Below are 115,343 nucleotides of genomic sequence, written 5' to 3' on the forward strand. Positions count from 1 at the left end.
CGACCTCGTCATCGCGGACCGGGTCGGTCACGGCCTGGACCTTCTCCTCGATCAGCTGGCTCACCCGATCCCACCCGAGCATCGACCACGTCCTGCACTGGTCACACTGGCGCCGCAGACGACAACACCAAGCCCGCACCAGCCAGCCACTACAAACGACACGGCCACACACCACCAGAAACTGCCCAGCTGTCAGACCAAAGACCGTTGCAGTACGTGCCCGCTGCCCAAGATCCCATCAGGCAGGTTCGCAGGCGCCGCCCCTATTGCCCGGCGTCTCGGCGCGGCGATCAACGACGTCGCGGTCCGGCCGTGCGCCGGGTGGCTGCACCACGTCCGTAATATCAACAGACAATGCCCCCGTAGTAAAAGGCGCCGTGCCGATGGGCTGGCATGACCACGATGGAGCCCACGTGAGACGTCGCGCCCTATTGGCCGCCATAGCGGGCGCGACTGCGGCAGGATGTACTGCTCAGCCGGCGCACCCCGCCGTGCCCCCCGTATCGTCTGCACCAGGAGCGCGGCCGCCGAAGGCTCCCCCTTCGGCCGCGACGCCCTCTTCGGGGGTGAGGTCCGAGCCCACTCGTGCGGCGGTGGTAGCCCGCTACGGCGCACTGAAGGCCCGGAGCTGGGGATTCGACGCTCCAGGCGTGGTGACCTCCCTGCCCGCCTCCCAGCGGGCGATCGCGTTGACCTTCGATGCCTGCGGCGGACGGGGTGGCAGCGGTTACGACCGTGACCTGATCGACTTCCTTCGGTCGCGTCGGGTGCCAGCGACGTTGTTCCTCAACTCTCGCTGGATCGACGCGAACCCGGTGGCCTTCCGCAAGTTGGCGGGTGAGCCGTTGTTCGAGATAGCCAATCACGGGACCCGGCATCCTCCCTTGTCGGTGTCCGGTCGCTCCGCCTACGGCATCCCTGGCACCCGGAGCGCTGGAGAGGTCTATGACGAGGTTGCGGGAAACCATGCCAAGCTCACCCGGCTGCTCGGCCGCGCACCGCGTTTTTTCCGCCCGGGTACCGCCTACTGCGACGACGTCGCCGCACGCATCGTGACCGCACTGCACGAGCAGGTCGTGGCGTTCACGGTCAACGGCGATGGCGGCGCGACCTTTACACCCCAGCAGGTGGACGACACCGTTCGCCGCGCCCGTCCGGGGTCGATCGTGATCGGGCACATGAATCACCCGGAGGGCGGCACCGCTGAAGGGATCGCCAGGGCAATACCCCGGCTCTTGGCGTCCGGCCACCGGTTCGTGCGCCTGTCCGACGCCCTGCACTGAAACATCCGGCACCCGCCCGCGCTCTGGTGCCATCACCGAGGACTGCCGCCGGACCGTCCGTCGAGATCATCATCGCGAGCGTCGCGACGCCCACGGGATCGCGACGATCACCGAGTATGCGACTTCCCCACAGCCTCGTCCAGGGATTGAACGAAGGCAGTGTTCCACCTGGACGAGGGTCATGACCGCAGCAGGGGGTCACGGATAGGGCGCCCGCTGTGCGACCCCGGCGAAAGCCGGTGCCGCACAGCGGGCGCACAACCTGGACGGGTCGGGTTGTCGGCGCCGTCGACCGGTCAGCCGATGAGGGCGTTGTACATCTGCCAACCGGTGGTGACGAGCGACCGTGCGGCGAAGGGGGCTGCCGCGTTGCCGGTGCCGCGGTAGAGCCACAGACGGCCGGTCGTGTCGCGGGCGAGCAGGTCTGCCTTGCCGTCGTTGGTCAGGTCGGATGTACCGACGATGAGGTTGTGCATCTGCCAGCCGGTGCCGATCTTGAGGCGGGCGGCCCAGGGCGCCGCGGGGTTGCCAGTACCGCGGTAGAGCCACAGGCCGCCTGTGGTGTCGCGCGCGATCAGATCGGTTTTTCCGTCGCCGGTCAGGTCGCCTCCTCCGACCAGCATGTTGTGCATCTGCCAGCCGGTGCCGATCTTGAGGCGGGTGGTGAAGGGGGCTGCGGGGTTGCCGGTGCCGCGGTAGAGATAGAGGATGCCGGCGGTGTCCCGTGCGATCAGGTCCGGCTTGCCGTCCCCGGACACATCACCCACGCCGATGAGGGCGTTGTAGATCTGCCAGCCGGTCCCGGCCTTGACCCGTGTGGCGAAGGGGGCTGCGATGTTGCCGGTGGCCTTGTAGTACCAGAGCGTGCCCGACGGCTCGCGGGCGATCAGGTCGCCGGTGCCGTTGGCGTGGAATCCGGACAGGTCGATCAGGGCGTTGTAGCCCTGCCAGCCGGCGCTGAGACGGTAGCGGTACAGGAAGGGGGTCGTGGCGCTGCCGCTGCCCTGGTACTGCCACAGCACGCCGGACTTGTCGAGTGCGACCAGGTCGGAACGAGTGGCGCTGTTGGACGGTCGGGTGCTGTTGATCTGTTGCACGTCGTCGGCGCGGACCCAGGCGAGTCGGTGGTTGTAGCGGATCGGGATGAACTTGGTGGTTCCGGTGATCAGGGTGTGGTCGCCGGGGGCGCTGTTGTCGAAGTTCATGGCGTAGAAGTAGTCCCCGGCCACGGTCGGCCCGCCGGGCACGTAGACCTGCCCCGCCTTGATGCTGTACTTCGTCAGCGCCTTGTCGGTGTCCGCCTGGACGGGCACCTGGGTGCCGGTGTAGTCGGCCGTCCGCGGATAGGCCCTGCCGTACACGGGAATCGAGGCGAGCCCCGCCTTCGGGGTGACGACCGGCTGCGTGCTCGTGCCGACGGGGGCGGTCAGCTGGCCGCCGGGGTTGTAGAACCAGCCTTGCCGACCGCCGTACCAGATCGCCGTCCAGTCACCCTTCACCGCCGCGACCACGTAGTGGCCGCCGGTGACGGCCTTGGCGGCCCAGTCCGGCCCCTGCGTGCTGCCCGCGGCTCCGGCCCGCAGATACGGATCCGAGATCAGTGGCGAGCTGGTGGAGGCATCGGAGTAGAGGTAGAGGAAGTTCGCCGGGCGCGGGGTCTGCGTCGCGCAGGTGGGGGAGCAGTACACGATGGCCGGCTGGTTGGCCGTGGTGAACGGCGGCGCGATGGTGATCTCCTGGCCGGCCAGGACGGGGCTGCCCCCGCCGCCGTCGCCGGTCGGCGCGCCCATCAGGGAGAAGTAGTGGTTCCAGTCCCAGTAGGGGCCCGGGTCCCAGTGCATGCCGGCGACGTTGGCGTCGAGCGGGCCGGGTACCTCGTCGTGGCCGATGATGTGCTCGCGGTCCAGTGGAATGCCGAAGCGGGTCGCGAGGTACTTCACCAGCGCCGCCGACGACTCATACTGCGATTCGCTGTACCAGGACCCCGCCTTGATCGCGAAGCCCTCATGCTCGATACCGATCGAATGCATGTTGAGGGTCTTGTTACCCGCCTGCCAGGCAGTGTCCTTGGTCGGCACCAGCTGGGTGACCAGACCGTCCGAGGCACGGATCAGGTAATGCGCGCTGGCGGACTTCGCCGGGTTCTGAAAGACACTCAGGGAACCTTCGTAGCCGCCCTCGGTGTCATGGATGACGATGTAGCGAATGTCGACACCGTCGGCCGGCCGGTTCGTCACGTCGTAGTTGCCGTAGTCAGCCGGATCCGTGCTGTTCTGCTTGTACGCCGCGGGCCGGAAATCGCAGTTCAGGCCCGCCGGGCACTCGGGTGTCGGAGCGGCGGCCGTGCTGGCGAACGTCGCGGCCAGCTTCATCTTCGCCGGCTTCACGGGGGTCACCGACGGGTCGGCGGGCAGGGTGACTCGTTGCCCATCGGCGGTGACCCGGCTGCCGCCGCGGTTGATGGTCTGGAAGACGCGCTGGGTGAACAGCTGGGCGCCCTTGGCGTCCGGCGCCTGGCTGTAGCGGGCCACAGCCGCGTACCACTGGCCCGCATCCTCGGGCAGCGAACCCGTCGCTTCCTTCTCATACTCGGCCAGCAGCGCCGCCCCGCCCCTGACGCTCTCCTCGCGATCGGTACGCAGCGAGCCGGCCGTCGCACCGGTCAGCTCGGCCGCCGCATCCAGCGTGTGCAGGCGAGGGTCGGAGGTCTCGGCCTGGCCGTCGTCGCCCTGCAGCGCCCGGGTGGGGTTGAACTTCTTCATCCGGGCGGGATCGCCACTCATGTTGAGATGCGACAGCCGCTCCGCCCGGGTCGGCTCCACGACGTCCTTGGGCGTGACCTGGGTCAGGCCCATGACGTTGTAGTTCCCGGCCGTACTGGGCTGGCCCTGGTGCGTCTCCCACCGGGTCAAATGGTACGAGACCGCCATCAGCACGCTCTGCGGTACGTGAAACTCCTGCGCGGCGTCAGCGAACTCCCGCTCCAGTCCGGCCGCCGGATCCAGCACGGGAGCGGCACTGCCGGACGGATCCGCCAGCGCGAACGTCCCGATGGCCGCCACGGATCCCGCGATGAGCGTGGCCGCTATGCCGATCGGCAGAAACTTCCCCGACCGGCGATGTCTACGAGTCAACGACCTGCCTCGATCTTCCGGCGCGCCCAGGCGCCCTGTGTGTCATGTCAAAGACAGGCAGACGCTAGCAGCGAGAACGCGGGATGAGACCAACAAGATCTGGTGGGGGCCAGGTCGCGCGGTAACCGGCAGCTACTGCGGGTAGCCGCAGTGTCGGTTCGACAGTCGTGGTGTCCGATTCGGTACTGATCGTTCCCTGATCCGCCTGCCGCAAGGGTCGGTTCCAGTAGCTGAGTAAAGATTCCGTATGTGCGGGTCCCGTAAAGATCAACAAGTCCGCTTTGGGAGCACGAAGCATCTTTTTGGCCTCGCTACGGTTCGCCTGAGTGGCTCAAGTCATGGGCCCGGAACAGACTGTAGGGACATATGAGAGCCAGAGGGATAAGGGCTTGGCGTGGCAGCGCCTGGCCCAATCCGGGGGGTACTTGGACGCGGCGCATAGCTGTGTCCGTGGCGGTCGCGATGGCTGTCACACTGCTGGACGGCACCAGCGCAGCGATAGCCGCGCCGCAGAAGACCGCTCCCCAGCAGACGGCCGGACACTACGCGACGACCGCTGCGGACATCCCCTCCGCGCGGGTAGCGGCGCGGTTGTCGGGTAAGCAGGTGGAGGCGCTCTCGGAGCGGTCGGAGACCTCCACGACGTGGGTGAACGCGAATGGTTCGCTGACGACGGAGGTGTCGGCCGGCCCGATCCGGTTCAAGGACAACGGCCAGTGGCGGCCTGTCGATCTGGACCTGGTGCAAAACGGTGATGGCAGCGTGGCGCCCAAGGCCCACCCGCGGGGTCTGAAGCTGGCCGGTGGGGGCGGCACCACAGCCCGCTCGCTGACCGATGCCGGCACCGCGCCCGCTCGTGATCTGGTAACGCTGGGTGCGGGTGATCAGCAGATCGCCCTGCAGTGGAAGGGCGGTCTGCCCAAGCCGACACTCAGCGGGACACGCGCCACGTATGTCAACGCCGTTCCGGGCGCGAACCTGGTCGTGGAGGCCACCCGTACCGGTTTCGAGCAGTTCGTCGACATCGCCCAGCGGCCCGCCGCAGGGGGCTTCGCCTACACGCTGCCGTTGAAGACCAAGGGCCTGAGCGTCAAGCAGCTCGCCGACGGCAGTCTGCAGTTCACCGATGCCAAGAACAACAAGCGGGCCGTAATGCCCGCCCCCACCATGTGGGACGCGCAGATCGATCCGGTCTCCGGCGAGCACACCCACCAGGCACCGGTGGCGTTGAAGGTCGTCGCAGACAAGGGCTCGGTCGACCTGGTCTTCACCCCGGACACCAAGTTCTTGGCGGATCCGAAGACGAAGTTCCCTGTCACGGTTGACCCGTCCACCGCGACCCTCGGAAACGTTTTCGACACCTACGCCCAGCAGGGCGTGACGGTCGATGAGTCCACCGATACCGAGCTGGACCTGGGCAACCCGGGCACCACGAACACCGACGGCACACCCCGTACCGCGCGCTCCTTCATCACCTGGAACACCGCACCGTTCGCGGACGCCCTGGTGACGAGTGCGAAGCTGAGCCTGTGGGACTTCCACGCGGGCAACAACGTGGACTGTGCGGCGTACCCGTGGGAGGTATGGGACACCGATAAGGCATCCACGTCCACCCGCTGGCCGGCGCAGCCGGTCTGGCACACCAAGTCCGCCACCTCGACGGAGACCCGCGGCAACCCCTCGTGCACCGCGGCACCCGACGGGTGGATCAACGCCGACGTCACCACCCTCGCTCAGACCTGGGCGTCGCTGAAGAACGCCACGTCCGGCATGGGCCTGCGCGCTTCCAGCGAAACCGTTGTCGCGCAGTGGAAGCGGGTGAACTCCGCGAACGCGGCGTCCAATCCGCCGAAGCTGGTCGTCACCTACAACTACCGGCCGCGCAACGGCACGGACCCGCAGGCAGGTCCGCCGTTCTTCAAGGATGCTGCGGGCACCTGGTACACCAACACCGTCACACCGGTACTGCGGGACACCTTTGCCGATCCCAACAATGACAAGGTCAACGCCACCTTCCAGGTCTACGACAACGCCACCGGCACCCAGGTCGGCTCCAACGTCACCTCGCCGTTCGTGCCTGCCGGGCAGCCGGCATCGGTGACTGTGCCGGCCGGGTTGCTGGTCAACGGCAAGTCGTACAAGTTCCGCTCCACCTCCTACGACGGCACCCATTACAGCGTGGGCTGGGGTGGATGGACGAACTTCACCGTCGACACCTCCGCGCCGTCGGCGCCGGCGTCGGTGACCTCCACCGACTACCCGTCCGCGGCCTGGGTCAAGGGCGCCGGCCAGGTCGGCAAGTTCACCGCAACTCCCCCTGCCGGTGACCAGAGCGGCATCGAGTGGTCCCTGGACGGCACCACCTGGACGAAGGTCACCACCAGCGGTACCACCACCCCGGTGAACTTCAACGTCACCCCGGCCAAGGCCGGCACCAACACCCTCCAGGTCCGCACCACGGACAAGGCGGAGAACAAGTCCGAGCCGATCGCCTATACCTTCCACGTCGGACCCGGCGGCGTCACCCTGCCCGATGACGGCACCCGAACTGCCGCCCGTGTCCCGCTGACCGCGGAAGCCGACAGCTCCAAGTACAACGCGGTCACGTTCTCCTGGCGCCGCGGCGACGCCGACGCCTGGGCACCGATCCCGGCCGGCGACGTCACCAACGCGGGTACTGCGCTGACCTCCTGGCCCGTGGCTCTGACCGCCGGCAAGAGCCCCAACCTGGCCTGGAACGCCACCTCCACGGTCAATCCCGACGGGGCCGTTCAGCTCAAAGCCGACTTCACCGGCGCTGGTGGGGTGAGCGCGACATCCGATTCCATCGACCTCGTGGTCGACCGCACAGCGGACGGTGCCACGACCACCAGCGTGGGCCCAGGAGCGATCAACCTCCTGACCGGTGACTACACCCTGGCAGCCACCGACGCCACCTTCTTCGGCATGACGGTTGCACGGTCAGCGTCCTCGCGCTCCCCGCAGGCCGGTGGTGCCACCGATGGCCAGTCGCCCATCTTCGGCAAGGAATGGCTGTCGGGCACCACGGCGGAAGTGACGGCGTCGAACTACACGAGCATCCGCAAGACGTCTGCCACTTCTCTTGACGTCCTGACCAGCGCGGGATCGACGATCAAGTTCACCGCGAACGCGGCGAACACCGGCTGGGTCCCTGAAACCGGAGCGGGAAACCTGACGCTGAAGGGAGCGTTCACCTCCGGCGACTTCACCCTCTCGGACACCCAGGGAACGGTGACGGTCTTCTCCAAGGTTGCGCCGGCCGCAACCGCATGGACGGTTACCAGCTCGCTGTCCAACGGCCTGGCCACCTCGACCACCCAGGTGGTCTCGGAGGCCGTGACCGTGGGCGGTCAGACCCTGGCGCGTCCCAAGCAGGTCATCGCGTCCAGCACCGCCACCACACTGGCCGCTTGCGCGGCAGATCCGTCCACCCGAGGGTGCCGGATCCTGCAATTCATCTACGCCTCGGCGACCACAGCCTCAGGGTCCACCTTCGGTGATGTGAAGGATCAGGTGTCCGCCGTCAAGCTGTGGGCGACGGCTCCAGGCGCGACGCTTTCCACGGCCACCACGGTGGCTCAGTACGCCTACGACAGCAGCGGCCGGCTTCGGGAGACCTGGGACCCCCGTGTCTCCCCGGCGCTCAAGACCTCCTACAGCTATGACACCAACGGCCGCGTCACCACTCTGACGCCCCCCGGGCAGCTGCCGTGGACGTTCGTGTACGGCCAGGCTGGGTCCAGCCCGACTGCTGGTGCGGGCATGCTCCTGTCGGCTTCCCGTCCGACGTTGACCCCGGGCAGTGCCACGCAGACCAACGGCACCGCCACGACCACGCTCGTCTACGGCGTCCCGCTGACCGGTGCCAGCGCTCCGAACGACCTCGGGTCTGCGGCGACCGCGTCCTGGGGTCAAAGCGACCTGCCCACCGATGCCACCGCGATCTTTCCCTCCGACCAGGTGCCGTCCTCCAGCGACGGCACCACCCTGGGCGCCGGTGATTACGCGCGAGCGGGAATCCACTATCTCGACGCCTCGGGCCGCGGGGTTGACGATGCCACACCAGGGCACCACATCGCGGTCACCGAGTACGACCGATACGCCAACGCGGTCCGCTCCCTGACGGCGGCGAACCGTGAACTGGCCCTCGGCACGACCCCGGCCCAGATCACGCAGCTCACCAACCTGGGCATCAACGCACTGTCAACGGGTGAGCGCGCACAACTGCTGTCCACCACCTCGGTCTTCGACGGCACCGGGGTCCGTGAGACAGACACCTACGGACCGCTGCACCAGATCACGCTGTCCGCCAACCTGATCAGCGGCACCACCACGGTGGCTTCCGCCGGCACCCAGGTCACGGGCCGGCAGCACACAGTGACGGAGTACGACTCCGGCCGCCCCACGGACGGCACGGCCAACGGGGCCAACGAGCCCACGAAGAAGACGACCGGAGCGCAGGCGCGCGCGTGGCCCGACCTCCTGGCCGACCCGCAGGTGACGTCGACTGCGTACGACTGGGTTAAGGACGAGCCCGTCAGCAGCACCGAAGACCCCTCCGGGCTTGCCCTCACCACGACGACGGCCTACAACAGCCAGGGTCAGGTGACAAAGACCAGTCAACCGGCGTCCTCGGGCACCGACGCCGGTACCACGCTGACGACGTACTACACCGGCACTGGGGCAGCCCCGTGCGGCGGCCGTCCGGAATGGGCAGACCTTATCTGCCAGACCGGACCGGCGGCCGCCATCACAGGCGGGGGCAGCAACCCCACCGAGCTGCCCACCAAGACGATGGAGTTCGGGCTGTTCGGCCAGACCACCAAGGTCACCGAAACAGCGAACTCCGTGACCCGCACCACCACCACCAGCTACGACAACGCCGGACGCCCCGCCACACTGTCCGTCAGCGGGGGATCGGCACCGCGGTACCTTCGGTCACAACCGCCTATGACTCCATCACCGGGTTGCCGCTCACCCAGACTTCCTCCACCGGAGGAACGATCACCAAGACCTACGACGGCCTCGGCCGCCCGATGTCCTACACCGACGCCGACGGCGGAAGCACCAGGACCTCCTACGACGCCCTCGACCGGCCCACTTCGGTGACCGATTCGGTGCCGTCCACGACCTCCTACACCTACGACACCGCTGTGGACCCGCGGGGCATGGTCACCAAGGTGACCGACTCCGTGGCCGGCAGCTTCACCGCAGCCTACGACTCCGACGGCGGAATGATCGCTGAAGGGCTGCCCGGCGGCTACACCATGAAGGAGGGACGCGACCCCACGGGGGCTGCAACCGCCCGCACCTACACGCGGGACAGCGACGCCCTGGTTCTGGTTTCGGACAGCGTCACCGCAACCGCCCAGGGCCGGTGGGCCACGCACGCCGGCACCCCCGGAGTCACCGCCTCGCAGAACTACACCTACGACGCGACCGGACGCCTGACGCAGGTCCAGGACACCAGCACTGACGCCGTCTGCACCACCCGCGGTTACACCTTCGACAAGAACACCAACCGCAAAACCCTCGCCACGGCAGTGGGCGCACCCAACGCCGACTGCGCCACCACCGGCGGAACGACAACCAATTACACCTACGACACTGCCGACAGGCTGGTGAACACCGGGTACACGTACGACGCATTCGGCCGGACTACCGCCCTGCCCGGAACCAGCCTGGCGTACTTCGCCAACGACCTCGTGCAGCAGCAGACTGCTGGAACATCCCGTCAGACCTGGGCACTGGACTCCAACTTCCGTTTCCGCTCCTGGACCACGGAATCCAATGCCACCGGCACGTGGACGCAGACGGCGGCCAAGGTCAACCACTACGGATCCGACTCCGACAGCCCGCGCTGGACCGTGGAGAACTCATCGCCTGGGACGCTCACACGCAACGTGGCCGGTCCGGACAGCAGTTTGGCCGCTGTCACCACCGCCACGGGCGGCACAGTGCTGGAACTGCAGAATCTGCACGGCGACATCGCTCTTGCGCTGCCTGTCGACACGTCACAAGCCCCCGTGGTACTCGACTCCGATGAGTACGGCAACGTACGGACGAACCAGGCTGCCGTCCGCTACGCGTGGCTCGGCGGCGCCCAGCGTTCGGACGAGACCCTGACAGGACTCACGCTGATGGGGGTGCGTCTGTACAACGCTTCCACCGGCCGTTTCCTGTCGGTCGACCCGGTACCCGGAGGTAACGCCAACGCCTACGAGTACACGGGCGCTGATCCCGTCAACAAGGTCGACCTCGACGGACGGTGGAACCACTACAAAACCCTTTACGCCTCGTGGGGCAGGGTTTCATCGCATGTGTGGTCCTTCTGGGACTGGTGGGGATGGGGCTGGCATGTCGGAGCGTCCGTGCGCTTCACCTTCAATCGCTGGGGCACCAACAAAATAGCGAACGAAGGTCCCTACGCCCTGACGCTGTATGCCTTCCTCGCCGCAGCGGTAGGCGGATACGCCGCCACGATCATGTACATCATCGGCGCTGTCGCGGCGTGGATCACGTGGGAAGCCTACCGAGCAAAAGAGCGAGGCAAGTGCCTGTACTTCTATGCCAGCGCACGCTGGATAAACGGGGTTCCGTACTGGTACTACTATCCTGCTTCGCAGTCCTGCTAGACAGTTGAATCTCATCGCTTAACGGCCTGGTCGGCGCCCCACGGGCGCCGGCCAGGCCTGAATCACCAGACCTGCCAAAGTAGAGGTGCAAAGATGATGAAACTCCCCCGTGCTTTGTCCGCATCCGTCCTTCTCTTCGCATTCGGAAGCCTGCAGGGGGCGATCTATCTTGCTGAGTTCATCGCCAGCGGAGACCGCATGAACGGCTTCATCGAGACTGCCGCCGCTGAACTCTTCGTCGCATGGGCAGTAGCCGGAATACATTTCCTTCGGGAACGCAAATCTGCGACGGCGAGCCGGACGCACATCTAATTCCCGCAGTGCGCCATCGCAACAACAACGGTCGCTGTGACAGATGAGGAAAACAATGAAGCGCAGCCGGCGGGCCGTTCTGGCATCCGTGGCAGGGTTCGCTCTCGCCGGTTGCGCGGACCTGATACGGCCGAACCAATGACGGCCCGGCCACGCCCGACACGCCACTCGCCACGGCTGTGAACCCCGTGGCGAGCACGGCGCCTGCGAGCGGACTGCCCGCCACGGGCCTCCCAGAGACCCGTGACGAGATCGTTGCCCGCTACGGCCATCCCACCCCGCACAGCTGGGGCTTCGACGCACCCGGGGTACCGCACTCACTGCCCACCACTGACCATGCGATTTCGTTGACCTTCGACGCCTGCGGGGGCCCGGGCGTTGGCGGCTACGACGAAGCGTTGACCGATTTCCTCCGACGACGGGAAATGCCAGGCAACCTTGTTCCTCAACTCCCTTTGGTTCGAAGCCAATCCGGCAGCAAACTGTTACCTCGCCGGTCCGTTGTCCGGTACTTCCTTCCCAAGGCGCCCTGCGCGCAGCAGAGATACCGTCGCCCACCGCTTGAGGGCAAGCACTTCTGAACGGGGCGAACTCATCCCCGCCGCACGCCCGCAGGGCCAGGAGATAGCCATCCGATCGCGGAAGGCACGTGCGGGACGAGGGACGACAGACAGGCCGGAGCGTGCGAGAGCACGCCCCTCACGGACGGACCACGACCTGCACTTCAACGAGTTGGACCTGATCCGAGCGCCGGACCTTGGGACCGACCGACCTGTGGGTGTCGATGGGTCGGCCCCAAAGGTGGGGAGCGCCGCATAGGTTGCTCAGCCTGAAGCAGCGCGCAATGTCTCGGCCGCGTGGGTTAGCCGCTCAACGATCGCTCGACACAGACCGCCGTGTTCGACGTTGGCCGAACCGGATAGGGCGGCTGTACTGATGTCCCCTTCGATGGCAATGACCCGAGCAAGGATGCTCTGAAGCATGTTCTCCGAGGCGAGATCGCCCAGGAAGCCATTCGCAGTTTGGACGCGATCGTGATCGGATCCTGCCATCGAAGCAGCAGGCTTGGCCGTGACCTCCTCGTGACTATCTGCAAAATTTTGCACAGTTGGTGAGGGTGGCTGTTGAGGCCTCGTCGTGCTTGTGGTGAGGGCGTGCCGTTCTGCCCGGCTGCCCGTCGTGAGTGGAAGGGCGTCGGCGCTCATGAGTTGACGAGTTGCTGCCTGGAACTGGGTTTCCTCGGCTGGCCAACCTGCGGTTTTCAGAACCAGTCGGACTATCTGGCCGGTGATGGTGGCGGTGAGCCGGCGGTCCTCTGCTGCGGCGCGTGCGCGTATCTGTTGGTAGAGGTCGGTTGCGGCGGTGAGTCCGAAGCGTCTTACGACGGGGAGTAGCGCGCGGGTGTGCGAGGCGGTTGCGGGTTCCCCCATGGTCTGGGTGAGGCGTTCGGCCAGGGGCCATTCCTCGATCATTTGGTAGGCGGCGCGTGCGCTGATTTCCCAGCGTTCTTCGACGTAGGTGTCGAAGCGGGTGTGGGTGTGGCGGTAGAGCATGCGGTTGCAGATGGTGTGGAGGGCTTTGCCGGCGAGCCACGTCGCCGTGGCAAGGTTCTCGACGGCCCGTTCGCAAACCCCGAGCTGATGCATTTCGTCCGGTGTGAGTTCGCCGGAGGCGTCGACCGCAACCGGGGCGGCGATCATGTCGGCGGTGATGACCAAGTCGGCAGGGCGCTCGGTCGTCCGGTGGGGCGTTGGGCTGTTGCTGCCTCCGAGATGCTGTTCTTCGCGTCGGGTACGCAGTGCGGCGGCGCGGTCCTGGCCGCTCATCGCAGCTCTCCCGTCCAGGGGAGGAGGAGGCCGCGATCGATCATCTCGGTGACGAGTTCGTCGTATGCGGATCCGCGGGCGGTGACGGGTTCGAGCATGGACTGTGCGTAGATCTGGCGGTTGGGGATGGTGGTGGTGAAGACGTTCCAGCCGTCTTCGCGGAGGTAGTTGCGGTACTGGCCGGTGGCTTTGGCGCTGGCGGTGGTGCGGTTGAGGAGGACCCAGGTAGGGGGTGGGTTGCCGTCGGGGCGAAGTACGTCGACGTCGTCGATCAGTTCGCGCATGGGGAGGCGTTCGATGCGGTCGATGTCCGCGGTGGTGGGGGCGGTGCTGAGGATGGCGAGGTCGGTGACGCGTAGTACCGACTGGACGATGTTGCGGTGGTCCTCGGCGTGTCCGCAGTCGACAATGCCGATCTGCTCGGGGCGCATGGCCGGGGGCACGTTCTTGTGGAATAGGGGAGAGGCCTGCTGCTGGACTGGGAACGGGAATCCGCCGGAGCGCACGTCCCACTCCGCGAGCTGGCGACTGTAGTCGGCCTCGAAGGCGACGACCGGATACCCGCGCTCATGGAGGGCGTGAGCGTGCCATCCGGCGGAGGTGGTCTTGCCGCTCGTACGGGGGCTGATATAGGCGATGATCACTGAAGCTCCTGGAATGTGTGGGTGGACGGGCAGGTCGACGTGCGCCCCGTCGTCACGGGTGGCGACGGCCCTGGGTGAGCCGCATGCGCGGGGCAGGTTCCGGCGGTCTTAGGGCGGACGGCCCGCTCGCCGGCCCTGCGGACCCGGGCGTTGCGGGGGTCGCATTGGTGTGCCGGCCGTGCGGAGCAGGCGGTAGATCGTGGTCACGGAGCAGCCGTGGTCGGCGGCCAGCGCGGGGACCGACTGCCCCGCCTCGTAGCGACTTCGGAGCGCGGCCATCAGCTGGTGGCGGACAAACGCGGCGGTGGCCTTCCGCAGCTGGCGTGCTTGGAGCGGCGTCCGAAGGGTGGCTCCGGCTTCCTGCAGCAGGCGGCGGACCGTTCGGGCGGATCGGCCGCATTGGGTCACGAGATCGCCGAGAGTTGCCCCCTGCTCGTAGCGGGTACGCAGTCCAGCGGCGAGAAGGGTGCGTCTCGCAGCGGCACCACGATGGCGGCGGGTTTCTTGCGGCGTGCGCATCACGGTTCCTGCGGCCCGCAAGCGGTTCACCACCGTGCCCTGAGACAGCCCTGTGCCGTCGACGAGTTCGCGGACCGTGGCACCCGCGTCGTAGCGCGTGCGTAGGTCGAGTCCTTCTTGGCGCCGTTCCTGCGCGTGACGGGGCAGCGGTTTCATGCGGCGGATTCCCACTCGTTGACGGCTTCGGCGTGTGCGGCGACCAACTCGTCGTAGGTGCGCTGATCGGCTGGGGTGATGAGGATGAGGCGGCCGTCGGTGGCGACCCGCCACTCCGGGGCGATGCGGCCGGTAGTGGGGTTGAGGACTGCACCACCGGGGAGCTGCCACCCGGGCGGGATGTCGTCGCCGCGTGGCGTGGGCACCAAGATCTGGCGGCCGTCGCGGACGATGACCAGGGCCTTGCTGCGGTGCTCCGAGAGCTGTTCGAGTGGTTGCCGATAGGCCACGCGCTCGGTGGCGTGGAGGGCTTTGCGCTGTGCCGCGATGCCTGCGGTGGCGTAGTGCTGGGCGATGGGGTCCCAACTCCACTCCGCTTGCCTCTCCGAGAGAGGAGTTTGGGCGTGGGACTGGCTGATGCTCTCCAGGGCATGGGGCGCCAAGGCCCAGGTCGTACCGTTTCGGTGGACCACGCCGTGGGCTGCTAGGCGTTGCAAGGTCCGGTAGGCGGTAGCGCGGGACACCGAGGCAGTGGTGATCAGTTCCTTGGCGGTCTGGCCGGGCCTGAGGTGGAGTGCTCCGATGACCATCAGGCCGGGACTACCGAGACCGCGGTGGGCGAATGCGTCGTGGCCCATGAGGCGGCTGATGACGGTGGAGTCGATGTCGGCCGTCACGGTTGTCTCAGGGGCGGACCACTCCTCAAGGTCCCGGTCGGGGGGGAACTGAGTGGTCCTGTAATGAGACGAGGAGGAAACGGTCCGGTGTGCGTGGCCGTCGTCGAGGTACCAGGTGGAGCCTTCGATGCCGTGACCCACGCGCAGTCGGCGGAGCCACCCGCCCGGCTTCAGTACGCCTTCGTAGGCCCTGCGCAGGGTCTGGCGGGATATCCCCGCCTCTTCCGCTGCCTGTCGTTCACTGGCGGCATGCTGGCGACCCCCGGCAGTCTCGGCGAAGTTCAGATGGGCTCGCAGGACCCGCAAGGCGGTACGACCACGTTCGCCGCGCCATGGGGTGGTCTCGATCCGGTCGCGCAGGGACGCGAGGTCTTCGTGGGCATGGTGCCGGGACTCCACCGCCACGCTGCTGCTGATCGCCGAGCAGGCGTTGGCCCATACGCGGTGGACGTAGTCGCGGGCCCGAGCGTGACCAGAACGCAGCTCGATGGTCCGGGCGTGGTGGCCGCCCTGGTGGTCGGGAGGCATCAGCAGGTGCATCAGCTGGTCGAAGGTTCCGCCGAGGCGAGCGACGTGGCAGGCGATGGCCGCGGTGATCCGGTGGCCATGATCGGACTCGCCCTGCCGGTCCGGGCGCAGCACGACGCTCCGTTTGTCGGCGCTGAGCTTGCTGTAGCTGCCCACCGCGTACTTGCCGGTGAGATCACCGTGCAGGACCAGGTCAGCAGCAGCCTGGGGCAACTGATGGAGTCCGAGGGGGTGATCGAGCGGTGGAGGTGTGCCGTGTGGCATGTGGGTCTGTCCCGCAAGGACGAGGATGCTCACCCAGGCCGGCTAAACCAGGGGTGGCATCCGGAACCGACCTCCGAACGGTGCCAGCGAAGCCTCCAGGATTGCCGTCCTGAAAGGGCTTCGGTGTGTCTGGCACCATGGGAGGCAGACGTCCCCAACGCGGCTCGACCGAGGGCGACGATCAGGGCCAAGCAGAGTGACTGCCTCTGATTGCCTCTGAGCGTCGGGTCGAATCGGGGTCGAACCAGAGCGATTGGCTCTGATTGCCTCCGATTGCCTCTGCAACCCGTCCTAGCAGGTCACAACCGGTTCTAACTCCATAGGTGCAGGTCAGAACGGTGTGGCCGATGAACCCGGCGTACAGGCCGACTCGTCCGCCGCCTGTACCGCCCCGCTGGTCAGGGGCAGGGCCCGAACAGGGCGGGGCGCCGATTGTGCTGAGAAAACCTGGTGAATCCCCGGCGGTTGGTCATTAGAGTCGGGCATGTCCAGGTGCGCAGGCCGGGGTTACTTCCAATGGTAATGGTGGTGTCGCGGGTTCGAGTCCCGTCGCCGGTTGTGAGACCGGTGTAGCTCAGTTGGTAGAGCACATTGTCACCTCAGCCGATTCTGATCTCTGGACGCTTGTTCTCTGCACCTCCCGGTGCGAAGGCGACGGTTACTTCTCTGGTTGAAACGCGTTCACGCGTGGGGTTCAAATCCCCTCGACCGCCGCCAGGACTGATCTCGGGAGGCAACAGCACCGGCATGTCCGGTGTGTGGCGCCTCCCCTCCTTGTGGGGGGTTTCTTCATGTCCCGTTTCAATACCCGTACGGCCAAGCCGTCCGTCGTCTCGCCCGTGGCCGGCTCGGGGGAGCGGAGCGTCACGCATCAGGGTGGGGCCGGATATCTGCGTGATGCCAAGAGCGAGCTGTTCCTGCTCGCGGTCGCGAACTTCGTTGGGCAGGAGTCCTTTTACGAGACGGGCGGGCAGCGGGACGACCGTTTCACCGCTCTGGTCCGGCAGCTCGCTGTCGAGGACCCGCGGTGGACGGCCGGGCTGCTCGGGTGGCTGCGGGGGGACGGCAATATGCGGACGGCGGCGATTGTCGGGGCCGCGGAATTCGTCAAGGCGCGGCTTGAAGACGGGAAGAGCGAGACGGTTGTTCCGGGTGTTTCCAACCGGGCCGTCGTCGATTCCGTGCTGCGGCGGCCGGACGAGCCCGGTGAGCTGCTCGCGTACTGGACGTCTCGGTACGGCCGTAATGTGCCCAAGCCGGTCAAGCGCGGTATCGCGGATTCGGTGCAGCGGCTCTACAGCGGGAAGTCGCTGCTGAAGTACGACACCGCTTCGAAGGGTTACCGGTTCGGCGACATCCTCAATCTGGTGCACGCCGCGCCGGACGCCGGAAAGGCGTGGCAGGGCGAGCTGTTCCGTTATGCGCTGGACCGCCGGCACAACCCCGACACGGCGGTGCCGCCGGCGTCGAACCAGACGCTGACCGCGCACCGCGCGCTGATGGCGGTGCCGGTCGCGGAGCGGCGGGCGCTGGTGACCGGGTCCGACGGGGCGGCGCGGCTGGCGGCGGCGGGGATGACGTGGGAGGCGCTGGCGGGGTGGCTGCAGGGGCCGATGGACGCCGCCGCGTGGGAGGCCGTGATCCCGTCCATGGGGTACATGGCGCTGCTGCGCAATCTCCGCAACTTCGACGAGGCCGAGGTGAGTGACGAGGTCGCCGAGGGGGTCGCGAAGCGGCTCGCCGACCCGGAGCAGGTGGCGCGGTCGCGTCAGCTGCCGATGCGGTTCTACTCGGCGTACAACGCGGCGCCGTCGCTGCGCTGGGGGTACGCGCTGGAGAAGGCGCTCACCGCGTCGCTGGCCAACATCCCGGTGCTGGGCGGCCGGACGCTGGTCATGGTGGACACCAGCTCGTCCATGGAGGCCGGTTTCTCCCGGGACGGCACGCTGATGCGCTGGGACGCGGCCGCGCTGTTCGGGATCGCGCTGGGACAGCGGTGTGCCGGCGGCGATGTCGTGTCGTTCTCCAGCGCCCGCTACTACGTCAGCGACAAGCCGGGAGCGCGCACGAAGGCGTTCCCGCAGCCGCGGGGCGAGTCGCTGCTCAAGGCCGTCGGCCGGTGGAAGGACGGCGGCTGGTTCCTGGGCGGCGGCACGGACACCGCCGCCGCGCTGCGACAGGAGTTCAAGGGGCACGACCGGGTGGTGATCGTCACCGACGAGCAGGCCGGTACGGACACCCAGGAGGTCACCGTGGCGGTCCCGGCCACGGTGCCGATGTACACCTGGAACCTCGCGGGCTACCGCGCCGGCCACGCGCCGTCGGGTGGCGCGAACCGCCACACGTTCGGCGGGCTCACCGACGCGGCGTTCCGCATGGTTCCGCTGCTGGAGGCCGGGCGTGATGCCAAGTGGCCCTGGGAGAACAAGGCCTGACGAGAGGTCAGGCCGGGATGGCGGCCCCCGTTCCGCTCACGCGGATGCGGGGGTCGTCCGCACGCAGTTCGACGGTGAGGACGCCCGGGCGGCCGAGGTCGTCGCCCTGGTGGAGGGTGAGGACGGCGGGCGCGGTGACCAGCCGCTGGTCGCGGAGGTACGCGCCCAGCGCCAGGGCGGCCGCGCCGGTGGCCGGGTCCTCGACGACGCCGCCGACCGGGAACGGGTCGCGGACGTGGAAGACGGAGTCCGAGGCGCGCCAGACCAGTTGGACGGTGGTCAGGTCGAGGCTGAGCATGAAGGCGGCCAGCCGCTCGAAGTCGTAGTCGAGCGCGGCCAGCCGCTCGCGGGTCGCGGCGGCGAGCACGAGGTGGCGGGCGCCGGCGTAGGCGATCCGGGGTGCGAAGGCCGGATCGAGGTCGGCGGCCGGCCAGCCGAGGGCTGCGAGCGCCTCGGTGACGGCCGCGTCCGGGATCTCCTCGACCTTCGGCTCGACGCTGGTGAGCGTGGCGCGCAGCGCGCCGGAGGCGTCCGGTGCGACCGTGACCGGAATCTCGCCGGCGGCCGTCGAGAACAGCAGGTCACCGGCGCCGATCCGCTCGCCGAGGGCGACCGCCGTGGCGACCGTGGCATGGCCGCAGAACGGCACTTCGGCCTTCGGGCTGAAGTAGCGGACGGTGAGGGAGCGCCCCTCCGAGGCGGTGATGAAGGCCGTCTCCGAGTAGCCGACCTCGGCGGCGACGGCGAGCATCTCCGTCGCGCCGAGGCCGGAGGCGTCCAGGACGACACCGGCCGGGTTGCCCCCGGCCGGGTCGTCGGAGAAGGCGGTGTAGCGAAGCACCTCGGTGCCGTGAATCGACGTCATGACCTGCACCAACGACGACCACCGCCACGATGTTCCCGCAGCCTGGTCAAGCCTCCCGGGCCGCTCCCGGGCCGCTCCCGGGCCCCTCCCGGGCCTTTTGCGGGTCAGGCGACCAGCCGCAGGCGCAGCCGTACCAGTGTCGACGGGTCGAGGCCGAGGCCGTCGGTCAGGAAGCGGCCGAAGGATCCGTAGTCGTGCTCCGCCTGGTCCCGGAAGGCCGCGAGGTACTCCGTCCTGACCTCCTGGAGCGGGATGAGGAGGTCCGGGTTCTGCATCAGGCCCAGCTGCTTGACCTGGTCGCGTACGGCCCGGTCGGCGGCGGCGCGCAGGTCGTTGGAGAGCAGGTAGTCGGCGGTGGTCGTGGACTGCGGTACGCCGACGGCCCGCAGGACCGTGTCGATCAGTACGCCCGTACGGTCCTTGCCCGCGGTGCAGTGGACCACCACCGGGCCCGTGGCGTCCGCGATCCGGCGGATCGCGGCGCCGAGGGCGGCGCGGTTCGCCGCTGACGTGACGAAGCCGCGGTAGGCGGTCCGCATCCGCTGCGCCGCCCGGTCCCCGCCGAGGGCCGCCTCCTGGGCGGCCGGGTCGGCGCTGCCGACGACCTGCGCGATGAACAGGTACAGGCCGGTGTCGTCGACGGGCAGCGCGACCGGTGCCGGCCCGGCCGGGAGCCGGTCGGCGCCGTCGGCCTGGACCTCGGAGGGGCTGCGCAGGTCGATGACGGCGCGCAGTCCGAGCCCGGCGAGGGCGGTGACGCCGGCCGGCGGGATCTTGGCCAGGCTCTCGGTCCGGTAGAGGGAGTTCCACCGGGTGGTGGCGCCGTCGTAGGTGCGGTAGCCGCCGGTGTCCCGGGCGTTGACGGTGCCGGGGACGGTGAGGATGCGGCTGTGCGCCGCGGCCGGGGCCGGCGCGTGCGCCTGGGTTTTTCGGGCTGCCGGAGGGCTCGTCCCCGCCGCTTGGGCGGCGGGGACGAGCGGTCCTGCGAGGACGAGTGCGAGGGTGAGCGCGGTGGCGGCGCGTGCTCCGGTCCGCATACGGGGATCCCCTTCCTGGTCGGGAGCGGGACCGTAGCGCGAGGATCTTGAGAGCGGAACAGCTTTGCTGACGAATAGTCAACAAACCGCGGTCCTGCGGAGTCCGGCCGGTCAGCCGCGCCCGATGTACGGCATCGCCGTCGCCATCACCGTCGCGAACTGCACGTTCGCCTCCAGCGGCAGCCCGGCCATGTGCAGCACCGTGCGCGCCACGTCGGTCACGTCCATCACCGGCTCCACCGCCGTGGTGCCGTCGGCCTGCTGGACCCCGGTCGTCATCCGGGCGGTCATCTCGGTCGCCGCGTTGCCGATGTCGATCTGGCCGCAGGCGATCCGGTACGCGCGGCCGTCCAGGGACAGGGACTTCGTCAGGCCGGTGATCGCGTGCTTGGTGGACGTGTACGCGACGCTGTTCGGGCGCGGCACATGCGCCGAGATCGAGCCGTTGTTGATGATCCGGCCGCCCTGTGGCTCCTGCTCCTTCATCGCCCGGAACGCCCCCTGCGCGCACAGGAAAGCGCCGGTGAGGTTGACGTCGACGACCGAGCGCCACTGCTCGTACGTGAGGTCCTCCAGCGGTACCGGCGGCCCGAACATCCCGGCGTTGTTGAACAGCAGGCCGAGCGGCCCGAAGCCGCTCCGCACCGACGCGAAGAGCCGGTCGACGTCCTCGGGCCGGGTCACGTCAGCCGGCACGACGAGGGTGCGGCCGCCCGGCAGCGCCCCGGAGTCCCCGGCCGCCCCCGCGTCCCCGGCCGACTGCGCCGCCGCCAGCCGGGCGGTCTCCTCCAGCGCCTCCTGCCGGCGGCCCGCGAGCGCCACCGACCAGCCGGCCCCGGTCAGCGCCAGCGCCACCGCGCGCCCCACGCCGGATCCGGCGCCCGTCACCACTGCCACCTTCTGGATCTCACTCATGGCATCGCAGGGTATGCGGTGCGAGGATGGAGATCAGCGCAGCCCCGAAGGTGACCGCAGCCCCGAAGGTGACCACCGTCCCGCAGGAGGCCCTATGCCGATCGTCGACCCGCTGTCCGACAAGGAGATCGCCGACCGCCTCGCGGAACTCCCGGGCTGGGAACTCTCCGCGGACGGGACCGCTCTCGTCCGTACCTACCGGCTGGCGCACCTGCCCGCCGCGATCCTCGCGGTGCACATCGCGCAGGTGCAGGCCGAGCTGGACCACCACTCGGATCTCACCCTCGGATACGACACGCTCGGCGTGTCGATCACCACGCATTCGGCCGGCAGCCGGCTGACGGCCAAGGACTTCGGCCTGGCCGCCCGCATCGCGGCCATCGCCCCGGGCCACGGAGCGCAGTAGCCGGCACAAGCCCGTGGGCGCAGAAGGCGACGGTCAGCCGAACCGGCGCAGCAGGGCGGACTTGGCGGTGGTGAACTCCTCGTCCGTCAGTATCCCGTCGCGCTTGAGGTCGCCCAGTTCGCGCAGCCGCCGCAGCAGCGCGTCCGGGTCCTCGGCGTGGTCGGTGACCTGCGCCGGGACGGCGTCCTCGGGCGCCGGTACCGGCGGTTTGGCGAGCAGTTCGGGCCGCCGGCCGGTCTCATCGCTCTGACCGGTGTCGGAAGGGTGCGGCAGTCGCGCGGCGACGGCCGCGGCGAGGAGCGCGGTGTGCCCGAGCTCCTTCTTCAGGCCCCACAGGACGATGCTGTTGGGGTCGTGCTTGGGCGGCTGGGTGGTGGCCTGCGCGCCCTTGACGCGGAAACGCAGATGCCCGTTCTCCAGGCCGACGTTGGGGCGCCACTCCACCCCGGCCAGATCGCCGAGCGCCAGTTCCCGGGCGCCGGCCGACTTCTTGCCCTCCTCCGCCATCCAGTTCCAGGTGATGGCCACCCGGTCCCCGTCGAAGGTCGCGGCACCGTCGCCGCCGCTCGCCGACAGGGGCACCTTGGGGCCGGGCAGCAGATAGGAGTCGGTCGGGCCGGTCGGCACCTGGTCCAGCAGCAGGGCGTTGCGCACCTCGTCGGCGAAGTACTCGGCGACGCCCGTACGGTCCGGGTCCACGGCCACCTGGTACGGATCGGCGGCGTCCGGCAGGCCGCCGCCCGTGGCGTACAGGAGCGGGTCGGCGCCGTCCCGCAGCCGCAGGCGGAGCCTGCCGCCCTTGCGGCCCGGCTCGTAGGCGATGCCGGCCACCGCGTGCAGCGGCACGGCGACCTCGCCCAGCGTCTGCCGGAGCTTGTGCACCCCCCGGTCACGGCCTGGGACGATACGGATGACCTTGTCGTCGAACGTCCAGGTCCCGTCGTGCGTCAGCAACTCAGCCATGGACCCGATCCTAATTCTCCGGGCGCCGTGCGCCGGGCCCTCCGGAGGATCCCGGGCACACGAACAGAGCCTCACGAACAGAGCCCGACGACCATCAGCGATCCGTCAGTGATCCGTCAGCGATCCGTCACTCGCCCGGGTACCGCACCCCGATCTGCTCGCGGACGGCGTCCAGGGTGCGCATGACGGCGAGCGTCCCCGCCAGCGGCACGAGCGGCGACTGGGTCTCGCCGGCCCGCAGGCATCGCATGACCTCGGCGGCCTCGTGCCGCAGGCTGTCGCGCTCCGGGACGTCGGTGACCTCGGAGAGCAGGTACTCCCGCGGCTCGTGGCCGTCGCGGTGGAGGGTGAAGCGGTCGGGGTGGAAGTAGCCGTGCGGGATCTCGATGCGTCCAGTGGAGCCGGTCACCGAGGCGGTGACGGGGGTGCCGGAGGTGATGGAGCAGCTGAGGAGGGCGAGTGCGCCGCTGTCCCAGCCCAGGACGATGCCGGTGTTGTCGTCGACGCCCTCGGGGGTGAGGTGGGCGGTGGCCCGGACGGTGTCGGGCTCGCCGAGCAGCAGGTGCGCGAAGGAGACGGGGTAGACGCCGAGGTCGAGGAGCGCGCCGCCGGCCTGGGCGGGGTCACGGAGCCGGTGGTCGGCGGCGAACGGGCCGGGGATCCCGAAGTCGGCGTGGATGGTGGTGATCTCGCCGATGGCGCCGTCCCGTACGAGGTCGGCCATGCGCAGGATCAGCGGGTTGCAGTACATCCACATCGCTTCCATCAGGAAGCTGCCGCGGTCGGCGGCGAGGGCGGTCAGCTCCGCGGCCTCGCGGACGTTGACCGTGAACGCCTTCTCGCAGAGCACGGCGCGGCCGGCCTCCAGGCAGAGCCCGGCGGCGGTGCGGTGCGCGGAGTGCGGGGTCGCGACGTAGACGACGTCGAGGCTGTCGTCCTGGGCGAGCTCGGCCCAGCTCCCGTAGGCGCGATCGATGCCGTAGCGGTCGGCGAAGGTCTTGGCGGAGCCGATGCTGCGGGAGCCGACCGCGGCGACCTCGGCGTCCGGCAGGGTCAGCAGGGCCTCGGTGAAGGTGGCGGCGATGCCGCCGGTCGCCAGGATCCCCCACCGGATCGGCCGGTCACGGCCCACGCCCTCCGCGCCGCCCACAGCGCCACCCCCAGCTCCGGACGATCCGGATGCGCCGGACGATCCGGATGCGCCGGATGAACCGGATGCGCCGGACGAGCCGGACGAGCCGGATGAACCGGACGAGCCGGAAACGCCTTCTATGCCGTGTCCGCCGTCTGCGCCATGCTCGTCGTGCCCGCCGTGCACCATGCGTCCGCCTCATCAGGTCTCGACCACGTGTGAATGCCTGAAAGGATAGGCAAGGTTTCAACGATTATCGGGGGTGCCCCATGCAGGAAGCCGGCCCGAGCGCCGACGCGCGAATATCCGACGCGCAACGGCTCGCCGTGCAGCGCCGTACCGGGTGGCTCGTCACGCTGGTGCTGGGCGGGCTGACCGCGCTGGCACCGCTCTCCATGGACATGTACCTGCCGGCCCTGCCGAAGGTCACCGACGCGCTGCACAGCCCGGCCGCGACCATCCAGCTCACCCTCACCGCCTGCCTGGCCGGCATGGCGCTCGGGCAGCTGGTCGTCGGGCCGATGAGCGACAAATGGGGGCGCCGCCGTCCGCTCCTCGCCGGCATGGTGGTCTACGTCATCGCCACCGCCGTCTGCGCCTTCGCGCCCAGCGCCGAGCTGCTGATCGCCTTCCGGCTGTTCCAGGGCCTGGCGGGCGCCGCGGGCATCGTCATCGCCCGGGCCGTCGTCCGTGATCTGTACGACGGCGTCGAGATGGCCCGGTTCTTCTCCACCCTCATGCTCGTCTCCGGGGTCGCCCCGGTCATCGCGCCCGTCATCGGCGGCCAGGTGCTGCGGGTCACCGACTGGCGCGGCGTCTTCGGCGTCCTGACGGTGATCGGCGTGCTGCTCACCCTGCTGGTCTGGCGGCAGCTGGACGAGACCCTCGCCCCGGCGGACCGGCACAGCGGCGGCCTCGGCGAGACGCTCTCCGCGATGCGCGGGCTGCTCGCCGACCGGGCCTTCACCGGCTACATGCTCGCGGGCGGCTTCGCCTTCGCCGCGCTCTTCGCGTACATCTCCGCCTCGGCCTTCGTCGTGCAGGACATCTACGGCGCGTCCCCGCAGACCTTCAGCCTGCTCTTCGGCCTGAACTCGGTCGGTCTGGTCGCGGTCGGCCAGCTCAACGGCAAGGTGCTGATCGGCCGGTTCAGCCTCGACAAGGCGCTCGGCGTCGGCCTCGCGGTCATCACGCTGGCCGCCGTGGCGCTGCTGGTGATGGCGTCCGGGATGTTCGGCCGGGTGGGGCTCGTCCCGATGGCGGCGGGCCTGTTCGTCCTGATGTCGGCCATGGGTCTGGCGCTGCCCAACACGAACGCGCTGGCGCTGATGCGCACCAAGCACGCGGCCGGCTCCGCGTCGGCCCTGCTCGGCACGACCTCGTTCCTCATCGGCGCGGTCGTCTCGCCGCTGGTCGGGATCGCGGGGGAGCACACGGCGGTCCCGATGGCGGTGGTCCAGCTCGTCTGCGCGCTGATCGCCGTCGGATGCTTCGCCGGGCTGTGCCGCCCGTGGCGTCGTAGGGTGGATGCACCGTAGTCATCAGGAGGCAGGAATGTCCGAGCCGATCGACGGGAACCGCTGGGCGTTCAAGACCGCCGACAGCGTGCTGCACACCGGGTCCGAGAACGCGGTCGATCCGGAGGACCTGGTGATGCTCTCCGGCCGCGAACCCACTCCCGCCCGTATCGAGAGGGCCCGCAAGGAGCTGGAGGAGCATGGCGCCGCCGCTGTCGAGAGGTACCTGCCCTGAGGCCGGCCTCGACGCCGGAGAGCTGCGGCGGATCGTCCCCGGGCTGAGGACCGCCCTGGAGCCGTCGCCGGACCACCCGTGGTGCGCGGGCGCGGTCGTGCTCGCCGGGCGCGGCCAGGTCGTCGCGCTGCACGAGGCGGTCGGCTGGGCGGTGCGGTACGCGGGCTACGACGCGGCCGCCGACCGCGGTGTGGAGCTGCCGCCGGAGCGGTGGGTGCCGATGCGGCCCGACACGGTCTTCGACCTGGCGTCCGTCAGCAAGCTCTTCACGGCCGTCGTCGCCGCGCGGCTCCTGGACCTCGACCGGCCGGTCGCCTCGTACGTGCCGGAGTTCGCCGCCGCGGGCAAGGCGGACATCACCGTACGGCAGCTGCTCGACCACACCTCCGGCTTCCGGCCCGAGCTGCCGTTCTACGACCTGCCCACCGTGCCGGCCCGGCTGCGGCTGCTGTGGGACGAGAAGCCGCTGCACCCGCCGGGCACCGTCCGGATCTACTCCGACCTCAATCTGATCGCCCTCCAGCAGGTGCTGGAACGGGCCACGGGACAACCGCTGGACGTCCTGGTCAGGGACGGGATCACCGGGCCGCTCGGCATGACCGACACCGGCTACAACCCGCCCGCCGCCCTGCTGCCCCGGATCGCCGCGACCGAGGACCAGCGGCGGCCCTGGGGCAAGCTCGACCGCGGCATGGTGCACGGCGTCGTGCACGACGAGAACGCCTATGCGGCGGGTGGGGTCAGCGGGCACGCGGGGCTCTTCTCCACCGCGTGGGACCTGGCCCTGTTCTGCCGGGCGCTGCTCGACGGCGGCGGGCCCTACCCGGGCTTCGAGACCGATCACCCCGGCCAGATGGGCGAGCTGGCCGGTCACGGCGCCGTCGGGCACAGCGGTTTCACCGGTACGAGCCTGGTGATCGACCCCGCCACCGACACGTTCCTGGTGCTGCTCACCAACTCGGTGCACCCCAGCCGTACCTGGCGGGAGGGCAGCGCGCCCCGGGCCGCGGCCGCCACCTGCCTGGCCCGGAGCGTTCTGAAGGCGTCGGAGACCCCGGGGCCCTAGAACTCCGGGGCTCTGGAACCGGCGAACCCCGGGGTCCTAGCGGAAGATGCCGGTGTGGCCGAGCGAGTAGCGGCCGGGCTGCGGGTAGACCGCCAGACCGTGCGGGCCCGAGCCGACCGGGATCTTGGCGATCGTGTGGCCGTCGGTGGTGTCGATCGCGTAGACCTCGGCGTTGTAGCGCCCCGACAGCCACAGCACCTTGCCGTCCGCGGACACACCGCCCATGTCGGGGCTGCCGCCGCCCGGGATCTCCCACTTGTGGATGAGCTTGTTGGTGGCGAAGTCCAGCACCGACACCGACCCCTCGCCGCGGTTCGAGATGTACATCGACTTCGAGTCACGGCTGACGTAGAGGCCGTGGCAGCCCTTGCCGGTGGGCATCAGGGTCGGCTTGGAGAACGTGTCGCCGTTCAGCACCCACATGCCGTCGGCCATCATGTCGGCGACGTACCAGGTCTTGCCGTCGGGGGACATCTTCACGTCCTGCGGCATCGCGCCGTCGAACGGCAGCCGCTGCTTGCCGACGATCTCCATCTTCGCGGTGTCGACCTTGAGCAGCTCCGCGGAGAACTCGCAGGAGACGATGAAGTACCGGCCGTCGGGCGAGAAGTCCGCGTGGTTGACGCCGTAGCAGGGCACCGGGACGGTCTTCTTGATCTTCATGCTGTGCGCGTCGCGGAAGACCAGCTCGCGGTCGAGCGAGGCCATCACCACCGCGTACTTGCCGTCCGGGGTGAAGTACAGGTTGTAGGGGTCGTGCACCTGGACCATGGAGCCGGCACGGCCGGTCGCCGGGTCGATCGGGGTCAGCGAGTTGCCGACGTCGTTGTTGACCCAGAGCGTCTTGAGGTCCCAGGACGGGACGACGTGCTGCGGCTGCTCACCCACCGGGATCGTCTCGATGACCTTGTACGTCTTCGGGTCGATCACCGACACCGTGTTGGAGTTGGTGTTCGGCACGTAGACCCGGGACGGGAAGCCCTTCACCACCGGGGAGAGCGCGTTGGGGCGGTCCGCCGAGTAGACGTCCTTCGGGTCGAGCACCGGCGGCATGCCCGGCAGGCCCTGGGGCAGGATCTTGGCCGGGGCCGACCTGACGGCGGCCTTGGTGGCCGCGGGAGAGGGCGCGTGCTGTTCGGTGCCGTCCTTCCCGCAGCCCGCGGTGGCGGTCACGAGGGCGATGGCGACGGCGAGCAGGGCGGCGGGGCGCACACGGTACACAGGACGCATCAGGTCAGTAGCTCCGTCGTGGTCACGGCGCGCAGCCCGCGCCGTTTCAGGTCGTCGAGGATCCCGGGCAGTGCGGCGATCGTGCCGGCGTACCCGAAGTGCAGGCTCACCACGGATCCGGGGCCGACGTCCTTGGCCACCTTGGCCCGGACGGCCCCGGTTCCGGGTTCGGTGAAGTCGAGGGAGTCCACGTCGTACGCGAGGACGTGCTCGTATCCCGCCTGCCGGGCGAGGCGTTCGACGAGCGGGGTGGCCAGCCGGGCCTGGGAGGGCCGGAACCAGCGGCCGGGCGAACCGGTGAGCTTGCGCAGCCGGTCCGCGCAGCCGGTGATCTCGGCGGTCGCGGCGGCCGCGCCCATCGCGCAGATGTTGCCGTGGGTCTGGGTGTGGTTGCCCAGCTCATGACCGCCGTCGAGGATCCGGCGGGCGAGTTGCGGGTACTCGTCCAGCCACTCGCCGACGGCCAGCACCGTCAGCCGTGCCCCGGCCTTCTCCGCCTCGGTCAGCAGGGCGGTGGCGATGGCCGTTTCGCCCCGGCCGTGGAAGGTGAGCGCGACCTGGGGGCGGTCTCTGGGCCCGTGCTCGATCTGCGCGGGCAGGCCGGGCGGCAGCGGTGGCAGTGCGGGGCGAGCGGAGGCGGATGCGGCGGGCGGGTGCTCGGGGGGCGCCTTGCTGGCCGCGGGATCCGGGGAGGCCCCGGCGGCGGAGGGCCGGCCGTCCGCACAGCCGGTGAGCAGCGCTCCGGCGGCGGCGACCTGCAGCACGGTACGGCGGGTCATGGACATTGAGGACCACTTTAGGGCGCAATGCCCGATCTTTTGATGTTATTGGGGCGGCGCGGCGCGTGGCGGAGTCGGCTGACATGATGTGGACCCGCGGTACGCGAGCGGCCATTGGTGTGCCGGGGGCATGCCGCAGACAGGATGACGTGGGGGGCTACGTGGCGGAGACAACGGCAGTTCGGGAGGCCGGTTTCGGCACCGCGCTGCGAGAACTGCGCACCGCGCAGAAGTCGGCGAAGGGGGTGTCGCTGTACTCGCGCTACATCAACCGGCCCGCCGGCCGGGTGCTCGCCGCGGCCGCCTACCGGGTCGGACTCACACCCAATCAGGTGACGCTGGTCAGCATGGCCTTCACCTACAGCGCCATCGCGGCGGTGGCGCTGGTGCGCCCGTCCTGGACGCTGTCGGTCGCGGTCTACCTCGCGCTGGTGATCGGCTTCGCCTTCGACTCGGCCGACGGCCAGCTGGCGCGGCTGCTGCGCCGCGGCAGTCCGGCGGGGGAGTGGCTGGACCATGTGGTGGACTGCGGGAAGATCACCGGCGTGCACGCCGCGGTGCTGATCTCCTTCTACCGCTTCTTCGATCTGCCGGGCGAGGGCTGGCTGCTGCTGCCGCTCGGCTTCCAGTTCGCCGCCGTGATGATCTACGTCGGCGGGCTGCTGACCGAAAAGCTCAAGCCGAAGGCCGCGCCCGGATCCGTGCCGGCCGCCCCGTCGCGGATCAGGGCCGTGGCCCTGCTTCCCGTCGACTACGGGGTCTTCTGCGTGGTCTTCCTGGCGCTGGGCGGCGGGCGGGCGTTCCTGTACGCCTACGCCTTCCTCGGCGGGGTGTACGTGCTGTTCCTGGGCGCGTTCCTGGCGAAGTGGTTCCGCGAGCTGAAGGCCGTGGGCGCCCCGGCAGCTTGAGCCCGGCAGCTTGAACCCCGGCCGCTTGAACCCCGGTCGCTAGAACCCCGGCGGCTTGATCCCTGGTCGCTTGATCCCCGGTCGCCTGATCCCCGGTCGCCTGATCCACGGCGGCCGGGGAGACGGGCCGCTCAACCGTGGCGCTCGGCGCCTTCCGGAGTGACGGGCTCGGTGAGTATGTCCAGTGCCCGGCGCAGCTGGGTGCTGGACGTGTGCACGGTGTACGGGAAGTACACGACCTCGACGCCGACCGCCGCGAAGTCCCGCTCCAGGCGGGCGCCCTTCTCGGTGCCGCGCCAGTCGTCGCCCTTGAAGATGACGTCGAAGCGCACCTGCTGCCAGGTCTCCACCTTGTCGGGGACGGTCTCGACGAAGGCCGCGTCCACGAAGCGCACGCTGCGGACGATCTCCAGCCGCTCGATCAGCGGGACCATGGGCCGGCGCCCCTTGGCCAATTCGGCCATTTCGTCGGAGACCACCCCCGCGACGAGATAGTCGCACTGGCTCCGGGCATGCCGAAGGATGTTGAGATGCCCCACGTGGAAGAGGTCGTAGACCCCTGGCGCGTAGCCGACACGGTGTGCCACGAAACGACCCCCCAGCCGTACTGCCCCGCCTGGAAATGCCCAAGGCGATGGTGAGTCTCAGACGATAGCCGGACGTCGCAGATACTAAGCGACGATTTGCGAAACGAAGACCGGCTGGAATCGTCAACATGTAGCACTGGTGAACAGTTAGGGTAGACGCTTGGTCACTTCTGGGGGAACGGGGCGCGCTGTGTCGGCTCTTGACAGTTTTCGCCACAAACGGCTGTTCTTGGTTTCAACCAATTACGCGCCGGAACACACGGGCATCGGGCCGTACGCCACGCAGATCGCCGAACACTGGGCCGCGGGCGGGGCCGAGGTGGCGGTGCTCGCCGGCATGCCGCACTACCCCGCCTGGGAGACGGACCCGGCCTACCGGGGCGTCTGGCGGACCGAGGAGGAGCGCGGCGGGGTGCGGGTGCACCGTCGCCGGCACACCGTGCCACCGCGCCAGACCGCGGTACGCCGTGCCCTCTTCGAGGCGTCGGTGCTCGTGCACGGTCTGCTCGCGCCGCCGCGCGTCCGGCCCGACGTGGTCGTCGCGCAGCTGCCCAGCCTGGCCGGCGGCGTCCTCGCGGCGCGCACCGCCCGGCGGCACGGTGTCCCCTATGTCCCCATCGTGCAGGACCTGATGGGCGCCGCCGCCAAGCAGAGCGGCATCAGCGGCGGGGACCGGGCGGCCGCCGCCGCGAGCGCCGTCGAGGCGTACGTGCTCAAGCGGGCGACGCTGGTCGGCGTCATCCACGAGAGCTTCACCGACAAGGTCGCCGCGCTCGGCGTACCGCGTGAGCGGATACGCGTGGTCCCCAACTGGTCGCACGTGGCGCGCCCCTCCCGGCCCCGCGCCGAAATGCGCGCCCGGCTGGGCTGGCGGGAGGGCCAGACCGTCGTCCTGCACTCCGGCAACATGGGGCTCAAGCAGGGCCTGGAGGTGCTGGTCGAGACCGCCCGGCTGGACCCGGCCGTCCGCGTCGTCCTCATGGGGGACGGCAACCAGCGCGAGCAGCTGCGCGCGCTGGCCGGCGGGATACCCAACCTGGAGTTCATGCAGCCGGTCGACGACGCGGACTTCCCCGACGTCCTCGCCGCCGCCGACGTCCTCGCCGTCACCCAGCGCGCGTCCGTCCTCGACATGAGCATCCCCTCCAAGCTCACCTCGTACTTCGCCACCGGCCGGCCGGTCGTCGCCTCGGTGGCGGCCGAGGGCGGCACGGCGGAGGAGGTGCTGCGCTCCGGCGCGGGCGTCCTGGTGGCGCCCGAGGACCCGCACGCGCTGCTGAAAGCGGTGCTGGCACTCGCCGAGGACCCGGAGTCGGCCGACGAGCTGGGGTCCAACGGACCCCGCTACGCCGACGCGCACCTGAGCCGTACCGCGGGCCTGGACCGGATCGACGCCCTCGTGGCCGAGGTTCTGGAGACCGCCCCGCCGGCGCCGTCCGCGCCACCAGTACCATTCGCCGAATCCGCGCAGGCCGCGGAGCCCGCGCATTCGGACACCTGATCCGGTGACGAACGCGCATAATGAGCGAGCGCATGGGGAGCGCACGCCTGAGGGGGTTTCACGCACGTGATCGAGCAGCATGACGAACCGGACCTGTTGCGCGACCAGTTCCGCCAGCTGATCCGCTACCGGGTACTGATCGTGGCCGGAGTGGTGATCGGGTTGCTCGGCGGCGCCGTACTGGCGCTGTCGGGAGCGGACAAGTACGTCGCGACGAGCGAGATCACCGTCCGGGCCGCCACCGTGAACCCGTTCGCCACCGGTGCCACCCCCGACAAGATCCTGAACATGGGCTCCGAGCGGCAGACCGCCGCCAGCGGTGTCGTCGCGGAGCGTGCGGCCAAGGCGCTGGGACAGCCGGAAGCGGCCACCGAACTGCTCGCCAACCTGCAGGTGACCAACCCCCGCAGACCACGGCACTGGACTTCGCGTACACCGGCCGCAGCCCGCGGGAAGCGGCGGCCCGGGCCAACGCCCTCACCCAGGCCTACCTGGACAACCGGCAGCAGCAGACCGTGTCGAGCATCACGATCATGGTCAACGGCTACAAGACCCAGCTGGACCCGCTGGTGAAGCAGTCCGAGGCGCTGCGCAAGCAGATCGAGAAGCAGAAGGACCCGTCGAGCGTCGCCACCAACACCAACGCGCAGACCAACCTGCTGGGCCGGATCTCCGAGCTCAACGGCAACATCAGCGAACTGAAGGCCCTCGACACCACCTCGGGCAACGTGATCCGCACGGCCGTCCCGCCGACCTCGGCCGCCGGACTCGGCCTGCCGATGGCCCTCGGCCTGGGCCTGGCCGTCGGTATCGCCATCGGCCTGCTCGCCGCCTGGGTGCGGCTGGTCTTCGACCCGGCCGCCCGCTCCGACAGCGATGTGGCGCGCGCGCTGCGCGCCCCCGTCCTCGGGACGCTGCCGCGGGTCCGCGACGGCCGTGAGCCGGCTCCGCTGCTCGCCCTGGACAACACCGAGAGCCGGCTCGCCGAGGCGTACCGCTCGGTGGCCTTCCGGCTCGCCTACGACCAGCGGTTCGCCGACCGCCGACGGCTGCTGGTGGTCGCGCCGCGCGGCTCCAGCGAGACCGCCACCGCCGTCTCGGTCAACCTCGCCGCGTCCTTCGCCGAGACCGGCATGGAGGTCCTGCTCATCGAGGCGGACCTGCGCACCCCGACGCTGGCCGACCGGCTGCGCTCCGGCGACGGCACCCGCCCCGCCTGGGCCCGTACGCCCTCGGTGGGCGACGGCGGCTGGCCGGCCGGCCACCAGATCTCCATCGACGCCGGTGAGTCCGGCTCCTTCGACCTGGTGCCGGGCCGCCGGGTCCGCAACGTCGCCCGCGCGCTGACCTCGGTACCGGCCACCCGGCTCATCTCCGAGGCCGACGCCCCGAAGTCCGCGGTCATCGTCCACGCGCCCGCCGTCCTCGCCTACGCCGACGCCCTCGCACTCGTCGACCGGGTGGACGGCGTCCTGGTGGTCTGCGACCCGCGCGAGGTGCACCGGGCCGACCTCGAGCGGGTCCGCGAACTCATCAGCGGCGCCGGCGGCACCGTGCTCGGCGCGGTGCTGCACTCGTCGGGCAGCACCGGATTCACCCTGCCGTGGCGCCGCAACGCGGACAGCACGGCCCCCCTCCCCGTGGCGCCCGCGGAGGACGCCGGCAGCGCCCCCGTGTCCCCGGCGGCCGACCTGCTGGAAGCGGTCCTCCCGGAACCCGAACGGTCGCCGGTGTCATGAGAGTCCCGGGGGCGAAAGCCTCCATAGCCTGCTCCGTCGCGGACCAGGGAGTGTCGGCGCTCACCAACATCCTGGTGCTGGTGGTCGCCGCGCGGCTGTCCAGCGCCGCCGGGTTCGCCGTCTTCTCCATGGTCTACATGGTCTTCACCATCCTGCTCGGCGTCGGCGTCAGCTACGTCGGCCAGGCGCTGGTGCTGGTCCGCGGTGACGACCGGGTGATCCGGGCCGCCTGCCGGTCCGCGGCGCTCTTCACCGTCGCCGCGTCCACCGTCATCGGGTTCACGGCCGCGGCCGTGCTGGCCTTCGTGCCCGGCGACACCGCCGCCGCGCTCGCCGTGCTCGGGCTCATCCTGCCCATCGCGCTGACCCAGGACGGGATCCGCTACTGCTTCTCGGCGCTGCGGCTGCCGCACTACGCGCTGGCCGCCGACCTCGTACGGCTCGCCGTCGCGCTGCCCGCGCTGGCCGTGCAGCCGCACGGCGCGGGCCCCGCCCGGCTGGTGGCCGTCTGGGGCCTGTCGGCGCTGCCCGCGCTCCTCACCGCCATCGCCCTGCTCGCCCCGCTGCTGCGCGGCCTCCCCGCGGACCTGCGGAAGTATGTGCGCCGCGGCCACCTCGGGCAGCGCTTCGTCGTCGAGTTCGGGGTCGGCAACGGTTCCAGCCAGCTGGCGATCCTCGGCCTCGGGCTGTTCGCCACCCCGCTGGCGGTCGGCGCGCTGCGCGGCGCGACCACCCTCTTCGGACCACTGAACGTCCTGTTCAACGCCTCGACGGCGTTCGGCCCGCCGCTGCTGAACCGGACGGAGAGCGTACGCGGCCAGGTCCGCGCCACCGCGGTGCTCGCCGCCGTACTGGCCACCGTCGCCGCGAGCTGGGCGACCGTGCTGTACCTGCTGCCGGACCGGATCGGCCGACAGCTCCTCGGCGACACCTGGCCGAACGCCGTCCATCTGCTGCCGGCCAGCGGCAGCCAGTACACCGCGATGGCGGTCGGCACCTGCGGGCTGCTGACGCTGCGGGTGCTGCGCCCGCGCACCACGCTGCCGATCCAGGTGGTCTTCTCCCTGGCGGCGGTGGCGTTCATGCTCACCGGCTACGCGCTGGGCGGTGTCCTCGGCGCGGCCTGGGGCCTGGGTCTCGGCTCCGTCGCCAAGGCGGTCGCCACCTGGCTGCGGATCGGCTCGGTCAGCGCCTCGGCGGCGTCAGCGCAGGAGCTTGCGCGGGTCGGTGCGGAACGAAGTGACCATGGCGAGGCACAGCACGGCGATCCCGATCCGGCCGGAGGCCTGGAGAAGTGAACCGCGCAGCAGGATGAAGGAGTAGCCGGCGATCAGCGGCACGATGATGGCCGTCATGTCGCCCGGCCGCCCGCCGTCCGCGGTGCGCAGCGCGTACCGCCGGTCGCCGCGGGCCGCCAGATAGCCGACCCCCAGGAAGCCGCCGGTCATCCCGAGCGGTCCGAAATCCAGCCACAGTTCGGACCACAGCGGTGAGGAGAGGTTGGTGTTCTTGTTGCCCATCCACTCGCCGAGCATGATGCCGGTGTCCAGCGCCTTGTCGGGCCAGGCGGAGCGGGGCACGTAGAAGAAGACCGCGGCGGCGAGCTGCCGGCCGTAGGTGTGGCCCGCGCCGGAGTGCACCTCGGTGATCGCGTTGGCGAACATCACCGTCTGGTCGTAGTCCTTGCGCGCCAGCGGCTCGAGGACCGAGTTGGTCTCCATGGGCTTGTAGTCGGCCGCGTCGTAACGGAACCGGTCCATGAAGGGGAAGACCAGCAGCGCCGCGACGACGCCCAGGGCCAGCGCGGAGCGGTACATCACCGGGCTGCGCGGGAAGGCCGTGAACAGGACCGAGAACAGCACGGTCAGGAACCAGAACCGGGCGTTGGATATCGGGTTGTTGACGACGACGTTCAGCCCGGCGGTGGCGATCCACAGCAGGATCGGCAGCGGCCGCCGGCGCGCGATGCGCGAGGTCACCAGCCAGCGGGTGAGGAAGAGCAGCGCCAGCAGGGCCGGCACCGTCCCGAAGCCGCGCAGCGTCGCGGAGCCCGCGTGCGAGCCGGCGGTGGCCACCCCGGTCTCCGCGAGGGTGTCGCTGATCTCCTGGCGGCTGCTGAACAGCACCGCGGGCCCGCCGAGCTTCATGACGTAGTAGCTGCTGGCCACGAACGCCAGCAGCACCAGCAGATACAGCCGGCGCGGGCTCACGGAGGCCGCCGGGCGCTCCTTGCGCCCGGTGCGCACCGGGCGGTGCCGGGCCAGCAGGACGCCGACGTCGAAGGCCACACAGCCGACGAGGGTCAGCGCGAGGGCCGCCGACAGATCGCTGCGCGGGCCGACCAGCGGGGTCGGGACGCGGCCCAGGACGAGCTGGGCGAGTGAGGCGACGCCCATCGCCGCGTAGACGAACAGCCAGAACGACCCCTGGATGAGCCGCCGGCGGCGGGTGGTGAGGATCATCGACGACAGCCGGGCCCCGGCGTAGCAGGTCAGCGCGAGCTGCAGCCAGTACGCCTCGTCGTGTACGCCCGCACCCGGCTGGAGGGCCACGGCGGCGGGCAGGAAGACGACCAGGCCGAGCACCAGCGGCACCGCCAGGGCGCGGGACAGCACGGCCCGCGGGGACACCGCGGGCACCTCGGACCGCCTCGTGCCCGTTTCGGCTCCCCGTACGTCAACCGCCATGGCTCCAGCCCCCACTCCGTGCGACCCGGTCAGCGTCGCACGTCCGCGTACACCTTTTGCAGGTGGTCCACGATCGCGTCGATGGTGAAGGAGTCATGGATCAGCCGCCGGGCCGCGACGGAGGCCGCCGCGTGCACCGCCGGGTCGAGCAGTTCCAGGATCGCACCGGCGATCCGGGCGCCGTTCTCGGCACTGTTCCCGCCGCCGGTCTCCTCGCGGCTGTCGACGAGCCGGCCCGCGCCCGCCGCCTCGATGTCCGGGGCCAGCCCGCAGGTCTTCGTGACGACCACGGGTGTGCCCACGGACATGGCCTCGGCCGCGGACAGCGAGAACGACTCCTGGATCGACGGGATGACGTAGACGTCCGCCCGCCGCAGGTGCTCGTACACCGCGGTCCTGTCGAGGGCGCCGACGTACTCCACCGACCCGTCGACCCCCAGCGCGCGGGCGCGGGCCAGGGTCGCGTCGAGGCCGCCCGTGTCGGGCCCGGCGAGCACGAAGCGCGCCTCCGGGTGCTTGCCGAGCACGCCGGGGACGGCCTCGATGAAGTCCTCGGGCCGCTTGGCGGGGTGCACCCGGGCCAGGTACAGCACCGTGGGCGGCCCGCCGTGCGAGGACGCCCGCAGTTCCGGGCGGTACTCGCCCTGCGGCTCGACGCCGTTGGCCAGCCGTACGGTGTTGGTCAGTTCGACCGGTTCCACGACGGCGTTGACGTTGCGGCGCTCGGTCTCGGTGAGGCACAGCACCGCGTCGGCCCGCCGCAGCACCCGCCGCACCCCGAACGCGTCGGAGATCTTGGCGGGGAGCCGCTCGGTCGGGTCGATCATCCCGTGCGTCTGCAGGACCAGCGGCCGGCCGCACTGCAGGGCGGCGAGCGCGATCGGCAGCGTGACGAGGTCCCGCATGAGGTGGACGTGCACGACGTCCGCCGACTTCACCAGCCGGCGCGCCCGGGCCAGCAGCGACGGGGAGGTGATCCCCGCGACACCGAACCGCCGGATGAGGTGCCGGGCCTGGAACAACTGCGCCGGTACCCCCTCCACCTCGTTCGGCAGCGGCCCGTCGAACTCGTCGCCGAGGGTGACCAGCCGGGCGTCGACCCCGCGCTCGATCAGCCCGCGCGAGAGGCTGAGCGCCACCCGCGTCGGACCGCCGAAGGCGTGGCTGGGCGTGTGCAGGGTGACGGCGTGCAGGACGCGCATACCCCGTTCACGCCCCCTTCGAGAAGAGCCAGACGGAGCAGCCCGTGCTGGAGAAGCCGCGCGCGCCGGCCGGCACGGTGACCAGGGCCTTGCTGCCGGAGACCGGCTTGCCGTTCGCGCCGGTGAGCGTCCAGGCGCAGGTCTTGGACGGGGTCGGCGCGTGGTAGGTGCCGGGGGTGATGACGCTGCCGGCCTTCGGCTTGCTCCCGACGGTGAAGGCACCGTCGGTGAAACCGTGCTCCGCCGCGGCGAGTACCGGCTTCTGGTCGGGGCACAGCGTGGTGACGGCGTCGTGCGCGCCCGCGATCTGGCCGAGGACGATGCCGCTCGCCGCCGCGTCGGGATCCCGCTTGGCGATGAACTTGATCTTGTCGCAGGACTCCTGGCCGAGCTCGAGCACGGCCGCGGGGTCGGATCCCTTGGGCACCCGGCCGGTCAGGTACTGCTTCTGCTGCTTGGTGAAGGAGCCCGTCACCGGGGTCAGTTCCGCCGCCGGGACGGTGGGCCCGGGAGTGGTCGGAGCGGCGGTGGCGGTGGGGTTCTGGTCGAGGCCGCCGGAGACGGGGGCCGAGGCGGTCGGGCCGGTCCCCGCGGGCGGGGTGGCCTTAGTGTCATGGCTGCTGGAGCAGCCGGTCAGGAACACCACCGCCGCCGCCGTCGTGATGACGGCGGCGGCGGTGGCCCGGAGCGGGTGGATCATCCGGTGAGCCCCAGGGTGTGGTGCTGGGCGATCTGCGCGGGAGTCAGAACGCTCGGGTAGATCGCGGTCTCGTCGATGGAGCCCGCGAAGTAGTTGCTCGCGGGAAGGCTCGGCCAGCCGTAGAGCTGGTCGCCGCCGACGTGCCAGTAACCGGTGTAGTCCTGGCTGGTGGTGTACGCGGCGTTGCTGGCCACGAGGTTTCCGTCGACGTACAGCCGCAGGCCGTTGGAGCCCTGGGTGCCGACCACGTGGTGCCACTGGCCGTTGTTCAGGCCGGCGCCGCTCGCGATGGTGCGCTGTCCGGCGTTGTAGATGCCGAAGACCAGCTGACCGCTGTTGGTCATGTAGATGTGCTTGTCGTAGCTGGCGCTGAGCCGGCCGTCGGTGTTGCTGCCGAAGCCGACCAGCTTGCCACCCTTGGTGGTGGTGGTCTTGAACCAGGTCTCGACGCTGTACGAGGTCGGGCGGGGGAAGGCGCGGTCACTGTAGGAGTACTGGCTGGTGCCGTTGTACGTGACCGCGGTGCTGCCGCCCTTGACCGCGGCGGGGACGACCCGGCGGGTCGAGTAGCCGACGTTGTCGCCGGCGACCTGGTTGCCCGAGGCGTCCGCGAGGTAGCCGGCCGTCTCGTCGTAGCGCCAGTACAGGCCGGCGCCGTCGGCGATCACCCTGGCGGGGTACGTCTCGGCGGTGGCCGCGGCGACGGCCGTCGCGTTGGCCGACTTGGCGCTGACGTTGGTGCCGTCGCTCGCCGACACCCGGTAGGTGTACGAGGTGCCCGCCACCACATCGGTGTCGGTGAAGGTGAGCTGCGGCCGCACCCACGGCAGCGAGGAGGCGCTGACGGTGTAGACCGGGGTGGCACCGTTGTTCCGGTACACGTTGTAGGTCAGGTTGTTGTCGTCGAGGTCCAGGCTGGACTGCCAGCGGACCTGGACCTTGCCGGGCTCCACGCTCGACGCGACGACCTGCGGGACGCTGGGCGCCCCGGTGTCAGGACCGCTCGAGAAGCGCGTCAGGCCCTGCTGGGCCTTGAGGTTGGTGGTGGTGAAACCGCCGCCGGCCCAGAGGTAGTCCTTGCCGCCGCCGGAAGCGACGATCAGCACGCGCGGGCCGACCAGCTCGCCGAGACCGTCGTTGGTGTCGGGGAACCAGGGGAGCAGCGCCGGGCTGTCGACCGACTCGGCCAGCAGGTGGTGGCGGTTGCCGTCCGGGTACTCGCCCATGGTCGAGCAGTCGTGGGCGTGCGAACCGCTGTAGAGGACCGACTGGTAGAGCGCCAGGTTCTGGGTGGCGCCCAGGCAGGTGTCCCGCCAGCGCTGGTTCCAGTCGCTGTTGTTGAAGGCGGTACGGCCGTCGAACACGCCGCCGCCGGTGCCCTCGTTGGCGACGTAGAAGCCGGTGCTGTCGGTGACGATGTCCTTGACGACCGACGTGTTGTCGAAGAAGCCGTTCGGGTAGTTCTTGGTGACGGCTCCGGTGGTCGCGTCGACCACCGCCAGGGCGTGCGAGTTCGCGCCGTTCACGGTGTAGAAGTCACCGCCGACGATCACATGGGTGCCGTCGGCCGCCACCTCGACGGCGCGCGCCGTCTCGTCGGTGTCGACCGTCCACGGCTTCAGGGTGCCCGTGGTGGTGATCGCGGCCAGGTGGCCGCGGGTCTGGCCCGCGACGGACTGGAAGTCGCCGCCCAGGTAGACGGTGTCACTGGTCGCGGTCAGCGCGCGCACGGTGGCGGTGACGGCGACGTGGAAGTCGTTCCGCGGGGTGCAGGTGGCGATGTCGATCGCCGCCAGGTTGCTCACCCCGACGCCGTTGACGGATCCGAAGGAGCCGCCCGCGTACAGCGTCTTGTGGTCCGGCGAGACGGTGAGCGCGCGGACCGTTCCCGTGCCGCCGGTGAAGGACAGGTGGCACCCGGTGGGTGCGCCCGTCGTGGTGTCGAACGCGGCGAAGTTGACCGCGGGCTGCTCGTTCACGCCGGCTGCCGAGCCGGGCGGCCGGATGGCCGAGAACGTACCCCCGGCGAAGACCACTCCGTCCGCCTGGGCGAAGGCCCAGACGATCCCGTTGGTCTGCCAGGTCGAAAGGTCGTCCGCCGTGATGGCGACCGGCGGAGTCGTTGCCGTCGCGGAGTGCGACGTCAGCACTCCCAGTGTCGCGGCCGCCAAAGCAGTGGCAACCGAGAACACCCCCAATTTACGCATGCGTAGCCCCCCAGGCCCCTAGCGTTTGCCCGTGGCTCGTACAGCCGACGGTGCAGGGCAGAGTAGGGCGCTCAGTAGTCCCTAGTCTGCAATTTTGGCGAGATTTAGCGATCTATGCGCACAGTTGCGCCCGCCAACTGATCAGATACGTGCTGAATGTCGGCATCCACCATGATCCGAGCCAGTTCTTCCACCTTGACCGATGCTTTCCAGCCAAGGAGGTCGTGAGCCTTGCTCGCATCCCCGATGAGCGCGTCGACCTCACTGGGCCGCTCGTACTTCGGGTCGTAGCGAACGTATTCGGCCCAATCCAGTCCCGCATGGGCGAAGGCGGTCTCCACGAACTGCCGCACCGTAGCAGCCTCACCGGTGGCGACCACATAGTCGTCCGGCTCGTCGCACTGCAGCATCCGCCACATCGCGTCCACGTACTCCGGCGCGTAGCCCCAGTCGCGGACCGCGTCGAGGTTGCCGAGGTAGAGCCGGTCCTGCAGGCCGGCCTGGATCCGGGCCACCGCGCGGGTGATCTTCCGTGTGACGAAGGTCTCGCCACGGCGCGGGGACTCGTGGTTGAACAGGATCCCGTTGACGGCGAACATTCCGTACGCCTCGCGGTAGTTCACCGTCGACCAGTAGCCGAAGACCTTGGCGCAGCCGTAGGGGCTGCGCGGGTGGAACGGCGTGCTCTCGTTCTGCGGCGGCGGCGCGGCGCCGAACATCTCCGACGACGAGGCCTGGTAGACGCGGGTGCTGATGCCGCTCGCGCGGACCGCCTCCAGCAGGCGCAGCGCGCCGAGCCCGGTCACGTCGCCGGTGTAGAGCGGCGCGTCGAAGGAGACCCGGACGTGCGACTGCGCGCCCAGGTTGTACACCTCGTCGGGCCGCAGGTCGCGCAGCAGGTTCACCAGGGCGACGCCGTCCGACAGATCGGCGTGGTGCAGCACGAGGGAACGATTCTCCTCCTGCGGGCCCTGGTAGATGTGGTCGATCCGCTCGGTGTTGAAACTGGACGACCGGCGCACGAGACCGTGCACCGTGTAGCCCTTGGCGAGCAGCAGTTCGGCAAGGTACGAGCCGTCCTGGCCGGTGACGCCGGTGATGAGTGCGCTCTTGCTCACGCGGTCCCCCCTTAGGGATCCGGATATATTGCTGTTTGGTACGGAAAGCTGGACTCAGACCCGAATGGGTGATGCCGCAGGGCATAATCCGGTGTCATGAAGGCTACGAGGGAACTGCTCCCGCCCAGCGCCCGGATCTTCGTCGCGGGACACCGCGGCCTGGTCGGCTCGGCGGTCACCCGCCGGCTCACCGCCGACGGCTACCAGGTGATCACCCGTGGCCGGGACGGACTGGACCTGCGCGACGCCGCGGAGACCGGAAGGTTCCTGGCGGAGGTCCGGCCCGACGCGGTCGTGCTCGCCGCCGCCAAGGTCGGCGGGATCATGGCCAACAGCACCTATCCGGTGCAGTTCATCGAGGACAACCTGCGGATCCAGCTGAGCGTCATCGCCGGCGCACACGCGGCGGGGGTCGGCCGGCTGCTCTTCCTCGGCTCGTCCTGCATCTACCCCAAGCTCGCCCCGCAGCCGATCCGCGAGGACGCGCTGCTCACCGGCCCGCTGGAGCCGACCAACGAGCCGTACGCGCTCGCCAAGATCGCCGGCATCGTCCAGATCCAGTCCTACCGGCGGCAGTACGGCGCCTCGTACATCTCGGCGATGCCGACCAATCTCTACGGTCCCGGGGACAACTTCGACCTGGAGACCTCGCACGTCCTGCCGGCCCTGATCCGCCGCTTCCACGAGGCGAAGCGGGACGGGCGGGAGAGCGTCGAGCTCTGGGGCACCGGCTCCCCGCGGCGCGAGTTCCTGCACGTGGACGATCTCGCCGCCGCCTGCGCGCTGCTGCTGCGCAGCTACGACGGCGACGAGCCGGTCAACGTCGGCTGCGGCGACGACCTGACGATCCGCGAACTCGCGCAGACCGTCAGGGACGTCGTCGGATATGAGGGTGCCATCGCCTGGGACTCGACCAAGCCGGACGGCACCCCGCGCAAACTGCTGGACGTGTCCCGGCTGACGGATCTCGGCTGGAAGCCGACGATCCCGCTGCGGGACGGCATCGCCTCGGTGTACACCCAGTGGCGGTCCGAGGCGTGAGGGGTCGGTGGGCGGAGGAACGAAGGGCACCGGTCTAATACGCTCCTCGTCCGTCGACCACAGCACGGAGCGTGCGGGCCATCACGTCGACATCACTGGTGAACGACCAGTTGTCGACGTACTGCAGGTCGAGTGCGACCGTCTCGTCCCAGGACAGGTCGGAACGTCCGCTGACCTGCCAGAGTCCGGTGATACCCGGTTTGACGGCGAGGCGGCGCAGCTCGATCTCGTCATAGCGGGCCACCTCCTCCGGCAGCGGCGGGCGCGGCCCGACCAGTGACATCTCACCGCGCAGCACATTGACGAGCTGCGGCAGTTCGTCGAGCGAGCAGCGGCGCAGCAGCCGGCCGACGCTGGTGACCCGGGGGTCCCGGCGCATCTTGAACATCAGGCCGTCGTTCTCGTTGGCGGCCGTCAGTTCGGCCTTGCGGGCCTCGGCGTCCACGACCATGGTGCGGAACTTCCACATGGTGAAAGGCGCGCAGTTCTGGCCGTGCCGGATCTGCTTGTGGAAGGCCGGGCCGGGTGACCCGAGCCGGATGGCGGCGGCGATCAGACCGAACAGCGGTGCCAGCAGCAGCAGACCGGCGGCGGCGCCGGCCCGGTCCATGGCCGACTTGAGCTGGATCTGGACCCCGCGCCGGGTGGGCGGGGCGATGTGGAGCATCGCCAGCCCGGCGGGCGCGGCGAGCTGGACGCGGCGCATGGACACGTCCACCAGTCCCGGCAGGACCGCCAGCGGCAGTCCCGCGTCGTGCAGCGCCCAGGACAAACGTTTCAGCCGCTCTCCGGCCATCCGCGGTCCCGGTGCCACCAGCACGAGTTCCGCGCGGTGGTCCCGGGCGGCGCCCAGCACGAGCGCGGAGTCGCCGCTCGGGGCGCTGGGCATCACGGAGCCCAGCCGGGCACTGACCGGGGCGCCGCATTCGAGGTTGGCGTTCCCGACCGGGACGACACCGACGACCACATAGGCGTGGTCGGTGCGTCCGGCCAGGTGGCCTACGACATGGTCCGCGGCGCTCGGCTCGCCGATCACCAGGACCTTGCGGACCGCGTGCGCCTCGCGGCGGGCCGCCGCGAGATGCCGGTGCGTCATCTTGCGGCAGGAAGCGGTCAGCAGCAGTCCGGGCGCGAGCCCGAGCAGCGCCAGCGGGGGCTCGGAGATCTCGCCGACCGCGGTACGCGCGACGGCCAGCACTCCGAGCAGGATCAGCCAGTCGTACAGGACCGGCAACGCGGCCCGGGACTCGCCCAGGGACCGCGCCGCATAGCGGTGCCTGCCCGCCTGCACGCACAGCCAGGCCACCGCGGCCACCACCGCGCATGCCCATGGGTACGGTTGACGCGTCGCCTGGAACACGAGCGCCACGGGCAGTGCGATACCCACCAGGTCGACGGCTAGCGCCACCGGCAGGTACCACGTCGGTTTGTCACTGAGTCCGCGCGGAGCCTTGCTCCGCACGGGTTTCGGTTCGGCTTCGATCAGACCATTGGGTACTTCGACACGCCGCATGGACCCCCCTGGCACATCGCGACCAACTGTGGGCGCGGTTGCTACTTCCCCAAGCAGCAGTGCGCCGTGATAAACCGGAACGCTAGGCCAAAAGAGTGGTCATCCGCTGCGGTTTACGTATATTCGAGCCGTTGTTGTGTCCAAGTTAATAGCTCAGCTGCACAACATGGCCATACGGAGTATGGCGGGCGTCCACTTCATGGTTACAACCGGGGGTGACCTCGCCCGGAACGTACCGTCCTGGTACTGGACCGGATGCGGAGGGTGAGCGTCCGGTGGCCGGGACGGCGCCTGGGGCGGCGCCCCTTACAGTTGTCGCTTGTGTCCACCTTGCAAGCCCCCGACGACCTGCGCGCCGCGCTCAACGGCCTGCTCGACGGTCTGCCGCCGAACCGGGCGGCCCAGGCGGTCGACCGGCTGATCGCAGCCTACCGAGGCGCGACGCCGACCGACGCCCCGATCCTGCGGGACGCCTCCGACGTCGCCGCGTACGCCGCGTACCGGATGCCCGCCACCTACGCCGCCGTCCGCTCCGCGCTCGCGGAGTTCCAGGCGCGGGCGGGCACCTGGGCCCCGGCCACCCATCTGGACGTGGGCGGCGGCACCGGGGCGGCGACCTGGGCGGTCGCCGACACCTGGCGGCAGGACACCCACACCAGCACCGTCCTGGACTGGTCGGACGCCGCCCTCACCCTCGGCCGCGAACTGGCCGCCGGCGCCGACTCCGCGGCGGTACGGGACACCGAATGGCGCCGGGCCCCGCTGGGCGGCGCCGTACGGCTGCCCGAGTCCGACCTGGTCACCGTCTCGTACGTGCTCGGTGAACTGGACGCCGCCGCCCAGGTCTCCGTCGTCGCCGAGGCGGCCCGCGCGGCGCTGGGCGCCGTGGTGATCGTCGAGCCCGGCACCCCGGACGGCTACGCCCGGGTCATCGCCGCGCGCGACCAGCTGCTCGCCGCCGGGTACACGGTGCTCGCCCCCTGCCCGCACAACGGGACCTGCCCGATAGAGGGCACCGACTGGTGCCACTTCGCGGCCCGGGTGAACCGCTCCTCGCTGCACCGCCAGATCAAGGGCGGCTCACTGCCGTACGAGGACGAGAAGTTCAGCTACGTCGCGGCCGCCCGCTTCCCGGCCGCGCCCGCCGCCGGGCGCGTCGTGCGGCACCCGCAGATCCGCAAGGGCCAGGTGCTGCTCGACCTGTGCACCCGGGACGACGGACTCTCCCGCAGCATCATCACCAAGAAGCGGCACGGCGACCTCTACCGCGCCGCCCGCGACGCGGACTCGGGCGACCCCTGGCCGCCGCCCGCCGAGGACTCCCCGGACTCCACGGACTCCTGAGCCGGCCGGCTCAGAGCCAGCCGTAGCGCCGGAAGGCCCGGTAGACCACCGCGGACAGCACGGCCGTCACCCCGACCATCAGCGGGTAACCGAAGGTCCACTTCAGTTCCGGCATGTGCTCGAAGTTCATCCCGTAGAAACCGGCGATCATCGTCGGGATCGCGAGGATCGCGGCGGCCGCGCTGATACGCCGCATATCGGTGTTCTGCTGCACGGCGAGCTGGCTGAGATTGGCCGACAACAGCCCGTCCACCAACTCGGTGTAGCCCGCCAGCCGCTCCCGGACATGGGACAGATGGTCGGCGACGTCCCGCAGATACCGGCCCACCTCGGGCCCGATGACGGCGTACGGGTCCTCCGCGAGGCGCTGCAGCGGCCGGGCCATCGGATGGACGGCCCGCTTGAACTCGATCAGCTCACGCTTCAGCTGGTAGATCCGCTCCGCGTCGTCGCCGTGCCCGGCCGAGAACACATCGGACTCCAGCTGGTCCACATCCAGCTCCACCCGGTCCGCGACGTCCAGGTAGTCGTCGACGACCTGGTCCGCGATCGCGTGCAGCACCGACGCAGGACCCTGCGCCAGCAGGTCGGGCCGCGCCTCCAGGGAACTGCGCACCCGGGACAGGCCCGGCGCGCTGCCGTGCCGGACGACCACGACGAAGTCCTTGCCCAGGAACATCATGATCTCGCCGGTGTCGACGACCTCACTGGTCGCCGTCAGCTTCTCGTGCTCCACGAAGACGATCGTCTTCAGCACCAGGAAGAGCGTGTCGCCGTAGCTCTCCAGCTTCGGCCGCTGGTGCGCCTTGACGGCGTCCTCCACGGCGAGCGGATGCAGGCCGAACACATCGGCGATCTCCACGAGGTGCTCGGCGTCCGGCTGGTAGAGCCCGATCCAGGCGAAACCGCCCGGCCGCTCCCTGGCCGCCGCCAGCGCCTCACGCGGTGGCAGGGTCGCGGAGCGCTTGCCGTCCTCGTACACCGCGCAGTCCACGATCACGTCCGCGGTGCACTTGCGGGGCGCGGGCAGCGCGCCGCCGCTCTCGTCGAGGGTGTGCCACCTGCCCCCGCTCCCGCTTCTGCGCCACTGCCGACCTGTCATCCTGCCCTCCTCGGTACGTACCCGAGGAAGTATCGCCGATGGGGCCGGTGACCCGTCCGTCCGCCCTGCCGCGCGCCGCCGGTCAGCCGCTCCAGCAGCAGCACGCTGCGGCCGGCGCGGGCCAGGTAGGCGGCGGCCACCAGACCGTTGTGGCCGCCGCCGACGATCACGGCGTCGTACGGGGAACGCTTCGGTACGCGGGACGATGCGGTGGTGGAGGATGTGCAGGCACGGTAGCTACCGCAGCTCCTGGGTGCAGCACTTCACGCTGCCGCCCGCTTTGTGGAGCTCCGACAGATCGACCGCGACCGGTTCGAAACCGCGCTCGCGGAGCGGTGCGAACAGGCCGGTGGCGCCGCGCGGCAGGACCACATGGCGTCCGTCGCTGACGGCGTTCAGCCCCAGTGCGGCGGCGTCCGCCGCCGTCGCGAGCAGGGCGTCGGGGAAGAGCCGGGCCAGTACCTTGCGGCTGCCGGGTGAGAAGGCGTCCGGGAAGTACATGACCTCGCCCGCCGCGTCGTCGAGAACGGCGAACGCGGTGTCTAGGTGGTAATAGCGGGGGTCGGTCAGTTCCAGCCCGATGACGGGCCGGCCGAAGAACTCCTGGGCCTCGGAGTGTGAGAGCGGGCTGCTGCGGAAGCCCATTCCGGCCAGGATCCACTGCGAGGTGACGGCGAAGTCGCCCTCGGCCTCGTTGATGTGCTGCGGCTCGCGCACCTCGGTGTAACCGTTGCGGCGGAACCACGCCAGATGCGCCGGCGCCTCATCGGTCCGTTCCGCGTTGAAGAACCGGGCGCCGAGAACCCGGCCGTCCACGACGGTGGCTCCGTTGGCGGCGAAGACCATGTCGGGCAGGTCGGCCACCGGGTCGAGGACCTCGACGGTATGGCCCAGCGAGCGGTAGCGGTCCCGCAGTTCCTCCCACTGGAAGAGCGCGAGTACGGGGTCGACCGGCTTGGCCGGGTCCATCCACGGATTGATCGAGTAGGTCACCCGGAAGTGCTCGGGCGGGCACATCAGGTACCGCCGGGGTGTGGCGGTGCGGACTGTGCGCAATGCGGGCTCCTCGTCGTTTGAGGCTCCGGCGGAACGCCGATGGGGGTCGCGTACGCGCGTGGGGGTTACGTACGCGCACAAATCGTCCACCCTCGGCGGCCGAAACGCATCGAACCATTTGGGTGGTTCGCTCGATCGTTTTCATACACGGCGGCCTATCACGGCGGCCCTGTCCCACGCCCGGCCGTCAGCGGCGGGGGAGTACGAGCGGTTCGCCGGTTCTGGGGTGGGCGAACACCTCGACCGGATGCCGGTACACCGCGCTGAGCAACTCCTCGGACAGGACGTCGGCGGGAGCGCCGTCGGCCGCGATCCGGCCCTCCGCCAGCACCGCGATCCGGTCGGCGTGCGCGGCCGCCAGGCCCAGGTCGTGCAGCACGACGACCACGGCGCGGCCCCCGTCGGCCTGGGCGCGGCAGATCCGCAGCACCAGTTCCTGGTGGTGCAGGTCGAGGGCGGCGGTGGGTTCGTCGAGCAGCAGCAGGGGCGCGCGCTGTGCCAGGACGCGGGCGAGCGCGACCCGGGCCCGCTCGCCGCCGGACAGCGCCGGGAACGGCCGGCCGGCGAACGCGGTGACCTCGGTGGCCGCCATCGCCTCGCGCACCGCCGGATCGTCCTCATCGGCGGCCGCGGTGCCGGCCCAGGGCGCGCGGCCCATCCGTACGACGTCCTCGACGGGGAACGGAAAGGCCAGCGGCGCCGATTGGGGCAGCACCGCCCGTCGCAGCGCGAGGTCGGGCGCGGACCACGAACCGACCGGCGCGCCGTCCACCAGCACCTCGCCGGAGTCCGCCGGCACATCCCCGGCGAGCGCGCCCAGCAGGGTGGACTTGCCCGCCCCGTTCGGGCCGACCAGCGCCAGCACCTCGCCGGCCCGGACGGTGGTGTCCACACCGTCCAGCACCGGCCGTTCGCCGAGCCGTACCCGCAGGGCGCGGGTCCCGGCGAGTACGGCGCCGGGGCCCGGCCGGCCGGGCAGCGTCCGGCCGCGGCGGCTCCAGAGCCTGTTGACGAGCGGTCCGTTCACGCCCAGCCTCCCTGTCGGTTGCGGGTACGGCGCAGCAGCCAGAAGAAGAACGGGCTGCCGACGAGGGCGGTCAGAACGCCGAGCGGCAGTTCCGCGGGGGCCGCGAGGGTGCGGGCGGCGAGGTCGGCGGCGACCAGTACCAGCGCGCCGCCGAGGGCGCTGCCGGGCACCAGGAAGCGATGGCCGGGTCCTGCGGCCATCCGCAGCAGATGCGGTACGACCAGCCCGACGAAGGAGATGATCCCCGCCACGGCCACGGCGGCCGCCGTGAGCAGCGCGACGACCAGGATGAGCACGATCCGCATCCGCTCGACCTCCACACCCAGGTGCCGGGCCTGCCGTTCGCCCAGCGCGAGCAGATCGAGCCGCCGGGAGAAGAACGGGGCGACGGCCAGCCCGAGCAGTGCGCAGGGCAGCACGGCGAGCACCTTGGGCCAGCTGGACTGGGCGAGCGAGCCGAGCTGCCAGAAGGTGATCTGGCTGATCTGGGCGTTGTCGGCGAAGAAGATGAACAGGCCGATCAGCGCGCCCGCGAAGGCGTTCACGGCGATGCCGGTGAGGACCAGGGTGACCACTTCGGTCCGGCCGCCCGACCGGGAGAGTCCGTAGACGACCAGCACCGTCAGCAGCCCGGCGGCGAAGGCGCACACCGTGATCGTCCAGTTGCCGAGGAAGTTCAGCCCCAGCGCGATCGAGCCGACCGCGCCGACCGCCGCGCCGGACGAGATCCCGACGACGCCGGGTTCGGCCAGCGGGTTGCCGAACACCCCCTGCATCAGGGCGCCCGCGCAGCCGAGGGAGGCGCCGACGAGCAGGGCGAGGGTGATGCGCGGGAGCCGTACGTCCCACAGCACGGACTCCGCGACGCGGTCGAGCCGCGCGCCGCCGAGGCCGAGCCGGTGGGCGGCCGAGCCGATGACGTCGCCCGCGGGGATGTCGTAGGCGCCGGTGCCGGCGGAGACGACGCACAGCACGAGCAGGACGGCCGCCATGGCGCAGCTGAGGACGGTGGCGGCGCGGTTGACGCGTGAACTCACCGCTGCGCCCCGGCCGCCGTGCTTCCGGACGCCGTGCTCCCGGACGCCTTGATGCCGTCGGCGAGTTGCCGCAGGACCCGGTCGGTGCGGGGGCCGAAGTTCAGCAGGGTGCCGTCGTCGATCGCGATGAGCCTGCGGTCCATTCCGGCCGGGGTCTGGGCGACGCCCGGGACCTTCTCCAGTCCGTCGGTGCCGCCGACGGACTCCAGTCCCTTGGTCATGACGAGGATGACGTCCGGCGCGGCCTTGACCAGGGCTTCGCTGGTGATCGGGGTGAAGTCCTTCGCCAGCCCGGAGTCCTTGCCCGCGTCGACCGCGCCCACCGCCTCGATGAGCGAGTCGGCACCGGAGCCGGCCCCGCCCAGGAGGTAGACCGAGGCGGTTCCCCGCAGGTAGAGGAAGGCGACCTTGAGCTTCCGGCCCCCGGCGGGCGCCGGAACGGTCCTGGTGACGGCGGCCATCCGGTCGGCGGTGCGCCGGCGCAGCTCGTCCCCGGACGCCTTGACGCCCAGTGCGGCAGCGACCGCGTCGATCCGCGGGCCGACGTCGCCGAGCCGGGTGGCCGTACCGAAGACGATCAGCGGGATGCCCGCGGCACGGATCTGCTGGACGGCTTCGGCCGGGCCGGTGGAGGTGTCGGCGAGGACGACGGTGGGGTGCAGCGACAGCACGCCCTCGGCGGAGACGTCGTGCGCGCGGGTGATGACCGGCAGCTTCGCGGCCTGGGCGAACGTGGCGGTGATGTCGCGGGCGACGACGTTCTTCCCGAGGCCGAGGGTGAAGACGATCTCGGAGAGCCCGCCGGTGAGCGGCACGATCCGGTCCGCGCTGCCGACCGTCACCGACCGGCCGTCCACCGACCGCACGGTGGCGGGCAGTCGCGGGACCGGGACGGTGGCCAGTGGTTCGACGCGGTCGGCCGCCGGGGCCGGTGCCCCGGCGGCCGCGGCGGGCCTGCCGGTGCCCGACTGCGCTCCGCAGGCCGTGAGGGCGACGGCCAGGAGCAGGGGCCCGGCCAGCCGTGAGATCCGCCAAATTCGCACTGTTCACCCTGCCTTGTGCGGTTCCCGGGACGGGAGGGTTCCCGTCGCTTCGCCGATAGCTTAGGTTAGCCTTACCTCAGTTTCTACTCCATGGAGGGGTCCCCATGCAGTCATCCGGCCGAGCCCGTGTGCTCGCCGCCGCGCTCCTGACGGCGTTCCTGACCGCGCTCCTCGCGGCGCTGCTGCCCGTCACGACCGCACAGGCGGCGGACCGGCGGGTGGCCGGCGGACGGCTCGACTGGGGGATCAAGTCCTCGTTCCAGAGCTATGTCACCGGCCCCATCGCGCACGGCAGTTGGAGCCTGCTCGGCGGCGCCGCCACCGTCGGCGGCAGCCAGTTCCGGTTCCACTCGGCGCAGGGCTCCTACGACGGTGACCGGGGTTCGTTCAGCGCCGGATTCTCCGGCGGGGTGCGCTTCACCGGGCACCGGCAGGCCGACGGCTCCAACCAGCTGGACCTCACCATCAGCCACCCCACCGTCCGGATCTCCGGCGGCAGCGGCACCCTCTACGCGGACATGAGCAGCAAGTCCAAGGAGACCGGCAAGGTCACCACGAGCTCCCAGGTCCCGCTGGCCGCCCTCGCGCTGGGCGGCGTGGACATGCGCGGCGGCGGTGCCACCGTCGCGCTCAACTCCGTTCCCGCGACGCTCACCGCGCAGGGCGCGAAGGCGTTCGCCGGCTACTACACGGCGGGCACCGCGCTGGACCCGGTGAGCCTGTCGGCGGACGTCGCGGCCGCGGCGAAGCCGACCGCGACACCCACGGTCACGCCCACCCCGACTCCCACCGCCACGTCCTCGGCGACCGCGCCGGGACAGCCGGCGATCACCGACGCCGCCGTCGACTGGGGCGTGCGCCGCACCTTCCGCGAATACGTCACCGGGCCGATCGCCAAGGGCCGCTGGGAACTGTCCGGCGGCGCCAGGGACGGCGGCGCGCTCTTCCGCTTCGGCGCGGGCAAGGGCAGCTACGACGGCGCCAAGGGCACGCTGGACGCGACCTTCTCCGGCACCGCGCGCTTCCTCGGCATGGAGCAGGGCGGGAAGTACGGACTCGACCTCGCCCTCGGCGCGGTGCGCGTCACCATCGCCGGCGGCAAGGGCACGCTCTTCGCCAACGGCGCCCCGTTCGTCACCTTCGACGCCCCCGCCGCGACCCTCGCCCCCAAGAACGGGCTGGTCGCCCTCACCGAGGTGCCGACCAGGCTCACGGCTGAGGGAGCCAAGGCGTTCAACGGGCTCTACGCGGCCGGCACCGACATGGACCCGCTCACCGTGTCCGTCGCGCTGGACCGCTCGGCCGCCCTTCCCGCGCTGCCCGACCTCGGCACCGGCGCGACGGCGGCCCCCTCGGCCGCCGCGGCACCCCGGGCGCCGCAGCCGAAGGCCGCGGCCGCCGAATCGGGCGCCCCCGCCCTGCCGTTGACCGTCCTCGCGGCCGTCCTCGTCGCCGCCGCCGCGGGCGTCTTCGTGTGGCGCAGGCGTCGCGCGACAGCGGCCCCGGCCGCCATGGACGCTCCCGCTGCCGCAGACGCTCCGGACACTCCGTCCGCCCCCTGACTGCCCGACCGCACGACCGCATCACCGCACGTCCCCGACAACTCCCTTTCCCCTTTCACCCTTCACCTCCGAGGAGAACCACCCGCGATGACCGTCCACCCCCGCCCCCGCAGCCGCCGCCCCCTCGCGTTCGCGATAGCCGCGGCCACCGCCGTCGGCGCGACCGCGCTGAGCCTTCCGGCGCTCGCCGCCGACAACGGCACGTCCGGCGCGCCGGGCGCACCGAAGATCGTCCTTGACGGCGGCACGCTCGACTGGGGCGTGAAGGAGTCGTTCCGGAACTACGTCACCGGTATGGCGGCCGGCACCATCGAGACCGCCGGCGGCGCCACGAAGAACGCGGACGGCACCTTCCGTTTCGGCGGGGCCAAGGGCAGTTACGACACGGCGACCCACGCCGTCTCCGTCGGCTTCGACGGCAGCGTGCGCTTCACGTCCAAGCTGCACGGGTTCGACATCGAGCTCGCCGATCTGAAGATCGACACCGTCGGTACGACGGGCACCCTCACCGCCGACGTGACCTCCGCGGGCGCGACCGCCGATGACGTCAAGTTCGCCTCGCTCGACCTGTCCGCGGTCCGTCCCGGCGGCGGCGCCGACGGGTCGATGAGCTTCGCCGGCATCCCGGCGGCGCTGACGGCCGACGGCTCCAAGGCGTTCAACGGCATGTACAAGGCGGGCGACAAGCTCGACGCCGCGAGCCTCACCGTCAAGCCCCAGGCGACGCCGCCCACCACACCCACCACCCCGCCGACGACCACCCCCACCAAGCCGCCGGTCACCCCGCCGGTCACGACGCCGGCGACGCCCGGCGCCACGCCGACCGACGCCGCCGACCCCGTCCAGCACGTCGTCGACGGCAATCTGGACTGGGGCGTCAAGGCGTCCTTCCGCTCCTACGTCACCAGCCCGGTCGCGGCCGGGAAGATCGAGACGGCGGACGGCGCCACCGCGAGTGCCGACGCGTACCGCTTCCCGAAGGGCAGCGGCACGTACACCGCGGACACCAAGGCCCTCAACGCGGGCTTCGCCGGCTCGGTGCGCTTCCTGGGCCACAAGGAGAACGGCGCCTACAGCCTCGACCTGAAGTTCAGCGACGTGAAGGTGGCCGTCAAGGGCGCCACCGGCACGCTGACCGCCGACGTCTCCTCGAAGGACCGCGAGACGGGCAAGGTCAGCCAGTACAACGACCTGACCGTCGCCACGCTCTCCGCCGTGGCGCCCAAGGCCGACGGCAAGGTCGTCACCGTCTCTGCCGCGAAGGCGGCCCTCACCGCCGACGGCGCCAAGGCGTTCGGCGGCTTCTACCAGGCCGGTGCCGCGCTCGACCCCGTCACCGTCGCCGTCTCGCTCGACAAGGACGCGAGCCTGCCGGGCACCGGAACCACCGGCGGCACGGGCGGCACGGGCGGCACGGTGAACGTCGGCGACACGACGGGTGGCACCACGGGCGGTTCCACCACCGGTGGCACGACCGCCGGCACCACGGGCGGCACCCTCGCCGCCACCGGCGCCGGCGCCCCGTCGGCGGCCCTGCTCGGCGCTGCGGGACTGCTCGTCGTGGTGGGCGCCGGCGCGACGGCCGTCGTGGCCCGCCGCCGCACCTCCTGACGCATCCCTCCCGGCACGCGAAGACGCCTGCGGGACCCGGTCTCCCGGGTCCCGCAGGCGTCCTGTCGAACCGCAGCGGGTGCTACGCGCTCAGCGGGTAGGCGGCACCGAGGTCGGTGAAGACGGCGCTGTTCAGGGCGAAGGCGTTGCGGCACTCGTCCACCACGCGCTGCTTCTCCAGGTCGTCGACGGCCAGGGCGTCCAGCAGCTCGCGGTACTCGCGCTTGAACGCGGCCGGGTTGCCGATCCCCTCGAAGACGTAGAACCGCACGCCGTCGCCCTTGCGTTCGAACCCCCAGGTCTTCTCCGCGATGCCACGGATCACCTGTCCGCCGGACAGGTCCCCCAGATAGCGGGTGTAGTGATGTGCGACATACCCCGCGGGCCACGTCCTGGCGACCTCGGCGACCCGCTCCGCGTACGCCGCCGTGGCGGGCAGCGGGACCGAGCGCCGCTGCCAGCCCGCGCCGAGCAGATGGTCCAGGTCGCGCTCCAGCTCCGCGACGCGCAGCAGTTCGGCACGGACGAAGGGGCCGGCGACCGGGTCTCCGGCCAGCGACTGCGCCGCGTCCTCCAGAGCCCGGTAGACGAACCACAACTGCTCGGTGTAGCGGGCGTACGCGTCCACGCCGAGCCGTCCGCCGAGCAGATCGCTCATGAAGGTCGAGTTCTCGGCCTCGGTGTGCTGATCGTGGCTGGCGGTGCGGATCACGGTGGAGAACGGGGACGGCGTCAAGGGAACCTCCTGCTTCGGGCGTGCCGCAATCCTTGCAAGTTAGGTATACCTAAGTCAAGAGGATGCCGACAGCCTGTCGGGAACCACGCTACTCCAGTCCTTCCACCCCGGCTGTGCGTTCATTCCGGACAAGAGGCAGGATGATGCCCACCACCCGCGTACCGTGGACCATGGACGCGGGGGCGAGGGAAGGAGCCCGATGGCAGGCAAGAGCAGGTTGTCCGAGTGGCTGCGCCGCCGATCGGCAGGCTCGGACACCGATCCCGGATCTGCTCCCGCCCTGGCCCGCGAGGAACTGATCAACGCCGCGGCCGCCGCGGGCTTCCCCGTCGCACCGGCCGCGCACCCCTCCGGCTACGGATGTTCGTGCGACCGCGTGGGCTGTCCCACCCCGGGCATGCACCCGGTCTCGTTCGCCTGGCACACCCAGGCCACCACGGATCCGCAGAAGATCGACCACTGGCTGCACACCCAGCCGCTCGCGAACTTCATCTCCGCCACCGGCGCCAGCCATGACGTCCTGGACGTGCCGGCCGACGCGGGCAGGATCGCGCTGGACCGGCTCGCGGCCGAGGACGGGGACGCCGGTCCGGTCGCCGCCTACGGGGACGACCGCCTGCTGTTCTTCACCGCCACCCGCGGCACCCCCGTCGACGAGGACGAGTGGTGGCCCTGTGAGCTGGACTGCCATCCCGAGACCGTCGACGAGCACCCCGGTCTGCGCTGGCACTGCCGCGGCAGTTACGTCCTGCTGCCGCCCGCCAAGCTGCCCACCGGCGGCGCCGTGACGTGGCTGCCCGACCGCGGTCCCGACCGCCCGCTCCCCGACCCGCTGCCGCTCCTGGAGATCCTCATGGACTCCTGCGCCCAGGTCGAGTACGTCCCCGAGACGGTGGGCTGGCGGCTCTGACCGCCTGCGTCCGCTTCCGCGCCTGACCCGGCCACCGGTTCACTCGCCCTTGGCGGAGACCAGACCCAGCAGACGGCTCAGGAAGACGACCTTCCCCTGGGCGTCGTTCGCCGGCGGGACCGTGACGGCCTGGTCCGCCACCCGGATCAGCGTGACCGAGTTCTTCGGGGTGCCGGTCATCAGTGCCTTGGTGTCCGGGTCGTCGACCTTCAACGGCTTGCCGGGCGTGGTCAGCCGCGACTGGTGGCGGGAGGCGAAGAACACCAGCGCCCCGCCGTCCGTGGTCCGCAGCCCCACCGGGGGGAACTCGCCCGCGCCCACCGGCTGATCGGCGTACTCGGTGACCGCGGCCGAGGTGCTCGCGCCCTTGCGGCGCTGCTGGCGCACCTGCGAGGTCTGGGGGCCGTCGGCGAAGGCCAGCGTCGCCGCGGTGCCGGTCTGCAGATACGAGGTGTACGCGGTGCTGAGCCGGCCGGGCTCGACCAGCAGCCCCGAGCCGTCCAGCGGCACCGGCTCGGCGTACCCGTCATGGTCCAGAACGAACGTCGGCATCCGGCCGGCGGCGATCACCGCCAGGTACGAGGCCTTCCACGGCTCGCTCACGGCGGACCGCTGGAAGAGCAGCAGCCAGTGGGCGTCGCCGCTGGCGTTGCTGACGGTGTCGGCGGCGAACCACTTGGGCCAGCCGCGCTGCTCCGGTATCAGGAAGCGCGCGTCGGTGAGCTTGAGCGGCACGGCCGCCGGATTGCCCTCCGGGTGGTTGGCGTGCCGGGCCGTCAGACCCGCGTGGTCCATCGCGCCGAGCGCGCCGGTCTCGGCCTTCGCCAGCGTCGCCGGGTCATAGCTCCGCTTGGCGTCGTTGTTGAGCCGGGTGAAACGGTCGAGGGCCTTGGCGGCCTCAGCCTTCGTCACCGCCGGCACGAGCGCCTGCTCCCCGTGCACGGTCACGCACCCCGTCACCGGCATCAGCACGAGCAGCAGAACTGCGGCTGTCAGGGACAACCTGCGGCGGGTCATTGGGCGTCGGCTCCTTCGGGGCTGCTGCGGTCGGCGCAACCCTACCGGGGGCGAGGAAGAAGGCCATCGTCGGTACGAGATACAGCGCCCACACCGTGACCTGGACGACGGTCGGATCCGGCTGGAAGTTGAGGACGCCCTTCAACAGGGTGCCGTACCAGCTGTCCTGGGGGATCGTGGAACTGATGTCGAAGGCCACCGAGCCGAGGCCGGGCAGCCAGTCGGCCTCCTGCAGATCGTGCACGCCGTAGGCGAGCACGCCCGCCGCGACCACGACCAGCATGGCGCCGGTCCAGGTGAAGAACTTCGCCAGGTTGATCTTCAGCGCGCCGCGGTAGAAGAGCCAGCCGAGCACCACCGCGGTGGCCAGGCCCAGCGCCACACCGATCAGCGGCTGCGTCGACCCGTCCTCGGAACCGGCGGCCTGCACCGCGGCCCAGACGAACAGCGCGGTCTCCAGGCCCTCGCGGCCGACCGCCAGCAGCGCGGTCGCGACGATCGCGGTGGTCCCCATGGCGAGCGCGGCGTCCAGCTTGCCGTGCAGCTCGCGCTTGAGATGCCGCGCGGTGCGCCGCATCCAGAAGACCATCCAGGTGACCAGGCCGACGGAGAGGATCGACAGCGAACCGCCGAGCGCCTCCTGCGCCTTGAAGTCCAGCGACGAGGAGCCGAACTGCAGCAGCGCGCCGAAGGCGGCGCTGATGACGATGGCCACGGCCACGCCGGCCCACATCGGCAGCAGCGTGTCCCTGCGCCCGGACTTCACCAGGTACGCGATCAGGATGCAGACGACCAGGCTGGCTTCGAGCCCTTCGCGCAGCCCGATCAGATAGTTACCGATCACCGCCGGTCACTTCCCTTCGAAGAGGCCGCGGCCCCACCAGTCGGCGCTGTCGCGGACGCCGGGAGGGCAGGCGAAGTGCGCGGAACCGACGTGCTGGATGTACTCGTTGAGCGCGTCGGTCCTGGCCAGCCGGTTCTGCACCGGGATGAAGCCGGAGCGCACATCGCGCTGGTAGGCCAGGAAGAACAGCCCGGCGTCGAGCCGGCCGAGGCCGTCCGTGCCGTCGGTGAAGGAGTAGCCGCGGCGCAGGATCGTCACCCCGGAGTTGCTGTCCGGGTGCGCCAGGCGGACGTGCGCGGTCGGCAGCATCGCCTTGAGGTTCGGGGTGTCGTGCTCGCGCTGCTTGCCGGCCGGCGCGCCCTCGCCCTTGTTCCGCCCGAAGATGTCCTCCTGCTCCTTGAGCGGAGTGCGGTCCCAGGTCTCTATGTGCATCCGGATGCGCCGGGCGACGAGGTAGGAGCCGCCGGCCATCCAGGCGGCGCCGTCCTTCGTGGCCGCCCACACGTGCTCGTCCTGCGTGGCCCGGTCGCTGCCCGCGACGTTGTGCGTACCGTCCTTGAACCCCATCAGGTTGCGCGGGGTCTGCTCGTCCGGCGTCGTCGAGGAGGTCTTGCCGAAGCCCAGCTGCGACCAGCGCACGGCGACCTTGCCGAAGCCGATGCGCGCCAGGTTGCGGATCGCGTGCACGGCCACCTGCGGGTCGTCCGCGCACGCCTGGACGCAGATGTCGCCGCCGCTGCGGGTCGCGTCCAGGTTGTCGTGCGGGAACGCCGGCAGGTCGACGAGAGCGGTGGGACGCAGCGCCTTGAGGCCGAAGCGGTCCTTGCCGTCCTTCTCGAACAGCGTCGGGCCGAAGCCCACGGTGATGGTCAGCCGGGAGGACGGCAGGCCGAGCGCCTCGCCGGTGTCGTCCGGCGGGGCCTCGGGCAGACCGCCGACGGCGCCCGCGCCGACCGGCTTGCCGGCCGTCATCGCGGCGGCCGCCGCCGTCCACTCCTTCAGCAGCGCGACGAGTTCCGCGCGGTCGTCGGTCTTCACGTCGAAGGCCGCGAAGTGCAGCCGGTCCTGGACCGGGGTGGTGATACCGGCCTGGTTCGCGCCGTGGAACGCGATGACGTTGCCCGCGGAGGCGGCCGGCTGCACGTCGTTGCCGGTGCGCACCGCCGCCGCGGCACCACCCGCGGCGGCCGCGCCGAGCGCGATGCCGGCGCCGGTCCAGCCGATGACGGCCCGCCGGGAGACCGGGCCCCTGGCCCGTTCCGCCGTGCTGTCCCGGTCCGCCCCGTCCTGCTGGGGGGCGCCCGCTTCGGTGGTGTTCTCGTCAGCCATGGGGGACTCCGTTACTTCGCGACGGCCGCGGCGAGCTTGGAGAGCGGCTCGGCCAGCGCGTTGACGCCGTCCGAGAGCTCCTTGCGCTGGGCCGCGTTCACGGTGTCGTACGAGACGAAGGTGGCGCCGGTCCGGTACTTGTCGAGCAGCGTGTTGATCGCGGTGAACTGCTTGTCCAGTTCCTTGGCCAGCTCGGGGTTGTTCTGCGAGGCGACCGGCTTGAGCAGCTCGTAGGCCTTCTGCGCGCCGCCGACGTTGGCCTTGAAGTCCGACAGGTCGGTGTGGCTGTAGCGGTCCTCCTCACCGGTGACCTTGCCGGTGGCGACCTCGTCCAGCAGCTCCTTGGCGCCGTTGGCCATGCTGGTCGGGGTGATCTCCGCCGTGCCGACGCGCTTCTGCCAGCCGGTGAGGTCGGTGAGGAGCTGCGCGGCGAGCGCCTTGTCGTCCGCGGAGATCGACTTGGTGACCCACAGGGACTTCTCGAGCTTGTGCCAGCCGGTCCACTTCTGGCCGGGCTCCAGGCCGTCCTCGCGGGTGTCCGTCTTCGGGTCGATGTCACCGAAGGACTCGGCTATCGGCTCGGTGGACTCCCAGCCGGTGCGGGACGGGGCGAAGGCCGCCTTCGCACCCTCGACGTCGCCCTTGATGACCGCGTCGGTGAAGACCTTGACCTTCGGGATCGTGGCGTCGGCCTCGCTCTGCGCCCACTTGCGGTACTCGGCGACGGCCGTGTCCAGCCGCGGGTCGTTCTTCTTCGGCGCGCCGGCGCCGGTGGCGCTGACCTTGGTGCGCAGGCCGTCGCCCTTCATCCCGGGCTTGCAGGTGACCTCGTAGTCGCCGGCCTTGAGCTCGGCGGAGATGTCGGCCTTGGTGCCGGGGCCGATGTTCTCCCGCTCGGTCACGATCTTGTCGCCCGGGGCGTAGACGTACAGCTCGTTGACCTTGGAGCCCTTGTTCTCGAACGCGAACTTCACGTGCCCGGCCGGGAAGCTGGTCTTCGAGACCTTGCAGGAGTCGTCGGTCGCGGTGACCTGGATCGCGTCGGACGCCTTGGCGTCCGTCTTCTCGGAGCAGCCGCTGACAGCGGCGAGCGCGGCGACGACCGCGACAGCGGTGACGACGGAGAGACGGGCTGCGGACATACGTGGCTCCAGGCTGCTCAAGGACGCTCAAGATGGGGATTGGCCGGTGAGGCTGGCCTAACTTATCTGAGCCTTGCCTTTGTAGTACCCGCGGGGTCGCATGAAGTCCAGTGATTCGGGTCTCACCGGTCGCATGCGGGGGCGCGTCGCGGCGCGCCCCCGCTCCCGTCAGGGCAGCGTGAGCACCTCTGCGCCGGTTTCGGTGACGACCAGGGTGTGCTCGAACTGGGCGGTGCGCTTGCGGTCCTTGGTGACCACCGTCCAGCCGTCCGCCCAGATCTCGTAGTCGTGGGTGCCCAGCGTGAGCATCGGCTCGATGGTGAACGTCATCCCCGGCTTGATCACGGTGGTGGCGTGCGGGGCGTCGTAGTGCGGCACGATCAGACCGGAGTGGAACGACGTGTTGATGCCGTGCCCGGTGAAGTCCCGCACCACCCCGTAGCCGAAGCGCTTGGCGTACGACTCGATGACCCGCCCGATCACATTGATCGCCCGGCCGGGCTTGACCGCCTTGATCGCCCGGTTCAGCGACTCCTCGGTGCGCTCGACCAGCAGCCGGGACTCGTCGTCGACGTCACCGCACAGGTACGTGGCGTTCGTGTCGCCGTGCACCCCGTGGATGAACGCGGTCACGTCCAGGTTCACGATGTCGCCGTCGCGCAGCTCGGTCGAGTCCGGGATGCCGTGGCAGATGACCTCGTTGATCGACGCGCACAGCGACTTCGGGAAGCCCCGGTAGCCGAGGTCCGACGGGTAGGCGCGGTGGTCGCACATGTACTCGTGCGCGACACGGTCCAGCTCGTCCGTCGTCACCCCCGGAGCGATGTGCTTGGCGGCCTCGACCATCGCCCGCGCGGCGATCTGCGACGCGATCCGCATCTTCTCGACGGTTTCGGCGTCCTGCACCTCCGGCCCGGTGTACGGAGTGGGCGCGGGCTTGCCCACGTACTCGGGCCGGGGGATCGAGGAGGGTACCGGGCGCGGCGGGGAGAGCTTGCCGGGAACGAGAAGCGACTGACCAGACATGCCGACGAGTGTATCGGCGGGCGATCGGGCAGGCTGGCGGCAGGTACTCGTACATCAGGAGGCAGTCATGGCGCTGTTCAGGGCGAAGAAGCCGGCCGGCAAGCCGGGCGAATGGTTCTACTGCCTGGAGCACAAGAAGGTCGAGGAAGGGCCCGACTGCCCGGGCAAGGACCGGTTCGGCCCCTACGCCACCCGCGCCGAGGCCGAGCACGCGATGCAGACGGCCGCCGACCGCAACCTCCAGTGGGAGACGGACCCCCGCTGGCACGACAAGGAGGCGGGCCCGGACGACGAGCCCGGGCCGTCCGGGCCCTGAGGTCCCGGCGACCCGGCGACCCGGCGACCCGGTGTCCCGGGCCCGGGACACCGGGCCGCGGACTCCGGGCCCCGGGTCAGAGCGCTGAGGCCGCCGCGGACGCCGGCGACCCGGCGGGCGCGGCGGGCGTGGCGGCGGGTGCGGCCCGGGCCTTCCGCATCCGCACGGCGTGCTCGTTGGTGCGGGCGTCGTACGACATCAGCTTCGGAAGGGCCAGGGCCAGCAGCCCCACCGCCGCCACACAGGCCACACCGCCGCTCCAGACCGAGGCACGGGCGCTGGTCAGCGCCGCCATGCCACCGGCCCTGACCTGGCCGAGCTGCGGCCCGACCGAGTACGACAGCAGCTCGATGCCGGCCAGCCGGCCGCGCAGCTCGTCCGGGATCGTCTGGTTCCACATCGTCATCCGGCCGAGGGCACTGACCATGTCGCAGCCGCCGGCGACCGCCAGCATCAGCAGGACCAGCCAGATGTTCCCCATCCATCCGGCGACCGCCATCGCCAGCCCCCAGCCGATCGCCGAGATCACCACCAGCCGGCCGTGCCGGTGGATCCGCGACGTCCAGCCGCTGGTCATGCTGACCGCGAGCGAGCCGACCGACCCGGCCGCGTACATCAGGCCCAGCGCCCACGGCGCGTGCAGATCGTCGGCGAGGAACGGGAAGATCGCGGTGGGGAAGGCGAAGAACATCGCCGCCATGTCGATCGCGTACGTGCCGAGCAGTTCCTTACGGCTCCAGGCGTAGCGCGCGCCCTCCGCTATACCGCGCAGCGACGGCTTGTCCGCGTCGCGCGCCGGGGGCGAGGGCCGCAGCCCCACGGTCAGGCCGACCGAGACGGCGAACGTCCCGATGTCGATCGCGTACGCCCACGACAGTCCGGCGAAGGCGATGAGCACCCCCGCGAGCGACGGTCCCGCGATGGCGCCGACCTGCCAGCGCAGCGCGTTCAGCGACGCCGCGGCCGACAGCTGGTCGTGCGCGACGATCCGCGGCACGATCGCGTCCAGCGCCGGACGCTGCAGCCCGGTCAGGGCGCTCGACATCGCCGCCACCACGTACAGCGGCCACACCATCGGATGCGGCAGCAGGGTGTTGGCCAGCAGCAGCGCCGACAGCAGGCCGAGCGCGGCCTCGCTGTACAGGATCAGCTTCCGGCGGTCCATGGCGTCGGCGAGCGCGCCCCCGTACAGCCCGAACACGATCAGCGGCACCAGCTCGACGGCGCCGATCGCACCGACGGCGACCGCCGACCCGGTCAGCTCCTTGATCTGCACCGGCAGCGCGACGAAGGTGAGGAAGGTACCGAAGACCGTCACGACCCCGGCCATCCACATGAGGCGGAAGTCGCGGGAGGAGCGCCACGGGGCCAGGTCGGGGAGCAGCGCTCGCAGCCGGGACGGGGGCGGACCGGGGTCGGGTTCGCGGTCGGGGCCGGGTTCGCGGTCGGGGTCGGGGTCGGAAAGGCTGTCGTTCACGGGTTTGCATGCTCCGCTTCCGGGCCGCGCGGGGCAAATGGTTTTGGGCCCGGTCCGGATCTTCGCGGGCGGTGCTCGAGGACCGCTGCCGTGGTCCGCTACCAGCGGGCCGGCGGCGGTGACGTCAGCTGATCTGCCAGCCGGGCCAGCCGGTCGCGGAACGAGCCGTGACGGCGGGCGGCCGGCAGGCTGTTCTCCCCGGCCGCGGCGGCCACCAGGTGCTGCAGCAGGTCCATCCCCATCGGCGCGGTCTCCTTCTGCGGATCCGCTTCCGGGCGGGGCCCGGCGTCCGGTTCCGGCTCTGCTTCCGGAGCGCGGACCGCTGTCGCTTCCAGCGGTACGGTCAGCGCGTCGTGCGCCAGCTCGTGCAGTCCGGGGTCGCCGGCGTCCATCGCCAGCACCGTCGCGCCGGCCCGGCGGGCGTCCGCCACCCGCTCCAGGAGCGCGGCCCCCGGCGCCTCCGGGCTGACCACGAACACCGTCTCCCCGCGCCGCGCGGCCTCCAGCCGCCGCAGTCCCACGGCCAGATGCGCGGGCGCCCCCGCCGGAATCCGGAACCGCACCAGCGTCGGGGAGAGCCCGGTCAGCCCGCTCCACGCCGCCTCGTCGTCCAGGTGCGCCGCCAGATGCCAGGGCTCGTAACCCCGGGTCCCCACCAGCAGCAGCCCGCCGGGCCGCCGGTGCACCGAGGCCCGCAGTGATCCCGCGAAGGACCGGGTGGTCTGGAGCCACTCGGTCCCCGCCAGTACTTCCCGCAACAGCGCCACCCGTACCGCGTCCATGCCGGGCATCCTGCCGGACCGGCGGCACAGCGCGGGTCCGCTCGCCGCACTTCCCCCGTAACGAGTGGCGGTTCGCGGGGCGTGGCAGGATCGCCCGCATGACTTCCCCTGACGATGTGAACAGCACCCCCGGGACCGCTCCCGCCGCCCCCGCACCCGCCAAGGCACCGGCCAAGGACCCCTGGGACCTGCCGGACGTGTCCGGCCTGGTGGTCGGCGTCCTCGGCGGCACCGGCGACCAGGGCCGCGGGCTCGCCTACCGGCTGGCGAAGGCCGGGCAGAAGGTGATCATCGGATCGCGGAACGCGGAACGCGCGCAGACCGCCGCCGACGAGCTGGGGCTCGGCGTGGAGGGCCTGGACAACGCGGAGTGCGCCCGGCGCAGCGACATCGTGATCGTGGCGGTGCCGTGGGACGGGCACGCCAAGACCCTGGAGTCGCTCCGCGCGGACCTGGCGGGCAAGCTCGTCGTCGACTGCGTCAACCCGCTGGGCTTCGACAAGCAGGGCGCGTACGCGCTGAAGCCCGAGGAGGGCAGCGCCGCCCAGCAGGCCGCCGCGCTGCTCCCGGAGTCCCGGGTGACCGCGGCCTTCCACCACCTGTCGGCGGTCCTGCTCTCCGACCCGGAGATCGCGGAGATCGACACCGATGTGATGGTGCTGGGCGAGGTCCGCGCGGACACCGACCTGGTCCAGGCGCTGGCCGCCCGCATCCCGGGGATGCGCGGCGTCTTCGCGGGCCGGCTGCGCAACGCGCACCAGGTCGAGTCGCTGGTGGCCAACCTGATCTCGGTGAACCGCCGCTACAAGGCCCACGCCGGGCTGCGCGTCACCGACGTCCAGGTCGTGTCGTCGAAGTAGCGCGACGGGCGAGTCGTGGGGCACGGCGGGGTGTGGGGGACAATCGTCAGGACCGTATGTCACCGGTTTCCGGACAGGAGCTCCTCCCCATGCCCCGCCTCGCCGTCTACGCCCTCGCCGTGTTCCTGCTCACGGTCGCCGCGGCCGTCGTCTCCTTCGCGAACGGCAGCTGGACCGGCATCGTCTGGATCCTGCTGGCGGGCCTGTCCAGCAACATGTGCTGGTACTACGTGCGCAAGGCGAAGGCCGACGCCAGGGCTCAGGACGACCAGAACCTGAAGAGCGTGTAGCCGTACCTGATCGCGCCCTCCGGGACGTCGAACCAGCCCATCACGGTGTAGACGAAGTCGAAGAACGCCACGTTCACCTCGGGGATCCACAGGCACCCGAAGACCGCCAGCAGACCGAACTGCGCGAACGGCTCCACCTGCCGGCGGAAGTCGTACGACAGCCACGGCTCGATGATCCCGTAGCCGTCGAGCCCCGGCACCGGCAGCAGGTTCAGCACCGCCGCCGTCACCTGGAGCATCGCCAGGAACGCGAACGCCGCCAGGAAGCCGACCGGCCACGAGTCCGTCGCGCCGAAGGCGAACGGCAGCATCAGGACGATCGCGAAGAGCACGTTCATCAGCGGCCCGGCCGCCGAGATCAGACTGTGCTTCCAGCGCCCCTGGATCCGGCCCCGCTCGATGAAGACCGCGCCGCCGGGCAGCCCGATGCCGCCCATGATCACGAAGAGCACCGGCAGCACGATGCTGAGCAGCGCGTGCGTGTACTTCAGCGGGTTGAGGGTCAGATAACCCTTGGCGCCTATCGTGATGTCCCCGCTGTGCAGCGCCGTGCGGGCGTGGGCGTATTCGTGCAGGCACAGCGAGACGACCCACCCGGAGACCACGAAGAGGAAGACGGCGAAGCCGGGGCTCGACGAGAAGCCGCTCCACACCGCCCAGCCGGATACGGCCATGACCGCCGCGATCCCCAGAAAGATCGGGCTGATCCGGTGGTCACTGCGGGTGTCTGTGCTGCTCATACGGGGATCATGTCGCCGGGCGGCCGTAATTTACAAGCCTGTCCCGTGATTGAGGGCAAGATGGGGGCGTGCGTTACGCGATCCTCGGCACCACTCAGGCATTCCGCGACGACGGTACCCCCGTCCCGCTCGCGGGGCTGCGCCTGCGCGCGCTGCTGACCGCGCTGGCCCTGCGCCCCGGGCGGCTGATAACCGCAGAGGCCCTGATCGACGAATTGTGGGCGGACGATCCGCCGGCGAACGCGTCCGGAGCGCTCCAGGCGCTGGTCGCGCGGCTGCGCCGGGCCATCGGCCATGACGCCATCGGTTCCGCCGACGGCGGGTACCGGCTGTGCGCCGCCCCCGAGGCGGTCGACGCGCACCGCTTCGAGCGGCTGGTGGACGAGGGCGGCCGGGCGCTGGCCGACGGCGACCCGGTGAAGGCCTCCGACCTGCTGGAGGACGCCCTCGCGCTGTGGCGGGGAGCGGCGTTCGCCGATCTGCCCGACCGGGACACGCTCGCGGTGCGCTGCGAGGAACTGCGGCTGGAGGCGGTCCGGTTGCGCCTCACCGCGGGGCTCGCGCTCGGCCGCGCGGCCCAGCAGCTGCCAGAACTCGCCGGACTCGCCGCCGCCCATCCGCTCAACGAGTCGCTCCGCGCCCTGCACATCCGGGCGTTGCGCGACGCCGGCCGTACCGCCGACGCGCTCACCGCGTACGAGGACGTCCGCCGTGACCTCGCCGACGAGCTGGGCACCGACCCGAGCGCCGAACTGCGCGCGCTGCACACCGAACTGCTGAACCCGGCGCAGGACAGTGGCCGGGAACCGGCGCTCCCCGCGGGTGCCGAGCCCGCTCCCGGGCCGCCGCCCGCGCCCGCCGCCGCCCGCCGCTCCGGCAACGCCCGCGCCCGCCTCACCAGCTTCGTCGGCCGGTCGGCCGAACTCGACGCGATCCGCGAGGACCTGGCCGCGGCCCGGCTGGTCACCCTCACCGGACCCGGCGGCACCGGCAAGACCCGGCTGTCGCAGGAGACCGGCGACCTGCTCCGCGACCGCTGGCCCGACGGCGTCTGGTACGCGGAACTCGCACCGGTCAGCGATCCGCGGACGGTCCCCGAGGCGGTGCTCACCTCGCTCGGCCTGCGCGAGACGCTGCTGCACCCCGCCAGCGTGACGGAGCAGGCGCTGGGTGCGGAGGGCAAGACCAAGGACCCGGCCAGGATGCTCGCGGAGTACTGCGCGAGCCGCAGCCTGCTGCTGGTGCTCGACAACTGCGAACACGTCATCGGCGCGGCCGCCGCCCTCGCGGAGCAGCTCCTCGCGCACTGCCCGGACGTCACGATCCTCGCCACCAGCCGCGAACCGCTGGGCGTCCCCGGTGAACGGCTCAGGCCGCTGGACCCGCTGCCGGACCCGTTCGCCCTGCGGCTGCTCGCCGACCGGGGCGCCGCCGCCCGGCCCGGGTTCACCGTGGAGGACGACCCGGTCGCGTGCGCCGAACTGTGCCGCCGGCTCGACGGGCTGCCGCTCGCCATCGAACTGGCCGCCGCCCGGCTGCGCAGCCTCACCCCGCGCCAGCTCGCCAACCGGCTCGACGACCGGTTCCGGCTGCTCACCGGCGGCAGCAGGACCGTACTGCCCCGCCAGCAGACGCTGCGCGCGGTCGTCGACTGGAGCTGGGACCTGCTGGACCCGGCGGAACGGAGCCTGCTGCGCCGGCTCGCGGTCTTCGCGGGCGGCTGGACGCTGGAGGCCGTCGAGGAGGTGTGCTCCGGCGACGGGATCGACGCCGCCGACGCCGCGGCGCTGCTCGGGTCGCTCGTCGACAAGTCGCTGGTCCTCGCCGACCTCACCGATGACGGCGCCCGCTACCGGATGCTGGAGACCATCGCCGAGTACGCGGCCGAGCGGCTCGACGAGTCCGGTGAGCGCGCGGTCGTCGAGGGCCGCCATCTGCGCTGCTTCCGCGAGTACATCCGCATCGCCGACCCGAAGCTGCGCGGCTCCGAGCAACTGCTGTGGCTGGCACGGGTGGAGCGCGAGCACGAGAACCTGCGGGTCGCGCTGCGCCGCGCCGTCGAGCTGGGCGACGAGCAGGAGGCGCTGTACCTGCTGCTGGCCTGCGGCTGGTTCTGGGAGATGCGCAACTACTACACCGAGCAGCTGACCTGGCCGGCCGCCGTTGCGGCACTGGGACCCGACCCCTTCGACGAACCGCCCGTGCTGGAACCGGTGGAGCGCGGGCCGCTCGAGACGCCGCCGCCGATGGGCCGGGAGCAGCTGGACGAGGCGCGGCGCTGGGTGCGGATGATGCGGTTCGTCACCAACGAAGGCGGCATGGAGACCCGTTGGGGGGAGCCCGAGGTCGCCAGGATCGGCCGGGCGATCATCGAGGCCTATCCGCCGCACCTGCCGCAGACCGCCCGGCGGCCGGGACTCATGAGTCCCTTCGCGGCCTTCCTGTCCGGGGAGTTCGAGCGGCTGCCGGAGCTCGCGGACAACCTGGTGCTGAGCTGCCGCGAGTTCGGCGGGCCCTGGGAGCTGGCGTTCGCCCTGCAGATCCGGGCCAAGACGCTCAACGACGTGACGGAGAAGCTCGACCAGTCGATGGCCGACGTCCGGGAGAGCCGGGAGCTGTTCGCGCAGGTCGGCGACCGCTGGGGGATGACCGAGGCGCTCGCCGCCGAGGCCGAGGCGTGCTCGAACAGCGGTCAGTGGGAGCGCTCGGCCGAGTGCTGCCGCGAGGCGATCACGATGGCCCGGGAGCTGGGTTCGCACCAGCAGGTGCCGCTGCTCAAGGTGCGGCTCGCCGACATGATCGTCAACATCGGGGACGCCGAAGCGGGCGAGACGATGCTCCGGGCGGCGATCGAGGACGCCGACGAGATCGGTCCCGCCGCGGGCGGCTCCGCCTTCTACGGGCGCGTCCTGCTCTGCGCGATGCTGGCCCGCCGGGGGACCTCGACGAGGGCCACGCCCTGGTCGACGAGATGCTGGCCGTCCCGCCGGTCGGCGTCCCGACGTTCATCCAGGGGATGCTGCGCGGGATCAAGGGCTGGCTGACCTGCCGGAGCGGCGACCCCGACGGGGGCCTGGCGCTGCTGCGCGAGGGGCTCGAGGAGTTGGGCAGCAGCACGCTGACCGAGGTCATCGCGCCGCGGATCGGCATGCTGCTGGTGCCGGTGGCGGAGGCGATCTTGGTCGCCAAGGCGTCCTCGGCGGCCACCCCGCAGGAGACGGCGGCGTTCGCCGGCCGGGCCGCGACCATCCTCGGCGCGCACGACCGGCTGCGGCCCACCACCCCCTCCCCGCTGGAGCGGCTGGAACTGGCGGAGGCCGAGCAGGCCCTGCGGGCGCTGATCGGTGATGCCGCGTACGACGCCGCGTACGCCGAGGGCGATGGCCTCTCCGCCATGGAGACCATCGCCCTGATGCGTGCCGAGGACTGACCCGGGCTCTGCCACGGGTGCCGGCCCGGACCGGGCCGGCGGGTGCCGGTCAGGTCTTGGTGCGGAACTTGCGGATGGCCAGCGGCGCCGTCACCAGCGTGATGCCGACCGACCAGGCCAGCGTGATCAGGACCGAGTGGGCGACGGGCCCGCCGTTCATCAGGCCTCGCGCGGAGTCCGCCAGGTTCGACAGCGGATTGACATCGGTGAAGCTCTGCAGCCAGCCCGGCATCGTCGTCGTCGGTGCGAAGATCGACGATCCGAACTGCAGCGGCATCAGAACGAGCATGGCCACCCCCTGTACGGCCTGCACGGACTTCATCGACAGCCCGAGCAGAATGAAGATCCACATGAGTGAGGCTCCGAAGACCATCGAGAGCGCGACCGCGGCCAGCAGGTGGAACACGGACGTCGAGATCGACAGGCCCAGGATGAACCCCATGACCAGCAGAATCGTGGTGGCGACCAGCATCCGGCCGATCTCCACGATGATCTTGGCGATCAGCACCGAGGACCGGGCGATCGGCATGGTGCGGAAGCGGTCCATCACACCGGTGCTGAAGTCCTGGTTGACGCCGGAGCCGACGGCCATCGAGATGTTCATGCCCATCATCGCCATCAGGCCGGGGACCACGTAGTTCACGTACTCCTGCTGATGGCCCTTGCCGGAGATCGCGCCGCCGAAGACGAAGACGAACAGCAGCGTGAAGATGATCGGCATCAGCACGGCGTCGAACATCGACTCCGGGTCTTCCTTGATCTGCAGCATGTTGCGGCGCGCGAGCGCCCCGATGTGCCGCAGATTGGCCCGGATCCCTATCCGGCCCTCGTGGGACTGCGCCTTGGCGGGCGCGGTGGTGGTGATGACTGCGGCGCTCATGCCGCTACCCCCTGTTCTGCGTCGGACTTCTCGGTGACGGACCCGGACCGCTCGCCGGGAACGGCCTGCCCGGCGCTGCCGGACGGCCCGTCCTGGTCCGGCTTCTGGCCGGTGATGGAGAGGAACACCTCGTCCAGGCTGGGGAGATGGGTCCCTATCCCGGCGATGCCGAAACCGCGGGTGCCCAGCAGCCCGACCACCGCGGTCAGTTGCTCGTCACTGAGGATCGGCACATTGAGCACGCCCTCCGCGTGGTCGACGGTGGCGCCGGCCACCCCGTCGAGACCCGCGTCGGCGAGCGCCGCCGACATCGCGGGCAGCGTCAGCGTGTCGCTCGGCCGGATCTGCAGGGTCCGCCCGCCGACCTTGGCCTTGAGCTCGTCCACCCGGCCGTTGGCGATCACCCGGCCGCGGTCGATGACCGTCAGCTCGTCGGCGAGCTGCTCGGCCTCCTCCATGTACTGCGTGGTCAGCAGGACCGTCGCGCCTTCGGCGACCATCCGCTTGACCTCGGCCCACACCTCGTTGCGGGTGCGCGGGTCCAGCCCCGTCGTCGGCTCGTCCAGATAGAGCACCGACGGGTTGCCGATCATGGAGGCCGCGAGGTCCAGCCGGCGCCGCATGCCGCCGGAGTACCCGCTCGCCGGCCGCTTGGCGGCCTCGGTGAGCGAGAACCGCTCCAGCAGCCCGTCGGCGCGGGACCGCGCGTCCTTGCGGGACAGATCGAGCAGTCGCCCGATCATGTAGAGGTTCTCCCGGCCGGAGAGCTTCTCGTCCACCGAGGCGTACTGCCCGGTCAGACCGATCACCCGGCGCAGCTGCCGCGGCTGCTTGAGTACGTCGTATCCGGCGACCCGGGCACTGCCCGCGTCCGGCTGGATCAGGGTGGACAGCACCCGTACCAGCGTCGTCTTTCCCGCCCCGTTCGGCCCCAGCACACCGAGCACGGTGCCCTGCCGAACGTCGAGGTCGACACCGTCCAGGGCTTTCGTCTCGCCATAGTGCTTGACCAGCCCCCGTACCTCGACGGCGGCGCCCAACTTGTCACTCTGTCGCGTCGTCATGTGTCAACCATGGCGGGCCGCACTGACAGCGGACCGACATGCCACCGACACCGCCCCCACCGGGCTGACACCGCGATCACACGGCGATGACACGGTGATCGGCCGGCCCGTGGACCGGCGACCACACGGCCGTCACGCGGTCGGAACGGTGACCAGGTGCTGCCCGGAGGAGGTGACGACGTCGAAGCCGGTGATGTCGGTGGGGGAGAGGCCCGCCGCACCCTGGACGGTGAGCGGCTCGGGCTGCGCGGTGGTGCCGTACCCGGCGGCCGGAACCGACCAGGTGGCGACGGTCTGCCGGCTGCCGTCCCGGCCCACGGCCACCAGACTGCAGGTCAGCGGGCCGTTGACGCCGGAGAGCTTGAGGTCCACCTGGGTGCCCCACTTCTTGCCGGTGACACCGACCGTGGCACTGGCCCCGGTCGCCGGGTCGCCCGCGGTGAACTGCGCGGCCGCCGCCGGCGTCCCGCTGTCCTGCTGGGTGACGAGGACCGCGACGGCCGAGCCGCCGAGGGCCAGCACTCCGCAGGCCGCCAGTGCGAGCACCAGCCGCCGGCTGCGGCCGGGCCGCCGCCTGGGACGGTGCGTCGCGATCTGCTGGGCCGGCTGTACGGTCCGCTGGGCGTAGGGCTGCGCGGCGGGCTCGGGGAACGGCTGCGGGAACGGCTGCGCCGGCGGCCGCGCGGACGTCGCGCCGGACGGCCACTCCCGCACGGGCTCCGGTACGCCGCCGCTCTGCCGCAGCTCACCGAGGAGCGGTACGAGTCCGCTCAGCTCGTCCAGCTGCCGTCCGCACTCCTCGCAGCCCGCGAGGTGCTGCTCGAAGCGCGTCATCGCGTCGTCGTCCAGCGCGCCGATGAGGTAGGCGCCGACGTCCAGGTGCGGGTCGGGGGGTGCCCCCGGTCCGGGTGCGTACTCCGTCATGAGGTGGTCACCCCTCTCTCCTCCAGTGCGTTCCTGAGCGCCCGCAGGGCGTAGAACACCCTTGAGCGCACCGTGCCGGGCGGTACGCCCAGCTCGTCCGCCGCCTCGGTCACCGTACGGCCCGCGAAATACGTCTCGATCAGCACCTGCCGGTGCGCCTCGGTCAGATCGCCGAGTGCGTCGGAGATCGTCATGAGCCGCAGCGACCGGTCGAGTTCGTCCTCGGCGGGCAGCTGGTCGAGTGCGGCCGGCGGTGCCTCCGGCGGACGGGACTGCCGGCTGCGATGGCCGTCGATCACGATACGTCGCGCGACGGTCACCAGCCAGGGCCGCAGCGAACGGGCCGCCGGATCCAGCCGTCCCGCGCTCTTCCAGGCCCGCAGCAGCGTCTCCTGGACGACGTCCTCCGCCAGATACCGGTCACCACCCACCAGGTTCAGCACAAAGCCGAGCAGCGCGCCCGCGTGTTCGCGGTACAGCGCGCGCATGAATTCCTCTTCCGGGAGCGGCCCGGTGGGATCCCCGTCCACGGCGGCATCCTGTCGTACCCGGCGCCGCGGCGCGAGTGTCGGCGATGAGTGGTTCTGCATCAGTACCCGTTCGACCCGGTATCGGACGGTGCGGGCGACTGCGCCGTACCGCCGGCCTTCGTGCCGTCGGGTGCCACCGCGAACCAGGTGCCGCCGACGCCCTGACCATGCGTGTCGCCGGCCTTGGCGTCACCGCTGTAGCGGTACACCGGCCAGCCGCCGAGAGTGGCCTGCTTGCTGCCGTCCGGGCGGGTGACCGTGCCGACGAGGTGCAGGTCGAGTCCCTTGACGGTGCTGACCGCGGCGACGGCCGGCCAGATGGCCGCGCACTGTCCGGCGCAGTTGGACGTCGGCGGGGCGGCCTTGTCCTTGTCGAACCGGTAGAGCGTGAAGCCCTGGGCGTCCGTGACGATCGCGCCGAGCTTGGCGTCCTGCGCCGCCGCCAGCCCCGCGCCGGCCGTGGTCGACGAGGACGAGGCCGGCGGGGGCGGGGTGGTGTCGCCACCGCTGCCGGAATTCGAGGATCCGCATGCGCTGAGTGCCAGCAGCGCCGCGGCGGCGAAAGCTCCGGCCGCCGCCGTTCTGCTGGTGAGGGTGATAGGCATGATGACTTCCCGTACTGTGCGGGGTTCGCCGCCGCTGGCGGCGCTCACCCTGTAGTACGCATCCCGGGCCCGGACGACTCACCCGCCGGCGAACGAGTCGTCCGGATCCGGAACGGCCCTGCCCTACCCCGTCCCGCTAGTGGAAGCTGTGCTCCTCGGCCGGGTACGCCCCGCCCGTCACGTCCTCGGCGAACGCCTTCGCCGCGTCACCGAGCGCCGAGCGCAGCTGCGCGTACTGCTTGACGAAGCGCGGCACGCGGTCGCCGGTCATGCCCGCCATGTCGGTCCACACCAGCACCTGGGCGTCGCACTCCGGGCCGGCGCCGATGCCGATGGTCGGGATGTGCAGCGACCGGGTGACCTCGGCGGCCAGTCCGGCCGGCACCAGCTCCAGGACGACGGCGAAGGCGCCCGCGTCCTGCGCCGCCTTGGCGTCGCGCAGCAGCTGGTGGGCGGCCTCGTCGCCGCGGCCCTGGACCCGGTAGCCCATGGCGTTGACGGACTGCGGGGTCAGGCCCAGGTGCGACATGACGGGGATGCCGGACTGCACGATCAGCTCGGTCTGGGCCAGCGAGCGCTCGCCGCCCTCCAGCTTGACCGCCTGCACCCCGGCCTCCTTGACCAGCCGGGTCGCGCTGCGCAGCGCCTGGACCGGGCCTTCCTGGTAGGAGCCGAACGTGAGGTCGCCGACGATCAGGGCACGGCTGGTGCCGCGCACGACGGCCGCGGACAGCATCGTCATCTGGTCCATGGTGACCGGGACGGTGGTGTCGTAGCCCAGGTGGCAGTTGCCCATCGAGTCGCCGACCAGCAGCACCGGGATCCCGGCCTCGTCGAAGACGGAGGCGGTCACCGCGTCGTAGGCGGTGAGCATCGGCCACTTCTCGCCGCGGTCCTTGGCGGCGGTGATGTCGCGGACGGTGATGCGGCGCGTGCCCGTGCCCCCGTACAGCGCGCGGACGCTGTCGGATTGCTTCTGGGCAGCCGGAATCTGCGTCATGGCAACGGCTCCTTCAGTCATCTCGAGGCACCCTGACGGCGTCCCCGGATCCCTTCCATGCTGGCACGTGCGGCCGCCTACGCAAAGAGCCCCCCTGTTTTTACCCCTGCTTTACGATACGAGACGGTCCCGTATCGGAAATGCGGGCTAGCGTGGAGCCATGTCCATATCCTCGAGTCAGTCCCGAGCCATCCCCGAGGCGATCCACCGCCGCAGGTGGGCGATTCTCACCGTCCTGCTGTTCAGCCTCCTGGTGGTGGTGCTGGACAACTCGATCCTCAATGTGGCGATGAAGACGATCGCCCAGCCCGCCCCCACCGGCCTCGGGGCGACCCAGAGCCAGCTCGAATGGGCGATCAACTCCTACACCCTGGTCTTCGCCGGGCTGCTGTTCACCGCGGGCCTGCTGGGGGACCGGCTGGGCCGCAAGAAGGTGCTGCTCTTCGGCATGCTCGTCTTCGGCATCGGCTCCGCGCTCTCCGCGGTGTCCGACTCGTCGGGGCAGCTCATCGCCTTCCGCGCGCTGATGGGCTTCGGCGGCGCGTTCATCATGCCCGCGACGCTCGCGATCATCATGAACGTCTTCGAGCGCGACGAGCAGCCCAAGGCCATCGGCATCTGGACCGGCGTGGTCGGCCTGGCCATCGCGATCGGCCCGATCACCGGCGGTGCGCTGCTGGAGCACTTCTGGTGGGGCTCGGTCTTCCTGATCAACGTGCCGATCGTGGCCGTCGCCCTGGTCGCGATGGTCATCCTGGTGCCCGACTCGAAGGACCCCAACCCGGGCCGTCTCGACCCCGTCGGCGTGCTGCTCTCCGTCGTCGGCCTGGTCGTGCTGATCTACGGGATCATCAAGGGCGGTCAGCTCGGCGACTTCACCCAGCCCAAGGTCTGGCTGACGATCCTGGCTGGTCTCGTGGTGATCGCCGGGTTCGTGCTGTACGAGAAGCGCAGCGACCACCCCGCCTTCGACGTCAACTACTTCCGCAACCGGCAGTTCTCCGCGTCGGTCGCCGCCATAGGACTGGTCTTCTTCGCGCTGATGGGCGTGACGTTCTTCGTCGTCTTCTACACGCAGAGCGTGCGCGGCTACAGCGCCCTGGAGTCCGGCGTGCTGCTGCTGCCGCTCGCCGCCGCCCAGATGATCTTCGCTCCACGCGCCCGGCTGGTCGTCGACCGGTTCGGCCCGCGTGCGGTGTGCGCGACGGGCCTGGCGCTGACGGCCGTCGCGTTCCTGGGCTTCCTGCTGCTCGACCAGGACACCCCGATCTGGATCCTGGAAGTGATCTTCTTCCTGATGGGTACGGCGATGGCACACGTCATGCCGCCCGCCACCGTCATGATCATGTCGTCGCTGCCGCGCGAGAAGGCCGGCTCCGGATCCGCCGTCAACAACACCTTCCGGCAGGTCGGCGGCGCGCTCGGAGTGGCCATCCTCGGCTCGCTGCTCTCCACCACGTACCGGAACGGCGTCGACGGCCACCTCGCCGGTCTCCCGGCGCCCGCCCGGCACGCGGCCGGTGAGTCCATCCAGGCGACGCTCGGCGTCGCGGAGAATCTGGGGCCCGCCGGCAAGGCCCTCGTCCAGCCCGCGAACAACGCCTTCATCCACGCCATGCACATCACCGCCATCGGCTCCGCGTCCGTCGCGGTGGTCGGCACCCTCGTGGTGCTGGCCTTCCTGCCGCGCAAGGACGCCGTGCCGGAGCAAGGCGGAGAGCGGGCCCCGGAGGCGGTCGGAGCGGAGCGATGAGCGACGCCGGGAGCGACGCCGCACCGCGCGGCCGTCCGCGCAGCGCCGCCGCCGACAGCGCGATCACCGAGACGGTGCTCCGGCTGCTGGAGGAGGGCGTCACGATCGGGGAGCTGTCCATCGAGGGCATCGCCCGTGACGCCGGGGTCGGCAAGGCCACCGTCTACCGGCGCTGGCCGGGCAAGAACGCGCTGTTGATGGACGTACTCAACTCGATCGACGAGCCGACGCCGGCACTGGCGGGGGCATCGGTACGGGACGACCTGGTCACCATGATCGACGCCATCCGGCGGCGCGGTCTGGCCAAGCGCTCCTCGGCCGTGATGCGCAACATCCTCCTGCAGTTCCAGCAGGTCCCCGAGTTGTGGAAGCAGTACCACGACACCGTGGTCGTCACCCGGCGGGACGCCATGCTCGCGGTGCTGGAGCGCGGGGTGCGAACCGGCGAGATCCGGGCCGGACTCGACCTGGAACTGCTGGGCGACATCTTCGCCGGCCCGATGCTGAGCCGGGCCATGATGCGGCCGGGCGCGTCGCTGGAGGACGGGCTCTCGGAGCTGATCGTCGACACGGTTCTGGAGGGCGCGCGCCCGCGTTGACCGCGTTGACCGATATGTACGCGTCTTGTCACAGGGGACGGTGGCGGTGGGTTCCGGTGGAACCCACCGCCCCTTCCGGCCCGTCGGTTCTTATGTCGATCCCTTAGGGTCGGCATGGCAATCGGCAAGGCAGTGAGGACCCCCCATATGACCCAGGCGCACATGACCGACGCGACCACGGACGGCCCCGAGCCGAACCGTTCGGCCTCAGGAGCGCGACGGCGCTTCGGCTGGCAGCGCGACGGCATGTGGCGCAGAGGCATCATCACCGCCGCGCTCGCGGTGATCCTGGCCCTGCTGTTGTCCTTCCACTCCGACGTACCGAACCGGATCGGCAACCTCGGCAGCCTGTTGGAGACGTTCCTGCCCTGGCTGGGCCTGGCCCTTCCGGTGCTGCTGGTGGTGGCACTGGTGCGCCGCTCGGCGACGGCGCTGATCGCCGTACTGCTGCCGGTCCTGGTGTGGTTCAACCTCTTCGGCGGACTGCTCACCGACAACGAGAAGTCCGGCGGCAACCTGACGGTGCTCACGCACAACGTGAACGCCGACAACCCCGACCCGACCGGCACCGCGAAGGACGTCATCGCCGCCGGCGCCGACCTCGTCGCGCTGGAGGAGCTGGCGGCCGGTCAGGTCCCCGCGTACCGGGCGGCGCTGGCCGGCGCCTACCCCTACCACTCGGTGCAGGGCACCGTCGGGCTGTGGAGCAAGTACCCGATCCAGGGCGTGCACGCGGTCGACATAAGGCTCGGCTGGACGCGCGCCATGCGGGCCGCCGTCTCCACCCCGCAGGGCCAGATCGCGGTCTACGTCGCGCACATGCCGTCGGTGCGCGTGAAGTTCAACGCGGGCTTCACCGCCGGGCAGCGCGACAGCGCGGCCGACGCGCTCGGGCAGTCCATCGCACAGGAGTCGCTGACCAAGGTCGTGCTGCTCGGCGACCTCAACGGCACCATGAACGACCGCTCGCTGGCGTCCGTCACCTCACAGATGCGCTCCACGCAGGGCGCGGCGGGCAACGGCTTCGGCTTCAGCTGGCCGGCCGACTTCCCGATGGCCCGGATCGACCAGATCATGGTCAGGGGCATCGAGCCGATGTCGTCCTGGACCCTGAAGAAGACGGGCAGCGACCACCTGCCGGTCGCCGCCCGCCTGCAGATGTGAGCCGGGGGAAGGTCAGTTCTCCGCGCGGCCGGTCTCGCGCCACCGCGAAGTGATCGGCAGCCGCCGGTCCTTGCCGAAGCCCTTGGCCGAGATCTTGGTGCCCGGCGGGTACTGCCGGCGCTTGTACTCGGCCGTGTCGGTCAGCTTCAGGATCCGGGTCACCAGCTCCGGGTCGAAGCCCGCGCCGATGATCGCGTCCCGGCCCTGGTCCCGGTCGACGTAGAGCTCCAGCACCCGGTCGAGCACGTCGTAGTCGGGCAGTGAATCGGTGTCGACCTGGCCGGGGCGCAGTTCGGCGCTGGGCGGCTTGCTGATCGAGTTCTCCGGGATCGGCGGGGTCCCGCCCTTCGCCGCGGCCGACGCGTTCCGCCAGCGGGCGAGCCGGAAGACCGTCGTCTTGTAGACGTCCTTGATGGGCCCGTACGCGCCGACCGAGTCGCCGTACAGGGTCGAGTAGCCGACGGCCAGCTCGCTCTTGTTGCCCGGTGCGAGCACGATGTGGCCCTCCTGGTTGGAGATGGCCATCAACGTGGTGCCGCGCAGCCGGGACTGCAGGTTCTCCTCGGCGAGGCCGGTGAGCCCCAGCGCCGCCATGTACGCGTCGAACATCGGCGCGATGGGGACGGTCCTGAGGTTCAGCCCGGTGCGGCGGGCCAGTTCCTCGGCGTCACCGATCGAGTGCTCCGACGAGTACCGGGACGGCATGGCGACGCCGTAGACGTTGGCGGGTCCGAGCGCGTCGCAGGCGATGGCGGCCACCAGCGCGGAGTCGATGCCGCCGGACAGCCCGATCAGCACCGACCGAAAGCCGTTCTTCGTGACGTACGCGCGCAGGCCCGTGACGAGGGCGGTGTAGACCTCCTCGTCGTCGGTCAGCCGCTCCGCGTAGCCGCCGGCCACCTCCGGCTCGTAGCGCGCGACCGGCTCGGTGGAGAGGATGACGTGCTCGATCTCCAGGCCGTCGTCCAGGACGCCGGACGGCACCGCGCCCGCGGCGGGCAGCTCCAGGTCGACCAGTACACAGCCCTCCTCGAACTGCGGGGCGCGGGTGATCACTTCGCCGGCCGCCGAGACCACGATCGAGTCCCCGTCGAAGACCAGCTCGTCCTGGCCGCCCATCATCGCCAGATAGGCGAGGGTGCAGCCGGCCTCCTGGGCGCGCTTGCGCACCAGCTCCAGACGCGTGTCGTCCTTGTCCCGCTCGTACGGCGAGGCGTTGACCGACAGCAGCAGCCCGGCGCCGGCGGCGCGGGCGGCGGGCACCCGGCCGCCGTCCTGCCACAGGTCCTCGCAGATCGCGAGCGCGACGTCCACCCCGTGCACCCGGATCACCGGGAGGGTGTCACCGGGGACGAAGTAGCGGAACTCGTCGAAGACGCCGTAGTTGGGAAGGTGGTGCTTGGCGAAGCGCAGCGCGATCCCGCCGCGGTACAGCACCGCCGCCGCGTTGCGCGGCGACCCGGCGGGCTGCCCGTAGCGCGGCTGGGCCTTCTCGCTGCGGTCCAGATAGCCGACGACGACGGGCAGTTCCCCGAAGCCCTCGGCGGCCAGCCGGCCGGCGAGCTCGGCCAGCGCGGACCGGCTGGCCTCGACGAAGGACGACCGCAGCGCGAGGTCCTCCACGGGGTAGCCGGTCAGCACCATTTCGGGGAACGCCACCAGGTGGGCTCCACGCTCGGCCGCATGCCGGGTCCAGTGCACGATCGACTCGGCGTTCCCGGCGATGTCACCGACGCAGGAGTCGATCTGATTCAAGGCGAGGCGAAGTTGAGGCACCCCTCCACTGTAATCGTCACACCGACGCGATGTCCTGGCGGAGAGGCGTGTCCGGCAGCACATCGCGTCGGCCCGACACGTCGCGCACCCGTGTCCCGCAGGGCTCCGTCAGGATCCGTCAGGCGCCGGATCCGTCCCGGGTCCGCAGCCAGACGGCCGTGTCCGACGGCAGCAGATCGCCGGTGAGCGGACCGCTGGCCAGCAGGACGGTGGTGTCCACCGGTAGCGCGACGGCCTGGTCGGAGAGGTTGACGACACAGGTGAAAGCGTCCGTCCGGCGGAACGCCAGCACCCCCGCGGCACTCCCCAGCCAGCGGATCGGACCGTCCCCGAGACCGGGCTCGGTCGCCCGGAGCCGCAGCGCGAAACGGTAGAGCTCCAGCATCGAGTCGGCGTCACCGGTCTGCGCCCCGGCCGAGCGGTCCGCCCAGTCGGCGGGCTGCGGCAGCCACGGCGGCCGCGCCGAACCGTCGGGACTGAAGCCGAACGGCGACTCCTTCCCCGACCACGGCATCGGGACCCGGCAGCCGTCCCGCCCCGGCACGGTGCCGCCGGAGCGCAGGTACATCGGGTCCTGCAGCCGCTCGGCCGGTATGTCCTCGACCTCGGGCAGCCCCAGCTCCTCACCCTGGTAGATGTAGACCGAGCCCGGCAGCGCCAGCGTCAGCAGTGCGGCGGCGCGCGCCCTGCGGGTGCCGAGCACCAGGTCGGTCGGGGTGCCGTGGGCCTTGGTCGCGAAGTCGAAGCCGGTGTCGGAGCGGCCGTAACGGGTCACCGTGCGGGTGACGTCGTGGTTGGCCAGCACCCACGTGACGGGCGCGCCCACCGGCTCGTGCGCGGCGAGCGTCGTGTCGATGGACGCGCGGAGCAGACCCGCGTCCCAGGGGCACGACATGAAGTCGAAGTTGAAGGCGGTGTGCATCTCGTCGTGCCGCAGATACCGCGCGAACCGCTCCGCGTCGGGCATCCACACCTCACCGATCAGCGCGCGGCTGCCGGGATAGGAGTCGGCGATCCGGCGCCAGGAGCGGTAGATGTCGTGCAGCTCGTCGCGGTCGTCGTAGGGGTGCGGGCCGTCCCGCTCCTCGGTCAGGTCCGGCAGGGCCGGATCCTTGACGGGCAGGCTCGCGGAGTCGATGCGCACCCCCGCCGCGCCCCGGTCGAACCAGAAGCGCAGCACGTCCTCGTGCTCGCGCCGCACGTCCGGGTGCTCCCAGTTCAGGTCCGGCTGCTGGCTGTCGAAAAGGTGCAGATACCAGTCGCCGGGGGTGCCGTCCTCGTTCACGGTCCGCGTCCAGGGCACCCCGCCGAACTGGGACGGCCAGTTGTTGGGCGGCAGTTCGCCGTGCTCGCCGCGGCCGGGCCGGAACCAGAAGCGTTCTCTGGCCGGACTGCCGGGGCCGGCCGCCAGCGCCTCGACGAACCACGGGTGCGCCGACGAGACGTGGTTGGGGACGATGTCGATGATGCTGCGGATCCCCAGGTCCAGTGCCTCGGAGATGAGCTTCTCGGCCTCGGCCAGGGTGCCGAACACCGGGTCGATGTCCCGGTAGTCCGCGACGTCGTAGCCGCCGTCGAACATGGGGGAGGGGTACCAGGGGTTGAACCAGAGGGCGTCGACGCCCAGCTCGCCGAGGTACGGCAGCTTGGCCCGGACACCGGCGAGGTCTCCGATCCCGTCGCCGTTGCCGTCGGCGAAACTACGCGGGTACACCTGGTAAATGACCGCGTTGCGCCACCAGTCGCCCGCAGCGGGGTGGTGGTCGGAGACGGGCGGGCGGGTGTCTGCCACGGAGACGTCCTTTCGGGCAGGAGGGACCCCGCCGCCGGCCATTCAGCGGGGATGGGGCATGGGACCGGCGGCGGAGTTCTGAGGGGTGCAGTCCAGGTGAAGCGCTGGTCAGCCCTTGAGGCTGCCCGCGGTCAGGCCGGACATGATGTTGCGCTGGAAGAGCAGGAAGATGGCGATCGTCGGCAGGGCGGAGATGGCCAGCGCGGCGATCAGGACGTTCTGCGGCACGCCCTGCGACAGGGAGTTGATCCCGATGTTGATCGGCTGCTTGTCCGTGTCGGGCTGCACCAGCATCGGCCAGAGGAAGTCCTTCCACACGTTGACCACCGCGAAGATGGACACCACACCGAGGATCGGTCTGGACATCGGCAGCACGATCGACCACAGGGTCCGCAGCGGGCTCGCCCCGTCGATCGCCGCCGCGGACATCAGGTCCTCGGGGATCGAGTCGAAGAACCGCTTCAGCAGGAAGATGTTGAACCCGTTGGCGACGGTGGGCAGCCAGATCGCCCAGGGCGTGCCGATCAGATTGATGTGCAGCAGCGGCAGGTCGAGCACGGTCAGGTACTGCGGCACGATCAGCACGGCGGCCGGGATCATCAGCGTGGCCAGCATCATGCCGAGGATCAGATTCCCCAGCACCGGCCGCAGCTTGGAGATCGCGTAGGCCGCGGCCACGTCGAAGACCAGCTGGAAGGCGAGCGCGCCGAAGGCGTAGTACATCGTGTTGAACAGCAGCCGGGCGATCTTCAGCTGGCTCCACGCCGTCTTGTAGGTGCCCGGCTTCGGGTCCTTGGGAAAGAGCGTCGGCGGATTCTGGAGCACTTCCTGCGCGGATTTGAAGCCGCCGGAGACCATCCAGTAGAGCGGCCCCAGGAAGACCAGGGTGAAGACCACGACGGTCAGCGAGAGAACGGTCCAGTAGATGAATTTCCCGCGGGGCCTGTTCAGCGCGGCCGCGGATATCAGGGTGCGCTGCTGCGGTTGGTTCGCTGCCATGTCCTTCTCCCCGTCCTAGTCGCTGTTGCGGCTGAGCCGCGCGTACAGGCCGGAGAATCCGCCGAGTACCACCAGCATGATGAGTCCGAGCGCCGAGGCGCTGCCGAAGCTGTCGTAGCGGAACGCGTACTGGTACACCATGTAGACCACGGTTCCGGTGGAGTTCTCGGGGCCGGCGCCGCCGGTGAGCAGATAGACGTTGGTGAACTCCTGCATCGTCGCCACGATCTGGAGCAGCAGCATCAGCGACAGGACCGGCCTGGTCTGCGGGATGGTGATGTGCCAGATCTTGCTCAGCAGCCCGGCGCCGTCCAGGTCGGCGGCCTCGTACAGCTCACCGGGCACGTTCTGCAGGGCGGCCAGGTAGATGAGGGTGGCGCCGCCGGCGCTCATCCAGGTGGCCGCGATCACCACGGAGATCATCGCGGTGCTCGACGAGTCCAGCCAGGCCTGTTCCGGCAGGTGCAGGAAATGCAGGATGTGATTGAAGAGGCCGTATTCCGGGTTGTAGAAGTACTTGAAGAGCAGCACCCCGGCGACCGGTGGCAGCATCACCGGCAGATACACCAGGATGCGCAAGTACGCCTGGGCGTGCCGGAATTCGTTGAGGACGATGGCGATGACGAACGGCACCGCGAATCCGATCACCAGCGCGTACAGCGTGAACTGCATCGTGTTGCGCCAGGCCGGCCAGAAACCCGGGTCGTTCCAGACCGTTTCGAGGTTCTTCCAGCCCACCCAGGTGGTCTCGCCGCGCTTGGTCTTCTGGAAGCTCATGATGACTTCGCGGACCATCGGATACCAGGAGAAGAATCCGAAGCAGAGCACCGCGCCGATCATGAATGCATGCGCCTGCAGATCGCGGCGCAGTCTCCGGCCGAACCCCGCGCGGGCGTTCCCGTCCGGAAGTCCCGGACGGCGCCGGGAACCTCTCGGCGATGCATGCCCGGAACCGCGTTCTGCCTTGTTGTGGGAGACGGTGGTCGCCGTCATGAGAACTCCTCGACTGGGGCCGGGGGCATCCCCGGTGGGCACAGCTGCTGATCGGCGGACGGTTGCCGCGGTGCGGGGGCCGGCGCTCCGGCCGGCCCCCGCGCTCGCTGCTACTGGCTGGCGGCCAGCAGCGTGTTGACCTGCGTCTCAGCGGTGGAGAGGAGCTTGCCGATGTCGGCGTTCTTGTTGGTCAGCGCACCCGACATCGCGTTGTCCAGGACCGTGTAGATCTTCTGGGCGTTCGGCGGCTCGGGCTTCACCGGGACCTGGGCGGCCACGTAGGTGGCGAAGTTCTCCACCGGTACGGTCGCGTTCGCGGTCTTGGTGGAGGTGTCCTTGTCCTTGGACGCACCGGTGAAGAAGAACGGCTGCGGCAGTCCGACCGGGATGCCGTCCGTCTTGTTGCGGGGGTAGTTGAACTGGCCCTTCTCCAGGGTCAGGAACTTGAAGTTGACCCAGGCGATGCCGGCCTTGATCTGGTCGGGCGTGGACGACTTCTTGAACATGTAGTCGGCGCCGCCGAACAGCGAGGTTTTGCCGCCGGGGATCGGCGCCATGCCGAGGTCCTCGAACTTGGCCTGGTACTGCTGGACGACGAGCGGGATGTCGTCAGGAGCACCGACGTACATACCGACCTTGCTGGTGCCCATGGCCTTCTGGACGTCGCCCCACGCGAGTCCGGGGGTCGCGGGCAGGCTGTTGTCGGTGAAGCGCATGTCGTGCAGGGTCTGCAGGAGGGTCTTGCTCTCGTCGGTGTTGAAGGCGGCCTTCTTGCCGTCCTCGGAGGTCACCTGGCCCCCGAGCCCGTAGAGCTCCGAGGTGAAGTGCCAACCGCCCTGGTTGCCGCCGGCGTTCTCGATGAAGCCGTGGATGCCCTGGCTGCCCAGCTTGTCCTGGATGGTCTTGGCCGCGGCCCGCACGCCTTCCCAGGTGGTCGGGGGCTTGTTGGGGTCGAGCCCGGCCTGGGAGAAGATCTTGCGGTTGTAGATCAGGCCCATCTGGTAGTTCGAGGTGGGCAGGCCGTACAGCTTGCCGCCGTCCTTCAGCACGTTCATGACGTTGGGGTCGATGTCGTTGAGGTTCGGGACGGTCTCCGGCGTGACGTACGGAGTGATGTCAGCGGCCTGACCCGCGTCCAGAACCTGGTCCTTGTCGGTCATGTACGTGTAGAAGGTGTCTGTTTGCGTGCCGCCCTTCATCATGGCCGTGAACTTGGCCGGATCCTCGCAGGGGAATCCGTCCTTGCTGTTCACCGTGACGTTCGGGTACAGCACCTTGAACGCGGCTATGTCGTCGACCCACTGCTTGCGCTCGGCCGCCTTCGTGGTGGGCGGCATGCAGTCGACGCTGATGGTGACCTTGGTGCTGGGATCCAGCTTGGCGCTCGCGCTCTTGTCGCCTGAGCCGGGGTCCTTGGCAGTGTCCTTGCTGTCGGAACACGCCGCGGCGGTCATACCGACGCCAGCGACGAGCACGATGGCCACCAGCGTCCGGTAGCGGTTTGTCTTCATTGATCAACCCTTCCCCTGAACCACTGCGCGACGATGCTCCGCGCTCTGAGATCTGCGAACCCTGCGCGGTTGCGTGGCGCGGGGTGTGCGCCGCCGTCTCGGGTGGGCTCAAGGTACTGAACCCGATAGATGTCCGCAAGATTTCGCGCGAAGCTCGCAAAGACACGACTTGATTACGAAGCCGTTTCCCAGTCAGTGGTGTCGGGGAGGGTTGCCAACGACTGCCGGAGCCGGACCGGCGCTATCTGCTGGTCGCTTCCACCCCCGGCTGCTGGGGCTGTGCGGCCCGCGGCGCGGGACCCGTGGAGCCGCGTACGACGAGCTCGGGCTCGAAGAGCAGCTCGTCGTGGTCGACCGGAGTGCCGCTGATCTGACCGCTCAGCAGGTCGACGGCGGCCCGGCCCATGGCTTCGATGGGCTGGCGCACGGTGGTGAGCGGCGGATCGATGCAATTCATGAACATCGAGTCGTCGTAACCGATGACGGAGAAGTCCTGGGGCACCGACAGCCCGCGGCGGCGGGCGGACCGGATGGCGCCCAGGGCGATCGGGTCGCTCGCGCAGATGACGGCGGTGACGCCGCGCTGGATCAGCCGGCTGGCCGCGGCCTGCCCGCCCTCCAGGGTGAACAGCGCGTGTTCGACGGCGGTGTCCGGGAGTTCGCCGCCGCGCTGCCCGATCCAGCGGCGGGCCGCGGCGAGCTTGCGGCGCGACGGAACGTGGTCGGGCGGGCCCAGGATCAGGCCGATCCGCTCATGGCCGAGCGACGCGAGATGGGTCATCCCCTGTTCCACGGCGACCGCGTCGTCGCAGGACACCCTCGGGAAGTCGAGATCGTCGATGGCGGCGTTCATCAGCACGGTGGGCAGATTGCGCTCGGCGAGCCGGGCGTAGTGCTCGTGCGACGACTCGGCCTGGGCGTACAGGCCGCCGAAGAAGATCGCCCCGGAGACGTGCTGCTGCAGCAGCAACTCCACGTAGTCGGCCTCCGACACCCCGCCGACGGTCTGGGTGCAGAGCACGGGTGTGAACCCCTGCTGTGCCAGGGCGCCACCCACCACCTCGGCGAAGGCCGGGAAGATCGGATTGGAAAGCTCCGGGAGAACGAGCCCGACAAGCCGGGCACGCTCCCCGCGCAGCTGGGTCGGTCGTTCGTAACCGAGCACATCGAGTGCGGTCAGCACTGCGGCTCTGGTCGCATCGGAGACTCCGGGCTTCCCGTTCAGCACTCGGCTGACGGTCGCCTCGCTCACCCCGACCTTCTTTGCCACCGTGGCAAGTCGTCGTGTCATGACGTCAACTCTAGTACAGGTTTCGCAAGTTTCTTGCGGGAAATTTGCGCCAATCCTGCAAGGTTCCGCGTCCGGTCCGGTGTCCGGGGGAGCACCCCGGACACCGGGGATCCGTTACTGCCGGTAGCCGAGGACCGTCATCATGCCCGCCTCCGCGTGGTAGACGTTGTGGCAGTGGATCATCCACAGTCCTGGATTGTCCGCGTCGAGATCGACGCTGAGTGTCCGTCCGGGCAGCACGATAGCGGTGTCCTTGCGGGCGCCGCCGCCGGTCAGCGAAAAGGTGTGCCCGTGCAGATGCAGGGGGTGCCACATCCGGGTGTTGTTCGCGATCGTCACCCGGACCCGTTCGCCCTGCCGCACGTCATGGCGGACCGCCGGATCGTAAGCCGCCCCGTCGAAGGCCCAGTTGTAGTTGGCCATGCTGCCGGTCAGCCGCAGCTCGACCGTGCGGTCCGGCGTCCGGCCGGGGTCCCGCAGCGCCACCGACGGGTCGGGCCGCAGATCGCCGGCCTGGAGGAGCTGCCCGGACAGCTCCTTCGGGCGGTCAGCGGCGGTCGGCGCCGTTCCGCCGCCGGTGCGCAGCACGTCCAGCGCCGCCGCGTCCTTCCCTTCGGCGAGGGCGACCAGCGGGAAGACCCCGTCACCCGCCGTGACCAGCACGTCGTACCGCTCGCCCATGCCGATCAGCAGCGCGTCGGTCGCGGCGTGCACGACGGGGTAACCGTCGGTGTGCGTGATGGTCATCCGGTGCCCGCCGAGCGCGACACGGAAGGCGGTGTCGCCGCCCGCGTTGACGAAACGGATCCGGATCCGGTCGCCGGGCTTGGCGGTGAAGCCGCGCGGGGCTTGCGGGGTGCGCCCGTTGACGAGGTAGTACGGGTACTTCACATCGCCCGGGTCGCCGCCGAGCAGCTCGCTGGTGGCGCCCGTCAGCATCCGGCTGGGCCCGGCCGGGTCCCCGCTCGCCGGGCCGTCCATCCCTTCCATGCCGTCCATGCCGCCCATGCCGGAGTGGTCCGTCCCGCTCTGGCCGCTGCCGTCGGCGGCCGTGGTGCTCGCGCCCTTGGTGAGCTCGGCGAGGACCGCGTCCGGGGTGCTGCCGTCGACCCCGTCCACCCAGTCGTCCAGGACGACGACCCACTCCAGGTCGTACTGCAGCGGCTCCTTCGGGTCCTCGACGATGAGCGGCGCGTAGAGCCCGCGGTCCAGCTGCACGCCGGTGTGCGGATGGAACCAGTACGTGCCGGGCCGGGCGACCGCGAAGCGGTACGCGTAGTCGGCGCCGGCCTTGATGACGGGCTGGGTCAGCCCCGGTACCCCGTCCATGTCGTTGCGCAGGGCGAGGCCGTGCCAGTGCGCGGACGTGGCCTGCGGCAGATGGTTGGCGAGCGTCGCGGACAGGGTGCCGCCCGCCGTCACCCGGATCTCCTTGCCGGGCAGTTCGCCGTCGTACGTCCAGGTCTTGACCGTGGGCCCGCCGAGGTCCACGACGCCTTCGACGGCGGTCAGCCGGACCTCGCTGACCGGACCGCTCCCGGCTCGCGCCTTCTCCGCGGCGACGACCTCGGGGCCGTCGGGCGCGAGGTATCCGTCGCCCGCGGACTGGGAGTTGCCGTGCCCGGGATGTCCTGACGTGGCGGCTCCGCCGGAACAGGCGGCGAGCAGGCCGCCTCCGGCGACGGCGATTCCCGCGCCGAGCACGGCGCGGCGGTGGTAGGTACGCATGCTGAATACACCTCATGGGTGTCGATGGATGGGCAGGACGGACCGCGTGACCGGTCCCGGGGCACAGGCTCCGGGGCGGGCGGGCGGCGTCCTATATGCGCAGCACCGGCAGACGGGAGAGGGGTATCCGTGGGGGCGGCGGCCACGGCCACCTGCCCCGGGGGAGAAGGGAGCGGGCCGCCGCGACGGAGCCGGGCAGCGGGCCGGCGAGCAGGCCGAGGGCGGCGAGCAGGCCGGCGAGCAGGACGGCGGTGGCGGTGCCGAGCACGGCCAGGCAGACCGTCAGCGGGCTCGTGTCGTGCGCGGGCCGGTGCGCGGGGGCCGCCTCGTGCGCGGGCCGGTGCGCGAGTGCCGGCTCGTGCGCGGGTGCCGGCTCGTGCCGGTCGGCACCCGTTTGCGCCATTCCCATCGCATGAGGGGAGGCGCCATGCTGGGAGGCCCGGTCCACCGCGGCGGACCGCGTCCCCTGATGGCCGCCGCCCGCCGGATGGCCCACCGTGTGCATGGCGAAAATCCCGAGGAGGAGAGCGGCGAACAGCAGCATCCGGCGCGTCATCACATACCCCTCTCCGGTATCGGAACCTGACAGGACCCTACACAAGCGCACCGACAACTGGGCGTTGGTCCCCACAGGTGTCCGACGGATCACCGGCGCCCGTTACGCAGGGCGCAAAACAGCAGGCAGTATGGGCACAGCAGTACGCCCCCACCGGCTCGTGCGTTCGGACGAGGTCCGAAACGTGCCAGAAACCGTGTGGTGGGATGCTCATGTGCCCCGAGGTGCCCCGCGGCGCGGGAGCAGGCAGCCTGATCAGCGAGGATGGGTGGAAATGGATAAGCAGCAGGAGTTCGTGCTCCGTACGCTCGAAGAGCGCGACATCCGCTTCGTACGGCTGTGGTTCACCGACGTGCTCGGCTATCTGAAGTCGGTCGCCGTCGCCCCCGCCGAACTGGAGCAGGCCTTCGACGAGGGCATCGGCTTCGACGGCTCGGCGATCGAGGGCTTCGCCCGGGTCTACGAGTCCGACATGATCGCCAAGCCCGACCCGAGCACGTTCCAGATCCTGCCGTGGCGCGCCGAGGGCCCCGGGACCGCGCGGATGTTCTGCGACATCCTCATGCCGGACGGCTCGCCCTCGTACGCCGACCCGCGCTACGTCCTCAAGCGCGCACTGGCCAAGACCTCCGACCTCGGGTTCACCTTCTACACCCACCCCGAGATCGAGTTCTTCCTGCTCAAGGACAAGCCGCTCGACGGCAGCATCCCCACCCCCGCCGACAACTCCGGCTACTTCGACCACACTCCGCAGAACGTCGGCATGGACTTCCGCCGCCAGGCGATCACCATGCTGGAGTCGATGGGCATCTCGGTGGAGTTCTCCCACCACGAGGGCGCGCCCGGCCAGCAGGAGATCGACCTCCGCTACGCCGACGCCCTGTCCACCGCCGACAACGTCATGACGTTCCGGCTGGTGATGAAGCAGGTCGCGCTGGAGCAGGGCGTGCACGCGACCTTCATGCCCAAGCCGTTCTCGGACTTCCCCGGCTCGGGCATGCACACCCACCTCTCCCTCTTCGAGGGCGACCGCAACGCGTTCTACGAGTCCGGCTCGGAGTTCCAGCTCTCCAAGGTCGGCCGCTCCTTCATCGCGGGCCTGCTCAAGCACGCCGGCGAGATCTCCGCGGTCACCAACCAGTGGGTGAACTCCTACAAGCGCATCTGGGGCGGCTCGCAGCGCACCGCGGGCGCCGGCGGCGAGGCCCCCTCGTACATCTGCTGGGGCCACAACAACCGGTCCGCGCTCATCCGCGTCCCGATGTACAAGCCCGGCAAGACCGGCTCCACCCGCGTCGAGGTCCGCTCCATCGACTCCGGCGCCAACCCCTACCTCGCCTACGCGGTCCTGCTGGCCGCCGGCCTGAAGGGCATCCAGGAGGGCTACGAACTCCCGCCCGGCGCCGACGACGACGTCTGGGCCCTCTCCGAGGCCGAACGCCGCGCCCTGGGCATCGAGCCCCTCCCGCAGAACCTGGGCGAGGCCATCACCCTGATGGAGCGCAGCGAACTGGTCGCGGAAACGCTCGGCGAGCACGTCTTCGACTTCTTCCTCCGCAACAAGAAGCAGGAGTGGGAGGAGTACCGCTCCGAGGTGACGGCGTTCGAGCTCCGCAAGAACCTTCCCAACCTGTAGGCGCAGGTCAGAGGGCTTCTCTCTCGCTGTAATGACGTCCGGGCCAGCGGCACTCTGCCGCTGGCCCGGAGTCGTCTCACTGCCCCTGGGCCGTCTCTGGGCCGTCCGGCACGGATCCGACGGCTTCGTAGACGCTGTCGACGGCCTTCCGAGTCCGCCCCTCGCTGCTGGGCATCAGGTGTGTGTAGACCCGGAGCGTGAACCCCGGATCGCTGTGTCCGAGGTAGTGGCTGAGAGCCTTCACGTTCTCGCCGGCGTCCAGCAGAACCGAAGCGTAGAAGTGCCTGAGAGCGTGCATGCCGTGCTCGCGGGCCGCTTCGTGTGTCTCGCCCTTCTTCGGTACCGGGATCACCCCTGCGGCGACGAGGGCGGGTTTCCACATCCGGGTGTTGAAGTCGTTGCGCCGGACCGCGCCCCCATCCGTCCTGGAGAACAGGAGCCGCTTGGTCAGGGGCGGGCCGTCCGGCGTGAGCCAGGGGAGCGTGACCGCGGCGGGCGGGAAGCGCTCCGCGTGAGCCTTGAGCACGCGCCCCACATGCTCGGGCAGCGGTACGTCACGTTCCTTGCCGCGCTTTGGCGGCGCGAACACCAGCTTTCCGTTGATCAGCTTCACCTGGTAACCCACGTGCAGCCAACCGGTTCGGAATCCGACCGCGTCGATTGGCAGCCCGAAGATTTCCCCCTGCCGCAGTCCACACCCGCCCCCAAGGTCCGCCATCGCCTGAAAGCGGTCCGGCAATCCGGCCCGTACAGCGAACAGCCGATCGGCGGCCCACGGGGCGACCCGCGGGGCGGTCGATTGCGGTGCCCGGACAGATTTCGCCCGGCACGGATTCTTCGGCAGGTGTCCGTCGTCCACGGCCGCGGAGAGCACAGCCGAGACGCTGCTGAAGATGACACGCCGATAGGACGCGACAGGGAGTGCACTCTCCAGCCTGCTCAGCCACTCCCGAATGTGCTCTGGCAGGAAGGATCCGAGCGGGCGTGACCCGATGTATGGAAAGGCATGCAGGCGGAGTTGCACCTCCACCACCGTGCGGGTGGTCATATCCGTGGCCTGCGACGCAATCCACTTCTCTCCGTACTGCTGGAAGGTGGTTCGGCCGGCAGCCGGGTCGATGTACTGCCCGCGCGACATGTCCGCTTCAATCCGCGCGAGCCACTGCTCCGCCTGCCGCTTCTGCTTGTCGGGGAAGGACTGGCTCTTCTCGGTGCCGTCCGGCCCGACGTACCGGGCCCGGTAGCGGAGCCCGATGCCGTAGCGGTCGCTCTTGACGCGGCGGGGAACCCCAGCCGCGTCCTTCTCGGTCTTGTACCAGCGGTCTTGGATGTGGCCAGCCATGGTGAGCTGATCCTTTCGGCGTGGTCATGGAGCGGGCGTGAGCGCAGATCGGCCGGACAGCCTGTTGGCTGTCCGGCCGGTCTGGCGGTGAGGGAGGGGTGTTAGGCGGCCTCTTGCGCCATGCGTTCGGCGACCCACGCTTGAACAGTGACGGGGTCGTAGCGCAGGTGCCGGCCGACGCGAAATGCGGGCGGACCAACGCGCTTCTTACGCCAGGTGTAGAGGGTTTCGACGCTCGGAACACCGAGCAGTTCCATGAGGTCTTCGGGGGTGAGGTAGCGGTCCGGGAGGCCGCAGCGCAAAGTGGCACGCGGGTCGGTCTTGGTGGGCGTTGCCATGAGGTGGTGTCTCCCTCGATCCGGTCTCGCTATCGGGAGGGGTCTTGGCCCCCCTTCGCAGGTCCGCAACATCCGCCACGCCGCCACATTGCAGGTCAGCGGCTTGGGTTTGTGGCGGATACGTGGCGTGTGGCGGATGGGTGCCGCTACGCGGAGGCGTGCAAGGCGGGGGTTGTGTCGGGTACGGCGGTGATGTGGCGGGTGCCGGGGAGGGTTTCCGCCACAGACGCACCCCTGCTGACCTGCGATGTGGCGGACGTTGCGGATGTTGCGGATTCTGGGGAGTGGGGAGGGCAGTAGCGGGTCCAGGCGTCGGTGAGGTCGTCGGCGTAGTAGCCCTTGGGAGTGCCGTTGGCTGTGCGGATCCCGCGGGGCTTGATGGGTTTGTTCGCCGGGGTGACGTACTGGCCCAGCAGCTTGGCCAAGGCCCGGGAGGTGATGGGCTTGTCGTCCAGGTCGGCCCAGGGAGCGTCATCCATGCCCAGCAGGCATTCGAGGATGACGGCGGTGGCCACGCGGTCCGCTCCGCAGAACACCTTGTCGCGCAGGTCCGTCAGCAATCGGATGCCCAGGGACGCCTCTTCGTTGTCCTGCGCTGCACTGACTAGCTCGACGCAGGCGGCGCGGGCCCGTTCGGGCCAGTCCCCGCCGGCCGCGTCCGCCACGGCGAGGAGGGGTTCCCACACGTCGGCGGGGCGGTCGCTGACTCCGTCGGGCATCTCCGGCCACGCGTCCGCCACTGCATCCTGGACGGTACGGGCCCAGTCTGCGAGCCGGTCGCGCAGGGCGTTGCCCTGCTTCTCGTGCTGCCGTCGGCGGTAGGGCTCGCAGGTCTCGTTGGGGGCTCGCTTGCGCATGCGGATGATGACGGAGCGGGTGAGGATCGTGTCGGGCAGGGAGCCGAGTCCGGCCATGGCTACGGCGCAGAAGGACGAGAACCAGGCGGCGGTTTGGTTGTTGCCGTCGGAGACGCAGCGCAGGGACTTGCCGCCGCGGCGGTAGCCGGAGTTGAGGAACCCGCGGACCAGTTCGTCCCCTCCTGCCTTGGGGCCGAATACGGTGTCGATCTCGTCGAAGAGCAACGTTGGGGTGCCTTCGGGTGATTCGACCAGGCGGAACAGGGCGTTGGCGGAGGCGTTGACCGTGGTGGCGGCGCGGGGGGTGAGGGTTTCCACGATCTCCAGCGCCCGGGACTTGCCCGATCCCGGTTCAGGGGAGAGGAACGCGATGCGGGCGGTGCCGTCGAAGACGTCGATCAGGTGCGCGTGGGCGTCCCACAGGGTGACGGCGACGTAGGCGGCTTCGGTGGGGAAGATGTTGAAGCGGCGGTGGAAGGCTTCCACCTCGTTGAGCAGGGCCGCCCCGTCCAGGGGGGTGGTGGGCTGCGGTGTGGGGCTGGTCATGCGGCGTGCCTCCCTTCGGCAGGGTTGCGCAGTAGGCAGGTGGTCCGGTGGGCGAGGTGTTGTTCGACGACGCGCAGGACGCCGCGGCGGGTGGTGGCGCGGCGCTCGAAGCCGCAGGTGCACCACGCGTGGGCGGACACCGGCGCTGACCACTCCTCCGGGGCGACGATGTGGATCCACGCGATCACCCACGCCGGGCCTTCGGTCGGGCTGTGCCGGTCAGGGCTGACAGGCATGGAAGGACGGCCTGCGGCCGGCGTCTTTCGAGCAACGACCGCCCGCCCGGTGGCGGGATCGGCCGGAGCCGCGTCGGGCCGTCCGACCAGGGTGAGCTGTTGGCTTTTCAGCTCCGGCCCTTGTGGGGTGCTCATGCCGTCCTCCGGGGCTGAGCGGTGCGGATGGACCAGTCCAGGGCGCTGCGCAGGGTCGAGCGGCACTGTGACGCCGGCAGCCCTGTGGACTCAGCGGCGACCTGAAAAGCCTCTTCGACAACGTGCCGGTCAAGGTCTCCCCAGGCCACGAAGCGGCCCACGGCACGTGCCGCGCGGAACAACTCCGCCTCGCGGCCACCCTCATGAGCGGCGGCCACGGCGGCGACTTCCCGTTCCAGCACCGTCTGCGCGTACCGCCCGGCCCGCTCCGGCAGGCTCACCATCACGGGCCGTGCAGCCCTCGGACGTGAGTACAGCGCCTCCTGGATCCACTCCGGGAACAGGGCGACCGGCAGCGCGTCCATCACGGCGTAGGACCCGTTCGGGGTGACACTGCCTGCGGCGACGACCTGTCCGCCCCACGCCCGGGTATCGATCTTCAAGCGCTCGTTGTGTGTGCTGCCCAGCCGGACCCCGTCCGGGGCGGTGAAGTACAGGTGTTGTCCGCCGCGTGCGGTCCGGGTCCGGTAGGTGGCAGGGACGGGGTGTCCGGCGCGCTCGCAGAGCGCTTGGAAGGTCGTCACGCCGGAAGGCGTGCCCTTCGGCTCTTTGGGCTTGGGCATGTCGAGATCCACCACGACCAGCCCGGAGGGGCCGGTCGCGATTCCGACGTTGAACGCGCCGGTAGCCCAGGCGGTGCGGAGGCGGGCGGGGTCGGTGGTGGCGCGTTGCTCCCACTTGCGGTGACCGGTCGTGCAGTCGCCGGTGCGGGGGCAGCGTTGTTCGCCGTGCAGGGCGGGGGGTTTGTCGCCGGGGCGTAAGGGGATGACGTGCCAGCCTCGTGCGGCTGCTTCCAGGGCTGCATGTAGCAGCGCCCGGGCAGGGTCTTGGGTCATGCTGGAGTTCTCCTGTTCTGTGATGAGAGCGGGTGAGCCGGGGCGACCGCGCATCTTTGGCGAGAGCGGGCGGTCGCCCCGGGCGTCATTTGCGGGCGAGGCGGAGCGTGATGCCGCTTCCGATCCCGATCGGGCCGATCGCGCCGGCAACGAGCGCTGCGGTGTGTACGGCGAACTGGAACAGGGCGAGGGCGGCGGCGATGGTGCCCATGGCGCCGAGTGCCCCGGCCATGCCGACTGCGAGCGGCATCAGGTACGTGCGGGCCGAGCGGGGGGCGGGAACGGTGGTGTGGACGACGACGATCGGTCGTCCTTCGCGCTGTGCCTGGCGGTAGATCTCAGCGGGAATGTGCGGGGCGATGCCGGGCATCGGGGGCGGCGGACGATGGCGCATGGTGGTGCCTCCTCACGGGTGGTGGTGCCGGGTTGGGGCATGAGTCGGGCCGGTCTCTGGACGTGCAAAGACCGGCCCCGGTGCGCACGGCCGTCGGTCACGTTGGGTGACTTCCGGGGTGCGGGTTAGTGGGTAGTGGGTAGTGGGGTGCCCCAGTAGAAAGGGCCGTTGACGGGCCCTGGGGGCTCTACTGGGGTGTTCTAGTGGGTAGTGGGGTGGTGCCCCACTACCCACTGGCCAGTAGCCGTGTGTGGCCGTTTCAGGCGTGGTCGGGGTGGACGTAGGCCGAGTGCGGCCCGTTCTCCCGGTAGACCAACTCGCCGCGCTCGACCGCAGCTTGCAGCGCGGCCCGCACGGTCTTGCGGTCCCGCCGCACCATGTCCGCGACCGCGGCCGGCTTCATACCCATCGCCCCGGTGGACTCGATCGCGTCGATCGCTTCCGCCAACCACTCCGGCCCACCCGCAGCAGCCCCAGAGTCCTCCGCGGGCTTGAGCGCGGACAGGTTCAGCCCAGGACGCACGGGCGGCTGCTCCGTGCCCGGGTCGGGAGTCGGTTCGGCGGTGGTGCCGAACTGGTCGTCGATCTGCTGCATGAACTCCGCCGCCAACGCGTCCGCTTCACCGTTGTCTGTACCCCGCAGGGCCGACAGGTTCAGCCCGCCCCCGGCCGTAGCCGGTCGCGCCGGCTCGGCACTGGTGACGTAGGTGAGGTGGTCGCGCATCCAGTCGGTGCGGGTGGCATCCCACCGCCGCGCGTAGGCGGGGCCGGCGGCGCGGGCGGAGGCGTCGTCCAGGGTCGGGTGTCGGTCGGAGGTGGCGGCGACGATGTCGCGGATCTGGTTTGGCAGGATCCGCCAGTTCTTGAACAGCGCGACCGGTGATTCCGGGGTGCCCATGAACCCCGACCCCTTGTAGGGGGCTTGATCCACTCGCAGGCCACGGCTACCCGGGAACTGTTTGCCCAGGTCCATGCCCTCCGTCTCCCCGCCCGTGAGCGCGACCCGTACTTTCGCTTCGCGGCGGATCATGAGGTTGCCCAGGACGGATCCGGTGGCGCCGAGTGCGGTCAGGACGGTGCGCAGGCCCATGGCGCGGGCGATGCGGATGACTTCGAGGATCTTGTCCGCCAGGGGGCGCATGGTCTTGTCGCTGCTGGCCAGGATCTCCGCGCCCTCGTCGATCACGATCATGATTTGTGGGATCTTCGCGCTGATCGGGAGCAGGTCGGTGTTGGCCTGCGACATCAGGTCCTGGTACGCCATCTTCCGGTGCTTGGCGATTCTCACCGCCACGTCCAGCATGGTCAGGGCTTCTTTGTACGTTCCCGCAAGCCAGTCCACCCCGGGCCGCATGCCGTCGGTGGTCTGACCTTGGGAGTCCAGGGCCGGGCGGACCCAGGGGAGCCCGGCGGATCCGGCGTTGAGGTCGATGACCCAGGTCAGGATGTCGGTGGCGCGGGCGAACCCGGCCAGGATCACGTGCACCATGTTGGTCTTGCCCGACCCTGTCTGCCCCACCACCAACGCGCACTGCTCGCGCAGGTAAGCGCTGATCTGCTCTGCGTTCGTCCGGTAGCCCCAGGGGATGCCGGTGTAGATCGACAACGGGGCGTAGTCGGTCGGGTAGGTCAGTTCCGCGGCCAGCACGTTGGCGGTGGTCACGTCGATCAACACCCGCCCCTGGTGTACGCCGGGCATGGCGGTGGCGGTACAGCCGTGCGGCAGGTTCGCGTCCGCGCTCAACCGGGCCGACTCACCCGCGATGCGGGTGTATGTCGTGCCGCCGGGTGGGAGTTCGGCGTCGAGGGTGAACCCGGTACCGGTCGGCCACATCTCGACCGCCAACACGCGGAGCATGATCCCGCAGACCCGGTTGACCCGGTCCACCCACTCCGCGGCGATCGCCCGCCGTTCCGCGCTCAACTCCGCAGCGACCTGGCGTGCTTCGACCGCGAGGGCTTCCTCCTCGCGGGCCTCCTCGTAGAGGTTCGTTGACCGGGTGGCGGCGCCCATGCCGACGCCGATGGTGGCGAGGGATCCGATTGCGGCCCAGGTCAGGGGGCCGGTGGTCATGGCCCAGGTGGTCCAGCCGGCGGCGATGAGCCAGGAAGCGGAGCGGGCGGCGATGGTGCGGCCGGCGTTGCGCCACCGCACCCCGGCCACGGTGTGCCCTACCGCCCCGGCCACCCCGATCACCAGCGCCCAGCCGGGCGGCATCCCGGTGGACGCGCCGGTCGTGGCCACGGCAAACGCCCCGGTCGTCGCGGACAGGGCCCCGCTCACGGGGCCGTGGCCTGCTGTCCAGTCCAGCGGAATGCCTCCCGTGACCTGCTGCTTCGTTGTGCTCTTGCCGGTCGTTGCTGCCGCGCTCATACGTTCCAGCCCTTCTCGGCCTCGGGCCCGTTGCGGGGGTCCTCGTGGCGGGCGATGTCCTGCTCATGCGCCGTGCGGAACACGGCGGGCAGCTCCTCGGCCGCGGCAGCCGCGGCCATCAGGGCCTGGAAGATCTCGCCGAACCCGGCAGCGACCTCCTTCTCCAGCGGGAACTCGGTGTCGGAGCGCTCCGCGAGAATCCGCAGCGTGTTGGCCACCGCGGTCAGCGCCTCGGGAAGCTGATCGACCATGGCCAGGATCTCCATGCACCCGTCCGGCTCATAGGAACTGGCGGAGGACTCCATCTCGGAGGCGAACTGTTCGAAGTTGAACCCAGACACGTGCACTCCCTCAGGGACGATGTGCTGCGGCGTACTCGGAACATGCTGGTCAGGGCGCTCAACCTGATCGCCGACCTCATTCGGGTCCTGCTGCGCCGCGGCCTCAGCCGCGGCTGCCTCGGCCTCCTGTTGCGCACGGATCTCCGCGTCACGAGCGGCTTTGTCGCGCTGCGCGTTGGCGACGATGCGGCGGAACAGCCGGCGTCCCGGGTAGAGCAGCCACCGCCAACCCAGCCTTCGACCCAACGGTGTGGACAGTGCCCCCAGCACACCCAGCGGCGCGGCCAGCGCTGCGGCCAGGAGTCGGCGCCCCTGCATACGGGCTGCGGAGCGGGCCATCGCCCGCCGCGCCCGCCGACGTGCCGGAGCGCTACGGACCGCGGACCGCTGAGCGGCAACGGCCTGACCAGCCTGGCGGTCGCGGGCCGCACGGGTCTTGGTCGTGAGCCCGGTGCGTGCCTGGGCGGCGCGTTCCACGCCCTTGGCCAGGGTCTGAGCCGCCCGACCCCTGCTCGCAGCGTTCGCGGCGCGGCGGTCTGACTTCGCGCCCCGGCGGGTGTCAGCGACGGCCCGGCGGGCGGCGGTGGTCTGCGCGCGCTGACTGGCACGGGTCGGTGTCGCACCGTTCTGCGCGGTACGCAGCGCCTTGACCTGCGCCACCCGCCCCGCACCAGCCGACCGACCGGACCCATGCCCCGTAGTAGCGGAACGTCCAGGCCCGTTGGCCTTGCGGTGCTTGGCGCCCGCGGTCCCGCCGGGCGCCACCCCGGACGTTCCCGCCCGGGACGTGCCGGACCGGCCACGGCCCTTACCCGCGCTGCCGGAACGCGTTCCGCGGCCGGTCGCTGCGGCACGCGTCATCGTGCGCCGGCGGGCGGCACGGTCCCGGCGGGTGCGGGTAGCGGCCACCGTGCCAACGACAACCGCGCCGGTCATCGCGAGCGCCACGCCGAGCGGCCCGCCGGCCAACGCCGCGGCGGCGAACATCCCGACGGTGGTGTTAGCGCTGGTCACGGCCAGCGGCACGGCCGGAACACCGCCCGTCGTGTGGGCAACTGCGGGTGCTGCCGGGGCGGGAGTTGGAGCAGGGGCGGTGCCGGGGGATTGGGGGGTGGGGCAGCCTGCGGGACTGCTACCGGTTGTGTGCTGACCTCGGTCATGCTGAGAGCACTCCTTCGGGAGGAAAGGGGCCCGACCGTTTGCTGTAGGAGGCGTGGTCGGGCCCCGCCATCGGGGGAAAGCGCAGGTCACGCGGCGCACTGTTCGTCGGGGTACGCGCAGGGGACGCACATGCCGAGCGACGCCGGGATGCAGTACCCGGCATCGATCCGGCAGATCGGGCACGTGCGCCGGGCGGCCATCGCTTTGGCCAGCGCCGTTCGCTTGCCCGGGGTCATGGGCCGGACGGGCTTGGCGTCCGCGACCGCGTACAGGAACCCGACCAGCGGAGTGCGCCGGTAGCGCGGACGCATGATCTGCGCCCGCACCGGCTGCCCACCCGGCCGCAGACCCTGGGCCCGTAACTGCCGGCGGGTCGCCATTCCCTCGGGCGCCAAACGCCAGGGGTAGGTGGGTATGCCGTGCACCGCGCCGGTCGGGTCAAAGCAGGCGCCGTAGGCGGTCATCCGGCCATCACCTCAGCCCGCGGCGATTCGGTGGCCTGCTCGCGCAGTTCCGCGATGCGAGCGGAGATCCACCCGATCGACCAGCCGGTCTCGTCCGCCATCTGCCGGACACTGCGACCGGCCGCGATCGACTCACGGACGATCTCTCGCGCTCGCACCTCCGACGCTTTGCCCCCGTCGGTGTTCACGGACGCGGGCGGAGCGTTCACGATCTCCGGCGGGGTGTTCACGGGGTCCGGTTGCGGGTGTTCACGCACCGCGGCTTGCGCTTGCTCGCGTCCGGTTTCGAGGGCGCGTGCCTGCTGTTCGCGGGCGGTCTGTTCACGGTGTTCACGGCGCTGTTCACTCTCGCGCTCGTACTGTTCACGGCGCTGGCGGTCCTCGCGTTGCTGCTCTTCGCGGCGTACCTGATCTGCGTGTTCACGCTGTTCACGCTGTAGTTCAGCCTCGCGTTCGAAGCGTTCACGCTCCAACCGGGCTGTGTGCTCGTGCTCCTCGCGCCGGAGCCGTTCCTCCCGCTCCGCCCGTTCACGCTCGACTTGCTGTGCGTGTTCACGGGCTTGGTGTTCAGCGTGTTCACGGGCCTGCTGCTCGCGTTCACGGGTCTGCTGCGCCTGCTGTTCACGGGCCGTTTCGTCCTCGGCTCGTGAACGCTCGATCCGGTCCATGGCAGTGCTGATCGCGTGCCGGTAGGCGCGGCCGGCTTCCGCGGTGACGATCAACAGCAACGGCGCCACCGAGTGCACCGCCATGCCCACCAGGTCGTGGGCCAGTGCGCTGTTGCCCACGTTCAGCAGGAGCGTCATCAGGCCCGTCATCCAGCGCAGCACCGCCGGCCACATGCCGCCGGAACCGCCGAGGCGGGCGACCACCGCATCCAGACGGATCACGATGACCACCGCGGCGTCCACGACGAGCGGCAGGATCGGTGCAGTCCATTGCCACTCGGCCGGCGTGACGTGCTCGACTAACGGCGTGACGGTCAGCACGGAGTACAGGACCGCACCGCCGGTGATCGCCCAGGTTCCGAGGTTGAGGGTGCGCTCTACGGACTCGACCTGCGCGGACGTGAGGGAGTCCAGCATCACCGCCCCCGATCCGGGACCGGTCGCACAGTGGCACCGGCCAGCAGTAACGCCGGGGATGCGGGGTCATCGCAGGTCTGAAGGTCCTCGGTCCACCGCCAATCCTCGCCCGGGGCGAGCGTGTATCCCAGGGCGGTCAGGACCTGCTCGCGTTCGGCGAGCGTGGGGGCGGGGGCGGCGCGCTGCCAGTCATGCTCCAGCCACTCCGTCGCGTCCAGGAGCACCACGTACAGGTGCCAGCGGTCCCCGCTGTTGGTCAGCATCGCCATGGGCATCCAGGGGAGCGTTTGGGACTCCATCAGGCCACCTCCCGCGAACCGAACAGGCCCTGGTTCTCCAGCTCCCGGCGGGCCACCAGCACCCGCCGGCGGGCCCGGCGGATCCGCCGCTCATCGAACGGGGACGGTGTCCGATCCAGTACCGCAATCTGTGCGTCCAGCAACTCGATGTCCGCCAGGATCGCGGGCATCTCTACGTCGATGGCTGCAAGGTCAGCGTCGGTCGGCTCATGGTCGAACTCAGCGGCGGTAACAGCCGCCTGAACAGTGCCGATGTACCTCATGGGTCGTGGTTCCTTTCAGGGAGAACGGCCCGAACAGCGGCCCCGGTGTGCCAGCACCGGGGCCGCGTGCCGTCGTTGGGTGGGTGGAGTGCCCCGGGCGGGATTTGATCCCGCGCCCTCACGGCTGGATACCGGGGCTGAGCTGGTGATCTGCGTCATCGTTGCTGCTCTGACGCCAGCAGGGCGGCGCGTGCCGGGTGGCACCCCGCAAGGGGTGTTCTCCAGAGCCGGCACGCAGGTAAGTGGCCGCCAAGACGACATCACCCGGTCGCCACGGGGGCGGGGAATCGAACCCCGCCAATCAAGCTCACTGTTGAGTTCTCAAAGGTCAGACGCTTCCTTCGACCCCGTTTCACGGGAGGCCTCTGGGCGTTGCGGTCCTGCGGGTGCGTCAGTACAGACGACCCATGTAGGTAACATAGGTCACTTGCTTGAACGTCAAGCTACCTAGGTTGGTTTCTGTGTGTCAAGGCCTCTCGCCCCGAATGGGCAAATGACCTAGGTCGGGTACGCTCTAGGGATGGATGCGAAGCCTGAGAAGAAGCCCAACGCCAAGGAGATCGCTGCCTCGTTCCGCAACGACATCGCTGACGGGGTGTACGGCCCCGGTGCGCGGTTGCCGGGTGCCAAGGGCTACGCCGGAAAGCTCGGTGTAGCGCTCATGACTGTGCAGAACGCGTACGGACGGCTCGCGGAAGAAGGGCTGGTTGAGGGCCGGCAAGGGAGCGGCACCTACGTCGTCGATCCGGCGGCGGGGGAGCCCACTGCGCAGCAAGCGGCTTCGAGCATCCGCGAGCTTCAGGCTGAACTGACGCACGTCACGTCCGAGCTCTCCGAACTGCGTAGCCGGGTGGAAGCCCTGGAAGGCGGGTCCGTCAATCCGGCTGGACCCGCCAACTGAGCCCGTCCGTCGAATCCCGGCTGTGTTCATTTCCCCTCCTCTGCACTCAGTACGTGCGGTCTGTTGGTCTGCGTCGATAGGCTGGAAACTGCCTCTGCAACCTTTGTAACCGGGCTGCCTGACTGACCGACAGATGCTCAATGTGGCCACCCACGGGCGGTCACGTAGGCCTCATGGGGAGGATCGCGTGGGACAGCGTCCGAACGATCTGACACCGCACGCCAGCCCTCTGCACTACCTCGGCGCGGAGATGCGTTCGTGGCGGAATCAGCGCGGTCTGTCCCTGGGTAAGCTCAGCAAGCTCATCCGGTTCAACACCAGCTACATGGCCCGTGTAGAGCGTGGCGGCCAGGCTGCGTCCGTCGAGCTGGTGAAGGCGTACGACCGGGAGCTCCAAGCCGGCGACTCGCTGAACCGGATCCAGCGCTCGATCCTTGAGGGCGCCAGCTTGGATGTGCTGCTTCGTGGCCATGTGGCTAATCCGGGGACCCATGTGGCCAAAGAGCCTGTGGCCCTGGCCGCACAAGCGGTCTTAGAGGCACCGTCGGCGGAGGGGATTTCCGTCCCCGTTCGTACCGACGACGGAAGGATCATCTTCGTGTCACTGTCTCGCCGCGCCATGATCGGGGCACTCGGGGCGGGGGCCGCGCTCGCTGCCACGTCCGACTTTCCGGCAGCCGCAAGCGCTCCCCGGCAGCCCAACCTTCTGTTGTCTGGCGCGGACCCGATCGAGCACCTTCGGGAGACCCGGCGGGTGCTCATCGACAACGACAACCTGTTCGGCCCACACCGTGTGATTCCGTTGGTGCAGCAGCAAATTGCCGCCATCAAGGCGCTAAGGGCCGATAGGCGAGGCACCGACCGTCGTCAGCTCATTCAATTGCAGACCCAATACTCGGAACTCTGCGGATGGCTCTACCAGGACATTGGGGACTTTCGCGCCGCTCAACACTGGATGCATGAGGCGCTGGAGGCGTCCCACATGTCCGGCGACCCGGAATTGACCGTCTATGTGCTGGCCCGGCGCGGTCAGCTCGCAGGCGACATGCGGGACCCCGTTGAAGCCGTGGACGTGGCTGAGGCTGCCGAGGACCTGGCCGCCCCTCGTAGCCGGCTCGCAGCCGTGGCCGCGACCTATGCCGCTCACGGGCATGCCTTGCGCAACGACCCGGCAGCCTGCCAACAGGCGTACGAGCACGCACGCGAACTGCTGGGGACAATGGACAGTGACCCTGCCTCCCCTTGGGGCGTGTGGTTGGACGCTCCCTACATAGAGGTTCAGCGTGCCCACAGTCTCGCCATTCTCGGGGACCATCGCGCCGCCGCAGAGGGATTCCGTGGCGCGATCGTCAGGCTTCCCCCCGGCTATCACCGAGACCGCGGGGTCTATCTGGCCCGCGAAGCCGTAGCTCATGCTGGGGCAGGAGAAGCGGAGCAAGCGGCCACGGTAGGCGCTCAGGCCCTGAGTATCGGGATCGAGACCGGGTCCGCGCGAATCACTCAGGAGCTGGCCCGGCTCGATGGCGATCTCGACAAGTGGCGGGCGGTACCCGCCGTTGCAGACTTCAAGAGCGCGATGGACGACGCTCTGATCCACCAGACATGATCTCGGCGTCCAAGCGCCCGCACTGAACACCACATAGGAGCCCCGCCATGCCCCGCCCGTATGTGCTTCTGAGCGCCGCCACCTCGGTTGACGGCTACCTGGACGACTCCAGCGCAGAGCGTCTGCTCCTCAGCAACAGCGCCGACTTCGACCGGGTGGACCAGGTGCGCGCGGAGTCGGACGCCATCCTCATTGGTGCCGGCACGATGCGCGCCGACAATCCGCGGTTGCTGGTCAACAGCGCGGAACGTCGTGCCGCCCGGGTCGCTGCGGGCAAGCCTGAGTACCCGCTGAAAGTCACCGTCTCGGCGAGCGGCAACCTCGATGCCGACTTCAAATTCTGGCACCACGGCGGCGAGAAGCTGGCCTACACAACAGACACAGGAGCGGAGAAGCTGCGCGAGCGCCTGGCAGGTCTGGCCGACGTTGTGTCCACCGGTGCTGATATCGACTTCGGCAGGCTTCTCGATGACCTGGGAGCCCGGGGAGTTGAGCGGCTGATGGTTGAAGGCGGCGGACAGATCCACACTGCGTTCCTCTCGCAGGGCCTCGCTGACGAGATTCACCTTGCCATTGCGCCACTTGTCGTTGGGGACCCTCAAGCTCCCCGGTTCCTCCAGGCTGCCAACTATCCTGGCGGGTCCACACGCCGCATGCACCTGGCGGAGGCTCGGACTATCGGTGACGTAGTGCTGCTCCGTTACCTTCCCAAGCAGGAGAGCAACGAGTGACAACGACCGACGATCGACGCTGGATGACCGCAGCAATCGAACTGTCCCGCCTTTGTCCGCCAGCGGAGGGCGCCTACTCGGTGGGAGCCATCATCGTTGACGAACACGGCGAGGAGATGGCGCGCGGATACTCACGCGAGACCGATCCGCACGTACACGCCGAGGAGTCAGCCCTCGCCAAGCTCGCGCCCAATGACCCGCGGCTGCCGGGAGCCACCTTGTACAGCACCTTGGAGCCTTGCAGCCAGCGGAAGTCCCGTCCTCTCTCCTGCACACAACTGATTCTGGCGTCCGGGGTGCGAAGGGTCGTCATCGCGTGGAGAGAACCGCCCCTGTTCGTCGGCGATTGCATCGGGGTGGAGACGCTGCGCAACGCGGGTGTCACGGTGGTCGAACTATCGGATATGGCTGCCCAGGCGCGTGCTGTGAACGCGCATCTTCCTGGCCTGGGTAAGTAGACAATCAAGGATATTCACTTACTCAATGCGAGGGCCCTAGTCGGAAACGAGGAACTGGAATTGTGGAGAACGTCCCCTCGCGCCATTGGGTCCATGAGCAGGTCCTCGTTCTCCTTCTAGCTTTTGGCAAGCTCCCAAGCCTCAAAAATGCTCGCCTGTTCATTTTCCCGATGCTCCGAAACTCGGGCCAGTAGTGTGGTGACATAGTCGCTATGTCCGCCATTGTCCATAACTAGGAGGAGTGGTGCTATTTCCGCTGCAGGCCGAGACTCTGCAATTTTCGCAAGCATTTTCGACCTCTCATCATCGCCAAGTCTCGTTAGGAGATTGACCAGTGGTACGGAGTCTCGGCGGGCGGCACATTCATCCTCGATCAGAAGTGCCCAGGACTCCCAGTTTTCGCGTTTTGGGGTCTCGAGGAACTCGGCGATATCTGTGCCCGTTCCGAACCACGCGAAATGCCAGAACGCCCTCGTGAGAAGGTCTTGGGCGTTGTGGCTTGCATGCTTTTCTTCAATCGAATGGATCAATTCTTTGACGAAGTCAAGGCCTCTGATGATCGCTGCAGACCCCAGAAGCTCTCCGGCGATATTTGTTTTTCCCATTTCTGTAAGACTCCAGCAAATTGCTTGAATCTGATCGAGCGACCCGTATTTTGCAATGGCGGTTTTCGTCTCCAGGGAAGCAACTGTGGCTCCTCTTGCCTCGAGGCGTAGCCAGTCGCGCAAGATGGCACCCTCGTTGCCGCTAGCCATTTTTTTACGCCAAGAATTAGCTGTATTGGCTTTCTGCTCCTGGGCCTCTGCCAATGGACGACTCACGCGTTGAGATGCAGAACTGTTCTCCGTCATCATGGATTCGATCTGTTGCCTCAGTTCATCTACAACTGATTTGGCCTCCTCTGCTGATCTCTGTGCCTCCTCCAGTTCGCTCGCTTCTCTCGCTTCTTGACCAGCCTGAGTTGCCTCCTCGGCCTCCGCAAGCCGCTGTTCCAAGGTCTGGCACCTATCCTCGGCCTGGCGACTTGCCTCTTTCGCCTGCCTCAGTTCACCCCGCAACAGTGCGACTTCTACCCGTAGGCTGTCGAGCTCCTGCGCGGCTGAGTCTTGGAGCAAGGCCAGCTCGGACACATGGGATTCCTGCTCTTGCAGGTCATTTTCCCAACGTGACGTCAACTCCAGTTGCTTGGATTCCAGTTGCGCAATCCTTTGCTCGCGGGCCGCAAGCCCTTCCATTAGGACTTGTTCGCGGATTCCTGCCTGTCGAACGCGCAGGTCAGCATCTTCCAATTGATCTTGGAGTCGCTGTACTTCATACAGCCGCTTGTTGCTTGTTTGAAGGGCCCGCCTATGTGATTTTCGAATATGGCCGACTACTTCAGCGTTGACCGGAACTCTCCGATCTTTCGCTACTTCGATGAACAGCTCAGTGATGAAATCCCATGGCGGAACTCTCGTTCCGTTGAGGTACCGGGAGACGGCTCCAGCATTCCTGTGCGTGCGCGTCGTATACCTTCGAACTGAGATGTTCAACGCTGCGAAAACCTCGCGCAAGCGTTCTGCTAGCTGAGCCGCCTCCTGGGGTACCTCGTCGCCGAGTGGGCGGAGAGTATATGGACTGTCAGTCAAGTCGGCAGCCTCGATCACGAGTTGGGTGTTGCCAGAGACCTGGCAACGCGTTCCAGTAGCGGCAACACCATCTGGCACGGCCACAGTTGATCGAAGGCGCCACTCGGCGCCTTCTGGGACAACCTTAGGGTGTGGCTTGGTGTCAGAGATGACTTTTCCGCAGGGTCCGCGAGTGCAGGGCGAGCTTGAGATCGTGGCTGCTCTAGCCACCGTCCTCTCGTGGGTGCAGTCGCAGCCTTCTCCCTCTGCGGCCGCGGCGGCCATGGCGGTGATCGTGCTGCTCCTGATTGCGATGTCGGGTGGTGTTGCCTAGCTCAGCGTCGGTTGTTGGCGGGCACAGCGGGGCTCCTACCGGATCAAGGTGGGGCCCCGCCTTTCGTTCTACGCATACTCAATAGATGCCGGGGAGCGCGGGCCACGAGTGGGCATGAGCCTGCCGCTGATCGGGCGCATGACACCGAGGACGGCATCAACTGGACTTCACTTCCCCAAGTCGGTATCGGGGGAGTGGACCTCGTCTCAGGGCAATTCACGGCTGTCTGGGCCGTCGGTGGGCCGTCAGAGGGCGACCGGCGACCACCAGCAATGACCAACGACGCCTCCTGCCGTGCTGGTGGGGGCAGGGTCGAAGGAAGGAGCGACTGGTGAGCCGAGAGGCAAATGACTTCCTCCGCAACAAGAAGCAGGAGTGGGAGGAGTACCGGAGCGAGGTCACCGCCTTCGAGCTCCGCAAGAACCTGCCCAACCTGTAAGGGGGAGTCACCTCCCTGACGGCATCCGGGCCGGCGGCGTCATGCTGTCGGCCCGTTGTCGTTGGTGCGGCTGCCCCTGGTGGCTACGGGGCCGGCTCGATGTTCTGGTTGGCGTGGAAGAGGTTGTTCGGGTCGTAGGTGTGTTTGATCGACGCGAGCCGGTCGTAGTGGTCGCCGTAGGTGGCTCTGACGCGGTCCTGGCTCTCGCCGGCGCCGATGAAGTTGACGTAGCCGCCGCCCATGGAGTGCGGGTGCAGGTCCTCCCAGTAGTTGACGCACCAGTCCTTGACGGTCCCGGCGTTGGCCGGGTCGGGGTCGATGCCGCCGATGACGCCGGACCACATGGCGTCGCGGTAGGCCCATGCCGTGTCGCCCGGGGCGACGCGGTGCGCGGCTCCGTCGACCGGGTAGAGGTGCATGGTCGACAGGTCGGTGGGGAGGTTCTCGGCGTACTTGGCGTGCACGCCGATGGCGTCGTCCGTGATCCGGTCGAAGAAGTCACCGCGCCAGTACCACTGCAGGCCCTTCGGGATCAGCTCGTCGAACATGGTCTGCAGCATGGGGTAGGGCATCGGCGTCGAGAAGTGGAAGGCCGGCGTGCCCGCGTCGTTCACGGGGGCCAGGGCCTGCTCGATGCCGTCCGGGTCCCCTGTCCAGCACCACACGACACCGCACATCTTGCGGCCGTGGATCTCCTCGGGGAACGGGGGGCCGGGCGGGACGGAGAGGACGGCGAAGAAGCCGTTCAGGTCCTCGGGCGCCTGCGGCAGGAAGTCGCGGTACCAGCGCAGCACCTCGTGGATGTGGTCGACCGGCCAGAGGCTGATCGCGAGACCGACGGTGTGCACCGGGTGCAGCCGGAAGCGGAACGAGGTGACGATGCCGAAGTTGCCGCCGCCGCCGCGCAGCGCCCAGAACAGGTCCGGGTTCTCGCTCTCGCTCGCGGTGACGAAGCTGCCGTCGGCGAGCACCACGTCGGCCGCCACCAGGCTGTCCATCGTCAGACCGTACTTGCGGGTGAGGTGGCCGTGGCCGCCGCCGAGGGTGAGCCCGCCGACGCCGGTCGTCGACATGATGCCGGCGGGTACGGCCAGCTCGAACGCGTGGGTGGCGTGGTCCAGATCGCCGAGCTGTGCCCCGCCGCCGACCCGGGCGGTCTTCGCGGCGGGGTCGACGCGCACCCAGCGCATCGGCGACAGATCGACGGTGACGCCGTCGTCGACCAGGCACAGTCCGGCGCCGCTGTGTCCGCCGCCCCGGACGGCGAGTTCCAGTCCCTGCTCGCGGATGAAGTCGACCGCGGCCATGACGTCCGCCGTGTCGGAGCACCGCACGATCGCGGCCGGGTGCTTGTCGACCATGGCGTTGTAGACCTTGCGGGCCTCCGGGTATTCGGGATCCTGCGGAGCGATGACCGGGCCGCGCAACGCGGTCCGCATCGCCTCAAGAGTGCTGCCGTCCATGGCGATCTCCTCGGCGAGACTCGGGCCGCCTCCTCCACCCGGCCGCTCCCCGGCCGGGCCGCCGGTGGGCGGTTGTGCGCCGACGCCCTGGGCACCCTCCATCAGCCGTGGGGCATGGCGGACCCCAGGCCGATACATCCAGCATCCCGCCGGTCGGGGAGGACCGCATGTTCACCCGGATGCCGGGTTTGGACCGGAAGCGCACCATGAAGGTCCACTGCCTTCCGGACGACTGACCTGCGCGGGGGTGGTCCGCGCGTCAGCCGATGTAGGCCGGGGCGAGGGCCGCGGGGGTCAGGGTGTGAGGAGTGCCGGTGCCGTCGGCCGGGACCGTGTAGAGGTCCGCGCCGAAGTCGCCCGGCAGCGAGTAGGCGACGGTGCGGTCGTCGGTCCAGACGGCCTGGTCGTCGACGCTGCGGGTCTCGGCCAGCGGGGTCTCGCGCAGCGTGGCGAGGTCGAGGGCGTAGAGCCGCCAGGGGGCGTCGGGGGACAGGCCCGGGACGCGCTTCTTGAAGACCAGGCGGGTGCCGTCGGGCGAGAGCGACGGGCACTCCACGTTCGGGCGCAGCGTCGTCACGGTGCGGGCCGCGATGTCACCACGGATGAGGTACGTGCTGCCGCCGGTGGCGAGCGTCGCGTAGAAGTGCCCGTCGTCGGCGAAGGTGACGCCCCAGAAGTTCACGTCGGCGGCGCGGTAGCGGTGGCCGTCCTTGAGGATCGTGAAGTCCTCCAGGCTGGCGTCGAGTGCGCCGGTCCTGACGTCGAGGAGCGAGGTGCGGGTGGAGAAGTCGGTGCCCGCGTACGAGTCGCCGCCGACGAAGACCGTCCAGGCGGCGAGGTGGCCGCTGGGCGAGACCCGGGCGCGGGTCGGGATCCCGTTCAGCGGGTAGTGCCGGGTCTCCTTGAGGTGGGAGTCGAGGACGACCGCGCGGTAGGTGTCCTGGACGGTGCCGTGCACGGACTGCAGACAGATACCGGTGCCGGCGGCGGCGTGGAAGCGCAGACAGCGGACGCCCGAGGCGGTACGGGTCGCCCCGGGCGAGGCGGCGGGCACGGTGGCCAGTTCATCGCGGTGCGGACCCCAGGCCATGTTGCGGAAGACCATGAGCCGGGGGCCGGCCGGGGCCAGCGACACCGCGCCCTGGACGACCGGCGGGCCGCCGGCCTGCTCGGTGTTCCTGCGGGCGGCCCGGTCGGACGCGTGCCAGACCGCCGCGCCCGCCACACAGGCGAGCACGGCGACCGCCGCGACGAGGATCAGCAGCCGGTTCCGGGTGCTCATGGGGCCGGCTCCGGTCACGGTCAGCTGGTCCAGATGCCGGTGATGTCGGACGCGGAGGCGGCGTTCCCGGCGTGCGAGGTGCCGAACATGTCCTCGAGGGTGCGCAGCAGGTTGTAGTGGTTGTACGTGGTCGGCGAGGTGCTGCCCGGGGTCACGCGCTGTCCGTAGAGGACGGTGGGGATGCGGTTGCCGGCCAGCCGGTTGTCCTCGTCGAAGGTGACGATGAGCAGGCTGTTGTGGGTCTTGGCCCACGTGGCGTAAGCGCCGAGATTGTTCTTGATCCAGGTGTCACCCGTGCCGACGGAGCAGTCGTGCATGTCGCTGCACAGGTTCGGCACGACGAAGGAGACCTGCGGCAGCGTCGAGTAGTCCGAAGGGAACTGCGCGAACGTCTTGGCGCTGGAGGTCGGCACGTTGCTGAAGCCGAACCAGGGGTTGTGCTTCTGCGCGTACTTGCCGCTGCTGCACGTGGTGGAGCCCTGGCTGGGGAGCGTCTCGTTGTAGCTGCCCCAGGTCTTGCCCGCGGCGATCAGCTCGGAGGCGAGGTTGGGCGCGGAGCTGAAGCCGGGGGTGACGCAGCTGTCGCCGGTGACGCCCTGGTTGCTGCCGGAGAACACCTGGTAGTAGTTCGGCTGGCTCGGGTGCGTGACGCCGTACGAGGCGGTGAGGTTCGCGCCGCCGGTCTTCAGCGAGTTGATGTAGGGGGCGCTGGAGCTGCCGATCACCTGGTTGTACGCGTGGTTCTCCATCATCACGACGATCACGTGGTCCGGAGTGGGGACGGCGGCCGCCGCGTGCGCGGTGGACGCGCCGCCGAGGCCGGCCCACAGGCCGACGGACGCGCCGGCCAGCCCGAGGGCGGCGGCGAGGGCGGTGAGGGGGCGACGCGGTACGGATATCGACAAGCCGGGCACGGCTTACCTCCGGTGTGGGGGTATGGGGGCGCAGAGCGCTGTCAGCGTAGGAGCGGCCGGCGGAAGTGAGAAGATCCGCCGACGTGAATGGCCGGGAAACGAACGGTGCGGGCCCACCGCGACGCGCGCGGCCTGCCGCCCGGACGGGCTCCGCAATCCACTCGGACGAGTCCTGCCGTCCGCCCGGACCGGCTCCGCCGTCACCCGACGGCGCGGGAACCGTCCGGTGCACGCCGTTCCAGGTCGGCGGCCGGGCGGTTACGCTCAGCTGGGACCTTGATCGCAGGCATGACGTACCGGAGGCGAGATGTCACTGCCGCAGGGGCGCCGGAGCAGCACGTTCTCCCGGCTGCTGCGCCACGGGTTCACCGATCCGGCGGCGGCCGAGGTGCTGGTGGAGGCCGCGGGGCTGACCGCGGTGCGGACCGATCCGGTGCTCCTGGAAGCGCTCGGCGCGACGGCGGACCCCGATCAGGCGCTGCTGGGCCTGGTCCGGCTGGTGGAGGTGCTGGACGAGGGCGAGCGGCGGACCCTGCTCGACACCCTGACCAGCGCCAAGCCGCTGCGCGACCGGCTGCTCGGGGTGCTCGGCGCCTCCGAGGCGCTCGGCGACCACCTCGCCCGGCACCCGCGCGACTGGCACGCCCTGGTGACGTACGAGTCCGCCGACCTGCACCCCGGCGTCGCCGAGTTCGAACGCGGGCTGGCCTCGGCCACCGACCCCGACCTGCTGCGCGCCGCCTACCGCCGCTGCATGCTGGCGATCGCCGCCCGCGATGTGTGCGGCACCAGCGACCTGGTGCAGACGGCCGCGGAGCTGGCCGACCTGGCCACCGCGACCGTGCGCGCGGCCCTCTCCATCGCCGCCGCCGAGGCACCGGAGGACGCGGCGCTGTGCCGGCTCGCGGTGATCGGCATGGGCAAGTGCGGCGGCCATGAACTGAACTACGTCTCTGACGTCGACGTGATCTTCGTGGCGGAGCCGGCCGACGGCGCCGAGGAGGCCGGGGCGATGCGGGCCGCGACGCGGCTGGCGGCCCGGATGATGCGGGTCTGCTCCGACACCACCGCCGAGGGCACCATCTGGCCGGTCGACGCCAACCTGCGGCCGGAAGGCAAGAACGGCCCGCTGGTACGCACGCTTTCCAGCCATGTCGCGTACTACAAGCGGTGGGCCAAGACCTGGGAGTTCCAGGCGCTGCTCAAGGCCCGGCCGATGGCGGGCGACCGTGAACTGGGCCTGGCGTACGTCGAGGCGCTCTCGCCGATGGTGTGGCAGGCCGCCGACCGCGACCACTTCGTCACCGACGTCCAGCAGATGCGCCGCCGCGTCGTGGAGGGCATCCCCGCCGCGCACGTCGAGCGGGAGCTGAAGCTCGGCCCCGGTGGGCTGCGCGATGTCGAGTTCGCCGTGCAGCTGCTGCAGTTGGTGCACGGCAGAACCGATTCCTCACTGCGCAGCGGCACCACCCTCACCGCGCTGGCCCAGCTCGTCGCCGGTGGCTACGTGGGCCGTGCGGACGCCGCCTCGCTCGACGCCGCCTACCGCTTCCTGCGGCTGATGGAGCACCGGATCCAGCTGTACCGGCTGCGCCGCACCCATCTGGTGCCGGACGACGAGGCCGGGCAGCGCCGTCTGGGCCGGTCGCTGGGCTTTCGCGCCAACCCCGTCGCCGAGCTGAACCGGGAGTGGAAGCGGCACGCCGTCGAGGTGCGCCGGCTGCACGAGAAGCTCTTCTACCGACCGCTGCTCGACGCGGTCGCCCAGCTCGAACCGGTCGAGACCCGGCTCAGCAACAACGCCGCGATGCAGCGTCTGCAGGCGCTGGGGTACGCCGATCCGGCCGCCGCCTACCGTCATCTGGAGGCGCTGGCCAGCGGCGTCAGCCGCAAGGCCGCCATCCAGCGCACCCTGCTGCCCGTCCTGCTCGGCTGGTTCGGCGACTCCGCCGACCCGGACGCCGGGCTCTTCGGCTTCCGCAAGGTCTCCGACGCGCTCGGCAAGACCCCCTGGTACCTGCGGCTGCTGCGGGACGAGGGCGCCGCCGCCGAACATCTCGCCCGGGTGCTCTCCTCCGGCCGGCTCGCCCCCGACCTGCTCATGCGGGCCCCCGAGGCGGTCGCCCTGCTCGGCGCCCCCGAGGGCCTGCGGCCGCGGTCCGCGGCGGCGCTCGAACAGGAGGTGCTGGCCGCGGTCGGCCGCGCCGACACCCCGGAACAAGCGGTCACCGCGGTCCGCGGCGTCCGGCGCCGCGAGCTGTTCCGGACGGCGGCGGCCGATGTCATCGGCGAGCTGGACGTGGACGCGGTGGGCACCGCCGTCACCGACATCAACGCGACCACCGTCGTGGGCGCCCTGCGGGCGGCCGTGAACGCCGTCGAGGCGGCGGACGGACCGCTGGCGACCCGCTTCGCCGTCATCGGCATGGGCCGCTTCGGCGGGCGCGAACAGGGCTACGGCTCGGACGCCGACGTGATGTTCGTCCATGAACCGCTCGACGGCGCCGAGGAGGCCCGGGCCGCCGGCCAGGCCCTCAAGATCGCCAACGAACTGCGCCGGCTGCTGCAGATCCCCACCGCCGACCCGCCGCTGATCATGGACGCGGATCTGCGCCCGGAGGGCAAGAGCGGTCCGCTGGTGCGGTCGCTCGGCTCGTACGCCGCCTACTACCGGCGCTGGTCGCTGGGCTGGGAGAGCCAGGCGCTGCTGCGCGCCGACCCCATGGCCGGGGACCAGGGCCTCGGCGAGCGCTTCATCGAGCTGATCGACCCGCTGCGGTACCCCGCCGACGGGCTCGACGAGGACGCGGTGCGGGAGATCCGGCGGCTCAAGGCCCGGATGGAGTCCGAGCGGATGCCGCGCGGCGCCGACCCCACCACCCACGCCAAGCTCGGCCGCGGCGGGCTCTCCGACGTCGAGTGGACCGTCCAGCTGCTGCAGATGCAGCACGGCGGGCGGCGGAAGGAACTGCGCACCACCCGGACCCGCCGGGCGCTGGACGCCCTGCGCGCCGCCGGTCTGGTCGGCGCCGACGACGCGGCCGTCCTCGACGAGGCGTGGGTACTGGCCACCCGGGTCCGCAACGCGGTGATGCTGGTCCGCGGCCGCCCGGGGGACACCTTCCCCGGCGACGGCCGGGAGCTCGCCGCCGTGGGCCGCTACCTCGGCTACTCGGCCGGCCACGTCGGCGACATGGTGGAGGAGTACCGCAGGACGACCCGGCGGGCCCGCGCGGTCGTCGAGCGGCTCTTCTACGAGTACGAGGCGTGAGGGTGCGGGGCGTGCCGGTGCGGGGCGTGAGGGTGCGGGGCGTGCCGGCCATCGGACCGCGGAGACGGGCTCAGCGGCGGCGGGCGGTGGCCGGGTAGCGCGGCAGGTGGTACACGAAGCGGCCGTAGACCGCGTAGACCAACGCGAAGCCGGCACCCAGGCACACGGCGCCCCCTATGGCGTCGAGCCAGAAGTGGTTGGCCGTCGAGATGATCACGACCAGGGTCGCCAGCGGGTAGAGGATGCCCAGCACCTTCGCCCACAGCGGGCGGGCGAGCATCGCGACGGTGATGCCGCACCACAGCGACCAGCCGATGTGCATGGACGGCATCGCGGCGTACTGGTTGGACACATGTGCCAGGTCGCCGGAGGCCATCGAGCCCCATGTGTGGTGCGCCTTGACCGTGTCGATGAAGTCGATGCCGTGCATCAGCCGGGGCGGGGCGAGCGGATAGAAGTAGAAGCCGACCAGCGCCATGCCGGTGGTGATGAAGAGGACCGTGCGGGCCGGGCCGTAGCGGCCCGGATGTCTGCGGTAGAGCCACACCAGGACGCCGATGGTGATGATGAAGTGCAGCGTCGCGTAGTAGTAGTTCATCCCTACGATGAGCCATGTCACCGAGTTCACGGCGTGGTTGACGCTGTGCTCGACGGCCAGGCCGAGGTGGTTCTCCACCTTCCAGATCCAGTTCGCGTGCCGCATCGCCGCCGACTGCTGCTCGGGGACGGCGTTCCGGACGAGCGAATACACCCAGTAACTGACCGCGATCAGTGCGATCTCGAACCACAGACGCGGTCTGCGGGGGGTGCGGAGCCTCGACACGAGGGTATGGCGGGGTGCCGTAGGGCCCTCGCTCGGCGCTCCATCGGAATCAGCGGAACCGATGGAGCGCGGCGGGGCGGCCGTACGGCCAGCCAGGATCTTCGCGGTCGGTTCCCCCATGGAGGAATAGTCTGCCAGACCCACGCGAGCTCGCAGATCAGACTCCGGTCGGATCCTGGGCATTCGATGTATGCCTTCCGGCCGACTGCTGGACCAGCTGCGGCGGTGTCTGGCCGCTGGGCACCGCGGCCGTCGAACCCCGTACGACCAGCTCCGGGAGGAAGACGAATTCGCTGTGCGGAGCGGGGGTGCCGCCGATCTCCTCCAGCAGCGCCCGCACCGCCGCCTGCCCCATGGCGGCCACCGGCTGCCGGATGGTGGTCAGCGGTGGATCGGTGAAGGCGATCAGCGGGGAATCGTCGAAACCCACGACGGAGACGTCTCCGGGCACCGACAGGCCCTGCTGCCGGGCGGCCCTGATGGCGCCCAGCGCCATCATGTCGGACGCGCAGACGATCGCGGTGCAGCCGGAGGCGATGAGCGCCGTCGCGGCCGCCTGGCCGCCCTCCAGCGTGTACAGCGAGTGTTGGATCAGTTGTTCGGACTGCTCGGCGGTCAGGCCCAGCACGTCCTCCATGCTGCTGATGAAGCCCTGGATCTTGCGGAGCACCGGTACGAAACGCTTCGGTCCGACCGCCAGTCCGATTTTCTCATGTCCGAGTGCCGCCAAATGGGTGACGGCCAGCCGCATCGCGCCCCGGTCGTCCGGAGACACGAACGGCGCCTTGATCTTGTCCGAGAAGCCGTTGATCAGCACGAACGGCACACCCTGGCCGTGCAGCCTGGCGTACCGCTCGGTGTCGGCGGTGGAGTCGGCGTGCAGGCCGGAGACGAAGATGATCCCGGCGACGCCGCGTTCCACGAGCATCTCGACCAGCTCGTCCTCGGTCGAGCCGCCCGGCGTCTGGGTGGCCAGCAGCGGGGTGTAGCCGTCGCGGGTCAGCGCCTGGCCGATCACCTGCGCGAACGCGGGAAAGATCGGGTTCTCCAGCTCCGGGGTGATCAGACCGATCAGACCCGCGCTGCGCTGCCGCAGCCGGACCGGCCGTTCGTAGCCGAGCAGATCGAGTGCGGCCAGCACGGATTCACGGGTGGTGGCGGATACGCCGGGCTTGCCGTTGAGGACCCGGCTGACCGTTGCTTCGCTGACACCCGCCTGGGTTGCGATGTCAGCAAGCCTTGCGGTCACAGCACCGGATGCTAGGGGACGGATGGCAGCCACGTCAGATCGCCCACCAAATCGTGGTGTCAGCGGGGATGACGGCGTCGGCTCCGTCCACGGTGAAACCGGCGCCGGAGAGCAGCGCGCGGCCGGGGGCCGGGATCGTGACGGGGGTTCCGCCGACGTTCGCGGTGCAGACGAACGAGCCCTCGGCGCTGTCCCGGCGGAACGCCAGCACGCCCTCCGGCGCCGCCAGCCAGGTCACCTCCGAACCCGCGCCCAGGGCGGGGTGTTCGC

97 protein-coding genes and 3 pseudogenes (2 of these 100 running past the window's edge) are annotated in these 115,343 nt (G+C 70.1%); 32 read left to right on the top strand and 68 right to left on the bottom strand.

Annotated features, from left to right (window positions below; translation table 11 throughout):
* Positions 1-82, bottom strand: the start of a protein-coding gene (locus LNW73_RS23380; protein WP_250991242.1) for a DUF6192 family protein. The gene continues 158 nt to the left of window position 1, outside the view; only the first 82 of its 240 coding nucleotides appear in the window; it begins with the start codon at positions 80-82; its stop codon lies off the left edge, out of view.
* Between the two features lie 568 nt (positions 83-650).
* Between LNW73_RS23380 and LNW73_RS23385 the strand changes: the two genes are divergently transcribed.
* A complete protein-coding gene (locus LNW73_RS23385; RefSeq protein WP_250975637.1) occupies positions 651-1,283 on the top strand; it encodes a polysaccharide deacetylase family protein in 633 nt (210 codons plus the stop codon).
* Between the two features lie 296 nt (positions 1,284-1,579).
* Here the strand turns inward: LNW73_RS23385 and LNW73_RS23390 are convergent, their stop codons facing one another.
* On the bottom strand, positions 1,580-4,345 hold the full coding sequence (locus LNW73_RS23390; protein WP_250991243.1) for an N-acetylmuramoyl-L-alanine amidase: 2,766 nt from the start codon (positions 4,343-4,345) through the stop codon (positions 1,580-1,582).
* 534 nt (positions 4,346-4,879) lie between these two features.
* Here LNW73_RS23390 and LNW73_RS23395 point away from each other — a divergent pair.
* Positions 4,880-11,073 (top strand): annotated as a pseudogene (locus tag LNW73_RS23395) (DNRLRE domain-containing protein).
* Positions 11,074-12,209: 1,136 nt separating this feature from the next.
* On the opposite strand, the gene LNW73_RS23400 reads toward LNW73_RS23395, so the two are convergent.
* From LNW73_RS23400 to LNW73_RS23415, 4 genes are all read right to left on the bottom strand, one after another.
* On the bottom strand, positions 12,210-13,211 hold the full coding sequence (locus tag LNW73_RS23400) for a hypothetical protein (RefSeq protein WP_250991244.1): 1,002 nt from the start codon (positions 13,209-13,211) through the stop codon (positions 12,210-12,212).
* Complete coding sequence (locus LNW73_RS23405; RefSeq protein ID WP_250975632.1) at positions 13,208-13,855, bottom strand: plasmid partition protein; 648 nt, start codon at positions 13,853-13,855, stop codon at positions 13,208-13,210. Before LNW73_RS23405 ends, LNW73_RS23400 begins: the two co-directional genes overlap by 4 nt.
* 108 nt (positions 13,856-13,963) lie before the next feature.
* Complete coding sequence (locus tag LNW73_RS23410; protein ID WP_308407712.1) at positions 13,964-14,530, bottom strand: helix-turn-helix domain-containing protein; 567 nt, start codon at positions 14,528-14,530, stop codon at positions 13,964-13,966.
* Positions 14,527-16,032, bottom strand: a complete 1,506-nt coding sequence (locus LNW73_RS23415; protein WP_250991245.1) for a MarR family winged helix-turn-helix transcriptional regulator — start codon at positions 16,030-16,032, stop codon at positions 14,527-14,529. Before LNW73_RS23415 ends, LNW73_RS23410 begins: the two co-directional genes overlap by 4 nt.
* 758 nt (positions 16,033-16,790) lie before the next feature.
* Between LNW73_RS23415 and LNW73_RS23420 the strand changes: the two genes are divergently transcribed.
* On the top strand, positions 16,791-18,434 hold the full coding sequence (locus tag LNW73_RS23420) for a TROVE domain-containing protein (protein WP_250991246.1): 1,644 nt from the start codon (positions 16,791-16,793) through the stop codon (positions 18,432-18,434).
* Between the two features lie 7 nt (positions 18,435-18,441).
* Here the strand turns inward: LNW73_RS23420 and LNW73_RS23425 are convergent, their stop codons facing one another.
* The 3 genes from LNW73_RS23425 to LNW73_RS23435 all read right to left on the bottom strand — a co-directional run bounded on the left by LNW73_RS23425 (position 18,442) and on the right by LNW73_RS23435 (position 21,251).
* Positions 18,442-19,299, bottom strand: coding sequence for a PhzF family phenazine biosynthesis protein (locus LNW73_RS23425; protein ID WP_250991247.1), 858 nt, complete (start codon positions 19,297-19,299; stop codon positions 18,442-18,444).
* A 104-nt stretch (positions 19,300-19,403) separates the two neighbouring features.
* On the bottom strand, positions 19,404-20,336 hold the full coding sequence (locus LNW73_RS23430) for a tyrosine-protein phosphatase (RefSeq protein ID WP_250991248.1): 933 nt from the start codon (positions 20,334-20,336) through the stop codon (positions 19,404-19,406).
* Positions 20,337-20,447: 111 nt separating this feature from the next.
* Complete coding sequence (locus LNW73_RS23435) at positions 20,448-21,251, bottom strand: SDR family oxidoreductase (RefSeq protein ID WP_250991249.1); 804 nt, start codon at positions 21,249-21,251, stop codon at positions 20,448-20,450.
* Between the two features lie 94 nt (positions 21,252-21,345).
* On the opposite strand from LNW73_RS23435, the gene LNW73_RS23440 reads away from it, so the two are divergent.
* A complete protein-coding gene (locus tag LNW73_RS23440; RefSeq protein ID WP_250975625.1) occupies positions 21,346-21,657 on the top strand; it encodes a 4a-hydroxytetrahydrobiopterin dehydratase in 312 nt (103 codons plus the stop codon).
* Between the two features lie 33 nt (positions 21,658-21,690).
* Here the strand turns inward: LNW73_RS23440 and LNW73_RS23445 are convergent, their stop codons facing one another.
* Together LNW73_RS23445 and LNW73_RS23450 are read right to left on the bottom strand one after the other, a co-directional pair.
* The gene (locus LNW73_RS23445; protein WP_250991250.1) at positions 21,691-22,620 is read right to left on the bottom strand and encodes a DUF4429 domain-containing protein; all 930 of its coding nucleotides are present in this window, start codon (positions 22,618-22,620) and stop codon (positions 21,691-21,693) included.
* Between the two features lie 127 nt (positions 22,621-22,747).
* Complete coding sequence (locus LNW73_RS23450; RefSeq protein ID WP_250991251.1) at positions 22,748-23,770, bottom strand: Gfo/Idh/MocA family protein; 1,023 nt, start codon at positions 23,768-23,770, stop codon at positions 22,748-22,750.
* A gap of 251 nt (positions 23,771-24,021) precedes the next feature.
* On the opposite strand from LNW73_RS23450, the gene LNW73_RS23455 reads away from it, so the two are divergent.
* Genes LNW73_RS23455 through LNW73_RS23465 form a run of 3 tightly spaced genes read left to right on the top strand, consistent with a single transcriptional unit; the run spans position 24,022 to position 26,570 of the window.
* Entirely contained in the window at positions 24,022-25,290 is a 1,269-nt protein-coding gene (locus LNW73_RS23455) for a multidrug effflux MFS transporter (protein ID WP_250991252.1), read from the top strand.
* A gap of 16 nt (positions 25,291-25,306) precedes the next feature.
* Entirely contained in the window at positions 25,307-25,504 is a 198-nt protein-coding gene (locus tag LNW73_RS23460; protein ID WP_138357608.1) for a hypothetical protein, read from the top strand.
* A complete protein-coding gene (locus tag LNW73_RS23465; RefSeq protein WP_374118167.1) occupies positions 25,470-26,570 on the top strand; it encodes a serine hydrolase domain-containing protein in 1,101 nt (366 codons plus the stop codon). The genes LNW73_RS23460 and LNW73_RS23465 overlap by 35 nt, the downstream gene beginning before the upstream one ends.
* A gap of 36 nt (positions 26,571-26,606) precedes the next feature.
* Here the strand turns inward: LNW73_RS23465 and LNW73_RS23470 are convergent, their stop codons facing one another.
* Complete coding sequence (locus LNW73_RS23470) at positions 26,607-27,800, bottom strand: YVTN family beta-propeller repeat protein (protein WP_250975621.1); 1,194 nt, start codon at positions 27,798-27,800, stop codon at positions 26,607-26,609.
* Complete coding sequence (locus LNW73_RS23475) at positions 27,800-28,585, bottom strand: polysaccharide deacetylase family protein (protein WP_250991253.1); 786 nt, start codon at positions 28,583-28,585, stop codon at positions 27,800-27,802. Before LNW73_RS23475 ends, LNW73_RS23470 begins: the two co-directional genes overlap by 1 nt.
* Before the next feature lie 209 nt (positions 28,586-28,794).
* Between LNW73_RS23475 and LNW73_RS23480 the strand changes: the two genes are divergently transcribed.
* Positions 28,795-29,487 carry a CDP-alcohol phosphatidyltransferase family protein gene (locus LNW73_RS23480; RefSeq protein ID WP_285393286.1) on the top strand — a complete coding sequence of 231 codons (693 nt, stop codon included), beginning with the start codon at positions 28,795-28,797 and terminating at the stop codon, positions 29,485-29,487.
* A gap of 131 nt (positions 29,488-29,618) precedes the next feature.
* Here the strand turns inward: LNW73_RS23480 and LNW73_RS23485 are convergent, their stop codons facing one another.
* The gene (locus tag LNW73_RS23485) at positions 29,619-30,074 is read right to left on the bottom strand and encodes an adenylyltransferase/cytidyltransferase family protein (protein ID WP_250991255.1); all 456 of its coding nucleotides are present in this window, start codon (positions 30,072-30,074) and stop codon (positions 29,619-29,621) included.
* Positions 30,075-30,303: 229 nt separating this feature from the next.
* On the opposite strand from LNW73_RS23485, the gene LNW73_RS23490 reads away from it, so the two are divergent.
* From LNW73_RS23490 to LNW73_RS23505, 4 genes are all read left to right on the top strand, one after another.
* Positions 30,304-31,575 (top strand): glycosyltransferase family 4 protein, encoded by a 1,272-nt coding sequence (locus tag LNW73_RS23490; protein ID WP_250991256.1) that lies wholly within the window; start codon positions 30,304-30,306, stop codon positions 31,573-31,575.
* Positions 31,576-31,641: 66 nt separating this feature from the next.
* Positions 31,642-32,148: a hypothetical protein gene (locus LNW73_RS23495; protein ID WP_250991257.1), complete on the top strand. Its 507-nt coding sequence runs from the start codon at positions 31,642-31,644 to the stop codon at positions 32,146-32,148.
* Positions 32,091-33,314 (top strand): polysaccharide biosynthesis tyrosine autokinase, encoded by a 1,224-nt coding sequence (locus LNW73_RS23500; protein ID WP_250991258.1) that lies wholly within the window; start codon positions 32,091-32,093, stop codon positions 33,312-33,314. The genes LNW73_RS23495 and LNW73_RS23500 overlap by 58 nt, the downstream gene beginning before the upstream one ends.
* A complete protein-coding gene (locus LNW73_RS23505; RefSeq protein WP_250975615.1) occupies positions 33,311-34,612 on the top strand; it encodes a hypothetical protein in 1,302 nt (433 codons plus the stop codon). The genes LNW73_RS23500 and LNW73_RS23505 overlap by 4 nt, the downstream gene beginning before the upstream one ends.
* Here the strand turns inward: LNW73_RS23505 and LNW73_RS23510 are convergent.
* The 5 genes from LNW73_RS23510 to gmd form a co-directional block, all read right to left on the bottom strand.
* On the bottom strand, positions 34,517-36,001 hold the full coding sequence (locus LNW73_RS23510; RefSeq protein WP_250991259.1) for an O-antigen polymerase: 1,485 nt from the start codon (positions 35,999-36,001) through the stop codon (positions 34,517-34,519). The genes LNW73_RS23505 and LNW73_RS23510 overlap by 96 nt on opposite strands.
* Before the next feature lie 29 nt (positions 36,002-36,030).
* On the bottom strand, positions 36,031-37,203 hold the full coding sequence (locus LNW73_RS23515; protein ID WP_250991260.1) for a glycosyltransferase: 1,173 nt from the start codon (positions 37,201-37,203) through the stop codon (positions 36,031-36,033).
* Between the two features lie 7 nt (positions 37,204-37,210).
* Positions 37,211-37,903, bottom strand: coding sequence for a hypothetical protein (locus LNW73_RS23520; RefSeq protein WP_250991261.1), 693 nt, complete (start codon positions 37,901-37,903; stop codon positions 37,211-37,213).
* Positions 37,900-40,110 carry a LamG-like jellyroll fold domain-containing protein gene (locus LNW73_RS23525; protein WP_250991262.1) on the bottom strand — a complete coding sequence of 737 codons (2,211 nt, stop codon included), beginning with the start codon at positions 40,108-40,110 and terminating at the stop codon, positions 37,900-37,902. Before LNW73_RS23525 ends, LNW73_RS23520 begins: the two co-directional genes overlap by 4 nt.
* Before the next feature lie 104 nt (positions 40,111-40,214).
* Complete coding sequence (gene gmd / locus LNW73_RS23530; protein WP_250975611.1) at positions 40,215-41,228, bottom strand: GDP-mannose 4,6-dehydratase; 1,014 nt, start codon at positions 41,226-41,228, stop codon at positions 40,215-40,217.
* A 96-nt stretch (positions 41,229-41,324) separates the two neighbouring features.
* On the opposite strand from gmd, the gene LNW73_RS23535 reads away from it, so the two are divergent.
* The gene (locus tag LNW73_RS23535; RefSeq protein WP_250991263.1) at positions 41,325-42,269 is read left to right on the top strand and encodes a GDP-L-fucose synthase family protein; all 945 of its coding nucleotides are present in this window, start codon (positions 41,325-41,327) and stop codon (positions 42,267-42,269) included.
* Between the two features lie 34 nt (positions 42,270-42,303).
* On the opposite strand, the gene LNW73_RS23540 is transcribed toward LNW73_RS23535, so the two are convergent.
* On the bottom strand, positions 42,304-43,677 hold the full coding sequence (locus LNW73_RS23540) for a sugar transferase (protein WP_250975609.1): 1,374 nt from the start codon (positions 43,675-43,677) through the stop codon (positions 42,304-42,306).
* A 426-nt stretch (positions 43,678-44,103) separates the two neighbouring features.
* Here LNW73_RS23540 and LNW73_RS23545 point away from each other — a divergent pair, with 426 nt between their 5' ends.
* Complete coding sequence (locus LNW73_RS23545) at positions 44,104-45,126, top strand: small ribosomal subunit Rsm22 family protein (RefSeq protein WP_374118168.1); 1,023 nt, start codon at positions 44,104-44,106, stop codon at positions 45,124-45,126.
* A 10-nt stretch (positions 45,127-45,136) separates the two neighbouring features.
* On the opposite strand, the gene corA is transcribed toward LNW73_RS23545, so the two are convergent.
* From corA to LNW73_RS23575, 6 genes and pseudogenes are all read right to left on the bottom strand, one after another.
* Positions 45,137-46,228 (bottom strand): magnesium/cobalt transporter CorA, encoded by a 1,092-nt coding sequence (gene corA / locus LNW73_RS23550; protein ID WP_250991265.1) that lies wholly within the window; start codon positions 46,226-46,228, stop codon positions 45,137-45,139.
* A gap of 56 nt (positions 46,229-46,284) precedes the next feature.
* Positions 46,285-46,398: pseudogene (locus LNW73_RS36055) on the bottom strand (NAD(P)-binding protein); the annotation flags it as partial.
* A 67-nt stretch (positions 46,399-46,465) separates the two neighbouring features.
* Positions 46,466-47,284: a dimethylargininase gene (ddaH, locus tag LNW73_RS23560; protein ID WP_374117235.1), complete on the bottom strand. Its 819-nt coding sequence runs from the start codon at positions 47,282-47,284 to the stop codon at positions 46,466-46,468.
* 187 nt (positions 47,285-47,471) lie between these two features.
* Positions 47,472-48,311 carry a heme ABC transporter ATP-binding protein gene (locus tag LNW73_RS23565; RefSeq protein WP_374118169.1) on the bottom strand — a complete coding sequence of 280 codons (840 nt, stop codon included), beginning with the start codon at positions 48,309-48,311 and terminating at the stop codon, positions 47,472-47,474.
* Positions 48,308-49,348, bottom strand: coding sequence for a FecCD family ABC transporter permease (locus tag LNW73_RS23570; RefSeq protein ID WP_250975606.1), 1,041 nt, complete (start codon positions 49,346-49,348; stop codon positions 48,308-48,310). Before LNW73_RS23570 ends, LNW73_RS23565 begins: the two co-directional genes overlap by 4 nt.
* The gene (locus LNW73_RS23575) at positions 49,345-50,391 is read right to left on the bottom strand and encodes a heme/hemin ABC transporter substrate-binding protein (RefSeq protein ID WP_250991266.1); all 1,047 of its coding nucleotides are present in this window, start codon (positions 50,389-50,391) and stop codon (positions 49,345-49,347) included. The genes LNW73_RS23570 and LNW73_RS23575 overlap by 4 nt, the downstream gene beginning before the upstream one ends.
* A 104-nt stretch (positions 50,392-50,495) precedes the next feature.
* Between LNW73_RS23575 and LNW73_RS23580 the strand changes: the two genes are divergently transcribed.
* Complete coding sequence (locus LNW73_RS23580) at positions 50,496-51,953, top strand: HtaA domain-containing protein (protein WP_250991267.1); 1,458 nt, start codon at positions 50,496-50,498, stop codon at positions 51,951-51,953.
* An 87-nt stretch (positions 51,954-52,040) separates the two neighbouring features.
* Positions 52,041-53,564 (top strand): HtaA domain-containing protein, encoded by a 1,524-nt coding sequence (locus tag LNW73_RS23585; RefSeq protein ID WP_250991268.1) that lies wholly within the window; start codon positions 52,041-52,043, stop codon positions 53,562-53,564.
* A gap of 82 nt (positions 53,565-53,646) precedes the next feature.
* On the opposite strand, the gene LNW73_RS23590 is transcribed toward LNW73_RS23585, so the two are convergent.
* Positions 53,647-54,300, bottom strand: a complete 654-nt coding sequence (locus LNW73_RS23590) for a biliverdin-producing heme oxygenase (RefSeq protein ID WP_250991269.1) — start codon at positions 54,298-54,300, stop codon at positions 53,647-53,649.
* Between the two features lie 199 nt (positions 54,301-54,499).
* On the opposite strand from LNW73_RS23590, the gene LNW73_RS23595 reads away from it, so the two are divergent.
* Entirely contained in the window at positions 54,500-55,210 is a 711-nt protein-coding gene (locus tag LNW73_RS23595; protein ID WP_250991270.1) for a bifunctional DNA primase/polymerase, read from the top strand.
* 39 nt (positions 55,211-55,249) lie between these two features.
* Here the strand turns inward: LNW73_RS23595 and LNW73_RS23600 are convergent, their stop codons facing one another.
* From LNW73_RS23600 to map, 5 genes are all read right to left on the bottom strand, one after another.
* On the bottom strand, positions 55,250-56,227 hold the full coding sequence (locus LNW73_RS23600) for a hypothetical protein (RefSeq protein ID WP_250991271.1): 978 nt from the start codon (positions 56,225-56,227) through the stop codon (positions 55,250-55,252).
* The gene (efeU, locus tag LNW73_RS23605; protein WP_250991272.1) at positions 56,109-57,071 is read right to left on the bottom strand and encodes an iron uptake transporter permease EfeU; all 963 of its coding nucleotides are present in this window, start codon (positions 57,069-57,071) and stop codon (positions 56,109-56,111) included. Before efeU ends, LNW73_RS23600 begins: the two co-directional genes overlap by 119 nt.
* A 6-nt stretch (positions 57,072-57,077) precedes the next feature.
* Positions 57,078-58,400, bottom strand: a complete 1,323-nt coding sequence (gene efeB / locus LNW73_RS23610) for an iron uptake transporter deferrochelatase/peroxidase subunit (protein ID WP_250991273.1) — start codon at positions 58,398-58,400, stop codon at positions 57,078-57,080.
* An 11-nt stretch (positions 58,401-58,411) separates the two neighbouring features.
* Positions 58,412-59,542, bottom strand: coding sequence for an iron uptake system protein EfeO (efeO, locus tag LNW73_RS23615; RefSeq protein WP_250975597.1), 1,131 nt, complete (start codon positions 59,540-59,542; stop codon positions 58,412-58,414).
* Positions 59,543-59,710: 168 nt separating this feature from the next.
* On the bottom strand, positions 59,711-60,568 hold the full coding sequence (gene map / locus LNW73_RS23620; RefSeq protein ID WP_250991274.1) for a type I methionyl aminopeptidase: 858 nt from the start codon (positions 60,566-60,568) through the stop codon (positions 59,711-59,713).
* A gap of 67 nt (positions 60,569-60,635) precedes the next feature.
* Between map and LNW73_RS23625 the strand changes: the two genes are divergently transcribed.
* Positions 60,636-60,884 (top strand): hypothetical protein, encoded by a 249-nt coding sequence (locus tag LNW73_RS23625; protein ID WP_250991275.1) that lies wholly within the window; start codon positions 60,636-60,638, stop codon positions 60,882-60,884.
* 76 nt (positions 60,885-60,960) lie between these two features.
* Here the strand turns inward: LNW73_RS23625 and LNW73_RS23630 are convergent, their stop codons facing one another.
* Positions 60,961-62,277 (bottom strand): MFS transporter, encoded by a 1,317-nt coding sequence (locus LNW73_RS23630; protein WP_250993020.1) that lies wholly within the window; start codon positions 62,275-62,277, stop codon positions 60,961-60,963.
* A gap of 182 nt (positions 62,278-62,459) precedes the next feature.
* On the bottom strand, positions 62,460-63,143 hold the full coding sequence (locus LNW73_RS23635) for a hypothetical protein (RefSeq protein WP_250991276.1): 684 nt from the start codon (positions 63,141-63,143) through the stop codon (positions 62,460-62,462).
* A 98-nt stretch (positions 63,144-63,241) separates the two neighbouring features.
* Here LNW73_RS23635 and npdG point away from each other — a divergent pair, with 98 nt between their 5' ends.
* Together npdG and LNW73_RS23645 are read left to right on the top strand one after the other, a co-directional pair.
* Positions 63,242-64,003, top strand: coding sequence for an NADPH-dependent F420 reductase (npdG, locus tag LNW73_RS23640; protein ID WP_250991277.1), 762 nt, complete (start codon positions 63,242-63,244; stop codon positions 64,001-64,003).
* Positions 64,004-64,092: 89 nt separating this feature from the next.
* On the top strand, positions 64,093-64,293 hold the full coding sequence (locus LNW73_RS23645; protein ID WP_250975593.1) for a hypothetical protein: 201 nt from the start codon (positions 64,093-64,095) through the stop codon (positions 64,291-64,293).
* Here the strand turns inward: LNW73_RS23645 and LNW73_RS23650 are convergent.
* Positions 64,263-65,033, bottom strand: a complete 771-nt coding sequence (locus LNW73_RS23650) for a site-2 protease family protein (RefSeq protein ID WP_250975592.1) — start codon at positions 65,031-65,033, stop codon at positions 64,263-64,265. The genes LNW73_RS23645 and LNW73_RS23650 overlap by 31 nt on opposite strands.
* A 68-nt stretch (positions 65,034-65,101) precedes the next feature.
* On the opposite strand from LNW73_RS23650, the gene LNW73_RS23655 reads away from it, so the two are divergent.
* Entirely contained in the window at positions 65,102-68,077 is a 2,976-nt protein-coding gene (locus LNW73_RS23655) for an AfsR/SARP family transcriptional regulator (RefSeq protein WP_308407714.1), read from the top strand.
* On the top strand, positions 68,005-68,463 hold the full coding sequence (locus tag LNW73_RS36455) for a hypothetical protein (protein ID WP_308407715.1): 459 nt from the start codon (positions 68,005-68,007) through the stop codon (positions 68,461-68,463). Before LNW73_RS23655 ends, LNW73_RS36455 begins: the two co-directional genes overlap by 73 nt.
* 49 nt (positions 68,464-68,512) lie before the next feature.
* Here LNW73_RS36455 and LNW73_RS23660 read toward each other — a convergent pair whose 3' ends face one another.
* From LNW73_RS23660 to panB, 6 genes are all read right to left on the bottom strand, one after another.
* Complete coding sequence (locus tag LNW73_RS23660) at positions 68,513-69,343, bottom strand: ABC transporter permease (RefSeq protein WP_250991278.1); 831 nt, start codon at positions 69,341-69,343, stop codon at positions 68,513-68,515.
* A complete protein-coding gene (locus LNW73_RS23665) occupies positions 69,340-70,407 on the bottom strand; it encodes an ATP-binding cassette domain-containing protein (protein WP_250991279.1) in 1,068 nt (355 codons plus the stop codon). The genes LNW73_RS23660 and LNW73_RS23665 overlap by 4 nt, the downstream gene beginning before the upstream one ends.
* A gap of 132 nt (positions 70,408-70,539) precedes the next feature.
* Positions 70,540-71,331: an anti-sigma factor family protein gene (locus LNW73_RS23670; protein ID WP_250991280.1), complete on the bottom strand. Its 792-nt coding sequence runs from the start codon at positions 71,329-71,331 to the stop codon at positions 70,540-70,542.
* Complete coding sequence (locus tag LNW73_RS23675) at positions 71,328-71,921, bottom strand: sigma-70 family RNA polymerase sigma factor (protein WP_374117233.1); 594 nt, start codon at positions 71,919-71,921, stop codon at positions 71,328-71,330. The genes LNW73_RS23670 and LNW73_RS23675 overlap by 4 nt, the downstream gene beginning before the upstream one ends.
* A complete protein-coding gene (locus LNW73_RS36460; protein WP_308407716.1) occupies positions 71,921-72,466 on the bottom strand; it encodes a COG4315 family predicted lipoprotein in 546 nt (181 codons plus the stop codon). Before LNW73_RS36460 ends, LNW73_RS23675 begins: the two co-directional genes overlap by 1 nt.
* A 136-nt stretch (positions 72,467-72,602) precedes the next feature.
* Positions 72,603-73,466 carry a 3-methyl-2-oxobutanoate hydroxymethyltransferase gene (panB, locus tag LNW73_RS23685; protein WP_250975588.1) on the bottom strand — a complete coding sequence of 288 codons (864 nt, stop codon included), beginning with the start codon at positions 73,464-73,466 and terminating at the stop codon, positions 72,603-72,605.
* 160 nt (positions 73,467-73,626) lie between these two features.
* Between panB and LNW73_RS23690 the strand changes: the two genes are divergently transcribed.
* From LNW73_RS23690 to LNW73_RS23700, 3 genes are all read left to right on the top strand, one after another.
* Entirely contained in the window at positions 73,627-75,219 is a 1,593-nt protein-coding gene (locus LNW73_RS23690) for an MFS transporter (RefSeq protein ID WP_250991281.1), read from the top strand.
* Entirely contained in the window at positions 75,216-75,818 is a 603-nt protein-coding gene (locus LNW73_RS23695; RefSeq protein WP_250991282.1) for a TetR/AcrR family transcriptional regulator C-terminal ligand-binding domain-containing protein, read from the top strand. Before LNW73_RS23690 ends, LNW73_RS23695 begins: the two co-directional genes overlap by 4 nt.
* Before the next feature lie 246 nt (positions 75,819-76,064).
* Positions 76,065-76,982, top strand: a complete 918-nt coding sequence (locus tag LNW73_RS23700; protein WP_374118277.1) for an endonuclease/exonuclease/phosphatase family protein — start codon at positions 76,065-76,067, stop codon at positions 76,980-76,982.
* Positions 76,983-76,994: 12 nt separating this feature from the next.
* On the opposite strand, the gene LNW73_RS23705 is transcribed toward LNW73_RS23700, so the two are convergent.
* The 8 genes from LNW73_RS23705 to LNW73_RS23740 form a co-directional block, all read right to left on the bottom strand.
* Entirely contained in the window at positions 76,995-78,758 is a 1,764-nt protein-coding gene (locus LNW73_RS23705) for an NAD+ synthase (protein ID WP_250991284.1), read from the bottom strand.
* A gap of 118 nt (positions 78,759-78,876) precedes the next feature.
* The gene (locus tag LNW73_RS23710; RefSeq protein ID WP_374118171.1) at positions 78,877-80,592 is read right to left on the bottom strand and encodes a glycoside hydrolase family 13 protein; all 1,716 of its coding nucleotides are present in this window, start codon (positions 80,590-80,592) and stop codon (positions 78,877-78,879) included.
* Between the two features lie 66 nt (positions 80,593-80,658).
* Positions 80,659-81,549 (bottom strand): carbohydrate ABC transporter permease, encoded by an 891-nt coding sequence (locus LNW73_RS23715; RefSeq protein WP_250975582.1) that lies wholly within the window; start codon positions 81,547-81,549, stop codon positions 80,659-80,661.
* 15 nt (positions 81,550-81,564) lie between these two features.
* Positions 81,565-82,542 carry a carbohydrate ABC transporter permease gene (locus tag LNW73_RS23720; RefSeq protein ID WP_250991286.1) on the bottom strand — a complete coding sequence of 326 codons (978 nt, stop codon included), beginning with the start codon at positions 82,540-82,542 and terminating at the stop codon, positions 81,565-81,567.
* Positions 82,543-82,652: 110 nt separating this feature from the next.
* Entirely contained in the window at positions 82,653-84,053 is a 1,401-nt protein-coding gene (locus LNW73_RS23725; protein WP_250991287.1) for an ABC transporter substrate-binding protein, read from the bottom strand.
* A 241-nt stretch (positions 84,054-84,294) separates the two neighbouring features.
* Complete coding sequence (locus LNW73_RS23730; protein WP_138353768.1) at positions 84,295-85,344, bottom strand: LacI family DNA-binding transcriptional regulator; 1,050 nt, start codon at positions 85,342-85,344, stop codon at positions 84,295-84,297.
* Between the two features lie 114 nt (positions 85,345-85,458).
* Positions 85,459-87,072, bottom strand: a complete 1,614-nt coding sequence (locus LNW73_RS23735; RefSeq protein ID WP_250991288.1) for a multicopper oxidase family protein — start codon at positions 87,070-87,072, stop codon at positions 85,459-85,461.
* 91 nt (positions 87,073-87,163) lie between these two features.
* Positions 87,164-87,628 carry a hypothetical protein gene (locus LNW73_RS23740; protein WP_250991289.1) on the bottom strand — a complete coding sequence of 155 codons (465 nt, stop codon included), beginning with the start codon at positions 87,626-87,628 and terminating at the stop codon, positions 87,164-87,166.
* Between the two features lie 274 nt (positions 87,629-87,902).
* On the opposite strand from LNW73_RS23740, the gene LNW73_RS23745 reads away from it, so the two are divergent.
* Entirely contained in the window at positions 87,903-89,264 is a 1,362-nt protein-coding gene (locus tag LNW73_RS23745; RefSeq protein WP_250975577.1) for a glutamine synthetase family protein, read from the top strand.
* 76 nt (positions 89,265-89,340) lie between these two features.
* Here the strand turns inward: LNW73_RS23745 and LNW73_RS23750 are convergent, their stop codons facing one another.
* The 12 genes from LNW73_RS23750 to LNW73_RS23805 form a co-directional block, all read right to left on the bottom strand.
* Complete coding sequence (locus LNW73_RS23750; RefSeq protein ID WP_250991290.1) at positions 89,341-90,606, bottom strand: tyrosine-type recombinase/integrase; 1,266 nt, start codon at positions 90,604-90,606, stop codon at positions 89,341-89,343.
* 101 nt (positions 90,607-90,707) lie between these two features.
* Positions 90,708-90,944, bottom strand: a complete 237-nt coding sequence (locus LNW73_RS23755; RefSeq protein WP_250991291.1) for a helix-turn-helix transcriptional regulator — start codon at positions 90,942-90,944, stop codon at positions 90,708-90,710.
* Between the two features lie 146 nt (positions 90,945-91,090).
* Positions 91,091-92,347: a DUF3631 domain-containing protein gene (locus LNW73_RS23760; protein WP_250991292.1), complete on the bottom strand. Its 1,257-nt coding sequence runs from the start codon at positions 92,345-92,347 to the stop codon at positions 91,091-91,093.
* On the bottom strand, positions 92,344-92,718 hold the full coding sequence (locus LNW73_RS23765; protein WP_250991293.1) for a hypothetical protein: 375 nt from the start codon (positions 92,716-92,718) through the stop codon (positions 92,344-92,346). Before LNW73_RS23765 ends, LNW73_RS23760 begins: the two co-directional genes overlap by 4 nt.
* Complete coding sequence (locus LNW73_RS23770; RefSeq protein WP_250991294.1) at positions 92,715-93,614, bottom strand: bifunctional DNA primase/polymerase; 900 nt, start codon at positions 93,612-93,614, stop codon at positions 92,715-92,717. Before LNW73_RS23770 ends, LNW73_RS23765 begins: the two co-directional genes overlap by 4 nt.
* 85 nt (positions 93,615-93,699) lie before the next feature.
* Positions 93,700-94,008 carry a hypothetical protein gene (locus tag LNW73_RS23775; protein ID WP_250991295.1) on the bottom strand — a complete coding sequence of 103 codons (309 nt, stop codon included), beginning with the start codon at positions 94,006-94,008 and terminating at the stop codon, positions 93,700-93,702.
* 259 nt (positions 94,009-94,267) lie between these two features.
* On the bottom strand, positions 94,268-96,382 hold the full coding sequence (locus LNW73_RS23780; protein ID WP_250991296.1) for a hypothetical protein: 2,115 nt from the start codon (positions 96,380-96,382) through the stop codon (positions 94,268-94,270).
* The gene (locus tag LNW73_RS23785) at positions 96,379-97,383 is read right to left on the bottom strand and encodes a hypothetical protein (RefSeq protein ID WP_250991297.1); all 1,005 of its coding nucleotides are present in this window, start codon (positions 97,381-97,383) and stop codon (positions 96,379-96,381) included. Before LNW73_RS23785 ends, LNW73_RS23780 begins: the two co-directional genes overlap by 4 nt.
* A gap of 587 nt (positions 97,384-97,970) precedes the next feature.
* Entirely contained in the window at positions 97,971-98,348 is a 378-nt protein-coding gene (locus LNW73_RS23790; protein ID WP_250991298.1) for an RRQRL motif-containing zinc-binding protein, read from the bottom strand.
* Positions 98,345-99,433 carry a DUF2637 domain-containing protein gene (locus tag LNW73_RS23795; protein ID WP_250991299.1) on the bottom strand — a complete coding sequence of 363 codons (1,089 nt, stop codon included), beginning with the start codon at positions 99,431-99,433 and terminating at the stop codon, positions 98,345-98,347. Before LNW73_RS23795 ends, LNW73_RS23790 begins: the two co-directional genes overlap by 4 nt.
* Complete coding sequence (locus LNW73_RS23800; RefSeq protein WP_250991300.1) at positions 99,433-99,732, bottom strand: DUF6303 family protein; 300 nt, start codon at positions 99,730-99,732, stop codon at positions 99,433-99,435. The genes LNW73_RS23795 and LNW73_RS23800 overlap by 1 nt, the downstream gene beginning before the upstream one ends.
* Positions 99,732-99,995 (bottom strand): DUF6284 family protein, encoded by a 264-nt coding sequence (locus LNW73_RS23805; protein WP_250991301.1) that lies wholly within the window; start codon positions 99,993-99,995, stop codon positions 99,732-99,734. Before LNW73_RS23805 ends, LNW73_RS23800 begins: the two co-directional genes overlap by 1 nt.
* 520 nt (positions 99,996-100,515) lie before the next feature.
* On the opposite strand from LNW73_RS23805, the gene LNW73_RS23810 reads away from it, so the two are divergent.
* The 4 genes from LNW73_RS23810 (at position 100,516) to LNW73_RS36470 (ending at position 103,691) form a co-directional block, all read left to right on the top strand.
* Complete coding sequence (locus LNW73_RS23810; protein WP_250991302.1) at positions 100,516-100,896, top strand: GntR family transcriptional regulator; 381 nt, start codon at positions 100,516-100,518, stop codon at positions 100,894-100,896.
* A gap of 187 nt (positions 100,897-101,083) precedes the next feature.
* A complete protein-coding gene (locus LNW73_RS23815; protein WP_250991303.1) occupies positions 101,084-102,502 on the top strand; it encodes a helix-turn-helix domain-containing protein in 1,419 nt (472 codons plus the stop codon).
* A gap of 47 nt (positions 102,503-102,549) precedes the next feature.
* The gene (locus LNW73_RS36465; protein ID WP_308407717.1) at positions 102,550-103,233 is read left to right on the top strand and encodes a RibD family protein; all 684 of its coding nucleotides are present in this window, start codon (positions 102,550-102,552) and stop codon (positions 103,231-103,233) included.
* Positions 103,230-103,691 (top strand): deaminase, encoded by a 462-nt coding sequence (locus tag LNW73_RS36470; protein ID WP_308407718.1) that lies wholly within the window; start codon positions 103,230-103,232, stop codon positions 103,689-103,691. Before LNW73_RS36465 ends, LNW73_RS36470 begins: the two co-directional genes overlap by 4 nt.
* 116 nt (positions 103,692-103,807) lie before the next feature.
* Here the strand turns inward: LNW73_RS36470 and LNW73_RS23825 are convergent, their stop codons facing one another.
* Positions 103,808-105,319 (bottom strand): hypothetical protein, encoded by a 1,512-nt coding sequence (locus LNW73_RS23825; RefSeq protein WP_250991304.1) that lies wholly within the window; start codon positions 105,317-105,319, stop codon positions 103,808-103,810.
* 665 nt (positions 105,320-105,984) lie between these two features.
* On the opposite strand from LNW73_RS23825, the pseudogene LNW73_RS23830 reads away from it, so the two are divergent.
* Positions 105,985-106,071, top strand: a pseudogene (locus tag LNW73_RS23830) (glutamine synthetase); the annotation flags it as partial.
* Between the two features lie 83 nt (positions 106,072-106,154).
* Here LNW73_RS23830 and LNW73_RS23835 read toward each other — a convergent pair.
* From LNW73_RS23835 to LNW73_RS23845, 3 genes are all read right to left on the bottom strand, one after another.
* Positions 106,155-107,534: an FAD-binding oxidoreductase gene (locus LNW73_RS23835; protein ID WP_250991306.1), complete on the bottom strand. Its 1,380-nt coding sequence runs from the start codon at positions 107,532-107,534 to the stop codon at positions 106,155-106,157.
* Between the two features lie 259 nt (positions 107,535-107,793).
* Positions 107,794-108,816, bottom strand: a complete 1,023-nt coding sequence (locus LNW73_RS23840; protein WP_250991307.1) for a TolB family protein — start codon at positions 108,814-108,816, stop codon at positions 107,794-107,796.
* A gap of 20 nt (positions 108,817-108,836) precedes the next feature.
* Positions 108,837-109,721: an alkaline phosphatase family protein gene (locus tag LNW73_RS23845; protein ID WP_285370286.1), complete on the bottom strand. Its 885-nt coding sequence runs from the start codon at positions 109,719-109,721 to the stop codon at positions 108,837-108,839.
* 316 nt (positions 109,722-110,037) lie between these two features.
* Here LNW73_RS23845 and LNW73_RS23850 point away from each other — a divergent pair, with 316 nt between their 5' ends.
* Positions 110,038-113,001, top strand: coding sequence for a bifunctional [glutamine synthetase] adenylyltransferase/[glutamine synthetase]-adenylyl-L-tyrosine phosphorylase (locus LNW73_RS23850; protein WP_250991308.1), 2,964 nt, complete (start codon positions 110,038-110,040; stop codon positions 112,999-113,001).
* Between the two features lie 70 nt (positions 113,002-113,071).
* On the opposite strand, the gene LNW73_RS23855 is transcribed toward LNW73_RS23850, so the two are convergent.
* The 3 genes in view from LNW73_RS23855 to LNW73_RS23865 are tightly spaced (at most 37 nt apart) and all read right to left on the bottom strand, a layout consistent with a single transcriptional unit that may run on beyond the window.
* A complete protein-coding gene (locus tag LNW73_RS23855; protein ID WP_250991309.1) occupies positions 113,072-113,944 on the bottom strand; it encodes a phosphatase PAP2 family protein in 873 nt (290 codons plus the stop codon).
* Positions 113,945-113,981: 37 nt separating this feature from the next.
* Complete coding sequence (locus LNW73_RS23860; protein ID WP_250975560.1) at positions 113,982-115,073, bottom strand: LacI family DNA-binding transcriptional regulator; 1,092 nt, start codon at positions 115,071-115,073, stop codon at positions 113,982-113,984.
* 34 nt (positions 115,074-115,107) lie between these two features.
* Positions 115,108-115,343 carry the 3' end of a glycoside hydrolase family 13 protein gene (locus tag LNW73_RS23865; RefSeq protein WP_250991310.1) on the bottom strand. The gene runs 1,459 nt beyond the window's last position, so only the last 236 of its 1,695 coding nucleotides appear in the window; its start codon lies beyond the right edge, outside the window — the gene reads right to left on this strand; its stop codon occupies positions 115,108-115,110.

Source organism: Streptomyces sp. RKAG337 (genome assembly GCF_023701715.1).
Classification (GTDB): domain Bacteria; phylum Actinomycetota; class Actinomycetes; order Streptomycetales; family Streptomycetaceae; genus Actinacidiphila.

Bases quoted from the DNA above. Each gene is read 5' to 3' on its own strand.
- LNW73_RS23735 (WP_250991288.1), bottom strand. From the start codon at position 87,072: ATGCGTACCTACCACCGCCGCGCCGTGCTCGGCGCGGGAATCGCCGTC.
- LNW73_RS23695 (WP_250991282.1), top strand. From the start codon at position 75,216: ATGAGCGACGCCGGGAGCGACGCCGCACCGCGCGGCCGTCCGCGCAGC.
- LNW73_RS23400 (WP_250991244.1), bottom strand. From the start codon at position 13,211: ATGAGCGGCCAGGACCGCGCCGCCGCACTGCGTACCCGACGCGAAGAA.
- LNW73_RS23665 (WP_250991279.1), bottom strand. From the start codon at position 70,407: ATGACGACGCGACAGAGTGACAAGTTGGGCGCCGCCGTCGAGGTACGG.
- LNW73_RS23430 (WP_250991248.1), bottom strand. From the start codon at position 20,336: ATGCGGACCGGAGCACGCGCCGCCACCGCGCTCACCCTCGCACTCGTC.
- npdG (WP_250991277.1), top strand. From the start codon at position 63,242: ATGACTTCCCCTGACGATGTGAACAGCACCCCCGGGACCGCTCCCGCC.
- LNW73_RS23765 (WP_250991293.1), bottom strand. From the start codon at position 92,718: ATGAGCACCCCACAAGGGCCGGAGCTGAAAAGCCAACAGCTCACCCTG.
- LNW73_RS23660 (WP_250991278.1), bottom strand. From the start codon at position 69,343: ATGAGCGCCGCAGTCATCACCACCACCGCGCCCGCCAAGGCGCAGTCC.
- LNW73_RS23850 (WP_250991308.1), top strand. From the start codon at position 110,038: ATGTCACTGCCGCAGGGGCGCCGGAGCAGCACGTTCTCCCGGCTGCTG.
- LNW73_RS36465 (WP_308407717.1), top strand. From the start codon at position 102,550: ATGCCCCGCCCGTATGTGCTTCTGAGCGCCGCCACCTCGGTTGACGGC.
- LNW73_RS23650 (WP_250975592.1), bottom strand. From the start codon at position 65,033: ATGAGCAGCACAGACACCCGCAGTGACCACCGGATCAGCCCGATCTTT.
- LNW73_RS23835 (WP_250991306.1), bottom strand. From the start codon at position 107,534: ATGGACGGCAGCACTCTTGAGGCGATGCGGACCGCGTTGCGCGGCCCG.
- LNW73_RS23795 (WP_250991299.1), bottom strand. From the start codon at position 99,433: ATGCTGGACTCCCTCACGTCCGCGCAGGTCGAGTCCGTAGAGCGCACC.
- LNW73_RS23535 (WP_250991263.1), top strand. From the start codon at position 41,325: ATGAAGGCTACGAGGGAACTGCTCCCGCCCAGCGCCCGGATCTTCGTC.
- LNW73_RS23585 (WP_250991268.1), top strand. From the start codon at position 52,041: ATGACCGTCCACCCCCGCCCCCGCAGCCGCCGCCCCCTCGCGTTCGCG.
- LNW73_RS23670 (WP_250991280.1), bottom strand. From the start codon at position 71,331: ATGACGGAGTACGCACCCGGACCGGGGGCACCCCCCGACCCGCACCTG.
- LNW73_RS23410 (WP_308407712.1), bottom strand. From the start codon at position 14,530: ATGAAACCGCTGCCCCGTCACGCGCAGGAACGGCGCCAAGAAGGACTC.
- LNW73_RS23800 (WP_250991300.1), bottom strand. From the start codon at position 99,732: ATGGAGTCCCAAACGCTCCCCTGGATGCCCATGGCGATGCTGACCAAC.
- LNW73_RS23595 (WP_250991270.1), top strand. From the start codon at position 54,500: ATGGCAGGCAAGAGCAGGTTGTCCGAGTGGCTGCGCCGCCGATCGGCA.
- panB (WP_250975588.1), bottom strand. From the start codon at position 73,466: ATGACGCAGATTCCGGCTGCCCAGAAGCAATCCGACAGCGTCCGCGCG.
- LNW73_RS23775 (WP_250991295.1), bottom strand. From the start codon at position 94,008: ATGCGCCATCGTCCGCCGCCCCCGATGCCCGGCATCGCCCCGCACATT.
- LNW73_RS23580 (WP_250991267.1), top strand. From the start codon at position 50,496: ATGCAGTCATCCGGCCGAGCCCGTGTGCTCGCCGCCGCGCTCCTGACG.
- LNW73_RS23755 (WP_250991291.1), bottom strand. From the start codon at position 90,944: ATGGCAACGCCCACCAAGACCGACCCGCGTGCCACTTTGCGCTGCGGC.
- LNW73_RS23855 (WP_250991309.1), bottom strand. From the start codon at position 113,944: ATGGGGGAACCGACCGCGAAGATCCTGGCTGGCCGTACGGCCGCCCCG.
- LNW73_RS23470 (WP_250975621.1), bottom strand. From the start codon at position 27,800: ATGCGTCCTGTGTACCGTGTGCGCCCCGCCGCCCTGCTCGCCGTCGCC.
- LNW73_RS23510 (WP_250991259.1), bottom strand. From the start codon at position 36,001: ATGGCGGTTGACGTACGGGGAGCCGAAACGGGCACGAGGCGGTCCGAG.
- LNW73_RS23440 (WP_250975625.1), top strand. From the start codon at position 21,346: ATGCCGATCGTCGACCCGCTGTCCGACAAGGAGATCGCCGACCGCCTC.
- LNW73_RS23720 (WP_250991286.1), bottom strand. From the start codon at position 82,542: ATGACGGCGACCACCGTCTCCCACAACAAGGCAGAACGCGGTTCCGGG.
- LNW73_RS23700 (WP_374118277.1), top strand. From the start codon at position 76,065: ATGTGGCGCAGAGGCATCATCACCGCCGCGCTCGCGGTGATCCTGGCC.
- corA (WP_250991265.1), bottom strand. From the start codon at position 46,228: ATGACAGGTCGGCAGTGGCGCAGAAGCGGGAGCGGGGGCAGGTGGCAC.
- LNW73_RS23675 (WP_374117233.1), bottom strand. From the start codon at position 71,921: ATGCAGAACCACTCATCGCCGACACTCGCGCCGCGGCGCCGGGTACGA.
- LNW73_RS23460 (WP_138357608.1), top strand. From the start codon at position 25,307: ATGTCCGAGCCGATCGACGGGAACCGCTGGGCGTTCAAGACCGCCGAC.
- LNW73_RS36455 (WP_308407715.1), top strand. From the start codon at position 68,005: ATGCTGGCCGTCCCGCCGGTCGGCGTCCCGACGTTCATCCAGGGGATG.
- LNW73_RS23745 (WP_250975577.1), top strand. From the start codon at position 87,903: ATGGATAAGCAGCAGGAGTTCGTGCTCCGTACGCTCGAAGAGCGCGAC.
- LNW73_RS23710 (WP_374118171.1), bottom strand. From the start codon at position 80,592: ATGGCCGGCGGCGGGGTCCCTCCTGCCCGAAAGGACGTCTCCGTGGCA.
- LNW73_RS23465 (WP_374118167.1), top strand. From the start codon at position 25,470: ATGGCGCCGCCGCTGTCGAGAGGTACCTGCCCTGAGGCCGGCCTCGAC.
- LNW73_RS23435 (WP_250991249.1), bottom strand. From the start codon at position 21,251: ATGAGTGAGATCCAGAAGGTGGCAGTGGTGACGGGCGCCGGATCCGGC.
- LNW73_RS23790 (WP_250991298.1), bottom strand. From the start codon at position 98,348: ATGACCGCCTACGGCGCCTGCTTTGACCCGACCGGCGCGGTGCACGGC.
- LNW73_RS23715 (WP_250975582.1), bottom strand. From the start codon at position 81,549: ATGGCAGCGAACCAACCGCAGCAGCGCACCCTGATATCCGCGGCCGCG.
- LNW73_RS23520 (WP_250991261.1), bottom strand. From the start codon at position 37,903: ATGATCCACCCGCTCCGGGCCACCGCCGCCGCCGTCATCACGACGGCG.
- LNW73_RS23805 (WP_250991301.1), bottom strand. From the start codon at position 99,995: ATGAGGTACATCGGCACTGTTCAGGCGGCTGTTACCGCCGCTGAGTTC.
- LNW73_RS23420 (WP_250991246.1), top strand. From the start codon at position 16,791: ATGTCCCGTTTCAATACCCGTACGGCCAAGCCGTCCGTCGTCTCGCCC.
- LNW73_RS23425 (WP_250991247.1), bottom strand. From the start codon at position 19,299: ATGACGTCGATTCACGGCACCGAGGTGCTTCGCTACACCGCCTTCTCC.
- map (WP_250991274.1), bottom strand. From the start codon at position 60,568: ATGTCTGGTCAGTCGCTTCTCGTTCCCGGCAAGCTCTCCCCGCCGCGC.
- LNW73_RS23455 (WP_250991252.1), top strand. From the start codon at position 24,022: ATGCAGGAAGCCGGCCCGAGCGCCGACGCGCGAATATCCGACGCGCAA.
- LNW73_RS23690 (WP_250991281.1), top strand. From the start codon at position 73,627: ATGTCCATATCCTCGAGTCAGTCCCGAGCCATCCCCGAGGCGATCCAC.
- efeB (WP_250991273.1), bottom strand. From the start codon at position 58,400: ATGGCTGACGAGAACACCACCGAAGCGGGCGCCCCCCAGCAGGACGGG.
- LNW73_RS23445 (WP_250991250.1), bottom strand. From the start codon at position 22,620: ATGGCTGAGTTGCTGACGCACGACGGGACCTGGACGTTCGACGACAAG.
- LNW73_RS23635 (WP_250991276.1), bottom strand. From the start codon at position 63,143: ATGGACGCGGTACGGGTGGCGCTGTTGCGGGAAGTACTGGCGGGGACC.
- LNW73_RS23810 (WP_250991302.1), top strand. From the start codon at position 100,516: ATGGATGCGAAGCCTGAGAAGAAGCCCAACGCCAAGGAGATCGCTGCC.
- LNW73_RS23515 (WP_250991260.1), bottom strand. From the start codon at position 37,203: ATGCGCGTCCTGCACGCCGTCACCCTGCACACGCCCAGCCACGCCTTC.
- efeO (WP_250975597.1), bottom strand. From the start codon at position 59,542: ATGTCCGCAGCCCGTCTCTCCGTCGTCACCGCTGTCGCGGTCGTCGCC.
- LNW73_RS23475 (WP_250991253.1), bottom strand. From the start codon at position 28,585: ATGTCCATGACCCGCCGTACCGTGCTGCAGGTCGCCGCCGCCGGAGCG.
- LNW73_RS23750 (WP_250991290.1), bottom strand. From the start codon at position 90,606: ATGGCTGGCCACATCCAAGACCGCTGGTACAAGACCGAGAAGGACGCG.
- LNW73_RS23760 (WP_250991292.1), bottom strand. From the start codon at position 92,347: ATGACCAGCCCCACACCGCAGCCCACCACCCCCCTGGACGGGGCGGCC.
- LNW73_RS23840 (WP_250991307.1), bottom strand. From the start codon at position 108,816: ATGAGCACCCGGAACCGGCTGCTGATCCTCGTCGCGGCGGTCGCCGTG.
- LNW73_RS23525 (WP_250991262.1), bottom strand. From the start codon at position 40,110: ATGCGTAAATTGGGGGTGTTCTCGGTTGCCACTGCTTTGGCGGCCGCG.
- LNW73_RS23730 (WP_138353768.1), bottom strand. From the start codon at position 85,344: ATGACACGACGACTTGCCACGGTGGCAAAGAAGGTCGGGGTGAGCGAG.
- LNW73_RS23770 (WP_250991294.1), bottom strand. From the start codon at position 93,614: ATGACCCAAGACCCTGCCCGGGCGCTGCTACATGCAGCCCTGGAAGCA.
- LNW73_RS23625 (WP_250991275.1), top strand. From the start codon at position 60,636: ATGGCGCTGTTCAGGGCGAAGAAGCCGGCCGGCAAGCCGGGCGAATGG.
- LNW73_RS23740 (WP_250991289.1), bottom strand. From the start codon at position 87,628: ATGACGCGCCGGATGCTGCTGTTCGCCGCTCTCCTCCTCGGGATTTTC.
- LNW73_RS23725 (WP_250991287.1), bottom strand. From the start codon at position 84,053: ATGAAGACAAACCGCTACCGGACGCTGGTGGCCATCGTGCTCGTCGCT.
- LNW73_RS23600 (WP_250991271.1), bottom strand. From the start codon at position 56,227: ATGACCCGCCGCAGGTTGTCCCTGACAGCCGCAGTTCTGCTGCTCGTG.
- LNW73_RS23780 (WP_250991296.1), bottom strand. From the start codon at position 96,382: ATGAGCGCGGCAGCAACGACCGGCAAGAGCACAACGAAGCAGCAGGTC.
- LNW73_RS36460 (WP_308407716.1), bottom strand. From the start codon at position 72,466: ATGCCTATCACCCTCACCAGCAGAACGGCGGCGGCCGGAGCTTTCGCC.
- LNW73_RS23645 (WP_250975593.1), top strand. From the start codon at position 64,093: ATGCCCCGCCTCGCCGTCTACGCCCTCGCCGTGTTCCTGCTCACGGTC.
- LNW73_RS23505 (WP_250975615.1), top strand. From the start codon at position 33,311: ATGAGAGTCCCGGGGGCGAAAGCCTCCATAGCCTGCTCCGTCGCGGAC.